112 protein-coding genes, 2 tRNA genes and 2 riboswitches (2 of these 116 only partly in view) are annotated in these 113,165 nt (G+C 58.1%); of the genes, 58 read left to right on the forward strand and 56 right to left on the reverse strand.

Annotated features, from left to right (window positions below):
* The 4 genes from QEZ52_RS18150 to QEZ52_RS18165 all read right to left on the reverse strand — a co-directional run.
* A protein-coding gene (locus QEZ52_RS18150; protein WP_406645885.1) for an aromatic amino acid transaminase crosses the window boundary here: on the reverse strand, positions 1–517 show its start. Its footprint begins 668 nt before the window's first position; 517 of the gene's 1,185 nt are visible here — the first part of the coding sequence; it begins with the start codon at positions 515–517; its stop codon lies beyond the left edge, outside the window.
* Positions 517–1,371, reverse strand: a complete 855-nt coding sequence (gene sseA / locus QEZ52_RS18155; RefSeq protein ID WP_406645886.1) for a 3-mercaptopyruvate sulfurtransferase — start codon at positions 1,369–1,371, stop codon at positions 517–519. The genes QEZ52_RS18150 and sseA overlap by 1 nt, the downstream gene beginning before the upstream one ends.
* Before the next feature lie 223 nt (positions 1,372–1,594).
* On the reverse strand, positions 1,595–2,071 hold the full coding sequence (gene smpB, locus QEZ52_RS18160) for an SsrA-binding protein (protein ID WP_406645887.1): 477 nt from the start codon (positions 2,069–2,071) through the stop codon (positions 1,595–1,597).
* A gap of 63 nt (positions 2,072–2,134) precedes the next feature.
* Positions 2,135–2,698 (reverse strand): helix-turn-helix domain-containing protein, encoded by a 564-nt coding sequence (locus QEZ52_RS18165; RefSeq protein ID WP_406645888.1) that lies wholly within the window; start codon positions 2,696–2,698, stop codon positions 2,135–2,137.
* A gap of 208 nt (positions 2,699–2,906) precedes the next feature.
* On the opposite strand from QEZ52_RS18165, the gene ilvD reads away from it, so the two are divergent.
* The gene (gene ilvD / locus QEZ52_RS18170) at positions 2,907–4,739 is read left to right on the forward strand and encodes a dihydroxy-acid dehydratase (RefSeq protein WP_406650557.1); all 1,833 of its coding nucleotides are present in this window, start codon (positions 2,907–2,909) and stop codon (positions 4,737–4,739) included.
* 104 nt (positions 4,740–4,843) lie between these two features.
* Here ilvD and QEZ52_RS18175 read toward each other — a convergent pair whose 3' ends face one another.
* Complete coding sequence (locus QEZ52_RS18175; RefSeq protein WP_406645889.1) at positions 4,844–5,662, reverse strand: sulfotransferase family protein; 819 nt, start codon at positions 5,660–5,662, stop codon at positions 4,844–4,846.
* A 147-nt stretch (positions 5,663–5,809) separates the two neighbouring features.
* Here QEZ52_RS18175 and QEZ52_RS18180 point away from each other — a divergent pair, with 147 nt between their 5' ends.
* The 4 genes from QEZ52_RS18180 to QEZ52_RS18195 all read left to right on the forward strand — a co-directional run bounded on the left by QEZ52_RS18180 (position 5,810) and on the right by QEZ52_RS18195 (position 9,305).
* Positions 5,810–7,387, forward strand: a complete 1,578-nt coding sequence (locus QEZ52_RS18180) for a DUF5928 domain-containing protein (RefSeq protein ID WP_406650559.1) — start codon at positions 5,810–5,812, stop codon at positions 7,385–7,387.
* Positions 7,388–7,560: 173 nt separating this feature from the next.
* A riboswitch (cobalamin riboswitch) is annotated at positions 7,561–7,766 on the forward strand.
* Between the two features lie 32 nt (positions 7,767–7,798).
* Positions 7,799–7,975, forward strand: coding sequence for a CbtB domain-containing protein (locus QEZ52_RS18185; protein WP_406645890.1), 177 nt, complete (start codon positions 7,799–7,801; stop codon positions 7,973–7,975).
* A 4-nt stretch (positions 7,976–7,979) separates the two neighbouring features.
* Entirely contained in the window at positions 7,980–8,681 is a 702-nt protein-coding gene (locus tag QEZ52_RS18190) for a CbtA family protein (RefSeq protein WP_406645891.1), read from the forward strand.
* Positions 8,682–8,777: 96 nt separating this feature from the next.
* The gene (locus QEZ52_RS18195; RefSeq protein ID WP_406645892.1) at positions 8,778–9,305 is read left to right on the forward strand and encodes a hypothetical protein; all 528 of its coding nucleotides are present in this window, start codon (positions 8,778–8,780) and stop codon (positions 9,303–9,305) included.
* Between the two features lie 157 nt (positions 9,306–9,462).
* Here QEZ52_RS18195 and QEZ52_RS18200 read toward each other — a convergent pair whose 3' ends face one another.
* From QEZ52_RS18200 to QEZ52_RS18245, 10 genes are all read right to left on the reverse strand, one after another.
* Positions 9,463–9,852, reverse strand: a complete 390-nt coding sequence (locus tag QEZ52_RS18200; protein WP_406645893.1) for a DUF1636 family protein — start codon at positions 9,850–9,852, stop codon at positions 9,463–9,465.
* Positions 9,825–10,469 (reverse strand): DUF1523 family protein, encoded by a 645-nt coding sequence (locus QEZ52_RS18205; RefSeq protein WP_406645894.1) that lies wholly within the window; start codon positions 10,467–10,469, stop codon positions 9,825–9,827. Before QEZ52_RS18205 ends, QEZ52_RS18200 begins: the two co-directional genes overlap by 28 nt.
* Positions 10,470–10,481: 12 nt before the next feature.
* Complete coding sequence (locus tag QEZ52_RS18210; RefSeq protein WP_406645895.1) at positions 10,482–10,751, reverse strand: hypothetical protein; 270 nt, start codon at positions 10,749–10,751, stop codon at positions 10,482–10,484.
* 1 nt (position 10,752) lies between these two features.
* Positions 10,753–12,114, reverse strand: coding sequence for a DUF6638 family protein (locus tag QEZ52_RS18215; protein ID WP_406645896.1), 1,362 nt, complete (start codon positions 12,112–12,114; stop codon positions 10,753–10,755).
* Positions 12,115–12,565: 451 nt separating this feature from the next.
* Positions 12,566–16,510 carry a beta strand repeat-containing protein gene (locus QEZ52_RS18220; RefSeq protein WP_406645897.1) on the reverse strand — a complete coding sequence of 1,315 codons (3,945 nt, stop codon included), beginning with the start codon at positions 16,508–16,510 and terminating at the stop codon, positions 12,566–12,568.
* Between the two features lie 312 nt (positions 16,511–16,822).
* Positions 16,823–17,731 (reverse strand): sulfotransferase family protein, encoded by a 909-nt coding sequence (locus QEZ52_RS18225; RefSeq protein WP_406645898.1) that lies wholly within the window; start codon positions 17,729–17,731, stop codon positions 16,823–16,825.
* Positions 17,732–18,013: 282 nt separating this feature from the next.
* Positions 18,014–19,951, reverse strand: a complete 1,938-nt coding sequence (locus tag QEZ52_RS18230; RefSeq protein ID WP_406645899.1) for an ATP-binding protein — start codon at positions 19,949–19,951, stop codon at positions 18,014–18,016.
* Between the two features lie 68 nt (positions 19,952–20,019).
* Positions 20,020–21,147, reverse strand: a complete 1,128-nt coding sequence (locus QEZ52_RS18235) for a hypothetical protein (RefSeq protein WP_406645900.1) — start codon at positions 21,145–21,147, stop codon at positions 20,020–20,022.
* On the reverse strand, positions 21,144–21,428 hold the full coding sequence (locus QEZ52_RS18240; protein ID WP_406645901.1) for a hypothetical protein: 285 nt from the start codon (positions 21,426–21,428) through the stop codon (positions 21,144–21,146). Before QEZ52_RS18240 ends, QEZ52_RS18235 begins: the two co-directional genes overlap by 4 nt.
* Before the next feature lie 2 nt (positions 21,429–21,430).
* The gene (locus QEZ52_RS18245; RefSeq protein WP_406645902.1) at positions 21,431–22,513 is read right to left on the reverse strand and encodes a hypothetical protein; all 1,083 of its coding nucleotides are present in this window, start codon (positions 22,511–22,513) and stop codon (positions 21,431–21,433) included.
* Positions 22,514–22,755: 242 nt separating this feature from the next.
* On the opposite strand from QEZ52_RS18245, the gene QEZ52_RS18250 reads away from it, so the two are divergent.
* Both QEZ52_RS18250 and QEZ52_RS18255 read left to right on the forward strand, forming a co-directional pair.
* The gene (locus QEZ52_RS18250) at positions 22,756–23,571 is read left to right on the forward strand and encodes a cyclase family protein (RefSeq protein WP_406645903.1); all 816 of its coding nucleotides are present in this window, start codon (positions 22,756–22,758) and stop codon (positions 23,569–23,571) included.
* Between the two features lie 223 nt (positions 23,572–23,794).
* A complete protein-coding gene (locus tag QEZ52_RS18255; RefSeq protein WP_406645904.1) occupies positions 23,795–24,916 on the forward strand; it encodes a serine/threonine protein kinase in 1,122 nt (373 codons plus the stop codon).
* Positions 24,917–25,051: 135 nt separating this feature from the next.
* On the opposite strand, the gene QEZ52_RS18260 is transcribed toward QEZ52_RS18255, so the two are convergent.
* The gene (locus tag QEZ52_RS18260; protein WP_406645905.1) at positions 25,052–26,296 is read right to left on the reverse strand and encodes an aminopeptidase P family protein; all 1,245 of its coding nucleotides are present in this window, start codon (positions 26,294–26,296) and stop codon (positions 25,052–25,054) included.
* A 153-nt stretch (positions 26,297–26,449) separates the two neighbouring features.
* Positions 26,450–27,241: an alpha/beta hydrolase gene (locus tag QEZ52_RS18265; RefSeq protein ID WP_406645906.1), complete on the reverse strand. Its 792-nt coding sequence runs from the start codon at positions 27,239–27,241 to the stop codon at positions 26,450–26,452.
* A 104-nt stretch (positions 27,242–27,345) separates the two neighbouring features.
* Between QEZ52_RS18265 and QEZ52_RS18270 the strand changes: the two genes are divergently transcribed.
* Positions 27,346–28,818, forward strand: coding sequence for an NAD-dependent succinate-semialdehyde dehydrogenase (locus QEZ52_RS18270; RefSeq protein ID WP_406645907.1), 1,473 nt, complete (start codon positions 27,346–27,348; stop codon positions 28,816–28,818).
* Between the two features lie 89 nt (positions 28,819–28,907).
* Here the strand turns inward: QEZ52_RS18270 and QEZ52_RS18275 are convergent, their stop codons facing one another.
* The 8 genes from QEZ52_RS18275 to QEZ52_RS18310 all read right to left on the reverse strand — a co-directional run bounded on the left by QEZ52_RS18275 (position 28,908) and on the right by QEZ52_RS18310 (position 36,279).
* Complete coding sequence (locus QEZ52_RS18275) at positions 28,908–29,312, reverse strand: globin domain-containing protein (protein ID WP_406645908.1); 405 nt, start codon at positions 29,310–29,312, stop codon at positions 28,908–28,910.
* 217 nt (positions 29,313–29,529) lie between these two features.
* The gene (locus tag QEZ52_RS18280; RefSeq protein ID WP_406650562.1) at positions 29,530–29,994 is read right to left on the reverse strand and encodes an Hsp20 family protein; all 465 of its coding nucleotides are present in this window, start codon (positions 29,992–29,994) and stop codon (positions 29,530–29,532) included.
* Between the two features lie 120 nt (positions 29,995–30,114).
* A complete protein-coding gene (locus QEZ52_RS18285) occupies positions 30,115–30,930 on the reverse strand; it encodes a trypsin-like serine peptidase (protein WP_406645909.1) in 816 nt (271 codons plus the stop codon).
* Positions 30,931–30,956: 26 nt separating this feature from the next.
* The gene (locus QEZ52_RS18290; protein WP_406645910.1) at positions 30,957–31,781 is read right to left on the reverse strand and encodes a trypsin-like serine peptidase; all 825 of its coding nucleotides are present in this window, start codon (positions 31,779–31,781) and stop codon (positions 30,957–30,959) included.
* A 178-nt stretch (positions 31,782–31,959) separates the two neighbouring features.
* Positions 31,960–33,282, reverse strand: a complete 1,323-nt coding sequence (gene glcF / locus QEZ52_RS18295; RefSeq protein WP_406645911.1) for a glycolate oxidase subunit GlcF — start codon at positions 33,280–33,282, stop codon at positions 31,960–31,962.
* A gap of 10 nt (positions 33,283–33,292) precedes the next feature.
* Positions 33,293–33,643, reverse strand: a complete 351-nt coding sequence (locus tag QEZ52_RS18300) for a hypothetical protein (RefSeq protein WP_406645912.1) — start codon at positions 33,641–33,643, stop codon at positions 33,293–33,295.
* Positions 33,644–33,649: 6 nt separating this feature from the next.
* On the reverse strand, positions 33,650–34,771 hold the full coding sequence (locus QEZ52_RS18305) for an FAD-binding protein (RefSeq protein ID WP_406645913.1): 1,122 nt from the start codon (positions 34,769–34,771) through the stop codon (positions 33,650–33,652).
* Between the two features lie 59 nt (positions 34,772–34,830).
* Positions 34,831–36,279: an FAD-linked oxidase C-terminal domain-containing protein gene (locus tag QEZ52_RS18310; protein ID WP_406645914.1), complete on the reverse strand. Its 1,449-nt coding sequence runs from the start codon at positions 36,277–36,279 to the stop codon at positions 34,831–34,833.
* 82 nt (positions 36,280–36,361) lie between these two features.
* Here QEZ52_RS18310 and QEZ52_RS18315 point away from each other — a divergent pair, with 82 nt between their 5' ends.
* Together QEZ52_RS18315 and QEZ52_RS18320 are read left to right on the forward strand one after the other, a co-directional pair.
* Positions 36,362–37,072, forward strand: coding sequence for a DUF599 domain-containing protein (locus QEZ52_RS18315; protein WP_406645915.1), 711 nt, complete (start codon positions 36,362–36,364; stop codon positions 37,070–37,072).
* Positions 37,073–37,109: 37 nt separating this feature from the next.
* Positions 37,110–37,463 carry a hypothetical protein gene (locus tag QEZ52_RS18320; RefSeq protein ID WP_406645916.1) on the forward strand — a complete coding sequence of 118 codons (354 nt, stop codon included), beginning with the start codon at positions 37,110–37,112 and terminating at the stop codon, positions 37,461–37,463.
* A 103-nt stretch (positions 37,464–37,566) separates the two neighbouring features.
* Here the strand turns inward: QEZ52_RS18320 and rlmH are convergent, their stop codons facing one another.
* The 3 genes from rlmH to QEZ52_RS18335 form a co-directional block, all read right to left on the reverse strand.
* Positions 37,567–38,037, reverse strand: a complete 471-nt coding sequence (gene rlmH, locus QEZ52_RS18325) for a 23S rRNA (pseudouridine(1915)-N(3))-methyltransferase RlmH (RefSeq protein WP_406645917.1) — start codon at positions 38,035–38,037, stop codon at positions 37,567–37,569.
* A 59-nt stretch (positions 38,038–38,096) separates the two neighbouring features.
* The gene (gene rsfS, locus QEZ52_RS18330; protein ID WP_406645918.1) at positions 38,097–38,456 is read right to left on the reverse strand and encodes an RsfS/YbeB/iojap family protein; all 360 of its coding nucleotides are present in this window, start codon (positions 38,454–38,456) and stop codon (positions 38,097–38,099) included.
* 225 nt (positions 38,457–38,681) lie between these two features.
* Positions 38,682–40,082, reverse strand: coding sequence for a mechanosensitive ion channel family protein (locus QEZ52_RS18335; protein WP_406645919.1), 1,401 nt, complete (start codon positions 40,080–40,082; stop codon positions 38,682–38,684).
* 258 nt (positions 40,083–40,340) lie between these two features.
* Between QEZ52_RS18335 and leuC the strand changes: the two genes are divergently transcribed.
* From leuC to QEZ52_RS18360, 5 genes are all read left to right on the forward strand, one after another.
* Entirely contained in the window at positions 40,341–41,747 is a 1,407-nt protein-coding gene (gene leuC, locus QEZ52_RS18340; RefSeq protein ID WP_406645920.1) for a 3-isopropylmalate dehydratase large subunit, read from the forward strand.
* A 37-nt stretch (positions 41,748–41,784) separates the two neighbouring features.
* On the forward strand, positions 41,785–42,327 hold the full coding sequence (locus QEZ52_RS18345) for an HdeD family acid-resistance protein (RefSeq protein ID WP_406645921.1): 543 nt from the start codon (positions 41,785–41,787) through the stop codon (positions 42,325–42,327).
* Between the two features lie 151 nt (positions 42,328–42,478).
* Positions 42,479–43,084, forward strand: coding sequence for a 3-isopropylmalate dehydratase small subunit (gene leuD, locus QEZ52_RS18350; protein WP_406645922.1), 606 nt, complete (start codon positions 42,479–42,481; stop codon positions 43,082–43,084).
* 324 nt (positions 43,085–43,408) lie between these two features.
* Positions 43,409–44,242 (forward strand): hypothetical protein, encoded by an 834-nt coding sequence (locus QEZ52_RS18355; RefSeq protein ID WP_406645923.1) that lies wholly within the window; start codon positions 43,409–43,411, stop codon positions 44,240–44,242.
* Positions 44,239–45,327 carry an endonuclease/exonuclease/phosphatase family protein gene (locus QEZ52_RS18360; protein WP_406645924.1) on the forward strand — a complete coding sequence of 363 codons (1,089 nt, stop codon included), beginning with the start codon at positions 44,239–44,241 and terminating at the stop codon, positions 45,325–45,327. The genes QEZ52_RS18355 and QEZ52_RS18360 overlap by 4 nt, the downstream gene beginning before the upstream one ends.
* On the opposite strand, the gene QEZ52_RS18365 is transcribed toward QEZ52_RS18360, so the two are convergent.
* Positions 45,324–46,229 (reverse strand): epimerase, encoded by a 906-nt coding sequence (locus QEZ52_RS18365; RefSeq protein WP_406645925.1) that lies wholly within the window; start codon positions 46,227–46,229, stop codon positions 45,324–45,326. The two genes, QEZ52_RS18360 and QEZ52_RS18365, sit on opposite strands and share 4 nt — an antisense overlap.
* A gap of 96 nt (positions 46,230–46,325) precedes the next feature.
* On the opposite strand from QEZ52_RS18365, the gene QEZ52_RS18370 reads away from it, so the two are divergent.
* The 9 genes from QEZ52_RS18370 to QEZ52_RS18410 all read left to right on the forward strand — a co-directional run bounded on the left by QEZ52_RS18370 (position 46,326) and on the right by QEZ52_RS18410 (position 53,537).
* On the forward strand, positions 46,326–47,231 hold the full coding sequence (locus QEZ52_RS18370) for a LysR family transcriptional regulator (RefSeq protein ID WP_406645926.1): 906 nt from the start codon (positions 46,326–46,328) through the stop codon (positions 47,229–47,231).
* A 142-nt stretch (positions 47,232–47,373) separates the two neighbouring features.
* Positions 47,374–48,477 carry a 3-isopropylmalate dehydrogenase gene (gene leuB / locus QEZ52_RS18375; RefSeq protein ID WP_406645927.1) on the forward strand — a complete coding sequence of 368 codons (1,104 nt, stop codon included), beginning with the start codon at positions 47,374–47,376 and terminating at the stop codon, positions 48,475–48,477.
* Between the two features lie 338 nt (positions 48,478–48,815).
* A tRNA-Pro gene (locus QEZ52_RS18380) sits at positions 48,816–48,892 on the forward strand.
* Positions 48,893–49,784: 892 nt separating this feature from the next.
* A complete protein-coding gene (locus QEZ52_RS18385) occupies positions 49,785–50,966 on the forward strand; it encodes a tyrosine-type recombinase/integrase (RefSeq protein WP_406645928.1) in 1,182 nt (393 codons plus the stop codon).
* The gene (locus QEZ52_RS18390) at positions 50,963–51,694 is read left to right on the forward strand and encodes a hypothetical protein (RefSeq protein ID WP_406645929.1); all 732 of its coding nucleotides are present in this window, start codon (positions 50,963–50,965) and stop codon (positions 51,692–51,694) included. The genes QEZ52_RS18385 and QEZ52_RS18390 overlap by 4 nt, the downstream gene beginning before the upstream one ends.
* A 68-nt stretch (positions 51,695–51,762) precedes the next feature.
* A complete protein-coding gene (locus QEZ52_RS18395) occupies positions 51,763–51,966 on the forward strand; it encodes a helix-turn-helix transcriptional regulator (protein WP_406645930.1) in 204 nt (67 codons plus the stop codon).
* Between the two features lie 6 nt (positions 51,967–51,972).
* Positions 51,973–52,299 (forward strand): hypothetical protein, encoded by a 327-nt coding sequence (locus QEZ52_RS18400; RefSeq protein ID WP_406645931.1) that lies wholly within the window; start codon positions 51,973–51,975, stop codon positions 52,297–52,299.
* 459 nt (positions 52,300–52,758) lie between these two features.
* Positions 52,759–53,217: a hypothetical protein gene (locus tag QEZ52_RS18405; RefSeq protein WP_406645932.1), complete on the forward strand. Its 459-nt coding sequence runs from the start codon at positions 52,759–52,761 to the stop codon at positions 53,215–53,217.
* Between the two features lie 137 nt (positions 53,218–53,354).
* A complete protein-coding gene (locus QEZ52_RS18410) occupies positions 53,355–53,537 on the forward strand; it encodes a hypothetical protein (protein ID WP_406645933.1) in 183 nt (60 codons plus the stop codon).
* A 697-nt stretch (positions 53,538–54,234) separates the two neighbouring features.
* Here QEZ52_RS18410 and QEZ52_RS18415 read toward each other — a convergent pair.
* The 6 genes from QEZ52_RS18415 to QEZ52_RS18440 all read right to left on the reverse strand — a co-directional run bounded on the left by QEZ52_RS18415 (position 54,235) and on the right by QEZ52_RS18440 (position 62,348).
* Positions 54,235–55,431, reverse strand: coding sequence for a GIY-YIG nuclease family protein (locus tag QEZ52_RS18415; RefSeq protein WP_406645934.1), 1,197 nt, complete (start codon positions 55,429–55,431; stop codon positions 54,235–54,237).
* Positions 55,424–57,472 carry a DEAD/DEAH box helicase gene (locus QEZ52_RS18420; RefSeq protein ID WP_406645935.1) on the reverse strand — a complete coding sequence of 683 codons (2,049 nt, stop codon included), beginning with the start codon at positions 57,470–57,472 and terminating at the stop codon, positions 55,424–55,426. The genes QEZ52_RS18415 and QEZ52_RS18420 overlap by 8 nt, the downstream gene beginning before the upstream one ends.
* Complete coding sequence (locus QEZ52_RS18425) at positions 57,469–58,518, reverse strand: endonuclease NucS domain-containing protein (protein WP_406645936.1); 1,050 nt, start codon at positions 58,516–58,518, stop codon at positions 57,469–57,471. The genes QEZ52_RS18420 and QEZ52_RS18425 overlap by 4 nt, the downstream gene beginning before the upstream one ends.
* Entirely contained in the window at positions 58,515–58,994 is a 480-nt protein-coding gene (locus QEZ52_RS18430; RefSeq protein WP_406645937.1) for a hypothetical protein, read from the reverse strand. The genes QEZ52_RS18425 and QEZ52_RS18430 overlap by 4 nt, the downstream gene beginning before the upstream one ends.
* The gene (locus QEZ52_RS18435; RefSeq protein ID WP_406645938.1) at positions 58,991–61,780 is read right to left on the reverse strand and encodes a class I SAM-dependent DNA methyltransferase; all 2,790 of its coding nucleotides are present in this window, start codon (positions 61,778–61,780) and stop codon (positions 58,991–58,993) included. Before QEZ52_RS18435 ends, QEZ52_RS18430 begins: the two co-directional genes overlap by 4 nt.
* 492 nt (positions 61,781–62,272) lie before the next feature.
* Positions 62,273–62,348 (reverse strand) — tRNA-Thr (locus QEZ52_RS18440).
* A 253-nt stretch (positions 62,349–62,601) separates the two neighbouring features.
* Between QEZ52_RS18440 and QEZ52_RS18445 the strand changes: the two genes are divergently transcribed.
* From QEZ52_RS18445 to modC, 4 genes are all read left to right on the forward strand, one after another.
* Positions 62,602–63,432 (forward strand): hypothetical protein, encoded by an 831-nt coding sequence (locus QEZ52_RS18445; protein ID WP_406645939.1) that lies wholly within the window; start codon positions 62,602–62,604, stop codon positions 63,430–63,432.
* A gap of 99 nt (positions 63,433–63,531) precedes the next feature.
* On the forward strand, positions 63,532–64,311 hold the full coding sequence (modA, locus tag QEZ52_RS18450) for a molybdate ABC transporter substrate-binding protein (protein WP_406645940.1): 780 nt from the start codon (positions 63,532–63,534) through the stop codon (positions 64,309–64,311).
* Positions 64,308–65,012, forward strand: a complete 705-nt coding sequence (modB, locus tag QEZ52_RS18455) for a molybdate ABC transporter permease (protein ID WP_406645941.1) — start codon at positions 64,308–64,310, stop codon at positions 65,010–65,012. Before modA ends, modB begins: the two co-directional genes overlap by 4 nt.
* Complete coding sequence (modC, locus tag QEZ52_RS18460; RefSeq protein WP_406645942.1) at positions 65,009–66,109, forward strand: molybdenum ABC transporter ATP-binding protein; 1,101 nt, start codon at positions 65,009–65,011, stop codon at positions 66,107–66,109. Before modB ends, modC begins: the two co-directional genes overlap by 4 nt.
* 50 nt (positions 66,110–66,159) lie before the next feature.
* Here modC and metZ read toward each other — a convergent pair whose 3' ends face one another.
* On the reverse strand, positions 66,160–67,350 hold the full coding sequence (gene metZ / locus QEZ52_RS18465) for an O-succinylhomoserine sulfhydrylase (RefSeq protein WP_406645943.1): 1,191 nt from the start codon (positions 67,348–67,350) through the stop codon (positions 66,160–66,162).
* Between the two features lie 60 nt (positions 67,351–67,410).
* Positions 67,411–67,489: riboswitch (SAM riboswitch) on the reverse strand.
* A 153-nt stretch (positions 67,490–67,642) separates the two neighbouring features.
* Here metZ and QEZ52_RS18470 point away from each other — a divergent pair.
* Together QEZ52_RS18470 and QEZ52_RS18475 are read left to right on the forward strand one after the other, a co-directional pair.
* A complete protein-coding gene (locus QEZ52_RS18470) occupies positions 67,643–68,578 on the forward strand; it encodes an alpha/beta hydrolase (RefSeq protein ID WP_406645944.1) in 936 nt (311 codons plus the stop codon).
* Between the two features lie 32 nt (positions 68,579–68,610).
* Positions 68,611–69,300 carry a glutathione S-transferase N-terminal domain-containing protein gene (locus tag QEZ52_RS18475; protein ID WP_406645945.1) on the forward strand — a complete coding sequence of 230 codons (690 nt, stop codon included), beginning with the start codon at positions 68,611–68,613 and terminating at the stop codon, positions 69,298–69,300.
* Between the two features lie 114 nt (positions 69,301–69,414).
* Here QEZ52_RS18475 and QEZ52_RS18480 read toward each other — a convergent pair whose 3' ends face one another.
* From QEZ52_RS18480 to QEZ52_RS18495, 4 genes are all read right to left on the reverse strand, one after another.
* On the reverse strand, positions 69,415–70,035 hold the full coding sequence (locus QEZ52_RS18480; protein ID WP_406645946.1) for an inner membrane-spanning protein YciB: 621 nt from the start codon (positions 70,033–70,035) through the stop codon (positions 69,415–69,417).
* The gene (locus tag QEZ52_RS18485) at positions 70,032–70,934 is read right to left on the reverse strand and encodes an EamA family transporter (protein WP_406645947.1); all 903 of its coding nucleotides are present in this window, start codon (positions 70,932–70,934) and stop codon (positions 70,032–70,034) included. The genes QEZ52_RS18480 and QEZ52_RS18485 overlap by 4 nt, the downstream gene beginning before the upstream one ends.
* Before the next feature lie 86 nt (positions 70,935–71,020).
* Positions 71,021–72,226, reverse strand: a complete 1,206-nt coding sequence (gene ftsY, locus QEZ52_RS18490; protein WP_406645948.1) for a signal recognition particle-docking protein FtsY — start codon at positions 72,224–72,226, stop codon at positions 71,021–71,023.
* A 60-nt stretch (positions 72,227–72,286) separates the two neighbouring features.
* The gene (locus tag QEZ52_RS18495; RefSeq protein ID WP_406645949.1) at positions 72,287–72,946 is read right to left on the reverse strand and encodes a lysoplasmalogenase; all 660 of its coding nucleotides are present in this window, start codon (positions 72,944–72,946) and stop codon (positions 72,287–72,289) included.
* A gap of 93 nt (positions 72,947–73,039) precedes the next feature.
* On the opposite strand from QEZ52_RS18495, the gene QEZ52_RS18500 reads away from it, so the two are divergent.
* Positions 73,040–74,089, forward strand: coding sequence for an alkane 1-monooxygenase (locus tag QEZ52_RS18500; protein WP_406645950.1), 1,050 nt, complete (start codon positions 73,040–73,042; stop codon positions 74,087–74,089).
* Positions 74,090–74,125: 36 nt separating this feature from the next.
* Entirely contained in the window at positions 74,126–74,527 is a 402-nt protein-coding gene (locus QEZ52_RS18505) for a hypothetical protein (RefSeq protein ID WP_406645951.1), read from the forward strand.
* A gap of 70 nt (positions 74,528–74,597) precedes the next feature.
* Here the strand turns inward: QEZ52_RS18505 and xseA are convergent, their stop codons facing one another.
* Entirely contained in the window at positions 74,598–76,187 is a 1,590-nt protein-coding gene (gene xseA / locus QEZ52_RS18510; RefSeq protein ID WP_406645952.1) for an exodeoxyribonuclease VII large subunit, read from the reverse strand.
* A gap of 98 nt (positions 76,188–76,285) precedes the next feature.
* On the opposite strand from xseA, the gene purD reads away from it, so the two are divergent.
* The 3 genes from purD (at position 76,286) to QEZ52_RS18525 (ending at position 79,196) form a co-directional block, all read left to right on the forward strand.
* Positions 76,286–77,548, forward strand: coding sequence for a phosphoribosylamine--glycine ligase (purD, locus tag QEZ52_RS18515; protein ID WP_406645953.1), 1,263 nt, complete (start codon positions 76,286–76,288; stop codon positions 77,546–77,548).
* Positions 77,549–77,889: 341 nt separating this feature from the next.
* A complete protein-coding gene (locus QEZ52_RS18520) occupies positions 77,890–78,372 on the forward strand; it encodes a GNAT family N-acetyltransferase (protein WP_406645954.1) in 483 nt (160 codons plus the stop codon).
* A 209-nt stretch (positions 78,373–78,581) separates the two neighbouring features.
* Positions 78,582–79,196: a LuxR C-terminal-related transcriptional regulator gene (locus QEZ52_RS18525; protein ID WP_406645955.1), complete on the forward strand. Its 615-nt coding sequence runs from the start codon at positions 78,582–78,584 to the stop codon at positions 79,194–79,196.
* A 125-nt stretch (positions 79,197–79,321) separates the two neighbouring features.
* Here the strand turns inward: QEZ52_RS18525 and QEZ52_RS18530 are convergent, their stop codons facing one another.
* Both QEZ52_RS18530 and QEZ52_RS18535 read right to left on the reverse strand, forming a co-directional pair.
* Positions 79,322–80,200 (reverse strand): FG-GAP repeat domain-containing protein, encoded by an 879-nt coding sequence (locus tag QEZ52_RS18530; protein WP_406645956.1) that lies wholly within the window; start codon positions 80,198–80,200, stop codon positions 79,322–79,324.
* Positions 80,200–80,523, reverse strand: a complete 324-nt coding sequence (locus QEZ52_RS18535) for a 2Fe-2S iron-sulfur cluster-binding protein (protein WP_406645958.1) — start codon at positions 80,521–80,523, stop codon at positions 80,200–80,202. The genes QEZ52_RS18530 and QEZ52_RS18535 overlap by 1 nt, the downstream gene beginning before the upstream one ends.
* A gap of 152 nt (positions 80,524–80,675) precedes the next feature.
* Here QEZ52_RS18535 and QEZ52_RS18540 point away from each other — a divergent pair, with 152 nt between their 5' ends.
* From QEZ52_RS18540 to QEZ52_RS18550, 3 genes are all read left to right on the forward strand, one after another.
* Complete coding sequence (locus tag QEZ52_RS18540) at positions 80,676–81,092, forward strand: OB-fold nucleic acid binding domain-containing protein (protein WP_406645960.1); 417 nt, start codon at positions 80,676–80,678, stop codon at positions 81,090–81,092.
* Positions 81,093–81,125: 33 nt separating this feature from the next.
* Complete coding sequence (locus tag QEZ52_RS18545) at positions 81,126–81,665, forward strand: peptidoglycan-binding protein (protein WP_406645962.1); 540 nt, start codon at positions 81,126–81,128, stop codon at positions 81,663–81,665.
* Between the two features lie 103 nt (positions 81,666–81,768).
* The gene (locus QEZ52_RS18550; RefSeq protein ID WP_406645965.1) at positions 81,769–82,437 is read left to right on the forward strand and encodes a Crp/Fnr family transcriptional regulator; all 669 of its coding nucleotides are present in this window, start codon (positions 81,769–81,771) and stop codon (positions 82,435–82,437) included.
* A gap of 295 nt (positions 82,438–82,732) precedes the next feature.
* On the opposite strand, the gene QEZ52_RS18555 is transcribed toward QEZ52_RS18550, so the two are convergent.
* The 7 genes from QEZ52_RS18555 to QEZ52_RS18585 all read right to left on the reverse strand — a co-directional run bounded on the left by QEZ52_RS18555 (position 82,733) and on the right by QEZ52_RS18585 (position 89,474).
* Positions 82,733–84,211, reverse strand: a complete 1,479-nt coding sequence (locus QEZ52_RS18555; protein ID WP_406645967.1) for a Do family serine endopeptidase — start codon at positions 84,209–84,211, stop codon at positions 82,733–82,735.
* 261 nt (positions 84,212–84,472) lie between these two features.
* A complete protein-coding gene (locus QEZ52_RS18560; RefSeq protein WP_406645969.1) occupies positions 84,473–84,679 on the reverse strand; it encodes a DUF2065 domain-containing protein in 207 nt (68 codons plus the stop codon).
* Positions 84,676–85,554 carry a protease modulator HflC gene (gene hflC / locus QEZ52_RS18565; RefSeq protein WP_406645972.1) on the reverse strand — a complete coding sequence of 293 codons (879 nt, stop codon included), beginning with the start codon at positions 85,552–85,554 and terminating at the stop codon, positions 84,676–84,678. Before hflC ends, QEZ52_RS18560 begins: the two co-directional genes overlap by 4 nt.
* Positions 85,554–86,705, reverse strand: coding sequence for an FtsH protease activity modulator HflK (gene hflK, locus QEZ52_RS18570; RefSeq protein WP_406645974.1), 1,152 nt, complete (start codon positions 86,703–86,705; stop codon positions 85,554–85,556). Before hflK ends, hflC begins: the two co-directional genes overlap by 1 nt.
* A gap of 76 nt (positions 86,706–86,781) precedes the next feature.
* Positions 86,782–88,140 carry a glutathione-disulfide reductase gene (gene gor, locus QEZ52_RS18575; protein ID WP_406645977.1) on the reverse strand — a complete coding sequence of 453 codons (1,359 nt, stop codon included), beginning with the start codon at positions 88,138–88,140 and terminating at the stop codon, positions 86,782–86,784.
* 11 nt (positions 88,141–88,151) lie between these two features.
* Positions 88,152–88,940 (reverse strand): ribose-5-phosphate isomerase A, encoded by a 789-nt coding sequence (rpiA, locus tag QEZ52_RS18580; protein WP_406645979.1) that lies wholly within the window; start codon positions 88,938–88,940, stop codon positions 88,152–88,154.
* 93 nt (positions 88,941–89,033) lie between these two features.
* Entirely contained in the window at positions 89,034–89,474 is a 441-nt protein-coding gene (locus QEZ52_RS18585; RefSeq protein ID WP_406645981.1) for a MarR family winged helix-turn-helix transcriptional regulator, read from the reverse strand.
* A gap of 73 nt (positions 89,475–89,547) precedes the next feature.
* Here QEZ52_RS18585 and QEZ52_RS18590 point away from each other — a divergent pair, with 73 nt between their 5' ends.
* The 4 genes from QEZ52_RS18590 (at position 89,548) to QEZ52_RS18605 (ending at position 93,216) form a co-directional block, all read left to right on the forward strand.
* The gene (locus tag QEZ52_RS18590; RefSeq protein ID WP_406645983.1) at positions 89,548–90,012 is read left to right on the forward strand and encodes a hypothetical protein; all 465 of its coding nucleotides are present in this window, start codon (positions 89,548–89,550) and stop codon (positions 90,010–90,012) included.
* Positions 90,013–90,096: 84 nt separating this feature from the next.
* Positions 90,097–90,798 (forward strand): glutathione S-transferase family protein, encoded by a 702-nt coding sequence (locus QEZ52_RS18595; RefSeq protein ID WP_406645986.1) that lies wholly within the window; start codon positions 90,097–90,099, stop codon positions 90,796–90,798.
* Positions 90,798–92,171, forward strand: coding sequence for an L-serine ammonia-lyase (locus tag QEZ52_RS18600; RefSeq protein WP_406645988.1), 1,374 nt, complete (start codon positions 90,798–90,800; stop codon positions 92,169–92,171). The genes QEZ52_RS18595 and QEZ52_RS18600 overlap by 1 nt, the downstream gene beginning before the upstream one ends.
* 106 nt (positions 92,172–92,277) lie before the next feature.
* Entirely contained in the window at positions 92,278–93,216 is a 939-nt protein-coding gene (locus QEZ52_RS18605; protein ID WP_406645991.1) for a DMT family transporter, read from the forward strand.
* Here the strand turns inward: QEZ52_RS18605 and QEZ52_RS18610 are convergent.
* On the reverse strand, positions 93,188–93,853 hold the full coding sequence (locus tag QEZ52_RS18610) for a thiamine diphosphokinase (protein WP_406645993.1): 666 nt from the start codon (positions 93,851–93,853) through the stop codon (positions 93,188–93,190). The two genes, QEZ52_RS18605 and QEZ52_RS18610, sit on opposite strands and share 29 nt — an antisense overlap.
* A 138-nt stretch (positions 93,854–93,991) precedes the next feature.
* On the opposite strand from QEZ52_RS18610, the gene QEZ52_RS18615 reads away from it, so the two are divergent.
* Positions 93,992–96,196 carry a chemotaxis protein CheA gene (locus tag QEZ52_RS18615; RefSeq protein ID WP_406645996.1) on the forward strand — a complete coding sequence of 735 codons (2,205 nt, stop codon included), beginning with the start codon at positions 93,992–93,994 and terminating at the stop codon, positions 96,194–96,196.
* Positions 96,197–96,346: 150 nt separating this feature from the next.
* On the opposite strand, the gene QEZ52_RS18620 is transcribed toward QEZ52_RS18615, so the two are convergent.
* Positions 96,347–96,586: a DUF2842 domain-containing protein gene (locus QEZ52_RS18620; RefSeq protein ID WP_406645998.1), complete on the reverse strand. Its 240-nt coding sequence runs from the start codon at positions 96,584–96,586 to the stop codon at positions 96,347–96,349.
* A complete protein-coding gene (locus QEZ52_RS18625) occupies positions 96,586–97,881 on the reverse strand; it encodes an adenylosuccinate synthase (RefSeq protein WP_406646000.1) in 1,296 nt (431 codons plus the stop codon). The genes QEZ52_RS18620 and QEZ52_RS18625 overlap by 1 nt, the downstream gene beginning before the upstream one ends.
* A 162-nt stretch (positions 97,882–98,043) precedes the next feature.
* Between QEZ52_RS18625 and QEZ52_RS18630 the strand changes: the two genes are divergently transcribed.
* A complete protein-coding gene (locus QEZ52_RS18630) occupies positions 98,044–98,439 on the forward strand; it encodes a DUF6524 family protein (RefSeq protein ID WP_406650564.1) in 396 nt (131 codons plus the stop codon).
* Between the two features lie 4 nt (positions 98,440–98,443).
* On the opposite strand, the gene QEZ52_RS18635 is transcribed toward QEZ52_RS18630, so the two are convergent.
* Genes QEZ52_RS18635 through nthA form a run of 3 tightly spaced genes read right to left on the reverse strand, consistent with a single transcriptional unit; the run spans position 98,444 to position 100,067 of the window.
* A complete protein-coding gene (locus QEZ52_RS18635) occupies positions 98,444–98,773 on the reverse strand; it encodes a nitrile hydratase accessory protein (RefSeq protein ID WP_406646002.1) in 330 nt (109 codons plus the stop codon).
* Complete coding sequence (gene nthB / locus QEZ52_RS18640; RefSeq protein WP_406646004.1) at positions 98,773–99,447, reverse strand: nitrile hydratase subunit beta; 675 nt, start codon at positions 99,445–99,447, stop codon at positions 98,773–98,775. Before nthB ends, QEZ52_RS18635 begins: the two co-directional genes overlap by 1 nt.
* On the reverse strand, positions 99,444–100,067 hold the full coding sequence (nthA, locus tag QEZ52_RS18645) for a nitrile hydratase subunit alpha (protein ID WP_406646007.1): 624 nt from the start codon (positions 100,065–100,067) through the stop codon (positions 99,444–99,446). The genes nthB and nthA overlap by 4 nt, the downstream gene beginning before the upstream one ends.
* A 208-nt stretch (positions 100,068–100,275) precedes the next feature.
* Between nthA and secG the strand changes: the two genes are divergently transcribed.
* The 14 genes from secG to QEZ52_RS18715 all read left to right on the forward strand — a co-directional run.
* Positions 100,276–100,644 (forward strand): preprotein translocase subunit SecG, encoded by a 369-nt coding sequence (gene secG, locus QEZ52_RS18650; RefSeq protein ID WP_406646009.1) that lies wholly within the window; start codon positions 100,276–100,278, stop codon positions 100,642–100,644.
* A gap of 188 nt (positions 100,645–100,832) precedes the next feature.
* Positions 100,833–102,476, forward strand: a complete 1,644-nt coding sequence (locus QEZ52_RS18655; RefSeq protein ID WP_406646011.1) for a CTP synthase — start codon at positions 100,833–100,835, stop codon at positions 102,474–102,476.
* 487 nt (positions 102,477–102,963) lie between these two features.
* Entirely contained in the window at positions 102,964–103,257 is a 294-nt protein-coding gene (locus QEZ52_RS18660) for a DUF1330 domain-containing protein (protein WP_406646014.1), read from the forward strand.
* A 42-nt stretch (positions 103,258–103,299) separates the two neighbouring features.
* Positions 103,300–103,755: a TerB family tellurite resistance protein gene (locus QEZ52_RS18665; protein WP_406646016.1), complete on the forward strand. Its 456-nt coding sequence runs from the start codon at positions 103,300–103,302 to the stop codon at positions 103,753–103,755.
* Positions 103,756–103,827: 72 nt separating this feature from the next.
* Positions 103,828–104,268: a TerB family tellurite resistance protein gene (locus tag QEZ52_RS18670; RefSeq protein WP_406646018.1), complete on the forward strand. Its 441-nt coding sequence runs from the start codon at positions 103,828–103,830 to the stop codon at positions 104,266–104,268.
* The gene (locus QEZ52_RS18675) at positions 104,265–105,005 is read left to right on the forward strand and encodes a phosphate/phosphite/phosphonate ABC transporter substrate-binding protein (protein ID WP_406646021.1); all 741 of its coding nucleotides are present in this window, start codon (positions 104,265–104,267) and stop codon (positions 105,003–105,005) included. Before QEZ52_RS18670 ends, QEZ52_RS18675 begins: the two co-directional genes overlap by 4 nt.
* Before the next feature lies 1 nt (position 105,006).
* Entirely contained in the window at positions 105,007–105,828 is an 822-nt protein-coding gene (locus tag QEZ52_RS18680) for an SDR family NAD(P)-dependent oxidoreductase (RefSeq protein WP_406646024.1), read from the forward strand.
* 208 nt (positions 105,829–106,036) lie between these two features.
* Complete coding sequence (locus QEZ52_RS18685; RefSeq protein WP_406646028.1) at positions 106,037–106,810, forward strand: ABC transporter ATP-binding protein; 774 nt, start codon at positions 106,037–106,039, stop codon at positions 106,808–106,810.
* Positions 106,811–106,851: 41 nt separating this feature from the next.
* Positions 106,852–107,559 carry a transporter substrate-binding domain-containing protein gene (locus QEZ52_RS18690; protein WP_406646030.1) on the forward strand — a complete coding sequence of 236 codons (708 nt, stop codon included), beginning with the start codon at positions 106,852–106,854 and terminating at the stop codon, positions 107,557–107,559.
* Between the two features lie 106 nt (positions 107,560–107,665).
* A complete protein-coding gene (locus QEZ52_RS18695) occupies positions 107,666–108,550 on the forward strand; it encodes an ABC transporter permease (protein WP_406646033.1) in 885 nt (294 codons plus the stop codon).
* Positions 108,551–108,599: 49 nt separating this feature from the next.
* The gene (locus QEZ52_RS18700) at positions 108,600–109,406 is read left to right on the forward strand and encodes an ABC transporter permease (protein ID WP_406646035.1); all 807 of its coding nucleotides are present in this window, start codon (positions 108,600–108,602) and stop codon (positions 109,404–109,406) included.
* Positions 109,407–109,495: 89 nt separating this feature from the next.
* Positions 109,496–110,503: a hypothetical protein gene (locus QEZ52_RS18705; protein ID WP_406646038.1), complete on the forward strand. Its 1,008-nt coding sequence runs from the start codon at positions 109,496–109,498 to the stop codon at positions 110,501–110,503.
* A 458-nt stretch (positions 110,504–110,961) separates the two neighbouring features.
* Positions 110,962–111,933, forward strand: coding sequence for an aKG-HExxH-type peptide beta-hydroxylase (locus tag QEZ52_RS18710; RefSeq protein ID WP_406646040.1), 972 nt, complete (start codon positions 110,962–110,964; stop codon positions 111,931–111,933).
* On the forward strand, positions 111,933–113,165 hold the 5' portion of the coding sequence (locus QEZ52_RS18715; RefSeq protein WP_406646043.1) for a class I adenylate-forming enzyme family protein. 177 nt of this gene lie beyond the right edge of the window; 1,233 of the gene's 1,410 nt are visible here — the first part of the coding sequence; its start codon is at positions 111,933–111,935; its stop codon lies beyond the right edge, outside the window. The genes QEZ52_RS18710 and QEZ52_RS18715 overlap by 1 nt, the downstream gene beginning before the upstream one ends.

Below are 113,165 nucleotides of genomic sequence, written 5' to 3' on the forward strand. Positions count from 1 at the left end.
GGATCACGTCACCCTTTTGCGCGGTCTTTAGATCTTCGATCATACCGTCAAAATTCACACCCCGGGTTTCCCGGTCGAAATACCGATACACGACTGTTTCGATGTTCAGGTAATTCAGGATCGACACATGGTTGGGCCAGGTCGGGTCGGACACGAACACGCGCGCACCGGGATTGGCCATCTTGATCAGCTCAAACGCCTGACGCACAGCACCGGTACCACCGGGCGTGGCAGCTGCGGCCACATTGCCGCGTTCGACCGCATCGCCCAGAATCAGTTTGATCATCGCATCCGAATAGGCCGGGTCACCAGCCAGCCCTACATAGGCCTTGGTCGTTTGCTCTTCCCACAGCTTGTGCTCCGCCGCCTTGATGGCGCGCATCACCGGGGTGACGCCTTCGGCATTCTTGTAGACACCGACTCCCAGGTCGATCTTGTTCTCACGCGGGTCTTCGCGGAATGCCTGCATCAGCATCAGGATCTTGTCAGCAGGCTGGGATTTGAGATTTTCGAACATCAGTTCTCTCCGGTTGCAACGGGAAGTGTCGGGAAGGCACCCCATTCGGACCAGGACCCGTCATACAACGCATGATCGGTCTTGCCGATGCGCTCCATGGCGAGGCTGAGAATGGCAGCGGTGACACCCGATCCACAGGTGGTAATCGCGGGTTTGGACAGATCCACGCCAGCGGCATCAAAGGCCGCGCGGATACCGTCAGCATCCTTCATGGTGCCATCAGCGTTCAACACGTTCTGAAACGGCACATTCCGGGAACCGGGAATATGACCGCCGCGCAGCCCTTCGCGCGGTTCAGGATCAATCCCGGCAAAACGCCCGGCCGATCGGGCATCAATGATTTCGTGATCGCCCAGCTTGGTTGCGGCCGACACCTGCGTCACGTCCCGCACCATATGGTTCTGAACCCGGACCGTCATGTGGCGGTCGCGGACGATGGGCGGCATATCCTCGGTCGGATGACCTTCGGCCTGCCACTTTGGCAACCCACCGTCCAGCACCGCGGCGTTGGTTTGCCCCATCAGGCGGAACAGCCACCACACACGCGCCGCCGAACGCACTCCAGACCCATCATAAATCACCACCTGATGGCCATCTCCGACGCCCATCGCGCGCAAACGGGACATGAATTTTTCGACCGGCGGGACCATGTGCGGCAATTCCGACCGATGATCGCTGATGTCGTCGATATCGAAAAAACGGGCACCGGGGATATGGGCCGCGTCATACTCGGCTTTGCCGTCTCGCCCCTCCTGGGGCAGATACCATGATCCATCCAGAAGCCGAAGATCCGGGTCCTTCAGGTGAGCAGCCAGCCAATCTGTGGATACCAATGTTTTCGGATCATCAAACATGCGAGCGTCCCCTTCCTATGCGCGTTCACAGGCCTACTACCGGCAGGCCAGAGTCGCAAGGGAAAGGGGCCGAAATCGGGCCAGATCGGGCTGTTCACTCCGATATGAGGATCACTTTCACCCTCGCCGCCCAGCCCCCTGGCCGCTCGTACCATATGCGGTTCGTGCCAACGCACAGCCGCCCCCAAAGAGATCGCCCAACCAACCGTCGGTCTGCCCGGCCTTAACGCGCGTCCTTGAGCAACCGCTGCTTTTGGCGTCCCCAATCCCGTTTGGCTTCGGTTTCGCGTTTGTCGTGGTTCTTCTTGCCTTTGGCGATGCCGATCTTGAGTTTCACAAACCCCTTGTGATTGAAGTACATCACCAATGGCACCAGGGTCATCCCCTTGCGCTGGGTCGCATTCCACAGATTCGATAATTCCTTGCGCGAAACCAACAGCTTACGACGACGACGTTCTTCGTGTTTGAACATCTTGGCCTGCTCGTAAGGCGCGATATAGGAATTCACCAGCCACAGCTCACCGTCTTCCACCGCAGCATAGCTTTCTGCGATGTTCGAACCGCCTTTGCGCAGGGATTTGACTTCCGACCCTTCGAGTATGATCCCACACTCGATATCGTCATCGATTGCGTAATCGTAACGTGCGCGGCGGTTCTCCGCGATGACTTTGTAATTCGGATCAGATTTCGTTTGGGCCATAGGGCGCAGATGTAAGCGCGTTATGGCCGCCTTGCAAGCCACCCGCTGGGCAATTCCCGACGCTCAGACATCGCCTGTGGGGGTCGTTTGCTGGGAATAGTGATGCATGTTCAAAAAAGCCGCCCCCGACTCGCCCGTGCGATATCCATGCGGCAGATCAGCAGCGAACCTCAGACCCTGCCCCGCCAGCAATGGCACCCATTCCCCGTTCTTCAACACATCGACCGCCCCCTGAAGCACAAACACCTCTTCTGTCACACCAGTGGCGTGGGCGTCCGACTCGTAACTCTGCCCCGGACGCAATGCCACGTGAAAGGTTTCAGCCCCCAGCTGTGGGTCAAAGGGAAAGACAATCTTGACCTCGATACTGCCCGGAAAAGTCACCGTCTGAAAGACACCTGCGCGGGATCCGTCCACCGGGGTTGCCGTGCCTATCAATGCGCTGAGCGGCAGTTGGAACCCTTTGGCGATCTTCCACAGCGTCGAAATGGTCGGGCTTGATTCGCCGCGCTCGATCTGGCCCAGCATGGCCTTGCTGACGCCGGTCTGCTCCGCCGCCTTGGACAGGCTCAGACCTGCCGCCGCGCGAACATCCCGAAGATTGAGCGTTATCTCGTCCGTTTCCATCCGTGTACCCTGCGAATTATCTTGTGCGTTATAACGCACATGATGTAGCGTGCGTTATAACGTCCGCAACCCTACCGCATGGTCAGACCGAGAGAAACCCGGATCTTGCGTTTGGACAGGACAGACCTGACAACCAGCAGAAACGGCCCTAATGTCGGCCGCAATCGACTCGACAACAGCCCGTCGCGGCCACAAGGGAACCAGCGAAATGCCAATGTACCGATCAAGAACCTCCACCCACGGCCGCAACATGGCCGGTGCGCGCGGCCTGTGGCGGGCCACCGGCATGAAGGATGACGACTTCGGCAAACCGATCATCGCCATCGTCAATTCGTTCACCCAATTCGTTCCGGGCCACGTGCACCTGAAGGATCTGGGCCAGATGGTCGCCCGCGAGGTCGAAGCCGCAGGCGGTGTCGCCAAGGAATTCAACACCATCGCCGTTGACGACGGTATTGCCATGGGCCACGACGGGATGCTCTACTCCCTGCCGTCGCGCGAAGTGATCGCGGATTCAGTCGAATACATGGTCAACGCCCATTGCGCTGACGCCATGGTCTGTATCTCGAACTGTGACAAGATCACGCCCGGAATGCTGATGGCTGCCATGCGCCTGAACATCCCGGCAATCTTTGTCTCCGGCGGCCCGATGGAAGCCGGCAAGATCGACATGGCTGATCTGGACCTGAAAAAAGTCGACCTGGTCGACGCCATGGTGGCCGCAGCCAGCGACACCTATACCGACGAACAGGTGCAACATATCGAAGAGAACGCCTGCCCGACCTGCGGGTCGTGCTCGGGCATGTTCACTGCAAACTCGATGAACTGCCTGGCCGAGGCGCTGGGTCTGGCGCTGCCCGGCAATGGCTCGACCCTGGCGACGCATTCCGATCGCAAGCATCTGTTCCTGGAAGCCGGTCGCAAGATCGTCGAGATCACCAAACGCCATTATGTGGGCGAAGAAAAAGGCCTGCTGCCGCGCGAGATCGCGACATTCGAAGCCTTTGAAAACGCCATGAGCCTGGACATCGCCATGGGCGGATCCACCAATACGGTTCTGCACCTTTTGGCCATCGCCCATGAAGGCGAAATTGATTTCACCATGACCGACATGGACCGACTGAGCCGCCAGGTCCCCTGCCTGTGCAAGGTCGCCCCCAATACCGCCAACGTCCATATGGAAGACGTGCACCGGGCGGGCGGCATCTTTTCGATCCTGGGCGAATTGTCCCGCGCTGGCCTGTTGCATGGAGATGTGCCCACGGTTCACACCAGCTCGATGGCCGAAGCGATTGCCAAATGGGACATCAAGGTCGCCAACAACCCCGAAGCCGAAAGCCTGTTCAAGGCAGCACCCGGCGGCGTGCGCACCACCCAGGCGTTCAGCCAATCCAACAGGTTCAAGGAATTGGACACCGATCGCGAAACCGGGATTATCCGAACCAAGGAACACGCGTTCAGCCAGGACGGCGGCCTCGCGGTACTGTTCGGCAATATCGCTTTGGACGGGTGCATCGTGAAAACGGCTGGCGTGGATGACAGCATTCTGAAATTTACCGGCACGGCGCATGTCTGCGAAAGTCAGGACGCCGCTGTCAGCGATATCCTCACTGGCAAGGTCAAGGAAGGCGCCGTGGTGGTCATCCGCTATGAAGGCCCCCGCGGCGGTCCCGGCATGCAGGAAATGCTGTATCCAACCAGCTACCTGAAATCCAAAGGCCTGGGCAAAGCCTGTGCCCTGTTGACCGACGGACGGTTCTCAGGTGGCACATCGGGGCTGTCGATTGGCCATGTGTCTCCCGAAGCGGCCGAAGGCGGTACAATCGGGCTCGTCGAGCAGGGCGATGTCATCGAAATCGACATTCCGAACCGGACAATTCACCTGGCCGTTGACGATGAAACGCTGGCCACCCGCCGGAGCGCACAGGACGCCAAAGGGTGGGTACCTGCCGAACCACGCAAACGCAAAGTGTCTACCGCGCTAAAGGCCTATGCCAAACTGGCCACCAGCGCCGCCAAAGGCGCTGTACGCCAAGTGTGACGCACGCACTCCGGCCCGTTTTCCAGCGGGCCGGAGCCGCCGGGCCAAAAACTTTTCGGGAAAAGTTTTGGCCAAAGTTTTAGCAAAACTTTGGCACCGCGGCATCAATCGCCGAGCTTTGCATGCACTTCGTTCAAATCGATTTCTCCTATCGGCATCTTGTTGCCAGGATTCTCGACATCATATTTGAAAAGTTCAAAGTCCCGTTTGAAGATCTCATAAACCAGATGCATTGACAGATCGTCGAAATAATCTTCGACCGGGTGCAACCGCTTGGGCCCATGCCCCTCGCTTTCGTTGAACCGCGGAATATCTCCCAGATCGACCGGATGTTGGGTTTCGATCGAATCCAGAACCTCCTGCATGCCTTCATTGAACTGTTCGGTCCAAATGATCTTGTCATAGGTTCCGCCGTTCCAGATAAAGGTCGAGACATGCCCTGACATGGCCGACCAGTGAATATCAGGCTCCATCGGCCGGCGAAACCGAATGCTGTCGCGAACAAACAACAGAAACCGGCGAAAGCTCTTGATCTGGTCGAACTCCTGCTTGCCGTCGTCGCCGCCAACCTCGATCCCGTAATCATAAATCAGCTTGGGCACCAGATTGCCACGGTACCGTTTGCCGTTGCGTTGAATGCCACAGATCTTGTCGAAAAACGAACTCAGGATCCGGGTATAGGGGTTGCGCACACAGGTGAACGCATAGGACCGGTGCCCCTGTACGTTGCGGGTGATCGGCCCCTGGCTGCCTTCCAGCGCCCATTTGTGAAGCCCGGTCTTGGCATCATGAATATCGCCATCAAAAAAGACACCATGATCCGAATAATGCAGGATTTGACCAATGGTGGAACAGGCACATTTGGGCACCACCCGATACACAACACTTTCGCTTTCGGTCATCCAGGTCCCGGGAAATCCCATATGCGTGCTCTCCTCTGATGCCCCTGCCCCATAACGTAGGGTCAATTGGGTTGCTTGTTTGTCTGACAAATTATCTTGTTTATTCAATCACTCTCAACCTTTATCAAGGTAAACAATGACAAGAAACCGGAGTGCTTCGTTTCCGAGATGGCAAAAATCGCCTATATCCTGCTTTGCCACAAGGACCCTGAGGCCATTGTGAAGCAAGCCGAACGCCTGACGGCGGCCGGTGACTACATGGCAATTCACTTCGATGCCCGTGCCAAACCCGAAGCTTACAAGCTGATCCGCGAGGCTCTGGCAGACAACCCCAATGTCACCTTTTCCCGCAAGCGGATCAAATGCGGCTGGGGGGCATGGTCCCTGGTTCAAGCGACGCTTTATGCCGTAGAGGCGGCCGTCGAGGAATTCCCCCGTGCGACCCATTTCTACATGTTGTCCGGCGATTGCATGGCAATCAAGACCGCAGAATATGCGCATCATTTTCTGGACAGCAACGATTACGACTTTATCGAGAGTTTCGATTTTTTCGAAAGCGACTGGATAAAGACCGGGATCAAGGAAGAACGGCTGACCTATCGCCATTACTTCAATGAACGCACGCACAAGAAACTGTTCTATGCCGCATTCAATCTGCAAAAACGATTGGGTGTTTCGCGCGAGATCCCGCATGATATCCAGGTGCAAATCGGATCCCAATGGTGGTGCCTGCGTCGGCGCACGGTCGAATGGATTCTCGAATTCACCCGCACCAGAAAAGACGTCATGCGTTTCTTTCGCACAACCTGGATTCCGGATGAGACGTTTTTTCAGACGCTTGTACGCCATCTGGTACCAGAAACCGAAGTCCAGGCGCGCACACTGACGTTCCTGATGTTCACCGACTATGGAATGCCGGTGAATTTCCATAATGATCACTATGACTTGCTGCTCAGCCAGGATTTCCTGTTCGCGCGCAAGATCAGCCCCGAAGCGGTCGAGCTCAAGGCCCGACTCGGGCGACTGTATGCGGCGCATGATGTCGATTTCCAGATTTCGAACGAAGGCCGCAGCCTGTATAAATTCCTGTCCGGCAAGGGGCGGATCGGACGCCGGTTTGCCATGCGGTTCTGGGAAACGGAAAGCACGCTTGGGCGTGAACGCGAACTCCTGATCGTCGTGTGCAAGAAATGGCATGTCTCCAAACGGATCCTGGAACAAATCCGTCATGTGACCAACATTCCCTGCATTGAATACCTGTTCAACGAAGAAGGCACCCCTCTCCCCGATCTTGGGGGTATCCAGTCGTCGCTGGAAAAACGGACCCGGCATCGGCGCGCCCTGATGCGCATGTTATTTGAATATTATGAAACTGATCGGTTGCTGGTCTGCATGGACCCGTCCAATCTGGACTTGCTGCACGACTTCTTTTCGGACCGCTCCGTCACCCGGATGCTGCACGTGGAATGTGAATTCACCGATGAATATCTGATCGGGCATGCGCACCGTGTGGGGTTGGCAGGCGAACGCACGCCGCAGGCCACGCTGGAACGGCTGCTTCCCACAATCCGCAATGACATCGTGCACGAGGCCGATCGCATCCGCGATGCCGGCTTTGCCCGCCATTATCGGGTTCACCAGTCCGACAGCCCGGAAGAGAATGCGGGCAAATTCCAGGACTTCCTGACCATCCCGCCCGATCAGGCCCTGCGCCTGGCCCAAACCGACCATTTGTTCGCGGATTGACCGGCGGGTTTCTTGCCCGCGGGGGCAGAATCGCCCGCCCTCGCCCGCCGCAAAACCCGCTCCACGTCGCAAAACATCCTGCGGAATTGGCTTTGCGGCACGGCCAACAACCGCTTGGTCGCTTCCCGACCCGGAGTCTTCGCAATTGGACTTTGCAAGGGACAAGAGGATACGCTAACACTGAATGATCCGGCGCCGGATTTCGGCTGCCAAAGGGAATCCGGTGTCACGGCCGCAACGCTGTCATTCCGGAGCCGCCCCCGCGACTGTAAGCGGTGAGCGCCTGTCCAATTGCCACTTGATCCTTTTGGATCGGGGAAGGCGGGCAAAGCGCCATGATCCGCGAGCCAGGAGACCTGCCGGGTAACGAACGTACAACACCGTCGGGTGCGACGGCAAGGAGAAGACAAAATGAACGCGCAAGCGACCACCGTTTCCCAGTCCCACAGCAAAGCCGGTTTTGGCATTGCTGTTTTTGCAGCTCTGATCGGTTTGGCCATCGTGTCGATCACCGGCCACGTTCAGGCGTCGACCCTGCACGATGCAGCCCATGACGTGCGTCACGCGACCGGCTTCCCCTGCCACTAAGCTGATGTTCACACGGATTTTGACCAGCGCGTTGTTCGCTGGTGCTGCAGCAGGGCTGATAACCGCCCTGCTGCAGTTGTATTTTGTACAGCCTGTTCTGCTGCATGCCGAGCTGTACGAAGGGGGGGATCTGGTTCATTTCGGGTCGTCATCAACGGTGTCGGCGCATCAGGACGTGAGCGGTTTTGAAGCCGTGCGCGACGGGTTGAGCGTGGTCTTTACCATGCTTGTCTACTCCGGCTATGCTATGGTTCTGGTGGCGCTGATGTCCCAGGCCGAAGAGCGCGGTGCCACCATCAATGGGCGCACAGGTCTGATGTGGGGTGTCGCGGGCTTTGTCGCTGTGCATTTCGCACCCGGGTTTTCGCTTGCCCCAGAAGTTCCCGGTGTTGCCGCCGCCGACGTTGGTGACCGCCAGATCTGGTGGTTCGCCACGGTGCTGACTGCGACCCTGGCCATGTGGTTGATTGCCTTTGGCAAATCCTGGACCGCCTGGGGGGCTGCTGCGATCCTGTTGCTGGCACCGCATGTGATCGGCGCACCGGAGCCTGCGGTGTTTACCGGTCCTGTCCCAACGGAAATCGGGGCCCATTTTGCCGCACGCGCCTTTGGCGTTGGCATGGTTGCCTGGGTTCTGCTCGGATGTCTGGCCGGATACTTCTGGCAACGCGAAGGCACAGGCTCGGCCAATGGTCAGGCCGCCTAAATCGCGGATTTGACCGCCGGTCCCTATCGCTCTGCGAGCGTCGCCACTCTTTGGGGGCGCTCGTCTCATTTTTTCGGACCCCAAGGACCAAATACCATGGATCGCTCCATTCCTCTCCTGCTGATCGGCCTCGTTTTTGGTGGCGGCATCGGCTTCACCATTGCCGCCGGAAATGGGATCACTTTTGACGGCCACGACCATGGCGACCCCGGCCAGCACGGCGGCTCAACAGCACAACATGCCGACGCGACCTCTGGGAACGGATCTGGGCACGGATCCGGCCACAACCACGACGAAATGGTGTCTGTCGCGGACGACGGCGCGGCACCAACGCTGACGCTCGCCGTGCACAAGGATCCTGCCGCTGGCTGGAATCTCAACATCCAGACAGAAAATTTCCGCTTTGCACCTGAAAACGCCTCGACCGCACATGTAGAGGGCGAAGGGCATGCCCACGTTTACATAAATGGCGTCAAACTGGGCCGCTATTACGCAGATTGGCTGCATCTGTCTGCCCTGCCCAAAGGCCAGGTCGAGGTCAAAGTGACCCTGAACAGCAATGATCACAAGATGCTTGCCGTGGGTGCCACACCTTTGAGCCAGACGCTGACAATCGAGAACTGATCACTCCGCAACGTTGCCGCCCCGTGCTGCCGTCTGTCGCGCGCGATCAGGCACCGCCTGGGCCGGTTTACCGGGTCAGGCGGTGCCTGGCCCAACGGGTCCTGGCGCATCTCTGATGCGTCTGGACCGGGCGGGAGCCCCCCGGGGCTGCCCAGTCTCAGCACAGGGCCGCGATCCGCCCCTTCAGGCAAAAGCGCAACCGACCACAAGGGCGCGCATCCTCAATCCACCCCTGGGGGGCGTCCAGATAGACCCCGACCGTTTCCAGAATATCCGACCGATCCGTCTCGGGCTGAACACCTGCAAAGAAATAGGTGGCCCGCCCTGCCCCCTGCAACGCCATCGTGGTCGGGTTGGCACATCCATTCAGACACGCCTGATCGCACAGCTGAACCTGTCCCGGCCAACGCAGGTCCAGCGCCGCCTGCAACCCGTCGCGAAACGACCGGTCCGCTGCCGACTTGCAGGTCGTGCACAGCACCAGTTGCACCTGAGTTCGGATCTCTGTCATCGGGTCGCTTACTTCGACTTCCAGCTGTCCAGCCACCGACGGATCCGGCCCCGGCGTTCCGAAATCGCATCCCCCGCCGCATAAAGACTGTCTTCGACATCCTCGATCATCGGATCAATACGGGCCTGCCGGAACCGGCGCCACCGCACCCAGATCGCCCAGACAATGCCAGCGAGAATCGTCAGAAAGACGATATTGAACCAGTTGACCGGGCTGTGATCGGGCCCCGCCACAGGTTTGATCGAAATCGCATTCGGAAAGATCGACAGGAATTCATTGCGCCAGCCATAATGCATGACCGACACCCACTCGGGATCCGATTTGGTCGAAATCCGGTCATTCGCTTCGGTATACAGGTTGGCGGTGTCGAACTTGAAATAGAACGGCCAGCCCCACCCGGTATCTTCGTTGCGATAGACAATTGCCCGGTTGCTGGGCCTCACCGCCTGAATGAATTGAACGTCGCGGCTGATCAGGTTCACCGACTGATCATCCGGAACCGCCCAAAACATCCGGGTCCAGTCGTTCAGCTCCTGTCGTTCTTCATAGGTATTGACGATCCGCACCGTGTCATGACTGGGCAGCGCATAATGCAGGACTGACCCGACGGTGCCCCAGAAAAGCAGAATGATCGCCCATTTGATATAGACCATGGTTTGAGGTCCTCACATAAAATTCCGAATATAGATCAAGGCCACGATACCCGCCCACGGCACGATATAGACCCCGAGAATAAGCTTGCGGCGAAACGAGGCATCATAGCGTTTCAACCCGCGTTCAACAAAGATATCCTTGTCGCCCTTCATGGCGTCCTTCTTGTCCCAATGCGCCTCAAGCTTGCCTTTGCGCACCGACCGGGAATAGAGCGACAACCCGATATAGGCAATCGTCTGAATGAACAGCAGGACAACAAGCAGGCGAAACAGCGCAAACATCTCAACGTCTCCTTACAGCACCCCAGGGACCGACGCGGTCGATCAGGTCATCGCGACGTCCCGGCTTTGGGGGCGGCTCCGGGGTGCGGCCGCTCATGTCGGGTTCATGTCCAAACAGTGCCGCGCGCGCGCCCGCCTTGTCCACCGCATATTCCGAGGCCAGAAACTCTGCAACATAGGCTTTCTTGGGCTCGGGCCAGGTGCTGTAGGATTCGTAGAACAGGGGTTTGTGGCAAATGAACAATTGGCGGATGTCCAACGGACATAGCTCTGCCAAAAGCATATTGACCAGATCCCGATCCGGCGTGTCCGCAGCGCGCAACGTATAAAAATACCCGGGGTGATCCGAACTGACCCGCGGCCACCCGCCGCCGGTTTCCGCCCAACGGACCATGGCAGCCAACAGATCGTATTCGACCGGCAATTCTCCAACATGCGCCCGCGCCAGCCGCCGCAAATCCGATCGCGACCGCCCGGTCAGATTCAGGCCCTTGCGGCTCAACGTATCCGCGACAATGAAATCCATCTTTTGGCGCAGGATCGCCGCACCATCCACACCGCGCGCCTTGACCACCGGTTCGGCCAACCCATTATAGTCCAGAAATTTGGCAATCCGGTTTCGGTCGCTCATGTCAAAGACGTATTTGATCGGCAGCTCCTCTGTCGGCCGTGGCCCGCTGGTGATCATCGCGGGGTGGTCCACCCCTTGAAACAGATAGATCCCGCCGAAATGCGCCGTCCAGAAATTGCGCTGCTCGAATGTTTCATGCTTCAGGTGCACAGGGTTGCGGGACACATCACCGGTCTGCTTGGCCGTTTCAATCATTTCGGCGATCAATACATCGTCAAACCAGCCATCCTCTTCGGTCTTGAACCGTTCGACCAGCCCGGCAAGGTGATCGGCCTGGGCAATGGTTCCCCTGGTCGTGTCGGCCTCGACCCGGATCTGACGGATGTCGAACAGGCGCGCAGGTGTCTCAACGCTGAACACCGAATTGACCAGTTCGCCCGCCACGGCATCTGTGGCGGTCAGGGCAAACAGCTGTGCCAGATTGCGCGCGATGAACTGCTGCAGGATATCCCGGCTGGTCGAAAATTTCGCGTCCAGCAGCGGCGCATTCTTCTGTTCGGGTGTGAGCAGAATGAACTGCCGATTGACCCCATTGGGATTGAGATACAGCGGATCGCCCAGCTCCTGCGCGATCTCGGGCGAAAACCCGGAGATGTCGACGTGAAAATCGCCAAGCCCGGTTTGCTTGCCGGACAAATGCTCCAGTGCCCGATTGTAACGGTCGATCAGGGCAGGGCTTGAGACATGGATCAGGTTACCAAACATCAACCCGGTCTGGATGAGACGTTTCACTTTGCTTTCCCTTCAGAAATGTCCCGGCGTAAAATGGCCCTACGCCTGTTCTCCAATTCAACCAGCCCCTGAAAAGGGACCGCTGCGGCACCCAATCTACCACCAGCCCAGTCTAAACGAACCACAGACCCAAATGATACATCACAGTCTGGCGCTCAATCCCAATTTTGCACCACGCAAACCTTCTCAGAACGCGGCAACGCGGGTTGGACGTTCGGGGCAACATCTCTGTCCGGTCGCCGCATCTGACGTTTCATGTTCCTGAAATAAATGAATTCAAAGAGTGGATTACAAGGCAACGCATCTTTTCGCCGCACGCTTTGCCCTATGGCTTGGTACTGCGGTTCCTCCTTTGCGCGCCGTATTGAGACAAGACAGCCCACCCAGGGACGCGCAGTAGGTGGCGGTGGTGGGGTGGTTTACAGCGGGCCAAGTGTGACAGGTTACATCCTCAGATCAACAGATCGAATGTGTCCGTTCCGATCTGGATGTTGATCGCGCTCTGACCGCCGCCATCGACCAGCGCCCAGATGATCTGTTCGGTGGGTTTGTAGATCACGAACGCCTCTTGCACCGTGTCATCGCCTGACCGTTCGCCCGCGTCATTGGCGGTATGGGCCAGGTTGACCTGGAAGTCGCCCGCCGTGGCGGGGACACCGCCCCAAAACAGCACGTCGCCTTCGGTGGACAGGTAATCCTGCAGCCAGTCCGATCCGTGGCCCTCGACACCGGCATGGAAGAACTTGTCCGCGCCAGAGCCGCCATTGATCCGGTCGCTGCCAAAGCCGCCGTTGACAAAATCATTGCCCGCGCCGCCAAACACCAGATCGGAAAACGCCGAGCCGGTGATCACGTCATCGCCGTCCTGGCCCTGCAGGTCATCAACACCCGCGCCACCGGCGATGGTATCGTTGCCCTCCTGACCAAACACCTGGTCGTTGCCCGCGCCCGCGTCCACGCTGTCATCGCCCGCTCCGGCAAAGACCACATCGCGCAGGTCAGCATCCGTGGCCCCGCCCTGAATGGTGTCATTGCCTTCGCCACCGTTCAGCGTATCGGCGCCATCACCCCCGTTGATGATGTCATTGCCGGCATTCCCGACCAGACGGTCGTTGTCGCCCAGACCGGTGATCGTGTCGTTGCCTTCGGCCCCGATCAGAACATCGCGCCCCGGTGTCCCCGTCAGGTTCAACGCGCCTGGCGTGATCGGACCTGTGGCAGCGCTGGTGACGCTTTCATCCGTTCCAAAGGTGTCCGTATAGGTGAACACAACCGAAATCTGGCGGCCCACATCGTCGGATGTCAGGGTGTAGGTTTCATTGGTGGCACCCGCAATCGGGGTGCCATCCCGCAGCCATTGTCCGGCTTCGGTCGATTCGTTGATCCCGTCGGCATCCGCAACCCCCGACGTATCCGCAGTGAGCGTATCGCCGCTTTTGGTGCCGCCCGAAATCGTCACGGCCCCGGTTGGCAGATCGTTGACATTGGCAACCGCAACCGTCGCCGCGCTGGTCACGGTTTCAGCCGTGCCCGCATTGTCGGTATAGCCAAAGCGGTACGACATCTGCGCCCCCACATCAGCCTGCGTCAGCGCATAGGTCGTCGCCGTCGCACCAGCCACCGCGACACCATCGCGCAACCACTGACCCGACAGGGTCGCCGCATTGATCCCATCCGCATCGCTCACACCAGAAGGATCCGCCGTCAACGTCCCCCCCTGCTCGGCCGTGCCGCTGATCACAACCGCTCCAACCGGCGCATCATTCACATCCGCAACAGCCGACGTCGGCGCGCTGGTCACGGTTTCATGGGCACCAAGGCTGTCCGTGAAGGTATAGACCACGGACAGGCGTGAACCGACGTCCTCCTGGGTCAGGACATGGCTGGATCCGGTGCTGCCGTCGATATCGACACCGTCGCGTTGCCATTGGAACCCTTCGGTGCCCGCCACGATCCCATCCGCATCGCGGACCGATGAAATGTCGGCCACCAGGGTCCGCCCCTGCACCGGGGGCAGACCGTCAATGACAACCCCACCTTCCGGCGCAGCGGACACCGCCTGCAGCTCATAGGCTCCCAGGTCGACGATACCGCCATTGTCCACATCGGGTAAATTGATGGCGCGCGGCGCGCCGGTGGCGTCGGTCTCCACGCCTTCGAATTGCCTGCCCAAATCCAGCGCCGGATTGGTGACACTGGGGTTCAACGCGACCGTCTGAACCGGCCCGCCATTGTCGGCCAGGACACCACCGCCGTCGGGTCCCACGGCAGCAAACACCTGTTGTGCGTCCCCACCCACCAGGTTCTGGCCCTCCTGCGTGATGTCACCGGCAATTTCCGCGTCCGTGCCCGCAGAATTCCCCAGAACCAGAGACAACGTCAGAGTGGACGTCTTTGACGGCAGATTATAAATCCCGCCGCCGCTCTGCGTTGCCGAATTTCCGGTCACGGTGCTGTTTTGAAGCGTCAGGCTTCCCCGATTGTGAATTCCGCCACCATCGCCATCGGCAGCATTATCCGCAACCGTGGTATTCATGAGAAACAAACGCCCCAGATTATAGGCACCGCCGCCGCCCAAACCACCTTTGACGTTGGAGGACACGGTGCTGTCGGTCAGATAGACATAGGCGCTGCGATCGGTAAAAACACCGCCATTCTGGTTGCCTGACAACGTGCTGCCATCAAAGTACACCCTGGCGACTTGTCCGGCAAAAACACCGCTGCCACCATTGGACAGGCTTGAGACATTGGTCAATTGAACCGTTGCTCTTGTCGGGTAATACCCGGATCCAAAGTTCCCGTGGACGCTCAGCCCGTTGCCCTCGTTGTTTCTGCTGACAACATCGTTCACATGCAGATCGGTCGCCCCTCCATAGCCAAAGGAACTGAACACGGACAAACCCGCCCCGCCATTGTCGAACATCTCGCTGTTGCTGACGGTTGCCGTGTCGCAGTTGTACAGGCGCAAACCAGAATTGTCATTCCCGTACAGGGTCAGGTTTGAAAGGCTCAGGGTTTCAACACTGTTGAAAACCAGACCGTTTCCCGCACCGGTCACATTGATCGCGCTGACCGACACGACGTCGCCGCTGCTTTCAAGCGCCGTATAACCGCCATTGCCGTCCAACGTCAGATCGGCCGTGCCATCCCCGTCAAAATCCCCGCTAAGCGTGATGCTGGACGACGACACCAAAGGCGTGCCATCCAAAACAATTGTCGTGTCATTTTCAAACGCTTCGCCGACCCCGGAGGCAAAAGAAATTACGCTGTGATCCGGGTCAAGATCAGCAAAGGCAAGCGCCTCTCGCAACGACGTCTGATTGTCAAAGGGGTCGACCACATCCAACGCGGTCGTAACCGTCAGGCTGCCCGGTTCGACAGGCGGAAAATCACCCTGTGCCTCGACAGCACCTGAATCGGCAACCCCACCGTTATCCACCCCAAAATAATCAATGACGCGCGGTGCACCCGTCGCGTCCAGGTCCAAACCCGTGATCGCGTCGCCAACATCTATGGCGGGATTGTCCGCCGTCTCCTTCAGAGCGACGGTCTGAACCGGCCCGCCATTATCGGCAAGCGCCCCGCCACCATTGGCGTCCAGAGACTGAAACACGTCCGATACGACACCCGAAACAATGGTACCATCCCGGATTGCAAAGGCATCGCCATATGACTCGCTGCCAGTTGCCGCTGAATTTCCCAGAATGATGGTATTCGTCGCATCCGCACGACCCGAAACATAGGTCCCACCCGTATACAGGCCACCGCCAAAACCGGTTGCCGTGTTCCCGGTAATCGTTGTGTGGAACATCGACACAACGTCGGAATTGTAAATCCCGCCACCATCGCGCGCCGCATTGCCCTGTATCGTGGTATTGGTCAGGCTCAGCGTGCCGCTGTTGGAAATGCCGCCGCCCCCAAGGTCGGCCGTATTGCCCGAAACCGTGCTCGACTCGAGCGTCAAGTTGCCCGAATTTCGAATCCCGCCGCCCGCAGTGACCGCAGTACTGTCGCGAACCGTGCTGTCCCTCAGGATCACGGTGGCGTCTTCGGAAATGGCAATGCCACCACCGGAGTCTGCATGCCCCCCAGCGACGGTCATTTCCGTCAACGTGACCGCGCCGCTGACGATATTCAAAACCCGGTCAGAGCCGCTGCCCTGCAAGGTGATATCGGCACCGGGAACGTCATTGAGTCCACCGTCCAGCGTCACATCCTGGGCAATGTCCAATTGCCCCAGAGACAACGTGATGGTTTCGCCGGCCAACAGCGCATCAAATTCGATCAGATCCGCCCCCGATGACGTTTCCGCCTGCTGCACGGCCTCGCGCAGCGACGTCACCCCGTCTGTCGCGTCGATCGTATCCAGATGTGTTGTAACAACGAAAGAAGCCATTTGGTCTCCGATTTTTACGGGTCAAAACGAATTGCAAAAAATATTGGACGCGCGTTAATTCCGCTGTGCACCCCGCCGCAATTGAAAGCGCCGCATTCAATTCTGTCAACCAGCCGCGCATGTCCGGCCATTTATTTTACAAACTATTTATGTAGGCAGTCTCACCGACCCGATTCAATCAGAAATATATCACTGTATCGGCAAATATAACAGCCTGCCCAGTGTCGCACTTCACCGTGATTTTCCCGCTGATATTGGCCGTTTAATCCCTTTGACGCCAGCCGCCTCCCGGCGCGGCCCCATCCAAAATCTCTATGGATCAATGACGCCCGGACGGTCAGGAAAGACAGCAGTCCCAGCTTTCCGCCGTGTGTCCGCGGATGGCTCCCGGTTTTCGGGCGGATTCGAAACAATTCGAAACGCGCTGGATTTCTGCAAATCCTGCCAAAACGCCTGTTGCGAATATCGTTCGAATAAATCCGGGGGCAGGATGGTTTCGCGCGGGCGGGGTTTCACCTCAGGGTGGACACGATGCAGCCCGTCCAGACCCAGGGTCTGGTCAAAGGTCGGAGCATCAAAGTCTATGGCCTTGAAATCATGTTCAAACGGGTCTTCACCCAGAAATTCATAAATCAACTGAAAGACTTGGGCCGGTTGATGCACAAGCAGGTCGTATTCAACGATAACCAAACGATCCGCAAATTCGGAATAACACGCCTCTCTCAGGGCGTGCCACGGATAACCAACCAGACTGTTGGCCTGTGCCAGCGCGGCAGTCCGCGTATAAACGGTCGATCGCTCCCCCTCTGTCTGAAAAAGACGCGTGTGTTCAAATGCATTCTGGCGGAACTGCCGTTCCATCGAATCCATGATCCACGCCACATCCCGGACCAGACACACAACTTTTGCATTGGGAAAAACCTGCAACAGCGCGGGGAGCTTTGCGGTCCATGCCCGGTTGGTATCAAAAATCACCTCTTCTGTCTGCTCGGCATAATAGCTGTCGAACAGCCCGCGCAGCAATCTGGCCCGCTGGGCCTGGGTCACCATGGTGCTCAGCTCGGTTCCCGCCGAAACCTGCGCAATCATGCCGTCGAACAGGCTGGCAATCGGGCTTGTCATTCCGGCATGAAACCGTGGGTTCTGGCGCAAAGTCGCAGCGGCCAATGTGGACCCCGAACGTGGCAATCCAGAAATAAAGTGAAACTGTCTATTGTCCATTTTTCTTCTCATTTCAACGGTGCCAAATTCAGATGTCACCGAAACCGAATTGGACCTGACCAATTGTCTGTTCATCGGTTCAACTCATTCTAAAAATTGTACATCGGACCGGATACAGTCGCAATTTCTTAGATCAAAAAGACCGGCGCATCCAAATTCGGCAATTGCCACGCGGCCCTATCCGTTTTGTTGACCCCGGCAGGTTTTATTCCTCCCCTTTGTTGCACCGCCTTTATGCAACGGCCCTGGCGCGCACGGGCCCGAAACAACAGCGGCAGCAGCTCAGGAGGTGCTCCCCAAATAGCGCCGCTTGGCCTCTGCCTGACGGCCAAAATCCCGCACCATCGACTCGATCGCAACCTCGTCTGATTTATCGGCATAACGGAATTCGCTATCGGCATAGCGATTGATTTCCTGGATCACCATTTCGACAGTGATCGGAACCCGAAGCTCCGAAATCATGGCCATTTTGGTGTCATAGTCGCGGAACAGAAACAGTTCTGGGTTTTCCATCCACGCGTCCGGCAGCTCGAAATCCATCGCCCGGACCTTGACCGCATCGGTGATATTCTTGATCGCACGACCGGTAAATCGGTCGTCGGCATCCTGAATGGCCTTGAGATAGGTTCCCAGCTTGGCAATCGTATCCAGGTCACCGATCTGATCATGGACCCTGTCAAAGACCGCCATCAGCCCGGCCTCCTGCGGTCTGGAATGGGCGGCAAAGCTGCGGGCGACGGCCTTTTTGATTTCCTGCGCGGCATAGGCATCGTGTTCGCCCAGCGGGATGTCGTGGTTGCGGCCCATCAACAGGTTGAGGATGTCGATGTAATCCTCGCGCGTTTGCGGCCCATCAACCAGAAACCGTGCCCCGGCGCGCTGACGCAGGGCATCATCGACGTTTTCAGGATAATTCGAAAACATTCCGAACGTGCAATTGCCCCGCACTACGGTATTGGCCCCGGCAAAGCTCTCCATCAGAACGGCGGTGATTTCCAGTTGCCCGGCCGATGACTGACGATCACCGCGTTTGCCGGCCAATTGGTCGATATCGTCGATGGTGCCGAACCCGATCGCTGCGGGGTCAAGGATCGTGTTGATGAACGCCTTGGCGTTCTGGCCGGATTTCCCCTGATAACTGTCGATGTTTTCGGTGCTCAGGTTCTGATAGCGGAACGGATAGCCCGCGACCTTGCAATACTCATTGATCAGCCCGGCCATCATCTGGATCAAGGTGGTCTTGCCCGTCCCCGGTTTGCCATCGCCCATAAAGGTGAAAATGAAGCCGCCCAGTTCGGCAAACGGGTTCATTCGACGGTCGAAATCATAGGCCATCAACATCTTGGCCAAACGCATGGCCTGATATTTGGCGATATGGTTGCCCACCACCTCGTGCGGTTTTTTGAACGTCATGGTCAACGTGGTGGATTTGGCTTTGGTTGCCGGTTCGAACCCGCGAAGGGTCAGATCATCCGCCTCGATCCGCCAGGCCGCCCCGGTAAACGGGACAAGACGCGGGGCGGTCTGTGCCCTCAGCGCGGCCTTTTCCATCACCTGTTCGCCATAGGCGGCCACGGTGGCGGCCATCTGGGCATCGTCCTGCGCATAAAGCGCCAGCTTCTGGTCAACCTCCCACAGCGCCCCATGCAACGCGAGCTGGGCGTTATCCGTCAGAAACTCTTCGGCTTCCCCGGTTTCGACCTGCGTTTCTCCCAGATGCGGGGCCAGCAAAAACGCCACCGCATTGGCCCAGACATGGGCCACAACCAGCGCCTCGGCGCTGAGAAGATCACCGAACTCCGACTTGCGGTCCGCGGCCAGGGCACCGGACAAATTGGCCCGTTTCAGATCGCCCAGCCCAGAGGCATCGCAAAACTGTTCCCCCATCGCCAGAGCAATCGCCAACGCCCGGCGCAGGCTGTGCATGACCGTGGCCTGAAGCGGCGAGGTCAAGGGATCACCACCGTCCGCGGCCTCGATCCGCTCGATCAGATGGACCCCTTCGGGTCGGGCGGTCGACCGGGTGACCAGACCCGGTGTCGTGGATCGAAACCGGCGCCGGGGGGCAATGCCGGAACTGCGTTGCTCGGCCTTGGCGGGCGTGCGCGCTTTGGCGATGCGCGGCGTGTGATCAAAGCCATCCAACAGGGCGGCGGCGGCATCGTAATGCGCGCGAATGTCGTCTTCGCGCAATTCCATCTGATCGGATGTCAGGCTCATGAGGTAACGCCCCTCCTCTTCATCTCGCTCAAAAAACTCCCGCCGGAGGCTTGGTCCGGCAGGACCAATCAATATCGCAACACCTGGCCTGCTGCGCTCACCACGTATTTGCGCACATCGGCAAAGCCCGGCGGGTTCAGGTCCACCAGCACCTGAAACGGGCGTTGCGGCACAATGATTGACCGCTGTGTGCGGGTCGCCCCGGTGTCCGCACCGCGACCGCCAAACGGGTCCAACGCAAACACTTCGCGTTCCACGGTCGAAAACCACCCGGCGCGCTCTTCGTTCACCCGTTCGCTTTCCAGCTCTTCCAATGTCCACGCCAGGGCCCAATCCTGCCCCTCCGGGGCCTGCGCCTGTGCCAGAACCTGCCGCAGGGGTCCGCTTTGTTCGGTATAGGCCGAACTGTACATCGGCCCCACATGCAACCGGCGCAGCCGTTTGGGGTGCAGATCATCAAAATCGCCATCAAACCCCTTGGCAATCGTCACCAGCTTCAGCGCTCCCAGGGATTGCGCCATCAGATGCGCCTGGACTTCGGGCCAGCGGCGTTGATCTTTCGGCAGCGCCACCTTGCCGGAATCTTCCAGCTCCATCATGTAAATGACCGGCAGGTTGATCTGGCTGTCATAGACCGCCCAATGCAACAGGAACCGCCGCCTGTCCCCATCATTGCCCAACCATTCACAAACCGGATCATTGCGGGACCAGAACAGATCCGCCCTGAGCAGCTCCTGATAATAGAGCCGCTGCGACAGCGCGAATTGCAGCTTGGTCGGCAGCTCCCGGTCCGAAATGATGGTGCGCGCCATCTGGTCCTTCAGATCGCTTTCCGACGGCATGTTCTCCAGATGCCGGGCCGCCTGTTGGGCATCATTGGCCATCGTCATCAGCTCTGTCACCACAGGAAAACCGCTGTCGCGTTTGTCCATCGCCAGCGACCCAAAAAACCGTCCCGTTTCGCGCCCCACCAGCAGGTATTTCATGCTGAGCGCCCGAAAGGTATAAGTCAGCGATGTCAGATACCCGGTCAGAACTTTGACATCCGACTTGCTCAGCGCACCATCGGCCTGCATATACCCCGCCACCCGCGCCAGATGGCTCGTAATCGCCCCGAACTTGCGAAAATACCGGCGCGAGGCAAAGGTATCGGTCAACCCGGCATGGTCCACAGACGTATGCGTGCGGTCTGTCATTGGGCGCGCTGGCAATAAGCCACGTCGATCTTGTCCTGATAGCGTTTGACCTCAAAGCACCTGAAATAGCTTCCCGCCATCTGCCCCTCCACGACACGCCAATGCGTCATGATCACTTCGCCGCGCTCGGTCTGGCCGATCGAAGATCCGACAAGATCCGCGCCAGCAACAGCGAGCTTGGCCGAAGACATGCCTTCGACCGTATTCCAGGATTGTTCAGCCATGCCCTGCCCAGCGCCCAGCGCTACGGCTGCGCTGAAAACCGTCAACAAACCGCGCATGTTCACCCCCCATACAGGTTCTTGTCGTGTTTCTCGACAATCTGCGAAAACCGGCGGGCGAACCGTTCGTCGGCCTTGGCTTTTTTCTCCAACACGTCGCGCGCGAACACCATATGGTCCTCATGCGCCTCCAGCATGTCGGCCATCTTCTGGTTGGTCGCGGTGCCGATGGCGGCCATGGCGGTTTGCGCCTCCTTGTCGGTCTGCACGCCGATTTCGTTGATGCGATGCGCAATGTCCTGCTGCTGTGCGGTTTTCAGCGATTTGGTCAGCGCGTCATACAGCACCACCCGCTGGGCCGTGTCGGTCTGCAGCTTGTTGATCAGCACCAACTGGGTCGCCGCCTGATTTTGCAGCGAATCCACCCAGGTCTTGCCCTTTTCGATATACCGTTCCAGCGTCTGGGATTTGGCCAATTTGACCTGCTCGTCCTGGACCAGGGTGTTGTATTGGGTATTCAACGCCGCCAATTCAGTTTCCAGCTTGGTCCGGCTGGCCGCGTCCTGTTCCACGGAAATCTTGTTTTCCAGCTCAATGATTTTTGGGTCCATACCCAGAATGTCCGCCCGCACCTTTTCCAGCTCCGAAACGGTGACTTCGCGGTCATCCAACGTTGAACTCAGGTTGGTCTGCACCTTTTCCCGCTGCTCTTCGAGCACCGACAGCTGCCCTTGCAACAGCTGCACGATGACGTCGGACTTGGCGATCAGGTCCTGCAATTTGTCGTCGATATTCGCAGTGCGCATCCGCTCTTGGCGCAGCGAATCCGATTTGCCCTTGCTAAAGATGCCGACAAAGCTCTCCCACCCGGTTTTCGACCGCATTTCGTCGAAATCCTTGGAAAAGGCGCTGGTCACATCGTCCAGCCCCATGATCAGCTCCGCAATATTGGCGTTCATGACTTCGGTATGGGCGTGTACGTCTTCCAGCGTGGCATTTTCGATGTCGATACTGGCGTCTTCCCCCGCTTCGATCTTGGCGCGGGCGCTTTCGATCCGGCTGGTCAGACCTTCGATCTGCGCCTGTGATTCCCGCACCTTGCGCTGACTCTCTGCAATCATTGCCTCGAACTGGGCCCCGGCCATCAATCCCTCCTGTTACTGCGTGTGCCGCACTCTATGAGATAGGAAATGTTTATCCCTTTTACATCCCTCAGGCGGCTGAAATCTCGAAAACAAACTCGCAGATACTGTGGCAAACACAGATGAGAAAAGAAAGGGGAATGCGCGTGCGCCTCTGTCATGGCCCGGTCGCGCCCGTCTCACCCAAATTGCTTTTCTGTGTTAAGGTGTCCCTAGAAGTCATTTTAACAGGAGCTTGAAATTCAATGTGCGACATCTGTGTCATGAATGCTGTAAAAGACCGAATGATAACCCGCCGGACCTTGTTCACAGGTGCGGCCATGGCCGGTGTGGCCGCGACATTGGGCACCGCCCAGACCTCCCCGGCGCTCGCCATGGGCCATGGCAGCGCCCAGGATATGACCCATACGCTCAGCGCTGATTTTCCAACCTATTTCGGAACGCCCGGCATGTCGTCCGATCAGCCGTTCAATTTCAAGGAGCACGGCTTCAACGTGTTCAATCTTCAGATCAATGAACACACCGGCACCCACATTGATGCACCGCTGCATTTTTCCGCCGACGGGGCATCGGTCGATGAAATCCCGGTCAGCCAGCTGCTCGCACCGCTGTGTGTCATCGACATCGCAGCCAAAGCCGCCGAAAACCCAGATGCTCAGGTCACGCCCGACGACATCAAATCCTGGATCAGCACCCATGGCGACATTCCCGCCAATGCCTGCGTTGCCATGCATTCGGGGTGGGGCAGCAAAACCGGCACCGACGCGTTCCGGGGGTTTGACGGGCAGGCCATGCATTTCCCGGGTTTTCACGTCGAAGCCGCCCAGATGCTGATGGATGAAACCGGCGCGACCTCGATGGCGGTGGATAGCCTGTCGTTGGATCACGGTCCCTCTGCCGATTTTGCGGTGCATTATGCCTGGTTGCCCTCTGGCCGGTTCGGCATCGAAAACCTGGCCAATCTGGACAAGGTCCCGGCAAGCGGCGCGACCCTCGTCATCGGCGCACCAAAACACAAAGGCGGCTCAGGCGGACCAGCCCGCATTCTGGCCCTGGTCTGACCCGCCAACACCGCGCACATGCGGCACTCGAATGCGGCACGCTCAGGCCGCGGAATCGTCTTCCCCGTGCGCGGTGACGGTGCTATATCCTGTGCGGGCTCACAGGCGATGGCGTCGCCAAAGAGCACGACTCTTGCCCGCCCCCACGCTCCTGTACGCCGGGACTTTCAATCGGGAGATTGAGGGCCCCGCCTTTCGTCTCCCCCAATACAGGAGGCGCTCCATGGCCTGGTCGCCGGACAAAACCGAAGTCAAAAGCTGGAATGAATGGGACACGCTGCGCCACGTGATTGTGGGCCGCGCCGATGATTGCCACATCCCGCCCGAAGAACCCGCACTGGACGCCAAAGTCCCCGAAGACAGCGACATGCGCGGTCAATGGGGCCGCCGCCCGCAGGAAACCATCGATCGGGCCAACGAATTGCTGGACAATTTCGCCGATCAGCTGCGCAAGCGCGACATCAAGGTCGACCGCCCGGTCTCCATTGACCATGCCCAGCCCGTGACCACCCCCGACTTTCACACCGACAGCCAATTCGGCTGTATGCCGCCGCGCGACGTGTTGCTGACCGTGGGCCGCGAAATGCTGGAAGCAACGATGTCCTATCGGTGCCGGTGGTTCGAATACCTGAACTATCGTCCCCTGCTGAAACAATATTGGGAGGAAGACCCCCGGTTCCGCCACGAGGCCGCGCCAAAACCGCGCCTGACGGATGCGGATTACCACCCCGATTATCTGAGCGAAAAAATCGGTGACGCCAAGCGCCTGGAATGGGCCGCCGAAAAATTCTTTGTCACCACCGAAGAAGAACCCCTGTTCGACGCCGCCGACGTGCTGCGGTTCGGCAAGGACCTGGTGGTGCAGCACGGCTTTACCACCAACCTCAAAGGGATCGAATGGCTGCGCCGTCACTTCCCCGACCACCGTGTGCACACGGTGAACTTCCCCGGTGACCCCTACCCGATCCACATCGACGCGACATTCACGCCGCTGCGCCCCGGTCTGATCGTCAACAACCCCCAGCGTCGCCTGCCCGAAGACCAGCGCGAGATGTTCAACAAGAACGGCTGGGACATCGTCGACGCCGCCCAGCCCGCCCACAACACGCCACCGCCGCTGTGCTATTCGTCAACCTGGCTGTCGATGAACGTGTTGGTGCTGGATCCCAAAACCGTCTGTGTCGAAAAATCCGAAGTCTATCAGGCCGAACAGATGGACAAACTGGGCATGGAGGTCGTCGAGGTCGAGCTGCGTGACGCCTATGCGTTTGGCGGTGGTCTGCACTGCTGCACCGCGGATGTCTATCGCGACGGCGACTGCGAAGATTACTTCCCGAACCAGTAACGGCCCGGGTCAAAGACTGGAAAAGCCGCATCCCTGGATGCGGCTTTTTTTGTGCGCAACACCAACAACATGCGCACCCAAGAAAATTAAAATTTTCTTGGCCAAGGGTTTTACTTAAAACCCTTGGTCCTGTGGTCAGCCGACCACGTTGAACTCCGGGCCGTAGGGGTATTTGGTGATGTTTTCGTTGCCGTCTTCGGTGATCACCAGGATATCGTGTTCCCGATAGCCGCCCGCGCCCGGTTTGCCATCTGCGATGGTCAGCATCGGCTCCATCGAAATCACCATGCCCGGCTCCAGAACCGTGTCGATGTCCTCGCGCAGTTCCAAACCGGCTTCGCGCCCGTAATAGTGCGACAGCACACCGAACGAATGACCATAGCCGAATGTGCGATACTGCAACATGTCGCGCTCGGCAAAGAAGTCGTTGATCTTATGGGTGATCTCTGCGCAGGACGCCCCAGGCTTCAGCAGCGACATGCCGTATTCATGGGCCCCGACATTGGCCTCCCAATAGCGCAGCGACTCCGCATCCACCTCTTTGACGAACATCGTGCGTTCCAGCGCGGTGTAATAGCCGGAAATCATCGGGAACGTGTTCAGCGACAGGATGTCACCGCGTTCCAGAACCCGACCTGTGACCGGGTTATGCGCCCCATCGGTGTTCAGACCCGACTGGAACCAGACCCAGCTGTCGCGGTATTCCGCATCCGGGAAACGCCGGGCAATCTCCAGCTCCATCGCGTCGCGCCCCGCCATGGCGACGTCGATCTCGCGCACGCCTTCCTTGACCGCATCACGGATCGCAAACCCGCCGACATCGGCCACCGCAGCCCCCGCCCGGATCATGTCGATCTCGGCTGCGGATTTATGCATCCGTTGCACCATGGTCGGCGCATACAGATCGACGGTGTTTGACGGGTTCAGGAACGCATCCAGCTTGGCCTTTTGCATCAGGCTCAGATGGTCGCTTTCATAGCCGATCACCCGGCCCGAACCGGCCACGCTTTCGATCGCACGCCAATAGTTGTCGCGCTGCCAATCTGTATAGGTGATGTTGTCGCCATAACAGCGGCGCCACGGCTGGCCCGCATCAATCCCGGCCGAAATGGTGACACAGGCCGTGTCCGTCACGACCAGCGCATAGGGACGGCCAAAGGCACAATAGGTAAAGCCCGAATAATACGAGATATTGTGCATCGACGAAAAGACCGCAGCATCGACACCCTGGTCGATCATGATCTTGCGCAGACCCGCAACGCGGGCGCCATATTCGTCTTGGGAAAACTGCAAAGGAGCCTTTTCACCGTTGTGAAAACGGTAAAAATCCGGGCGCGCAGCCGCAGCATTGAGATCTTGGTAGCGAGGAATAGCAGTCATTAGTGACCCTCCTTCGAAAAAAGAAAGGTCCCGGCGTTCAGGACTGTTTGAATATGGGCCGTAACAGGGCGACGCCATCGCCCGGGCCTGCCCGGAACATCGGTCGAAACGCGCGTTCGGGCAAGCTTTTTTTGCGCGGGTCTATCCCGGATTTCAGATTTCGCCCAAAAGCGTCCGCACAATGTCGCTTTCAGCATCTGCCAAAGGGTCGATCACATCGAAATGGTGCTTTCCCTGGGCCACCACATGCCCCACCCCCCAGGATTCGGCCAACCAACGCGCCTGATCCAGAAACGCCGGGCGTTCGTCACCGCCGACCCAAACCACCACGCGGGCGCCGTGCCGGTCGGTCATTTCCACCGGGCTTTCGGCCTGGGCCGCGGCCGCGTCCATCAGGAATTTCTCGTTCATACCTGTCTGGATCAATGGGCGCAGATCGGACAGGGGTGAAATCGGCATGTCCATCTGGATCCGCTGACCCACCTCTGCGTCCAAGATGGATGGATCCAGCATACGCGCCACCAGATGCCCCCCGGCGGAATGACCGGCCAGAATAATCGGGCCATCAACCTCCTGGGCAATCCTGCGCACGGCTTGGGCAATCTGCCGGGTGATTTCACCGATCCGAACGTCCGGGCACAAATCATAGGACGGCATCGCCACCGCCCAGCCATGCGCCAGCATCCCGGCGGCCAGATGCGACCACGACGATTTGTCGAACGCCATCCAATAGCCACCGTGCACAAAGATGAAAACGCCCTTTGGCGGGCCTTCGGGCAGGAACAGGTCAAACCGATGCCGCTCCCCTGCACCATACGGAATATCCAGTCTGGCACGCGCACCCAACTGGTCGCGAAACGCTGCTGCCTCGGCTGCCCAGCGCGGCGGATAACTGGCCGCTTCGGGGATATAGGCTCCATTGGCATAGGCATCGCTCAGGTCCATGCGAATCTCCTTAACACGTTAAATTATTCTGGACTCATAGGTCGTACTGGACAACACTAACGCCAAATGCTTTGCATTCGCGAGACCAATTCCGGGAGGACCCCATGCTTGACGCAACAACCGATCTGAAATCGCTTTTGAAAGACCCCAGCCTGCTGGAAACGCGCGCCTATATCGGCGGCCAGTTCGTTGACGGTCAGGGCACATTTGACGTGACCAACCCGGCCCGTGGCGACGTGATTGCCCAGGTTGCCGATGTGTCGCGCGCCCAGGTGGCCGGAGCCATTGCCCAGGCAGACGCCGCCCAAAAGGAATGGGCGAAATGGACCGGAAAAGAGCGCGCCAACGTAATGCGCAAATGGTTCGACCTGATGATGGAAAACCAGGACGACCTGGGCATTATCCTGACCGCCGAAATGGGCAAACCTCTGGCCGAGGCCAAGGGTGAGATCGGCTATGGGGCCTCCTTCATCGAATTCTTTGGCGAAGAAGCCAAACGGATCTATGGCGAAACCATTCCAGGCCACCAGCGCGACAAACGCATCACCGTGCTGAAACAGCCCATCGGTGTGGCGGCATCCATCACCCCCTGGAATTTCCCCAATGCCATGATCACGCGCAAGGCAGGTCCGGCGCTGGCCGCGGGCTGTGCCTTTGTTGCGCGCCCCGCTGCGGAAACCCCGCTGTCGGCCATCGTTCTGGCGGTTCTGGCGGATCGCGCCGGCATTCCCGCCGGCGTGTTCAATGTGGTGCCTTCGTCGCGGGCCAGCGACATTGGTCAGGAATTCTGTGAAAACGACGCGGTGCGCAAGCTGACCTTTACCGGCTCGACCGAAGTGGGCCGCATCCTGATGCGCCAGGCCGCCGACACCGTGATGAAATGTTCGATGGAGCTGGGCGGCAACGCGCCATTCATCGTATTTGACGACGCCGATCTGGACGCCGCCGTCGAAGGCGCCATCCTGTGCAAATTCCGCAACAACGGTCAGACCTGTGTCTGTGCCAACCGGATCTACGTCCAGGCCGGTGTCTATGATGCCTTTGCCGAAAAACTGCGGGCCGCAGTCGAGAAGATGAATGTGGGCGACGGCCTGAACGACGGCATCCATTTTGGACCATTGATCAACGCGGAAGCGGTGGAAAAAGTGCAGGAGCACATCGCCGACGCCACGGCCAAGGGCGGCAACGTCATCCTGGGCGGCACCCCGTCCGAACTGGGCGGCACCTTCTTTCAGCCGACCATCATCACCGGCGCGACCCAGGACATGGCATTTGCCACGGACGAAACCTTTGGCCCATTGGCACCGCTGTTCAAATTCGAGAACGAAGACGAAGTCATTGCCATGGCCAATGACACGATCTTTGGCCTGGCGTCCTATTTCTATGCCAAGGACCTGAGCCGCGTGTACAAGGTGGCCGAAGCGCTGGAATATGGGATCGTGGGGGTGAATACCGGCATCATCTCGACCGAAGTCGCCCCGTTCGGCGGTGTCAAACAATCCGGCTTGGGCCGCGAAGGCAGCCATCACGGCATCGAAGACTACCTGGAAATGAAATACATCTGCATGGCGGTCTAAATCCCGGACCTTTGGCCCGACCCCACCCATCGGGGTCGGGCCAGACCCTCAGGGCCAGGCAGACATCATGCCTGCCTGCCCGATCTGCATCAGGCCCCTGGACCTGCCATTTGTGATGTCAATGTATCTATGGCCTGCGTCCAGGCGGCTTCTTCCTCGCGCGTCAAATCATCCCCCAACGTGTCTCGCAACGCCGCAATCAACGCGTTGGCGGCCGCATGATATTGCGCGGGTGCCACGCCAAAACGGGCATGGCTCACGGCCAGCCGGTCGCCCAGATCAGCAAAACTTTTCTGGTCGGACATGCTGCGAACCGTCGACGTCAGCATTGTCGTGAACATTTCTTTTTGATGAAAAAAATCCTTTTGAAACAACCCCCGTGCCTCGGGTACGACCTGAAACAGATGATGATAAAACCGGTCAGCCAATTCGGCCTTGCGCGCAAACGCCTTTGAAAAACTGTTTTGGACCAGTTGGATACTGGGGACATCCATTGCGATAAACCTCGTAAAATGCGCAGGTTATTCACTGCGTCATGGACCACCTGTATCGCAAATCCACCTTACCATTCATTTAACTTCGCCCCGGATGGCGCGACATTCAAACCCGCGCGCGCAACAAAAAACCCCGCAGGCGACAACCGGCTGCGGGGGGACGTTTGATCGTCATGTCGGATGGTGCGCCCATCCGACATGGGCAGGGGCAAACCTGTCAGTTCACCGCCTTGGCATCAACGACATCTGATGTTTCCTTGGCCGATGAAATCGCGATCCGGCGCGGCTTCAATGCTTCGGGCACTTCGCGCTGCAGGTCGATGTGCAACATGCCGTTTTCATGGCTGGCACCGGTGACACGCACATGATCGGCCAACGTAAACCGGCGCTCAAAGGCGCGGGTCGCAATCCCGCGGTGCAAATAGCTTCGGTCGGTGTCTTCATCGGATTTGCGCGCGGCGACGACCAGGGCGTTTTCCTTGACCTCGACCGACAGATCCTCTTCGCCAAACCCGGCGACCGCAATCGAAATCCGATAGGCATCAGCGGCGGTTTTTTCAATATTATAAGGGGGATAGCTGGGCTGTCGTGTATCCGCGCTCAGCGTTCGATCCATCAGGTCAGCGATCTGGTCAAAGCCAATAGATGCCCGGTGCAACGGGGCAAAATCAAAACTACGCATCATGTTCATCCTCATTCAGAGCGATTAAGTGCTGCCCTCCGCAACGGACGGGCAAGTCTGGATCCGAACCCCTGTCACAGGCGATCCGGTATCCTTCAGATAATCAGCAACAGCCCGGTTTCAAGAACCGTCCGCACGAATGAATTTGGCACCGGTCGAATTGCGCCCTGACCCAACCCCCAGACGTTTGACACGGCGGTCGGGCACGGCGGCCGGTGCCCGCCTCAGCATGGACTTGAGCTCGGCAACACGGGCCGGGAGCGCCATGCCCAGCGCAACTTTTTTGCCCTCGACCTGCGCCATTCCGGAAATGACGGACAAAATGCGCCCACGCCCCCCGACACGCGCAAACACAGGTGCCCCGGACGAGCCATAGGTCACGTCACAGTCAAACATCATCAGCTCATCGCGGGCGGCCAGGATCTGGCACTGTCGCTGGCGCGACAACGCCTCTGCGCGCCCCATGCCATAAGAGGTCACGCTGACCGCAGCCCCCTGTGTTGCTCCATCGTGCAGAATGAACGGGTCGGCCTGGGCGCTGGTGATCGGGCGCGCCAGCCGGATCAGCGCCACGTCATGACGGACATTTGCCCATGTCATCGGGGCACCCGGCGCAAATCCACTGTGGGCGGCAATCTGCAGGGCCTGGCGGTCCGCTATGGATTGGCCCTCGCGCAAACCGGCGCGAAAGGTGACCTGATCGGCCTCCAACAGCCTGTTGGTCTGTTTGCTGTACACACAATGGGCCGCCGTCAGCACCAGCTCGGGAGCGATCAAGGTCGCCGTGCAAAACCCCTTGCCCGCCAGATCCAACCGCCCGACGGCCTCCCAGCCCAACAGATCGTCCCGATCAGACAGACGACGCAGACCCGTCGTGTCTGCTGCCACAAGGGGCGCAACAAGAACCAACACCAGAACCGCAGCCAGACGTTTCATGGCCGGACCTGTCATGGCTGGACCTGTCATGGCTGGGTTGGCCGGATGAATTTTGCGCTTGTGTTGTTGCGCAGATGACCCACCACAACATTCCCGGCTCCCGGTGGGACCTTGGCCTGACCAAAGGCCCCTTTGGACAGCAATTCGGCCTGCAGCAGCGTCAGCGCCTCTTCCAGAGCCGACCCCAAAGCCACACGTTGCCCCTGAATTTCCGCCTTGGCCGACACGACCGAGACAATCCGGGCGGTGCCGTCATCAAACGAAAAAATCGGGGCCCCGGATGAGCCGAAATCCACATCACAGGACATCACCAATACGCCTTCCTGGCGGGCCATGACCCCACAGACTTCCTGCAAAGACGGCGCTTCGGAGCGGTCCTGAGCATAAGACACCACACCGACCTGATCCCCCCGGCTGGGCCGACCGGCGGTGGTAAAGGGCTGAATGGTGGTATTGCGGATCGGATGTTGCAACTGCAACAGAGCCACATCATTGCGGACCCTTTCGGACGAAACTTCGCCGTCATAGATGTAATCCGGGTGGGCAACGGCACGGCGCACGCCTCGATAGGCCGACGCCCGCCCATTGCGCCATCCGGCGAGAAATTCCATGTCCGCGGGTTTGATCCTGCGTTTGCTGGTCCGGTCATACAGGCAATGCGCCGCAGTCAGCACCAGATCCGGCGCGATCAATGCCCCGGTGCAAAACCCGGTTCCATTCACATCCAAGCGCCCGACGGCCTCCCACTGGCGCCCCGCATCGGTGGTGTCCATGCGTTGCAACCGCGTGTCCTGAGCCTGCGCGGCCAGCGGCAGCAAAGAGACCAAAATGTTCAATATCCAGCGCCGCACCGGGTTCTCCTGTTCAACCTTTTAAATTTTCTAGGAAGCCGATGGGGCGAAATTGCGGCAAACTGCGGGTATTGCGGTGCCCGACACGGTGGGCTCCCGCCCGGTGACCCTGCCCTGCCGGGCAGATCACCCGTTGGGCGTGGCATCGCCTGCGGCAATGCGGGCGGTCTGGGTCCGGTCAGCGCAAGACTGGAATCGCGGTTTCCTGTTGGCGCACCGGATCAAGAGCACCCGGGCGCGGTCCCCCCGTCGCCCAATCCAGCAATTCAACGGTATGGACGACGGGATGCGCCGTACCAGACCCGATCTGCATCATGCACCCAATGTTTCCGGCCGCGATCACATCGGGCTGTTTCGCCTCCAAAGCCGTGATCTTGCGCGCCTTGAGCTGCCCCGAAATGTCCGGCTGCATCAAATTATAGGTCCCGGCAGATCCACAGCACAGATGCGCGTCCGCCGGTTCGACAACCCTGAACCCGACCCGCTTCAACAGGGTCTTGGGGTGCGATTTGACCTGTTGGCCGTGTTGCAGGGAACAGGCGGCGTGATAGGCGACGGTCATCTCCTTTTGCGCCCCTTCGGGCAGGTCCAACGTCATCAGAACTTCGCTGACATCCATGGCCAGCTTGGACACCTGCTCCGCGTCAGCGGCCAGCGGATCATTGCGGAACATGTGCCCGTAGTCCTTGATCGTGGTGCCACACCCGGAAGTATTGATGACGATGGCATCCAACCCCTGCCCCTGGATCTCGCGCATCCAGGCGCGAATATTGCGCGCCGCGGCGGCGTGGCTGTCGTCCACGCGTCCCATGTGGTGGGTCAGCGCCCCACAGCACCCGGCCCCATCGGCCACCACGACTTCGCACCCCAACCGGGTCAACAGCCGGATCGTGGCATCGTTGATATCGGTATTCAGCGCCTTTTGCGCACACCCGGTCATCAGAGCCACCCGCATCCGCCGGGGCGCGTCGGGGGCAAAGCTCTGGGGATCGTCATTGCGGCTGACCGGCGGGATCTGGCGCGGCGCCATATCCAACATCGCCCGCACCCGCGCATCGGGCACCCAGGCCCGGAACGGCCGGGCCAGCTTGGCCCCCAGCAGCGCCAGCCGGAACCGCCGCGGATAGGGCAGAACCTGCGACAGGACCCACCGCAGGGCCCGGTCCGTCAACGGACGTTTGTAATGCTGTTCCACATAGGCCCGCGCATGATCAATCAGATGCATGTAATGCACGCCCGACGGACAGGTGGTCATGCAGGCCAGGCAACTCAGGCACCGGTCTATGTGTTTGACCGTCTTTTCATCCGGTACCCGGTTGTTCTCCAGCATATCCTTGATCAGGTAGATCCGCCCACGCGGGCTGTCCAATTCGTCGCCCAGCACCTGATACGTCGGGCAGGTCGCCGTACAGAACCCGCAATGCACACAAGAGCGCAGAATGTCGTTGGCTCTTTGTGTGCCCGGGTCCGTCAATTGTTCGGGGGTGAAATGTGTCTGCATGACCTGTGCCTTACCCGACCAACAAAAGAAAAAACGCCGCAGCCCCGATCAGGCCCGCGACAAAAACCAGCCCGCGCACCACCCAAGGGCGGTCATCCAGACGCCATTTCCGGTGGATCAGCATGTAACCGCCCGCAAACAACAATCCCGACGCCAGGGAATAGAACCCGATGGCCCGGAATCCGCTGGCCATACCGTTGCCCGCGGCATCAGACCCGGTGATCGCCGGCAACGACTCGTGCAGCGCAACAACCCCAAACGCGGCCAGCACCGCCCCAACCCCCAGACCTCTGGACTTTGGGAAAAACGCCATGACGACGAACACAACCGGCCCCGGAAGGAAAAACAACAAAAGATCCATATCGCGCTATCCCATCACCCCTGGATTCAAAATTCCCCGCGGGTCAAACCGCTTCCGCAAATCCCCGGCAAGCTTTGACAATACCGGGGGCTGGGGATGGAACCGCCCAAATTTCAACAGATCATCTTGTGGAGCCCGGATCAGGGTCACATGCCCGTCCACCCCCGCCAACTGCGACCGCAGATCAACGCCCGGCGGCGCCAATGTCCAGATCAGCCCGCCCCCCCAGTCGATCACATGTTCATAGTCCGAACAGGCGGTGACCCGTGTCATATCCGTGGGTTTGACCGACGTTTTCCACACCGACCCGGCCCGCCCGTGAAAGGGGGCGACATCGCGAACCGCCCGCCACAGCCGGTCAGTGTCCGGCCCGCCCATCAGCAGATCATCGGGCTTCTGGTCCGCGAACAACTGGCACAACTCCTGCATCCGATATTCGACTGACGCCTCGAACCCTTCGACCCGGATCAACGTGCGCGCGGGGCTCTCGCCCTGCTGCGGCAGCCGCGCCGCGCCGGTCACGTCAAACGGCGATTTCAGGGCTGCACAGAACACCCGCAGCGACTCCTGAAAATCCAACCCGGACCAGACCAATGTGCCGCTGCATTGCGCGCGCGGCAAAACCTTCAGCGACACTTCGCTGAGAACTCCCAACGTGCCATGCGCTCCGGCCATCAGTTTGACCAGATCATATCCGGTCACATTCTTCATCACCCGGCCGCCGTTCTTGACCACCTGCCCGGCCCCATCGACAAAGCGCACCCCCAACAGATGATCCCGGGCCGCGCCCGACTGGACCCGCCGTGGCCCGGATATATTGGCGGCAAAAACACCGCCGATCGTGGGCTCTCCCGTCGTTCCCATCAGGCCCCGATGATCCATCGGCTCGAACGCCAGCCTCTGGTTTTCACCGGCCAGCAGGGTCTCGATCTCGGCCACAGGCGTCCCGGCCCGCGCCACCAACGTCAATGCGCCGGGTTCATACAGCGCGACCCCGCGCAACCCTGACACAGACAGAAGATCACCGGATACAGACAGGCCCCGCGTTCCTCCCCCCTGAATACACAGCGGCCCGCGCGCCGCGGCCACCCTTTCGGCCAGCTCGGCCTCACTCTCGGGTCTGCTCATTTCATCTCGCTCCAAAACTCCGGGGGAGTCGCCAAAGGCGACGGGGGCAGCGCCCCCTCTTATTCTGCGGCAACCGGCACGTCGCGCCGGTTTTTGGTCACGGACAGGGGAAACACCTTGGCCGGGTTCAGCAACCATTTGGGATCAAACACGTCCTTCACCATCAGCTGCGCCTCCAGATCCACCGGATCATATTGGTGCAGCATCAGATCGCGTTTCTCAACACCGACCCCATGTTCCCCCGTCAAACACCCCCCGGCTTCGACGCACAGCTTCAGGATCTCGGCCCCAAAGGCCTCGCAGGTTTCCAGATCGCCGGGTTTATTGGCATCAAACAGGATCAGCGGATGCATATTGCCGTCCCCTGCGTGGAACACATTGGCCACATCCAGACCAAAGTCGCGGGACATCTCGCCGATCCGACGCAGTACATAGGGCAAGGAGGACACCGGGATGGTGCCGTCCAGACACATATAATCGTTGATCTGCCCCATGGCCCCAAAGGCGGATTTCCGGCCCAGCCAGATCCGTCCGGCTTCCTCTGCATCGCGGGCTTCGCGCAGCGCGACCGGATTGTGACGCCGGGCAATCTCGGTGATCTGCTGCAACTGCCATTCGATTTCCCCGGGGCTGCCCTCGACCTCGACAATCAACAGCGCCTCGCAATCGGGATAGCCGGCCTTGGCAAAGGCTTCGCAGGCACGAATGCACGGCCGATCCATGAATTCGATCGCCACCGGCAGGATCCCGGATTTGATGATATCGGACACACAGGCCCCGGCGACCTCGTTGCTGTCGAACCCCATCAGCACCGGACGTGCGCCTTCGGGTTTGCGCAGGATCCGCAGGGTGGCTTCGGTCACGACGCCCAACTGCCCTTCGCTGCCGCAGATCACCCCCAACAGATCCAGACCACCTGCGTCCAGATGCGCGCCACCGATATCGACTATGGTGCCATCCATCATCACCATGGTCACCCCCAACAGGTTGTTCGTGGTCACGCCGTATTTCAGACAATGGGCCCCGCCGGAATTCATTGCGATATTGCCCGCGATGGCACAGGCGAGCTGCGAAGACGGGTCCGGCGCGTAGAAAAACGCCTCCTCTTCCACCGCCCCCGAGACGCTCAGATTGGTGCGCCCCGACTGCACCCGGATGATCCGGTTGTCGTAATCCGTCTCCAACACCTGGTTCATCCGCGCCACGCCCAGGATCACGCTGTCCGCCGTGGGCAATGCCCCCCCGGCCAGCGACGTGCCCGATCCGCGCGGCACAACCGGCACGCCTTCGTCTTGGCAGATCCGCAATACGTCCGAGACCTGCTGTGTCGTTGACGGCAGCACCGCCAGCAAAGGCGGACAGCGATAGGCGGTCAGCGCGTCACATTCATAGGCGCGGGTTTCGATCTCATCGGTGATGATCGCATCATCTGACAGAACACGGGCCAATCGCGCGACCAAAGCGGGCTTGCGCGCCAGAATGGCGGGGTTGGGGGTGGGCATGTCCATCAGCGATCTCCAAATTTGGTAAAATCATATTACCAATTCATCCCATCTGGCAAGTTCTTTTCCAAGCCGCTAAGCTCCCCCCATGATTTGGATCGACCGCCTGAACAGCTTCTCGCCCTATGACTATGGTGCCCTGTCGCTCCTGGTGGTTGGCTGGTTCTGGATCGGGTGGCGCATCGAACATCCCCCGGCCCACAAACCCTCTGTTTCGTTGATCATGGCCGAATTCCGCCACGACTGGATGAAGCAGATGGTCACACGCCAGCCGCGCATGTTCGATGCCCAGCTGATCGGCAGCTTTCGCCAGGGAACGACCTTTCTGGCCTCTGCCGTCATGATCGCCATCGGCGGCGGACTGGCGCTGATCGGCAATCTTGAACCTCTGGAATCGGTCGCCAGCGATCTGACGCTCGAACATGTCCCGACGTTTGTCTGGGAAATCAAGATTCTGGTGGTGCTTCTGTTCCTGTCCAATGCCTTTCTCAAATATCTGTGGGCGCATCGCCTGTTCGGCTACAGTTCGGTGATGATGGCGGCGGTGCCGAATGAACCGGAGGAACCGCTCACCTATCCGCGCGCCGATCAGGCCGCCGACCTGTGCAACACGGCATCGCGCAGCTTTACCCGCGGGATGCGGGCCACCTATTTTGCGCTGGCGGCTGTCGCCTGGCTTGCTGGGGCTGTGCCCTTGATCATCGCCACTCTGCTCACGATTGCCATGCTGTACCGACGCGAATTTGCGTCCCAATCCCGCACCACATTGCTCAAGGTGCCACCCGACACGGCATCGTGATTCCCCGACCGATCCAAATCGCATTAGGATCCCGGCCATGAGATATGCCCCGTTCCTGATCTGCCTCGCAGCAGCATCCCCCGCCCTTGCCGATTCGCCTGTGATCGAACGTGTGACCGCCACACAGACCGGCTCGGACTGGCAATTTGATGTCACCCTCAGCCACCCCGATACAGGGTGGGATCACTATGCCGACGGATGGCGGGTGCTGGACATGCAGGGCACAGAGCTGGGTCTTCGGGTGCTGGCCCATCCGCATGAACACGAACAGCCCTTTACCCGATCCCTGTCCGGGGTTCGGATCCCCAATGGCACCAGCCAGGTCCAGATCCAGGCCCGGTGCATCGTCGATGGCTGGGGGGCCCAGACGGTGACGGTCACACTGCCCTGAGACCGGTTTCCCGGCCTGTGGGTTCCAACCCGTGGCTGTGGTTTGTGATCCGTGGTCTTTTTGGTGATCCGTGACCCTGATCCGCGGCCGTGGCCGTGGTCCGTCAGGCCCTGTGATAGGGGCTCCCGGCCAGAATGGTCGCCGCGCGATAGATTTGTTCCGACAGCATCACCCGCACCAACATGTGCGGCCAGACCATCTTGCCAAAGGATATGGACGCGTCCGCCTGGGCCCGCAGCGACGGGTCAATCCCGTCCGCGCCGCCAATGATCAACGCCAGATCCTGACGCCCACTGTCGCGCCAGCCCCCCAGCTTGTTGGCAAATTCCGGCGATGTCAGCACCTTGCCCCGCTCGTCCAGCGTGCAAATGACCGCCCCCTTGGGCAGCGCCTTGCGCAGCAAATCAGCTTCGGCACCCTGACCGGCGTTTTTCTTGTCCTCGACTTCGACCACCCGCGCAGGCCCCAACCCCAACGCGCGGCCCGTCCGGTCAAACCGGGTCAGGTAATCGTCAATCAGGGATTTTTCCGGGCCGGCCCGCAGGCGGCCAACGGCACAAATGTGCACACGCATCGTGGCCTCGGTCGCTGGACCGCGCCCCGCGCGGTCCGATTGGCATCAGACGTGGTTGCTCAGCTGGTTTCGGACCCGTCTGTCGGCAACCACATTTTTTCCAGCTGGTAAAACTCACGCACTTCGGGACGAAAGATGTGAACGATCACGTCGCCGGTATCGATCAACACCCAATCACCGGTGTTCTTGCCTTCGATCTTGGCGGTGAAACCGAACTCACGCTTGAGCCGATCAACCAGCTTTTCGGACATGGCCGACACCTGACGGGTCGACCGACCTGACGCAATCACCATATGATCGCCAATAGCTGTCTTGCCGCGCAGATCGATCTGCACGACATCTTCGGCCTTGTCGTCGTCAAGCGAGGAAAGAACACGCGCCAGCAACGCGTCGCTGGTGGGCAGAGAGTCGGCCGTCATCACGACCGTCTGTGTCTCGGCAGAGGCAGATGCCTCAGGATGGGATGACAGGACAAAGTCCTCCTTCTAGCGCGCCGTCCGCCCCCGGCGCCTGGGGTAATTCAAAGGTAACAACCCCTGATCCTATTTTCAACGTATGCGGCAGGACCCAGGGTCGAATCGACGTGACTATGTGCCTGATCTGCACAGTCTGTAAAAGCGAAAAATGACGTCTCGCCAGGAAAGTCACATCTCCGGGTCGCCTGCCTGCAAAACCGCCGGGGACGCCGCGCCCGACCCCAGAACACGCACTTCGCGCTGTGGGAAGGGGATCGAGATTCCGTTTTCCTTGAACGCATCCCACAGCGCCAGATACACCGCGCCCCGAATATTGGTCAGCCCCCCGGTCGGATCCTCGATCCAGAACCGCAGGATATAATCCACCGAACTGTCGCCGAAACCGACAATGTGACACACGGGTGCCTTGGGTTTGCCCAACACCCTGCCAATGCGCGACGTCGCTTCGACCGCAATACGGCGCACCACATGCGGGTCATCGCAATAGGCCGTGCCAAAGTAGATATCCAGACGCACGAAATCGTCGGAATGGGACCAGTTCACCACCTGCCCGGTGATCAGATCCTCGTTCGGGATCAGATATTCCCGCCCGTCCCGCGTCACCACGCTGACATATCGGGCTCCCAGCGAATTGATCCAACCAAAGGTTTCGCCCAGCGAAATCACATCCCCCGGTTTGATCGACTTGTCCAACAGGATGATGACGCCGGACACCAGATTGGACACCACTTTGGCCAATCCGAACCCCAGACCGACACCGATGGCCCCCGACAACACGGCCAGCCCGGTCAGATCAAATCCGACAATCCGCAGCCCGATGACCAACGCAACCCCATACAGGATGACCTGCAACACCTTGATCGCCAGTTCCTGCATCGAGGGGCTGATTTCGGGATTGCGCCGGATGCCGGCCGACATTGTCCGGGTCACGAACCGGGCCAACGCCAGGGTCACCCCCAACATCGCCACAGCCTGCAACACCATCCACATCGAAATCCGGGTCTCCCCCAGCTCCAACGCCAGCGAATGCAGCAACTGCTGGGTTTCTTCGGTCAGGTTCAACAGCGTCAGCGTGATCCAGATCCAGCCACAATACCGCAATATGGCCCGCAAGGCGCCATTGCGGACCAGGCGCGTTATCAGCGCAATTATCAACCAGGCAGCGGCCAGCTGCGCAGCGATCCCCAGGAAATACGACCGGCTGGGCCAGGTCACTTCGCGCATGACCCACACCGTGGTCCAGATCAGAATCACAAAGAACACCAGCGCCATGCGCCTCTGCACCAACAGAAGATAGCGATAACGCCACTTGGGCCACCCTTCGCGCGTGCGCATCCACTCGCGAAACCGCGGACCAAAATACCGCGACAGCGCAAAGGACAGCACCACCAGCCCCAACAGGATCAGCGCCTGATAGGCCGTCCAGGGGCGCGCCACGCCGGTGATGAAATTCAGCCCCTGATCCCACAGGCTTAGCGCAATGTCCTGCGTGTCCTGTTCGACGATCTGCACAGCCGCTTCACCAGGGTCGCTGGTTTGTTCCAATGTCGTTGTTTCGGTCTCTGCCATCTGTGCCTTGCCTCATTGTTGCCAGCGTGGCACGGCCCGATCCGACAAAACAAGCCATTTCCCTTGCGAGACTCAGTCTGACCCGCTATCTGAACGCACATGAAACGCATTTTTGACATCGATGACCGCGCCTTTCTGCCCTGGCGCTTTTTTGGTCAGTCGAAATCCGTCAACGCCGCACTATAAGTGCGCCGCGCGCGATTCCGTGCGCCCGTTTTGCAGCTACACCGCCAATTCAAATCAGAACGGAGAGGACCCATGTCCCCCAAAACGCTCTATGACAAGATCTGGGATGCGCATGTCGCGCACGAAGCCGAAGACGGCACCTGCCTGCTGTATATCGACCGCCACCTGGTCCACGAAGTGACCAGCCCACAGGCGTTCGAAGGTCTGCGCATGGCCGGTCGCAAGGTGCGCGCGCCAGAGAAAACCATCGCCGTGCCGGATCACAACGTGCCCACCACCGCCGGGCGCGATGACCCCGCACAGATGACCGAAGAAAGCCGCATTCAGGTTCAGGCGCTGGACACCAACGCCAAGGAATTTGGCGTGCATTATTATCCCGTCTCTGACGTCCGTCAGGGCATCGTGCACATTGTTGGCCCCGAACAGGGCTGGACCCTGCCCGGCATGACCGTGGTCTGCGGCGACAGCCACACCGCCACCCATGGCGCCTTCGGCTCGCTCGCTCATGGCATCGGCACCTCCGAAGTGGAGCATGTTCTGGCCACCCAGACGCTGATCCAGAAGAAATCCAAAAACATGAAGGTCGAGATCACCGGCAAACTGATGCCGGGTGTGACCGCCAAGGACATCACCCTGGCCGTGATCGGTGAAACCGGCACCGCGGGCGGCACCGGCTATGTCATCGAATATTGTGGCCAGGCAATCCGTGACCTGTCCATGGAAGGCCGCATGACCGTCTGCAACATGGCCATCGAAGGTGGTGCCCGCGCGGGTCTGATCGCGCCGGACGAAACGACATTCGACTACGTCAAAGGCCGCCCCCACGCCCCCAAGGCAGGCGCATGGGAACAGGCGCTGGAGTATTGGAAGACGCTCTACACCGACGACGGGGCCGCGTTCGACAAGATCGTCACCCTGAAAGGCGAAGACATCCAGCCAGTCGTCACCTGGGGCACCTCGCCCGAAGACGTCCTGCCGATCACTGGCGTTGTCCCCCACCCCGAAGACTTTGAAGGTGGCAAGATCGACGCGGCCCGCCGGTCCATCGAATACATGGGCCTGACACCGGGTCAGAAACTGACCGACATCGAAATCGACACCGTATTCATTGGGTCCTGCACCAACGGGCGCATCGAAGATTTCCGCGCCGTGGCCGAAGTGGTCAAAGGCAAAAAGATCAAGGACGGCATGCGCGCCATGATCGTTCCCGGATCGGGTCTTGTCCGGGCCCAGGCCGAAGAAGAAGGTCTGGCCGACATCTTCCGCGAGGCTGGTTTTGAATGGCGTCTGGCCGGGTGTTCCATGTGTCTGGCGATGAACCCGGATCAGCTGTCCGAAGGCGAACGTTGCGCGGCCACCTCGAACCGGAACTTCGAAGGGCGTCAGGGCTACAAGGGTCGCACCCATCTGGTCAGCCCCGCGATGGCTGCCGCAGCGGCACTTACCGGAAAGCTAACGGACATCCGCGAACTGTTGTAAGCTCCGCTCAGAGTTGAATTTTGAGAGGAATTGAGAAATGAGTGACTGGCTTAAACTGCTTTTGTTGGGACTTGTGTCCATCGTCTTTGGTGTGTTCATTCTGGGTGCACCGGTTGTGGCCTCGGTCGCCGTCACGGCGATCACCGGGTTTTTGCTGCTGATCAGCGGCGGCCTTCAGGTTGCAGGTGGCTTCACGGTCGACGGCACGGCGAACAAATTTCTCTCCATCCTGATGGGGGCAATCCTGTTGTTCCTGGGGTGGTCGTTCCTCTCAAACCCGCTTCAGGGCACCATCTCTTTGGCCACGTTGATTCTGATCCTGTTCATGGCAGGCGGGATCGCGCGCCTGATCTTGTCGTTTCAGATGCGTGGAACACGCTTTTTCTGGCCGACGCTGATCTCTGGCGTTTTGTCCATCATCCTGGCCGGGATCATCTGGTCCAATTCAGCAGCAGACCCCACGTGGTTGCTCAGCTTGATTGGGATCCTTTTGGGCATCGAGATGCTGTTCAACGGCTTTGGGCTGACGTTTGCAGCGCTGTTCATGCGCAGCGCCGAAAAAGGAAACAGGGCGGCCTGATCCCGGGCCGGACCTCTGGTCCGACCCATGGGGCCGCTGAAATCGTCATCAGGGGGTGCACGGGTGGTGCACGTCCGGTGCACGGATATCACCCCCCGCCCTGTTGCGGGGTACCCCCCACATCTAGTGGGTCGAAATTAGGAGTCTGGTAATGGACAAATTTGAAAAACTGAACGGCATCGCGGCCCCCATGCCGCTGGTCAACATCGACACCGACATGATCATCCCCAAAGTGTTCCTGAAATCCATTCAGCGCACCGGCTTTGGCGTGAACCTGTTCGACGAGATGCGGTATAACCGTGACGGTTCGGAAATCGCTGATTTCGTGCTGAACAAACCCCAGTACCGCAAGGCCGAAATCCTGGTGGCCGGTGACAATTTTGGCTGTGGCTCGTCGCGCGAACATGCGCCCTGGGCGATTGCCGATTTTGGCATCAAATGCGTGATTTCCACTTCCTTTGCCGACATCTTCTTCAACAACTGCTTCAAGAACGGCATTCTGCCCATCGTTCTGCCCCAGGAGCAGGTCGATCTGCTGATGAAAGACGCGGAAAAGGGCGAAAACGCCCGCATGACCGTGGATCTCGAAACTCAGGAGATCACCACGTCGGATGGCGACGTCATTGCCTTTGACGTGGATGCATTCAAAAAGCATTGCTTGCTGGAAGGGCTGGATGACATCGGTCTGACCATGGAAAAAGCCGACGCCATCGACACATTCGAAGCCAAAGCCGCCGCCGCCCGCCCCTGGGCCTGACAGGCGTCCCAGTTGAAAAACGGCACCACAGCCGCGCCTTCGGGTGCGGCTGTTTCGTATTGGGCCTCCGCGGCGACGCACCACAATATCTTGTGGTACGCTGCGCAAATCGTTGAATTTCCTACACTCATTGATGCAAAGCAGCACCAGTTATCCGCCCGCGAACCACAAAATTTACCACTTTACGACGCACCCTCTTGAGCGGTTTTCCCAAACGATGCACAAATAAGGCCAAAATGAGGCACCGGCCCAAAGACGGGTTGGATCAAGTTGGAACAAAGGCGCGGCAACGTATCGGCCTGTCCAGTTTGAAGGGAATGAGCAGTGGTTGCACGCATCTTAGGAGCCGTGTTGCGGGGCGTATTGGTGGCTTTGCTGATTGCAATGCCTTCGATATTTTTGCCCAGCCATACGATGCGATCCGGTGAGATCGTCGTTCTGTTGTCCTTGTTGGCAGCCGTGTTGACCATGGCCGAATACAGTTCGAATTATCCCAGCTTTGTCGAGTTCCGCGATGCGCCACCTCTCAACCGGCTGCGCTTTGTCTGCCTGGCATTGATCCTGTTGTGCCTGAGCATGATCACCAAACATTTGTTCGAACCGACCAATGGAACCGCGCTGTTTGCCGGGTTGGGTCAACTGGCCGGGAGCATACTGGATTTCCCGTACTCACCTGTGCGTCTCGTCCTGTTGGTCCTGCCCCCCGAAGTACCCGTGCATATGCTCAACGCCGCTCGGGCCGCAGCGGCTGTGGCCTATTTGATCGCATTGGGCACTGTGCTGGCCTTTGTCGTCACCATCAGAATCCTGAATTGGCCAGTGGCGAACGGGGCCTTTAACGTTTGGACCAATTTGCCACTGTTTGACCCCACAACAGGTGGTGATGTTGTCTATCGCCTGCACCGCGACGGGCGGATCAATGTCATGCTGGGTTTCTTGCTGCCCTTTGCCATTCCTGCCTTTGTCAAACTGGCCGCCGACATTGTTGATCCCAACCTGTTGATGCGCCCACACACCCTGATATGGACTCTCAGCGCCTGGGCTTTTCTACCAGCGTCCATGTTGATGCGTGGTATGGCAATGTTGCGCATTGCTGATCTGATCGAAGAGAAGCGCCGTCGTGCCTATGCCAATTCCGAGACGATGCGCACCGCATGAGGCGGTTGCTGGCAGGCGCGGCACTGTTGTTGCTGGGCAGCCTGGCCTGTTCCGCCGACCCCTTGCGCCTTGCCACATTCAACACCGAATTATCCCGCAAGGGGCCGGGCCTTTTGCTCCGTGCGATCCAGCGTGGCGACGACCCTGCAGTCCGGGCTGTCATCCAGGTCATCGCGCGAAACAATCCTGACATCTTGGTCCTGCAAGGCGTGGATTGGGACCATGAAAACCGCGCCGTCCGGGCGCTGGTCAAGCAATTGGCCAAAATCGGCGTCGATTATCCGCACATGTTTTCAGCTCAGCCCAATGCAGGGCTGGCGACAAACCTGGACCTGAACGGTGATGGCCGGCTGGGGGGCCCCGAAGATGCTCAGGGCTTTGGTGCTTTTACCGGACAAAGTGGCATGGCGATTTTGTCGCGCCACCCCATCAAGACCGCCCAGATCGTGGATTACAGCGCGACCCTGTGGCTGGATCTGCCTGGTGCCATCCCGCCGACCCATCCAGATGGCAACCCTTTTCCGTCGGCCGAGGCGATGGAACGCCAGCGCTTGCCCAGTGTCGCCATCTGGGCGGTGCCCGTGACGCGCGCTGACGGATCGGATTTGACCGTCCTGGCCTTTCAGGCAGGGCCTCCGGTTTTTGACGGCCCCGAAGACCGCAACGGGCGGCGCAACCATGATGAGCTCCAATTGCTGCGCCAAATCGTGCGTCGGGAATTTGGGCCCGCCCTGACGGGAGATATCGTGCTTGCAGGGGGGGCGAATCTGGATCCATGCGACAGCGATGGCAGAACTCAGGCAATCGTGGATCTGTTGGCTGAAACACGGTTGCAGGACCCTGCCCCCCGCAGTTCGGGTGCAGCTGCTGCGACGGCAGCACCCAGCGCCTGTTCCGATCCGGCTCTGGATACCGTGGATTGGCCGGGAATTGGGAAATTTCGCGTGGATTATATCCTGCCATCTGTCGGGATGAGAGTCGTGAACACAGGTGTTTTCTGGCCAACACCGGATCAGGCGGATGGCCAACTGGCACAACAGGCCAGCCGTCACCGGCTGGTCTGGGTGGACTTGGCAGCGGATTAGGCGACCGCCGTTTTCGCAAGAGGATGCGACGGTGGTGCCACCAATCCCGGCGGGATCGCCTGGGCCAGTGCCGTTTCGAATGGCGTCACGGCGAACCCCGGTAAATACTGTTCCAGCAGCGTTCCATCCAGAGTATGCCCGACCTGCCATAGATATCGCATTTCCAACAGACAGCGCGCCATTGGCCACACTGGCTTCAACAGACGAAGCGGAATCCACGACATCTGTGTCATCCTGACGGGCCGGGTGACAATTCGGTCCAGAGCAGTCGCCATTTCGGCCCCTGTTACTGTGTACCCGGGGAAAGAGATATCGCTGAACACAGGCAATTCCTCTCGTCTTTCTGCCAATTGCACCGCAGCGCGCGCCAAGTCAGGCAGGAATGCCCACGCATGAGGAACATCAAGTGGTCCGGGGTATGAAAACCGCCCCGATGCGAGCCGCTTGGTCAAAACCGCGTCAAACCAGTTCCCTGACGCAACAGTGTCGATAAAATCCCCTGCCCTCAGCACAATGGTCCGAACGCCGGACTGGCGATAGGCCTGTTCCATGGCAATGCGGATCTGACCCAATGGGTTGCGTGCCTCTTGCGGGGTTTCCTGCCCCCATGGGGGCGTTGCCTGTGGCCCATAGACATACACATTCCCCGGCACAATAACGGTAGCTCCCGCCGCTTTTGCCGCCGCGATCACCTGATCATGCAGCCGAGGCACCTGATCCGCCCAATCAGGGTATTGTGGGTTCCAGGCATTGACGATCACATCCACGGCCCGGGCGGCCTGAACCAGATCATCAGTTCCCCGATCGAACCGCACCGTCGCCCACCCCGCAGTACAGAATGCGTGCTCAGCTGCGCGGCCGAAACGACCGGTCGGCCCCAGGATCAATACAGTAGGTTTCATGCTCCATGTCCTCGTCAATGGATGATGAAACGACTATACCCATGCAAATATCAGCATAATATTGCAAATTTTTGCAGATATCCTATTCATTATTGAATGGATAAGATTTCCTCCCTCACCGATTGGACATTGATCCAAAGCTTTCTCGCTGTTGCTGAAACCGGCTCCTTGTCCGGTGCCGCCCGCCAGTTGAACCGCAGTCAGCCTACGCTTGGGCGTCACATCAAGACGCTGGAGCGGGAACTGGGGGCCGCTTTGTTCAACCGGCATCCCCGTGGGCTTTCGCTCAGTCCGACGGGCGTGCAAGTGTTCCCAATGGCACGCCAGGTGCAGGATCAGATGTATGCGATTTCGCTGACAGCCGCCGGTCAATCGCAGGACTTGCAAGGCACCGTGCGGATCACCGCCAGCATTTTTGCGTCGCATCACGTCCTGCCCCCAATCCTTGCTGAAATCCGGCACCTGGAACCTGCGATCGAACTGGAGCTGGTTCCAAATGACAGTAGCGAAAATCTGTTGTTTCGTGCCGCAGATATCGCGGTGCGGATGTACCGCCCGACCCAGTTGGATATCGTCGCCCGCCACGTCACTGACCTGCAACTTGGGATCTTTGCAGCGCACAGCTATCTTGACCGTGCCGGACACCCCCAGACAGCCGAGGATCTTTGGCAGCATGATCTGGTCGGATACGACCAAAACGACCTGATTGTTCGCACCATACGCGATCTGGGCTGGGAGGTCAGCCACGCCAGCTTTGCCACCCGCTGTGATCATCAAAGCACCTATTGGGAGCTGGTTCGGGCCGGATGTGGGATCGGCTTTTCTCAAACATTGGTCGGGCGTGCTGACCCATTGGTGCAGGAATTGGACCTGGGCATTGGCATCCCGCCGTTGCCGGTTTGGCTGGCCGCCCACGGAACCCTGCGCCAGACCCCCCGCGTTTCGCGTGTCTGGGATCACCTGGCGCATAGGTTGCAGGCCTATGGTGGTGCCCAAACTTGAACAGCCTGGGCACCTGTTCAACGATACGGCCTGGATGCGTCGGTATGTTTCGCTGTTTTTCCCTTGTTTTCATGGACGCATCATTGACCCCTCCGTCTCCTCAAGGTACCCCACCTCAAAGCTGTTTCAAGGAGAGCCCCGCATGTCGAATCCATCCCTTCTGATCCTGCCCGGTGACGGTATCGGCCCCGAAGTCATGGCCCAGGTCCGCCGCATCATCACCTGGTATGGTGACAAGCGTGGTCTGGCATTCGATGTGAGCGAAGATCTGGTCGGCGGTGCCGCCTATGACAAGCACGGTGTCCCGCTGGCCGACGAAACCATGGCCAAGGCACAAGAAGCCGACGCGGTTCTGTTGGGCGCTGTTGGCGGCCCGGCTTATGACGATCTGGATTTCAGCGTCAAACCCGAACGCGGCCTGTTGCGTCTGCGCAAAGAAATGGATTTGTTCTCGAACCTGCGCCCGGCCCAGTGCTTTGACGCTTTGGCTGACTTCTCGTCGCTGAAAAAGGACATCGTGGCCGGTCTGGACATCATGATCGTGCGCGAATTGACGTCGGGCGTGTATTTTGGCGAACCCCGGGGCATCTTTGAGGAAGGCAACGAACGCGTTGGCATCAACACTCAGCGCTATACGGAATCCGAAATCGAGCGCGCCGCACGGTCGGCGTTCGAGCTGGCCATGCGTCGCGGCAAAAAAGTCTGCTCGATGGAGAAGGCCAACGTGATGGAATCGGGCATTCTGTGGCGCGAAGTGGCCACCCGTGTGGGCAAGGAATACCCCGAAGTCGAACTGTCGCACATGTATGCCGACAACGGTGCCATGCAGCTGGTACGTGCACCCAAACAGTTTGACGTCATCCTGACCGACAACCTGTTCGGCGACATCCTGTCCGATTGCGCAGCCATGTTGACCGGAAGCCTTGGCATGCTTCCTTCGGCCTCCCTGGGCGCGCCCATGGCCAATGGTCGGCCCAAGGCGCTGTACGAACCCGTTCACGGCTCGGCCCCCGATATCACAGGCCAAGGCAAAGCCAACCCGATCGCCTGCATCCTGAGCTTTGCCATGGCGCTTCGCTACAGCTTTGATCAGGGCAGCGAAGCCGACCGCCTGGAAACCGCTGTTGAACAGGTGCTGGCAGATGGTGTGCGCACTGCAGATCTTTTGGGCGAAGAAGGGGTCACCCCTGTTTCGACATCGGAAATGGGTGATGCGATTCTCGCGGCGTTGGACGCCAGCCTCTAATCCTACGATCCAACGACGACAAAACGCCCGCTGTATTTGGCGGGCGTTTTTTGTTGTCCGCCGCCTGGGGCGGCTCCTTCAGGGTCGCGTGTGTTGCGCATTTTACCCCTGGCCAACATCATATTCCGCTCCTGCCCGCCAAGATCCTGCAGTCAGGCAACGGGGCGACACCGCGCGTTTCCCAGCAGATGCGACCAGCACAGATCCCGGTCTCCGGTGCTCCCCCTTTTCTCAACGGAAACACGCAAGTAGCCAAATAAATCCTCAGGCGTTTCTTTTTGCGGCGAAGAATTGGCCTTGCAAACACCCCGACACGGATATAAATCACGCGCCACGGTCGGAGTGTAGCTCAGCCTGGTAGAGCACTGTCTTCGGGAGGCAGGGGTCGGAGGTTCGAATCCTCTCACTCCGACCAATAAAATCAAGAACATACGCAAAACTGAAACCTGCAATTTATGCAACCTTGCGTGAGTTGCGCAGTATCGCGAGGATGTTCTTATGAGGAGCACTGCACCCTATCTCCGCCAGCGGTCTGACGACTACTGGGAAATCGTGTTTAGAAACCCTCAAACCGGGAAAAATCGGCGTAGGACCGCGAAAACCAAAAACAAGGAGAAGGCGCAGAAAAAGCTGGATGAATTCCAGCCCGATGCGGCACCCGCCGACCCCAACGCCCCCTATAACCGCACAAGAACGGACGGATACTGGGAGACAGTCTACAAGGACGGTAGCGGTAAGACCCGACGGCATTCTCACGGTACGAAGGATGAAAAGGCTGCGTCTGCAGCACATGACAACTTCGTTAAGGAACTGGTTAGACCCTAAATTCCAGCTCGCCCTACAGTGGCTTGGATCATGGACAAGTATTACGAATACATCTGTCGAGAGAAGGCAGAGTCCACTTCTGGCCCCATGGCAGCGAACGTGGAGCCGCTGAAAGAGCATCTGGGGCATATGTTCTGGGATGAAGTCGTTCAAGATACCGTGGACGAATACACAGAATGGCGGATGAGGGATTCGAACCGTCGGAACGAAGATCACCGATTATGAACTTGCCTGCTATTGCTGCTCCGATTTCGGACACCATCCGGACATGCAGAAGATCTCGCAGAAAGAAAAAACTCTAAGTCATTGATTTAATGGTGCCCCCACACCGCATTGAAGTCTTGAACCATGGAGTTTCATGTTGCCTCAGAAAACCATGAAACTTGAGGAATTACTGTTGATTTTCTGCAAATCAGAGTTCCATATAGCTCCAGGTTGGTTCATAGTAGCTCAATTCAAAAGGTGGACACTAAGGTGGATGAATGCCAACACTCAATAAGCTGTCTGCGCTTCAGGTGAAAAGCGCCTCTCCGGGCAAGTACAACGATGGTGGCGGGCTTTGGCTGCATCGTCGGCAAGATGGTGGCGGACAGTGGTTTCTTCGGGTTCAAATCCACGGCAGGCGGCGTGAAATGGGTCTAGGCTCTTTGTCGGAAGTGAGCCTCAAGGAAGCTCGCCAATTGGCCGGACGTTGGAGGGCCGTCGCTCGCGAGGGGAAAGACCCAATCAAAGAACGCCAAAGGCTTCTTCGCGAAGCTGCCAAAGCCGACCATGTTCTCGCTACAATCGCCCACGAAGCCTACGAAGCTAGAAAAGCCGAATTGAAAAACGACGGCAAAGCAGGTCGTTGGTTCTCTCCGCTGGAACTTCACGTTCTTCCCAAGCTGGGCCGAATTCCTATCGAAGAGGTCGACCAGCAAGACATCAAGAATGCACTCTCGCCGATATGGCACTCGAAAGGCGAAACCGCTCGAAAAGCCCTCAATCGACTTGGCATCGTCATGCGCCATGGTGCGGCGATGGGCTTGGACGTTGATATGCAGGCGACGGACAAAGCCAAAGCTCTTCTAGGTAAGTCTCGACAAAAACGAAAGCACATACCCTCCATGCCATGGCAGGAAGTCCCCGCCTTTTATGCCAGTTTGGATGAAGGATCGATTACACACCTTGCATTGAAACTTTTGATACTGACTGCAGTTCGTTCCCACCCGCTCCGGTTCTGCCAACTTGATGAGACCGACGGTGATACATGGATCATCCCGGCAGAAAGGATGAAAACGGGCAAAGAGTTTCGCGTGCCACTTTCAATTGAAGCTCGAAACATCATCGAGCAAGCCAAACCGTTTGCACGGGAGGGCTTCATTTTCCCAAGTGTACGAAAAGGCGTCATTTCCGATGCGACTATGTCCCGGCTAATGGAACGCCGGGAACTGGAAGCCCGCCCACATGGGTTCCGTTCCAGTTTCAGAACATGGTGTGCTGAAGCAACCGACACTCCTCGTGAAATTGCAGAAATGGCCTTGGCACACGAAGTTGGTGGCAAAGTTGAGCTTTCCTACCGCCGGACCGACTACCTTGAGAAACGGCGCGTACTTATGGAAAGCTGGGCACAGCACGTGCAGGGCCAATCCTCCAATGTTATTCAATTGGCGGAGGGGCAATGAAATTTGATCAAGAGGAAGCTAAGGCCGAGGCGAAGCGCATTCTTCTCTCGTATGGCTTCTGGGAGAAACATAAGATTGAATGGTTTGGCGCAACCAGCGCGTTCCTCGTATACGACCTGTCAATTTCCGTAGGTCCCTTTCAATTCGAGCACAGCAACTGTGAAGTTGCTGCGGGAACGAACCTTGCTATGCCGGTTGATGAGGCGGGCAAACTCATGTCTGCAGCGTCCTTACATCAAGAAGGGTACGAGCTTGCAAAGTATGTCTCAGCTAAGCTTTTGGCTGAGAATCAGCGACTTCCGGAGACATTGTCTTACTTCGCCAGCTTGGAAATTGAAGGGAACTGGCCTCACCCAAAAAAACACTCCCAAACAGCCATTCCTTCGACAAAAAACTTTCTCAGGGATTTTTGCATCGTTCAAATGCTTCGGCATTTTAGAACGCGGTTTGACATTCCACCAACTCAAAACATCGCCACTGGCGACAAAGGTACGAGGGGAACATTTGGCGCTTCAATCGTCCAAGATGCTTTTCAAGAATTGAATAACACCTACCCAGATACAAGGCCCTCATTTCCTCTGACAGCCGTTTCGGCCCAGCGAATTTGGAATGACCGCAGTAAAGTCGAGAACGCAATAGCCGTGGCTGGCAGGCAGTTAGCGCTACTACCGTCATCACTAGGAAATGTTCAGAACCCTTTTGCACAAGATGCGAAAAACTGCCCCTAATCTTTTCGTACGCCTTATGCTCCGAAGTGAAGCAAAAAGCACCTCAGTGAACCAACTGGGGTGCCACCATGAACAACACAATTTCAGCTACACCGCTGCCGATCTATCAAACGATTAAAGACCTCGAAGGATTTCTTGGGCTTAGTCGGTCTACTATTCGCCGCCGTGTCGCAGACGGAACCTTGCCTACACCCTTTAAGATTGGCCACAGGACTTTCTGGGATCGCAACGAAGTGTTGGCTGCTTTGGCTGACGTCAAAGCGGCGAGGTAGGATGCAATGGCTCGGATTGCCTCCCATATTGATTCTGATGACACGGATAAGCCAGATTGCCGCGAATGCTCAGATTTTCATAACAAAATTTTGTTGGCGCTGGGCGATTACCGCGTGATTGCCTGCAAGGACAACATCCAATGGATTTTGCAGCAACGACGACGCGGAAATCCACGCGCTGGGCGGGCTTGGCGGGCCATTGGGTACTGCATGCAACGCTCTAGCCTTGCACGCCTGTGGCCCGAAAAAAATGGTGCCCCTCACTCGGCATTTGCAGCTTTACCTGAACGTTTTCCCGCTGCTCGTAAACCCCGAAATCGAGCCGAAAAATGACCCTACTTCCCGAACCACAACCACTTTATTGCAACCCGTTGCAACGCCCAGCGCAATCACAGTGAAAGGGTAAAAGAAGTTCAAAATCAGTGACCCCGCGCACATTAACGCGGGGCCTATCCAGCGGTCGGTAAAAAGTCTCTTTGGCGGAGGTTTGACGGTGGCGCTGGACAGGGAACGCCTACCATGGGGCGGGGTCAAAGGCAAAGCGCAGTCCGAAAGAGAGAAGCGCGACCCTCGGCACAGTGGCAAACGTGTCGCAAGTAGCTCTCAACGATTTGGGACAGGTCACAGTCACCAGATCGGCCTAACGCGACGGCCCGGCTCCGGCCAGCAAGATCGTGGGAGGCATAGGGACTAACTCCGGCATCTGCTGGGGCTAGTCTTCCTATGCCTTCTGCTCAATCCCTCACCATCCAGCAAAGACGAAACACACGCAAAGTACTAAAAGGAAGAGCAATGTCTGAATTTAATGAAACCACCGAAAAATGGATGAACGATTTTGCCGATCCTCCCAAGGCTTCGGCAATCTGTGGAGAACTTTCCAACATACCGCCGATTTCGATCCGAACTCCGGAGGAAGAGGCCGAATTTGGGTGGTCTTTGGTCCAAGACACAGAATTCGAGTATTCGCTCGAAGGTAAGAAAATCCTTCAGGAACGATACGATTTGGACTGGGAACGGGACGAACGCAGCAACAAGCGCTTTGGCAAACAAATATGCCTCGAAGACACGTCTCTCTCACCCGAACAAGTAAACGCCGCAAAGGAACAACTTCGCCTCGAAGCCGAAGGCGACCGCCGCTATTTTGCACCGCTCTATAAGCTTCTGAACGAACGTGAAAAAATCATCTACGCCGAGCTTAAGGTGCAGTTTCTGGAGCGGATAGCGAAACCGAAAGAGCGAGAAAGTGAATGAGTTGGTCTTTGCAGTTGCCTATCGGCACCATCTTCTGGCGTGTCATGGTGTTACTGCACGGACAACTCAATCGGATGAGCTGGCCAACTTATCAGACGCCCAGCGCGTGCGGGATGAGTGGCGACGGGGCGCGTTGATTGAAGAAAGCGACGGACATCTCGCGCTGGGGTATTGCTCTGGTCGGTGTCGACATCGTCGCCACAGGTGGCGTTACCAGTGGCCTTGCTCGCGGGGTGAAAGGTGCATTGGCAGACGGAGGTTTGGCAAGCACCACTGCCCAATTGGTCATCGGCATGGCACTGTCCGGCATGGTTCAATGATGGAGAAGCTGCCGAAGATGTTTTTTAATAACACCCCGAAGACAACCAACAGTCCTACGTGATGAACGGGGCCGTCATCACCGTGAATGCGGGCGGGGCAATCGCTCTGAATTATGGAACGCCGATTGTCAGTTCCACCGTCATATCTGGTGGTATCGACATCAAACAAATTGCTGTGGAAGAATGATCTGCGCGGTTCATTTGCAACGCGTCGCAGAATTTCTCATTCGGACTGTGTCTACAGGGGGAGGGATAATCGTTGAAATTCCCCTCTTTTTAGCTTTCCTAGAATGCGGCGGGTAAACTTCGGTTAACACCAACTGTCTAACTCTTCCCCAGAGAAACGCACCCTGTCACCAAATGAACCATTCCGTGTATTCTATCAGACTGAATTCACTTTGAGTTGAGGGGAGGATGGACGCGTTCAATTCAAGTGAAGAGCTCTGAAGGGGGCGACCAGTCGGCTGGTCGCCAGGCATTTGAAGGCGCGCGTCGGGCGATTATTAGATTTGGTGCCAATGGGTTAGAGTTGCCGCAAGACAAGTACGCACATTGGAAATCTATGCAAGCAACATTCGACCTCACCAATCTGCGCTGTGATTGAACCAAGAAACTGGAGTTGCAACGCGTTGCAATGATGGAAGTCAAACTTGTTCGTTTATGCACCCACCTTGCATCCAGTAATCAGCTAGAAAAACTAGGGCTTCCCTTTTGTTTTTAGTAAAGCACTCTTTGGATCGTAGTAGTGATTGAAAATCGAACCATCCCTGATCTTCTCAACCGCATCTTTGACCGCTGCCAACGGCACTAAAAACCACTCACGAGGAACAACAGGTCGCCCAAAGCGATCCATAACTTCTATGTCCAGCCGTGCTGGTTCAAAAATGCGGTGGATCAGGTTTTCCAGTTTGGTTCGGTTTATGTTGTAGAGCTCATAGGTCGCAACAATTTCGACGTTGGCCATCAAAAATGTCGGTTGCAGTTGCGCGCCAGCAATACGTTTTTCCACACTCATGCTAGTCACACCAATCTTATGCACCAGCATTCGGTTTTCCGCGACTAATGGATGATCGGCCTTGCTCCGCAGTACATATATCGTGCCGCTTGCTTCATCCCCGTCGATTGCCTGATCAGAAAACAAAGGTCCGGCAGTCGGCTCCGTAATCCGTCGCCCCGCCTCGTCCTTGTTCAGAGACCGCTGAAGCGATCGCATGAGCATGCTGCTCTCAGTGCCGTTGTCGAAAATTACGCGCAAGCGGGCGTCCGTGCGCCCCTGGTCGGTAATGGTCGTCTCACCCTTCTCAGCAACATAGGCTTTTTGTCCGCTGACGATGAAGAAGCGCCCCTTCTCGATCTCAGCCTTCATCTCGAAAGGCCGCGTTTCGCGCAGACCGCTATCCAGCTCCTTCTGCACCTGCTCAAAGAACGGCTTAAAGGTCTCAAAGTCCAGGCATTTGTCGCGGTGCGCTATTTCTTCAGCGGCCTTCTTCTCCGCCGTCGATCGAACGTGTTTCAGTTCCGTGATCGGGGGGACTTCAACCTCGATCCCCAGCTCAGCCAGAAGTGCATCATCATCCAGTTCCTCGGCATCGGCCACTGGTGCATTGGCCGTGCCGGTCAAAAGCCCCTGATCATCCAAGGGTTCAACAAGGTCTCGGCATTCTTGAAGCTCACTAATACGGTCTAGCCGTACCGCGTAAAGGCGTTCGAAAATGTCACGCTCTTCACCATGGCTCGGCACGACCCTGTGTTCCTCGGCAAAGCGCTGTATTTCTTCAAAACCCGCAATGATGCGTTCTTCGCGCGGTGTGCGCGTTACGGCTTTCTTAGTCTCAACCTCGACGCCAAGCTCGGCCAGTAGAGCATCATCTTCCTGGGTAAACTCTCTAGCCATTGGCTGCCTCCTGCTTCATCCGTACAAGATACGCCACTCCCTCAGCCATCTTCTTTTCCCAAGCATCAGAGGACGTAATATCTGGCAGACGTCCGCGCTCCTGCTTGAATTTTGCGGCACGTCGCGCCAGGTCACGCGCCTCTTCAGGCGAAAGCTGAACCTTCTTCGCCGAAATCACAGCCGCAACCTGTTTAAGGCTTTCTTCGCTCATGGTCTTAGCCAGGATAGCGTAAGCCTCGCCAAACGGATTAATCCGGTCGATCAGGTCGATATCGAGCTCGCGCACGTCCATCGCAAATTTCCGCACGCCGTCGATCAGTGCGGTATTGCCAGAAGTCACTTCGTCACTGTCATGCGCGAGCGCAACCTCTTTGGCCTTCTGGGTCAAGTTCAGAGCGGCAACCGCATGCTGACGCACGGCTTCCTGATCCTCTGCATCAAGCTCGGGAAACTTTGCCCCGACAATCTTGCCCATGCGCACCTGTGTCAGCTCTTCGGGCACCAGCTCTTCATCAAACAACCCGCGCTCGATCGTCGTCTTGTCTTGAACAAAGGCGGTGATCACTTCGTTCAAATCCTCTTGGCAAATGCGCTCGGCTTCTTTGCTCTTCGGCTCTGCCAGCCCCTTGATCTCGATCTGAAACTGCCCGCTTGCCTCATTGAACCCGACATTCTCTTTCGCAGGGTCGTAGCCGCCTTCGCCATAGTCAAAGCCTTCGACCGGTCCGCTCTTTGGGCTTTTGGGCGTAAAGTTAAAACGCGGCGCAAGCACCTGCTCCATGAGCAAGCTGGCGGCGATCGCCTTCAGCGTATCGTTCACCGCCTCCGTGACGGCTGCTTCGGCTGCATCGGGCTCGGCGATTAGGTTGGTGAAACGGGCCCGTGATTTGCCTTCGGCATCACGGGTCGCGCGACCAATGATCTGCACGATCTCCGTCAGGCTCGCGCGATAGCCAACTGTCAGCGCATGCTCACACCAAATCCAGTCAAAGCCCTCCTTGGCCATCCCCAGGGCGATGATGATGTCCACATGATCGCGGTTGTTCTTCTGGGTGGAGTCTTTCAGCGCCGCCGAAACCTTATCGCGCTTCACTGCTTCATCATCTACCAGATCAGCGATCTTCAAAACCCGCCCTTCAGGCGTCTTCACGAGCTGAAAGCCCGTCGCATCATCTGTTCCCTGCCAATCGCCCAGGGCGTCAATGATGTGCTCGACCTCCTGATGCTTGTCCTTCGTGCTTTCGCGCGAATTCACATTCGGGATGTGCAGGATCGTCTTCTCGTTCGCATCAAGCACCTTCAGGATGTCATCAGCATAAGAGCCCGAATAGAAGAAATAGCCGATATCAAGCGTTTTCAGGTATTTGTAGCCGTTCAACTGCTCGTAGTAGGTGTAGGTGATGGTGTCGAATTTGGCTTCGTTCTCGGGCACCAAGATCGGCACGGCATCCCCGCGAAAATAGCTGCCGGTCATGGCCACGACATGCACGCGGTCACGGACGATGAATTCATTAAGCTGCGAGCCAAGGATGCTGTCTTCGCTTGCTGAGACATGGTGAAACTCGTCCACGGCAATCAGCCGATCGTCAAACGCCTCGATCCCGAGTTTTTCCACGGCAAAGCGGAACGTGGCGTGTGTGCAGACAAGAATTTGATCGTCGCTCTCAAGGAATGCCCCAACTGATTTGACCTTGCCGCCGTCTGTCCCTGGCGAATTGCACAGGTTCCATTTCGGCGCGACTTGCCAATCTGCCCAGAAGCCAAACTTGGTCAGCGGCTCATCGTTGAAGCTCGCCCCGATCGACTTTTCCGGCACCACCACGATCGCTTGCTTGATCCCTTGGTTCGCCAGCTTGTCGAGCGCGATGAACATCAGCGCACGGCTCTTGCCCGAGGCAGGTGGCGACTTGATCAGAAGATACTGCTCGCCCCGTTTCTCGTATGCACGTTCCTGCATCGCTCGCATGCCAAGCTCATTGGATTTGGTCGAACCGCCATTCTGGGCGTAGGTCACGGAAACCGAAGGAACTGATTTGGTCATTCGTCATCCTCTTGAATATCAAATTGCTCTTTTAGAAAATCTACCGTTTCCTGGTGCCGGATTTTACAGACGACGTTTTGGTTCGAGAAAATGCCACTGAACGTATGCGCATTGCTAACTGGCACAGTTTTTTGCCAATCAACTCCGACGACATATGCACAATTATCAGGGTCGCCGGCATTCTCCGTCAGATAATGCCTGGGTAAAACCTCTATTAATTCCCGCCCATCTGTTAGTATGAACTCCGTTGCCGCCGCCTTTTCGGAGGTGATCAAACCATAACCGAGATAGCCGTTTTTCTTCTGATAGTAAAAAACCTTGTCGCCGACAGACAGTTGGTCGAGGCGCTTTGTAAAGAACTGCTTCCCACTGGCGGTGAAGAACCCGTGATCACGTAAGTCAGCCCATGGGCGATCTTCCTCCGCCCCACCAGTCACATAATAGTAACCTGACCAAGGGGCTTGCGCCTTCTTGACAGCACGATCCTTAACCTCCTCTTGATCTAACAGAGCATCGGTCGTCAGCCATTCCTGGCCTCCACCTTCAAACACATTAAAGAATGCTGCGTTGATGCCAACGTCGTGCTCTTCTGACAAGTATTCAATGATCCGCTTCGTGCCCTCATCCACCTCACTGGCAACAACAACCATCTGATGGGACGCATTGAGAGTTTGCGGAAGGCTTGTGCCGAACTTGTCTCGGTAGGCTTTGGTCAGCGGAAGATCGAGTGCCAACGCCAAAGCGTGTACATCGCCGGTGCTAAGACGCCGTACCCAAGAGGCATAGTCCAGCACCTGCGCCACGATGTCCCTCGGGCTTCGATCGCGCTTGAGTTCAATAATGACAAGGTTGCCGTCCTCATCCATCGCAAGGATGTCGATGAACTTGCCATGATCCGTCGCTATCTGGCGACCAATCACAAAGCCATCGACACCGATAAGTGTTAAGTCATCCGCGACCCATGCCTCGATCTTGGTCTCGAAGTCTAAGGGTTTGCGTTTTGCTGGGGTAAGCTTGGTCCCGCTGATCTGAAATAGGCGTGTCATTTTTTCTTCTTTTTGCTCAATTTCTTTGACTTCTTTGCGCCGAGTGCCGCCTTACGTAGATCACGGGTATATTGATGCACTGCGGTGTTGAGTCCGTCGATGTCCACGAACATTTCCCCCTTATCACCCGCTCCACTTGGCGACTTGGAGTAATTCGATTTCGTAACCGGCTCAGCATCGGTGACCGACATGGATTTCATTTTTTTCACCCCATGCATGCATGCATGTTTCGGCCAGGGCTTACCTAGAGCATCAAAGAAAACACGACTGCCGTGCTCGTTGCGATAGAAATAAACTGTCGTTTTGCACTGAGGGCAGATCGTTTGATATGTTACTGCGCCATTTACGTATGCCTGATCACGCTTCCACCTAAGGTCAAATATTCGGCTTGATGTGGCAGAATTGAGCGCATGCTCACGCACTTGAAATGTTGTACCGTGTTGGTTCGTCCGAATATGACCACGACGCCTCGTCATTGCTTGGCCATCTGCGTCGTCATCTTGGTGTAGAGCTCAAACAGCTTTTCCAGCCGCTCGGTGTCGTTGCGAAAGCGGCGACCGATGTAGATGCGTTCAAGCACCTCGTCGTTACGGTCATGGGCGGCGCGCAGGTCAGCGGGCATCTTTTCGGGATCGTAAAGGTCGGCGATGGTCGCTGGGAAATGCGCCTCGCGCGCCAGAAGGATGCCTTCAGCGCAGCGGGTCAGGTCGGCTTTATTTTTCTCGGTTAACTTCGGAAGCGGCAAGGTATTCCAACCAAGGGTATTTGAGAACCGATAGTCCGTCTTGATCTTCCCACAAACTGCGGCAATCCAAGATAATGCCAACCGTGAGATCAGTATGGAAATGTTCCATAAGGGTGGATCAAAAAAAGAAAAACCACCGTCACCTACGATCGAGCCGCGTGGCAGGTTAACGATTGGAAAAAAATCCCTTTCCTCAGAAGAGTGTCGAGGGATTTGAAAAACGATCTCGTCACCTCTTTGCCTTACCTGTTGAAATGCAAAAGGTTGATGTGCACCCGCTTTTGTCAGCTCTTTTGTGCTTTTTTCCCTCATCGCAGAAACGATCTCAAACCGCTCCTGAAAGCTTGGCAGTTGCTTTAAACATTCGTATTGCTGACGTGACGCCCAAATGCAGTAGCGTCCCACACCATGTGTCGCATCGTGAGCGCCAAAGAACGGTCTTACTACATCATCATACCCCTTGGCTTCTTGCCGGAGGGTATGAGCAACATCTGCATCAAATATGAGTCCGCCACCATCAGCCGGTTTGCTACCATTCACAACAGGCTGCAAACCTTGCATAGGTTTTGTCTGGTTCTCAACATAGACATTATCGTAAGGCACAAGATAGGCGTTGATATTTTCAACTTCGCGAACGGTGCCTTCTTTACCGTCAAATAATTTTGCCGTTCCAGGTTGCGTTGAAAGACCAACGATGCAAACCGTAACTCCAGCATTGCGCGCGGCGAGGTTCTTCCAACTAAATGACGTGACCGCGAAGTTAATCCTCACCCCTTCTTTGATGGTACTCGGCCAGAACCGAAAAACCTGCTCTCCTTGGCAAACGGAATTGGTAGACACAAACGCAGCGGCCGCTTTTTCAATCTTCCCGTAGTCAGCGGCTTTCATGAACCAACCACAAACGTAGTCCAAAGATTTCCAGGTCTTGATCCGGCCTCTAAAAACAGATTCGAGGTCAGCTTTCCGCCGCTCCGCTTCTTTTTTGAGCCTTTCTACTGTCTCCTTACTCGCTCCTTTCGGTGCCTTTGTAGTGGCACCAACGTATGGGGGATTTCCACAGATGTAGGTCTCCCCACCCTCATTCTCGAAGTCAATCTGCGCCTGGTCGAGCGGCGACATGAACAGGTCTTCGGCACGGTGCTTTACACCGGTCCCCGTAGGTGGGCAGATACTAAGCCAGTCGAGCCGCAGGGCGTTGCCGCAAGTGATCCAGTTTTTGGCATCAAGTGGCAGAAACTCTGCCAAGGCTTCCTTCTGACCGCGATAGGTCACATCGCACTGATACTCGGCGATGATCAGCGCCAGACGCGCGATCTCGGCGGGGAAGTCCCGCAGCTCAATCCCTCGGAAGTTGGTGATCGGAATTTCCGTGCGCCGGTCGGTCTCCCCGCGCAGTTCATTGATCTCGGCCTCGATCGATCGCATTTCCTTGTAGGCAATCACAAGGAAGTTGCCCGATCCGCAGGCCGGGTCAAACACCCTGATCTTGGCCATGCGGCTGCGCAGGTTCAAAAGCTTGCGCGGGTTGTCTCCTGCCTCTTCCAGCTTCTCGCGCAGATCATCGAGGAAGAGCGGATTAAGCACCTTCAGGATGTTAGGCACGGATGTGTAGTGCATGCCAAGCGCGCCGCGCTCTTCATCATCGGCGACGGCCTGGATCATCGATCCGAAAATGTCGGGATTGATCTTCGTCCAGTCAAGGCTGCCGATATGGATCAGGTAGGACCGCGCGATCTTGCTGAAGCTGGGAACGTCGGTGGAGCCTGAAAACAACCCGCCGTTCACGTAAGGAAAGACATTCGCCCAACGGGCAATCCCTGCCGCCGTGCGATTGTCGGCCTTGGTGTTCATGGCGCGGAAAAGCTCGCTGATCACCTCATGGGTGTTTGAGCTGTCCTTCTCGCTCATCCGCTCGATCGTGCCGGTGAACTGATCGGGGGTGGTGAAGATGTCAGTGTCTTCGGCAAAGAAGCAGAAAATCAGCCGCGCCATGAAATGGTTCATGTCGTGACGGCGCGCAGCCGTGCCCCATTCGGGGTTGTCCTTCAACAGCTCGACATAGAGCCGGTTGAGACGGCCAGTCGCTTTGATGTCAAAGGTGCTTTCGCGGATTTGCTTGACGGTACTGATCCCTGCCAGGGGCAGGAGGAAACCAAAGTGATCAGGAAAGTCGGTGTAGGTGCAAGCGATCGTCTCGCCCGTGGTCAGGTCTTCGGCCTCAAGATCGCGGCCATCGGTTGCCAGGACAAATTTCGCCTTGGCCTTGGTCGTGGCGGGGCTCGCTTTCAGCTCGGCAAGGGAATTCGTGACTTCCCCTTCAGCGCAAACCTTCAAGTGGATCTTATTGGTCTGAAGCACGCCGCCCAGGTCAGACTTGTTTCGTGCGCCCTTGCGCAACATTTTGATAGTCGTGGCTTTATTGCCGAATGCGAGCAAGAACGCGAATGGGAATTCCATTGCGTCAAACCGTTGTTGTGACAAAGCCGAAATGGCTTCTTCTATTTCAACAGCATTCATTGGGAGCCCTAGCGGATTCTACTATAGGTAAAACAATAGCAAAGAGTTAGAGATCGTAAATCGGAAACCATCGGACTAGCGTTTAAGCGGTCATCCCACTCCGAAGCGATTGAGTTGGAAGCGGCTAAACCTTCATAGCAGGCCAAGGGAAAGCTCCCATCAAATGACAAATGCTTGCCCACTTAAGGTGCATGTATTCGACGTTGGATAGCATGACCCGAACGCGCTCGGCACGGGATGGATCGCCGATAGCTGGCGGAGGATGACCGCAAGCCATTGCAACACGTTGCAACAAACAGCACAACAGTCACACCAATTGTGCTGACCACGCAACGAATTGCGAGTTGCAACTGTGGAAACCGCTGTAGTTTGAAATTGGCCCAGCAACACCCCGACTGGCGTTTAAGCAGGACCAAAAAGGTGGTTTTGAGGGTGGCTTCAAATTACATAAAACCAGTAAGATGCTGCTTTTTAAGTATTTTTTTGTAATTATGGTGCCCCCACACGGACTCGAACCGCGGACCTACTGATTACAAATCAGTTGCTCTACCAGCTGAGCTATAGGGGCACCTGATCCTACCGATCATTGACCGGCTTGACGGATGCCGACCGATTACCGGGAATATTGCTTTGCTGCAAGATGGAATTTCACCCTGAAACCGGATTTTTCTGTCCAGCACCTTACCGCAACGCAAAGCTGTTTGACCCGGCCCCCTTATCGCGTTACCCAAATGAGGTAACGTTCATCAGGAATTGCCCGTAACCTCACAATGCAAGTCATTTTTCACAGCGGCGCCCATTCGACCAGCGAAGATCGCCTAATGAAATGCTTGTTGGTGAACCAGGACGCCTTTGGACAAACTGGAACCGTTGTACCTGGACCGGGTCGGTATCGGGACCTGATCAAATCCAGCTGCAAGGCTTTGGAAGCCGAGGATGCGGTTCCCTCGGAAGATGCGCGTGACATTCTGCTGGATGCCATTCTGGACGAAGAAGACGCGGATCGGGTCATCCTGTCTGTTCCCAATTTCTTCAGCAGCAAGAATTACTTATTGAACGAAGGTGCCCTCTACCCCCAGGCGGCAAAACGCATGGCACAGCTCAAACAGTTGTTCAGTTATGATCAGGTCGAACTGTTCATGGCAATTCGCAACCCTGCCACATTGCTTCCCAGCGTTTTACGCAAGGCACCCCCGCAGCGGATCCAACAGGCGTTGGAAGAGACTGATCTGCTGTCGCTGCGATGGTCTGACACCATTTCGGACATTCGCGCCCTGTCCGCAGATTTGCCCATCACAGTCTGGTGTTATGAGGATTCCCCCCTGATCTGGGCACAGATCATCCGCGATATGGGTGGTCTGGAACATGGGCAAAAGATCAACGGTGGCTTTGACCTGCTATCAACCATCATGTCCAAAGAGGGGATGAAACGGTTCCGGGGGTATCTGCATCAGAATCCGACCCTGACTGAAATGCAAAAACGCCGGGTCATTGCCGCTTTTCTGGACAAATTCGCGCTGGACGACGCGCTGGAAGAAGAGTTGGATCTGCCAGGGTGGACTGTCGAACTGGTCAGCGCCATGACAGACGCCTATGACGAAGATATATACACAATCCAAAGAATTCCGGGCGTCACCGTGATTGCCCCCTAGACAACAGATGGCGGGGCCGACTTGCAGAGGGTATCGACATCACAGGATCATCGGCACAGGGGGGGCGTTGGCATCCTTTTGAAGGGCACTTGTGCAAGGATGGCGGGCCGCGTCAGATCCTGGCTTGGGGCTGTTATGGGGCTGTGTCTGATCTGTGCCACCCCCTCGTACGCAAGTGCTGAACCCGTCACGATTTTTGCTGCGGCCAGCCTGAAACCGGCCTTGGATCAGATCGCCGCGCGGGCTGCGGAAAACCCTGATGGCGTGCAACTGCGGCTGTCTTATGCAGGCAGCTCGGCTCTGGCCCGTCAGATCCAATATGGCGCACCTGCTCAGCTGTTCATCTCGGCCAATTCGGACTGGATGGATGTGTTGGACCAACAGGGGCTTCTGAACCCGGGCAGCCGCGTAGATCTGCTTGGCAATCGTCTGGTCCTGATCGCTGCCCCCGGAATTTCCGGTGACAAACCTTTGGCAGCGACCCTGAGAGAGCTGCCAGACAACGCCCATCTGGCCATGGGTTTGATCCGTGCAGTTCCAGCCGGGATTTATGGGCGCGAGGCATTGGAAACCCTGGACGTCTGGACCGACGTCCAAACCCGCGTCGTACAAGGGGACAACGTACGGACTGCATTGCGATTGGTGGCATCGGGCGAAGCCGAATACGGCATCGTCTATGCCACAGACCCCGGTCCTGACGCCAAGGTCCAAGTGGTCGACGTTTTCCCAGACAACAGCCACACCCCGATCCGCTATCCGTTGGCCATGATTGGCGCCCCTACTCCGCTGACACAGCAGGTCTATGACTTCCTGCGCTCGGACAGTGCCCGTGATGTGTTTCAGGCCCATGGATTTATCCCGTTGGAACCAGAGCAATGACCGGCTGGCTCGGCCCCGAAGAATGGCAGGCCGTGGCTCTGTCGCTAAAGGTGGCAACCTGGTCCACCCTGCTCAGCCTGCCGTTTGGAACGTTGATTGCCTATGTGCTGGCACGACATCAGTTCCCCGGCAAACAGCTGCTCAATGGCCTGGTGCATTTGCCGCTGATCCTGCCCCCTGTCGTGACCGGTTACCTGCTGCTATTGGGTTTCGGGCGCACCGGACCAATTGGCAGCTGGCTTGAGCAGACATTCGGACTGATCCTTGCCTTTCGCTGGACCGGAGCGGTTCTGGCAGCGGCAATCATGGGATTTCCGCTGATGGTGCGGGCCATCCGGTTGGGGTTTGAATCCGTGGATCCCAAGCTCGAACAGGCCGCTGCCACATTAGGTGCCTCGCGTCTTTGGATCTTTGCAACCGTGACTCTGCCGTTGATCCTGCCCGCATTGATCGCGGGCGCTGTGTTGGGCTTTGCCAAGGCAATGGGGGAATTCGGCGCGACAATCACCTTTGTCTCCAATATTCCCGGTCAAACCCAAACCCTGCCGTCGGCAATCTATACCTTTCTTCAGATACCCGGCGGTGAAAACTCGGCACTGCGGTTGGTTCTGATTTCTGTAGCAGTCGCGATGGGCGCGCTGGTAGCCTCCGAAGTATTCTCGCGTCGAGCATCCCGGCGGACCAGAGGCACCCCAACATGAGCCTGTCTGTCGACATCACACACCCACTGGGAGATCTGACGCTGAAGACGGCGTTCACGGCACCTTCTGGGATCACCACATTGTTCGGGCATTCGGGCAGTGGCAAGTCGACTGTGATCAATGCGGTTGCGGGGTTGCTCCGCCCCCGTCAGGGAACCATTGCCTGGAGTGGCGAGACCCTGCTGGACACGGCAAAGCGCGTGAATTGCCCTGTTCACAAACGCCGGTTCGGGTTGGTGTTTCAGGACGCGCGGCTTTTCCCACATCTGAACGTGCAGCGAAATTTGCTGTATGGCCAGCGGTTTGCCCGCCCTGACGGGCCTGCTGCAGGTTGGGCACCGACCCTGGATGAGGTTGCCAATCTGCTGGGAATTTCGGACCTTTTGAACCGTCACACAACCACCCTGTCCGGGGGCGAAAAACAACGGGTTGCGATTGGGCGGGCGCTGTTGTCACGGCCACGCATGTTATTGATGGATGAACCGCTGGCCGCGCTGGACAATGCCCGCAAAGAAGAAATCCTACCCTATCTGGAACGGCTACGCGACCACACGGGACTGCCGATCCTTTATGTGTCCCATTCGGTCGCCGAAGTGGCGCGGCTGGCGACTTCTGTTGTGGTGCTCGAAAACGGGCAGGTCGCCCGCGCGGGTCCAGCCGAAGAGGTCCTGTCGGACCCCCAGATGGTTCATCAATTCGGCCTGCGCGAGGCGGGCGCGGTGCTGCCCGCAACCATCGCGGCGCATCACGATGACGGTTTGACGGAGCTGACGGTTTCGGGCGGGCAACTGTTCCTGCCTCGCATGCAGGCTGATGTGCACAGCCGAACCCGCGTGCGCATTCTGGCCCAGGACATCCTGTTGTCCACTGAACGCCCGACCGGGACCTCTGCATTGAACATTCTGCCGGCAACCGTGGTCGCCCTGCGGTCAGGCCAGGGGCCCGGTACCATCGTTCAACTGTATTGCGGCCAGGACAGGCTGTTGGCGCGCATCACCCGCCGGTCAGCCGAAGCCATGGCGTTGAAGCCGGGGTGTGCGATTTTTGCGGTCATCAAATCCGTGTCGATCGCCCGCACCGATGTCGGGGCAGGTTGACGGGATCGGCGCAGCGAACAGGCTGTCCCGCCGCTGCACCGGTTTTCTGACTAGATTTGTGAGACCACCAGGGCCTGTTCCAGATCCGCAATCAGATCTGTTGCGTCTTCGAGTCCAACCGAGAATCGAACCAGACCCGGGGTGATCCCCAGTTCATCCTTCTGTTCGTCGCTCAGACGCTGGTGCGTGGTGGTCGCCGGGTGGGTTGCGATGGATTTCGCATCCCCCAGATTGTTCGAGATCACTGCCACATTCATCGCATTGAGGAACCGAAAGGCGGCGTCTTTGCCGCCCTTGATATCCAGCGACAGAACGGTGCCACCTTTGCCGCCCAACTGGGTCTGCACCAACGCATTCTGCGCGTGGGATTTCAGCCCCGGATACATCAACCGCTCCAACGCCGGGTTGCCTTCCAGTGCCTCGGCGATCTGCTGCGTCGCGGCGGCCTGGGCATTGACCCGCAGGGCGATGGTTTCCAGCCCCTTGAGCATAATCCAGGCGTTGAACGGGCTTAACGCGCCGCCAGTGTGTTTCAGATAGGGTTCGACAGTGCCGCGGATGAATTCCTTGGTGCCCAGAATCACCCCGCCCAATGCGCGTCCCTGCCCATCGATGTGTTTGGTTGCCGAATAGATCACCACATCGGCACCTTGTTCTATGGCGCGCGAAAACACAGGCGTCGAAAACACATTGTCCACAACCACACAGGCACCAACCGCATGGGCGATTTCGGCCACTCCGGCGATGTCGATCACTTCCAACGTGGGATTGGACATGGATTCAAAAAACACCGCTTTGGTGTCAGTGCGCACGGCCGCCCGCCACTGCTCCAGATCGGTGCCATCGACAAATGTGACCTCGACGCCGAAATTGGCCAGAATGTTTTCCAGGATGTACAGGCAGGATCCGAACAGGGCCTTGGCCGATACCACATGATCACCAGCTTTGAGCAAAGAGGTCAGTGCACCGTTGACTGCCGCCATTCCCGACGCGGTGGCAAAGGCATCTTCGGCCCCTTCGAGCATCGCAATGCGATCTTCGAACATGGCCACGGTCGGATTGCCATACCGGGCATAGATGAATTCATCCGGCCCCGATTTCAGAAACCGCGCTTCGGCCTGTTCAGCATTCTCATAAACAAAGCCCTGGGTGAGAAAAATCGCCTCGCTCACCTCGTTATACTGGCTGCGACGGGTGCCGCCATGGACCATCTGGGTCCGCTTGTTCCAGGTCTCGCTCATCTCTTCGTCCTCCATGCGCGCGTGGCGCAACAAAAAACCCCCAATCGGCCAAGCGAAAGGGGGTCCCTCATCCTGACCTCTTTAGCGGGATTGTTTTACGTGGCCCGCAATCCGGTAACAAATCGCCACGATTCAGTGGGGTCGATTTACGCCGGTTGCGCCGTTGCGTCAAGTCGCCAGAGGTATTCAAAACGTTAAACACCCGTCACGGAGCCGTCACCCGACCTTCATCTCCACTTCATAGCGTCAAGCCAAAAGGAGATCACAGATTGCCGACAGGAACGGGGTCACCATGCCATTGATCCGCATCAATGCCCGCCGGGACATTCCATACCTTCATCAATCCAGCCAATCACTTTGGCCTCTGTTGCACCAGGCCAGCGCCACCCCTGGGCCCGTGATCGTCATGATACACGGGTTTCAGTATCAACCGGATCACCCCCGAAACTGCCCGCACAGGCATATCTTGTCCTTTGAGCCTCTGGCCGTGTCCAGATCGCCGGTGAGTTGGCCTGCGCACCTGGGCTTTGGGCAGGGCGCATCTGACGAAGGGCTGGGCGTTGCATTCGGCTGGGACGCCTCCGGGGTGCTGTGGCAGGCCCAGCGCCGCGCCCGCCAGGCGGGACGTGCGTTGGCGCAGGTGCTGGCTTACCTGCATCGCTGTTGCCCGACCAAACCGATCCATATTGTTGCCCATTCGATGGGTGTTGAACCGGCCTGCGCGGCCTTGCAACATCTGCCTGCGGGATCGGTCTGTCGAATTCTGTCGCTGACCGGAGCCTGTTATCGGTCGGTTGCACAGTCGGCCTTGGCAACCCCTGCCGGGCAAACCGCAGAATTCATCAATGTCACATCCCGCGAAAACGATCTGTTCGATTTTCTGTATGAACGTTTGATCACCCCGCCGCTGCGCGGGGATCGGGCGCTGGGGTCCGGGATCGATGCCTGCAATGCTGTTACTTTGCAGCTGGATTGTGCGGATACATTGGCCCATCTCGCCCGGATCGGTGCATCAATTGCACCGCCCACCCGCAGGATCTGTCATTGGTCGACCTATATGCGCCCCGGCGCGTTGACGTTCTATGGCGATCTGTTGCGCCATGCGCACCGCCTGCCTCTGGACCTGCTACACCGTGCGCCGCCACAGCATGATGTCACCCGCCGGTCACGCCATGTTGCACGTCCATCTCGGGTTGCCCCCTTGCCGTTCTCCCAGAAAACCGGATGATTGCCCCAAACAACATGGGGGACCGACACAGCATGCCCGAGCCAATCCAGCTCTACTATTGGCCAACGCCGAATGGATGGAAGGTTTCCATTGCGCTTCACGAAATGGGTCTGCCCCATGAGACAACCCTCATCAATATCGGCAAAGGCGATCAATTCGCGCCCGATTTCCTGACCATTTCACCCAACAACCGGATGCCTGCCATTGTTGATCCAGAGGGGCCAGACGGCGCGCCGGTCTCGCTGTTCGAAAGCGGTGCCATCCTACAGTATCTGGCGCGCAAGACTGGTCGGTTCTATGGCGAAACCGAACGCGCCCGACTACGGACTGATCAATGGTTGATGTGGCAGATGGGGGGAGTCGGACCGATGGCTGGCCAATGCCATCACTTTTTGAAGTATGCGCCCGATCCCCTGCCCTACGCCCAGACCCGCTATCGTGACGAAGTTGCGCGGCTCTACGGCGTGCTGGACAGGCAGCTGGATGGAAACGAGTTTGTAACCGGTCCCGAATACACCATAGCCGATATGGCGATCTGGCCCTGGGCCTCGCTGTGGGAAGGGCAACAGCAAACGCTGGACGACAAACCGAACCTGGCCCGCTGGCTGCGCACAGTCTGGGATCGCCCCGCCACCCGCGCGGGCCGTGCCCTGCACGCTGATCTGCGCGGTGACCGATCCGATACATGGGTCCAGGCTGATCTCTTTGGCTCCACGGCTTGAAACTGGCACTGACCGCAGTGCGCCGCAGGCGCGCTGCCACGCCCAACGCTTTGTGGGCACGCAGTGCCCGTCAAAGGGGCGGGAGCACCCCGTTGCCCTTTGACGGAAGCATGCTCAGCCTTCTTCTTCGTCCAACCCGTAGGTCTGAAAGATGCTGCCTTGTGTCATAAAGAACAGGAACACCGCCGCCGACAGCCCAAAGGTCTTGAAATACACCCAGATTTCCGTGGTCTGCGTGCGCCAGATCGCTTCGTTCAAGACCGCCAACGCCAGAAAAAACCCGCACAGACGTCGGGTCAGGATCATCCAGCCTTCCTGCTCCAGCGGCAGCATCTCTTCCATTGCGAACTTCAAATAGCTCTGTCCACGCAACAACCCGATACCCAGAACCCCGCCGAACAGCAGGTAAATCAATGTCGGCTTCATCTTGAAAAACCGGTCGTCATTGAACCAGACCGACAACCCGCCAAACACCACCACCAGCACCAGTGTCACAATCTGCATCTTGGACAGTTTGCCGGTCAGCTTCCACAATGCCAGCGTTGACAAAATCATCAGCGGCACAAATCCGGCCGTGGCCAGAATGAATCCGTCATAGTCTGCACCACCAATGGTGAACACCTGATCCTTCAGCTTTACATAGGCTGCAAAGAACAGAACCACCGGGCCCAATTCCAGCGCCATCTTCAGTTTGCCGTTGATCTTCTTGTCACTCACATCGGTACCTTTCGTCATCCGCCCACCTCCACTATCACGGCCCCCGCAGCGATCAAAGCCATCAGCGCAATTCGGCGCGGCCCCACGGTCTCCTTGAGCACCAGCCAGCCGATCAAAGCCGCAAACACGGTCGAGGTTTCGCGCAGCACAGCCGCCTCCCCGACCTTGTCCAGCCGCGTGGCCAGCATGATCGCGCCAAAGGAACAGAACGCAATCAGCCCGCCAAAGAACCCTTTGACCATCAACGGCCCAGGTGCCGGACGATCCGGCATCCCACGCCACCGCAGCAGCGACACGATCGGAAAGGTGCAGCCATCAATCATGAAAAACCAGGCAAGAAAGGTGAACGGATCTGCCGTCGCCCGGATGCCATAGGCGTCATATGTCGTGTACATGGCCACCAGGATGCCGGTCATCCCCGCCAACACCAACGCCACGCCCAACGTATCCCGCTCCGTTTCAAGGAACCGGTAATTGTAATAGGCCAATCCAAAAATTCCGCTTAGCAGCGTGGCCACGCCCAGCCATTGAACCAGGTTAAAGGCTTCGCCAAACAACAGATATGCCCCGATCACCGTGAACAGCGGCCCGCTGCCCCGCACTACCGGATAGACCACCGTGTAGGACCCTTTGGTATAGGCCCAGGCCTGCAAGGTCTTGTAAACGATGTGAATGGCCCAGGCGGCCGCAAAGATGCCCCACATATGTGGTTCCGGCCAGGGGACGACAAACAGGGCAAAGGGTGCTGCCATGATGCAATAGGAAAAATCAATTGCTCCGCGTGACAACCAGGGATCGTGGCGCCCCTTTTGCAGGGCCCCAAACACCGCATGCAGAAACGCGGCCATAATCGCCAGGCCCAGCGCCACCTGATGACCGGCCTCGGTGCCTTCAAGAGAGATCAGCCAGTCGCTCAAAGTGTGGGCTTTCAATTGGGTGGAGAGCACCAAAGGCAACCTGCCCCCAGCGCTCGGTGGTGTTTAGACCCGCCAGAGGGCTTCTCTTACGTGTCGAGCCCAGTCAGCGCGGCGGCGAATTCTTCGGGGTCAAACGGGGCCAGATCGTCGATTTGTTCTCCCACACCAATGGCGTGAATCGGCAGCCCGAACTTGTCCGCCAGCGCCACCAGAACGCCGCCTTTGGCTGTCCCGTCGAGCTTTGTCATCACCAAACCCGAAACATCGGAGATCTTGCGAAAGACATCGACCTGGTTCAACGCGTTCTGACCAGTCGTGGCATCCAACACCAACAGGGTGTTATGTGGCGCGGTTTCGTCCTTCTTGCGGATCACCCGGACGATCTTGGCCAGTTCTTCCATCAGGTCTGACCGGTTTTGCAAACGGCCGGCGGTATCAATCATCAACAGATCCGCCCCCTCTTCCTGCGCGCGGGTCATGGCGTCAAAGGCCAACGAGGCCGGATCAGACCCTTCTGGCGCGGTCAGCACCGGCACACCGGCACGCTCGCCCCATACCTGCAACTGCTCGACCGCAGCGGCGCGAAAGGTATCCCCGGCAGCGATGACCACCTTTTTTCCCGCACCTTTGAACTGGCTGGCCAGCTTGCCAATGGTTGTTGTCTTGCCTGACCCATTGACCCCCACCACAAGCACCACCTGCGGGCGTTTTGAATAAATCGGCATCGGTTTGGCCACCGGCTCCATCACCCGTGCGATTTCCTGAGCCATCAGTTCCTTGATTTCGGTTGCCGACAGACGTTTTCCGACGCGACCTTCGGCCATATTGGACGTAATACGCAGCGCGGTATCCACGCCCATGTCCGACGCGATCAGCAGCTCTTCGAGCTGCTCGAGCATGTCATCATCCAACACCCGACGCGGCTCATCCGTGGTGCCACGTCCCAACAGGCGCCCCAGAAAACCAGGCTTGGCCTCAGCTGGTGGTGGTGATGTGGGAGCAGGAGATGCAGGTGTCACAGGTCCGGGCGTCGGTGCCGGGGTGGCAACGGGAAGCGGGTCAGGCTGTAACTGTGCCGCGCCGGGCGCGGGACGCTCTTCCGGAACAGGGGCAGCATCCCTGACGTCCCGGGTGGGCTCGGGCACGGTCGGCGCGGATGCAGGTGCCGGATCTGCCAGGTCGCTGGCAGGGGCGGCGGTTTCGCCTCCCTCTTCCACAATTGCGTCCAGACCCTGTTCCAGTTTCGACGAGGATTTGAACAGCCGGTCCTTGAGCTTTGAGAAAAACGCCATTTCCATCTCCGCAGCGGTTTCATTCCACCTAATGCGGATTGGCACCAGTTGCAAAGTACCTCAGGCAAATGCGGCGAAAAATCCGACCTGTGCACCCCAATATAGCGGCCAGACCACATAAGGCGTCCACCGTCGCATCCTGTGGCCGTCATTCAGCACAAAGGTTTCCACCGCCAGCACCAGGTCGGACACCATAAAACTGACTGCCGCAGGGAATGCCCAGATCAAACTTCCCTGCCCCGGCAGCGTAAGCGCCGACACGGCCATGGCCAGAATGATCGGAATATAGGCCAAAACCGCAGGCGCGATCGGCCCCGCCCTTGGAGCCAGCACTTTGGCCATCCCACCCCCGACAAGGGCCAACATCACGACAACCGCCCCACCGGCCAACGTCATGATGCGTGTCGGGTCAGACAGCGGATGCGTCAAAAACAACACCACATAGACCAGATGACCCAAGGCAAAAGCCCCAACCCCCGCCATAAAAGCACGTTCGCCATCACGCGACAGGCAATAGTCGCCCACTGCACAAAGTCCCAAGGCCGCCACCAACTCCCCCGACGCGCCCGCGGTCCATGCCGCCAGGGCCAACGCCGCGACGCAGAGCGTTTTGATCGTGCTGCGCAGGACACTGGGCGGGCGGGCTGTCAGAAACAGATATCCCACCCCCGCAGCGGCAGAGATGACGAACATCAGGCTCTGATCCATGGTCTGAAACATAAAGGCCCCGTTGCATTGAGATGCAAAGGCATTGCCTGTTAACCGGCCTTGGGTCAAATATGACCCTGCGCAAAGGCCTGTGAAAGGATCTTAATGTTCTGGTTTTCCCTTGCCTCACTGTCTCCGTTGGCGCTGTTGATCTGTGCCTGCCTATGGGCAGGGATCTGGCCGGGAGTGGCCCTGGCCTACATGACCCTCTGTGTCTATGCGCTGGACCGGTTGGGACGCAGGAAGTTGCCGGTACAGCAGGATGCGCAGACAATGCACCGGGCGGATCTGCTGTCGGTGACATTGGCGCTTGGGCATCTAGGGCTGCTGCCTGCCCTGATGATTGCGATCCCACAGATGCCAATGTTGCAGGCGGTCCTGACCGGGGCCGCGGCGGGCCTGTTCATGGGGCAGGTTTCGCACCCCAACGCGCACGAACTGATACACCGCCCCGCGCGTGGGTTGAGACGGTTGGGAGCGATTGTCTATACCTCGATGTTGATCGGGCACCATGTGTCGGCGCATATGCTGGTGCATCACGTGCACGTTGGCACGGAACGAGATCCCAATTCCGCCGATCTTGGTCTGGGGTTCTACCGCTTCTGGCCCCGGGCCTGGCTCGGGTCCTTCCGGGCCGGGTGGCAGGCTGAAACGTCGCGGCGGCTGAAGCGGACCGATTCAGGCGGAATGCACCCATATTTCGGATATCTCGCCGGTGCAGGCGCGCTGATCCTTTTGGCCACAGCGCTGGCCGGGTTGGACGGGGTTCTGGTTCTGCTGGCCATCTGCACCTATGCCCAGGCCCAGATCTTTCTGGCCGACTATGTCCAGCACTATGGGTTGAGACGTCAGACATACGATCAGAGACTGGAGCCGACCGGGCCACAGCATTCCTGGAATGCGCCTCATTGGTATTCCTCGGCGCTGATGCTGAATGCACCGCGGCATTCAGATCATCATATGCACCCCGGACGCCCCTATCCGGCATTGGAACTCACCAAGGACATGCCGACACTGCCCCGCCCGGTGCCGCTGATGGCCGTTATCGCGCTGTTCCCACCATTGTGGCGGCGAATCATGGACCCGCGTGTTGCACTGCTGCGCCAGCGCGCTGCGCCTGACAGCTCAAACCCAACGCTGCACACGCGACAGTGACTGTGCAACCGCCGCCTGATCTGGCACAGTCGGCCCATGCGTATGTCACCGCTTTTGTTCACTCTGTTTGGGCTGCTGCCCGCAAGCCTCCTGGCCGACTCCCCGATCGGAGCCGAGGAGTTTGACAAATACACACGCGGCAAGACCCTTTTCTACGGTTTTGACGGTGAACCCTATGGAGTCGAACGCTATCTTCCCGGTCGTCGGGTGATCTGGTCATTTCTGGACGGCGATTGCCTGGAGGGGAGCTGGTATCAGGACTCTGACCAGATCTGCTTCCTCTACGAAGATCGGTCAGATCCGCAATGCTGGCACTTTGAGCTGGGCGATCAGGGCCTGACCGCCCGACTGCAAGGCGACGCGACCTCAACCGATCTGTATGAAGGCAATGAAATCAACGCCGAAATGATCTGCCATGGGCCCGAGGTCGGCGTCTGATCCCGGAATGGCGACAAACCCCGACACAGATAAGGCGCATTCACTGATACCCGGACCTGCCAGTCGCCGCCTAGAACAGAGAGCCCTGATCGTCTGGGGGTGATTGGGATTTTGTCCGAGAGGCCGACCGGGGCGCGGGTGCAGGGTCTGCCGAGGCGCTTCCCACTTCTGCCCCGCCCACATCCAGACGCCCATCTGCGAATTCGATTTCAAATTCTGTCGAACCGGCGGCCTGAGCCCGCGTGGTCACAACTGCCCCTTCTGCCCGGACCACCGCATATCCCCGCGCCAACGTGGCCTTGTAGCTCAGGATTTCGCGTTGGCGGTCGACGGCAATCAGACGGTCCTGCCAACGGGTCAGTTGATTGTGTCCAACCAGGGCCAGCCTTTGGGTCAGCCGGGTCAGCCGATCCCCTTGGCGATCCAAATCCTGCCTCAAACGTTGTGGTTGCAGACGGGCACCCCAGGCGGTCACCCGATCATGGCGCTGTGTCATTGCGCGCTCCAGGGCAGGTACCAACCGGTTGACGCGATCTTCCAAGCGTTCGTGATCACGCCGCAGCCGGCTCCGCAAGACCTCGCTGCGCAATGGTGCGGCCGCTTCGCTGAGACGCAATTCCCGATTCTGCACGCCCCGGATCAGCGCATTCGGCAGACGTTCTTCGGCCTGATCCAACCTCTGGCGCGGCGAGTCCAACAGGCTGTCGGCTCGCGGCATGGCGCGACTGAGATCGGCCAGCCGCTGGCTGCGCTGGCTGATCGCCTGCGTCGCCGCGCGGGTCAGGCGTGCGCCCATGTCATCACTCCAGGCCAATAGGTCCATCCGCACCGGCACCGCCAGTTCGGCAGCCGCCGTGGGTGTCGGTGCCCGTTGATCCGAAACAAAGTCGATCAGTGTGGTGTCGGTTTCATGTCCCACCGCCGAGATGAGCGGAATTTGGGAGGCTGCTGCTGCCCGGGCGACGGTCTCTTCGTTGAACCCCCATAGATCCTCGATTGAACCACCACCGCGCGCGACGATAATCAGATCAGGCCGGGGCAGCGCCCCACCCGGTGTCAGCTGGTTGAACCCATTGATGGCACGGGCCACTTCGGGCGCGCAATTGGCCCCCTGCACGGCCACAGGCCAAATCAGAACTTTGCGAGGGAACCGATCGCGCAGCCGGTGCAGAATGTCCCGGATCACAGCCCCCGATGGCGAGGTCACCACACCGATGATATCCGGCAGGAAGGGCAACGCTTGCTTGCGTTCGGCGGCAAACAACCCCTCGGTCTCAAGCTGCTTCTTGCGCTTTTCCAAAAGCGCCATCAACGCGCCCTGACCGGCAACAGCGACTTCATCCACATTCAGATTGTATTTTGATTGCGCCCCAAAGGCGGTGAGTCGCCCGGTCACGACGACTTCAAGGCCCTCTTCGGGAACGACCGACAGATTCGCCACTTGCCCTTTCCATGTGGTGCAGGCCAGAACGCTACGATCGTCCTTGATGTCGTAATAGAGATGTCCCGAGCGCGCCTTGAACACGCGACCGACCTCGCCACGCACCCGAACCCGGCCAAATGTACCTTCCAGCGTGCGTTTCACCTCGCCCGAGATCTCCGAAACGGTGAATTCAGGCATGTTCTGGCCCGGCACGGGCTCGTCAAACAGGTCGGACAATTGGGCGCTCCCTCGAAATGGCGCGGGTTCTTGTTCTATGCGTCGCATCAGCATAGAACGCGCGTCAAGCAAGGCCAAGCAGATCGGAGTATGCGCGAATGAATATCCTTATCCTCGGAAGCGGTGGACGTGAACATGCTCTGGCTTGGGCCGTCATGCAGAACCCCAAATGTGACAAACTGATCGTATGCCCCGGAAATGCCGGGATCGAACAGATCGCGGAATGTGCATCGTTTGACATCATGGATGGCGGTGCAGTTGCCAGCTTTGCCGAAGAGAATGCCATTGATTTTGTCATCATTGGCCCAGAGGCACCTTTGGCCGTCGGTGTCGCGGATCGCCTGCGCGAAGCCGGTGTGCTGGTCTTTGGCCCGTCCGAGGCCGCCGCGCGCCTGGAAGCGTCCAAGAGCTTTACCAAGGAAATCTGTGACGTCTCGAACGCGCCAACCGCTGGCTACGGCCATTTTTCCGATGCCGAGGCCGCTAAGGCCCATATCCGCGCCAACGGTGCCCCAATCGTGGTCAAGGCCGACGGCCTCGCAGCCGGTAAGGGCGTGATCGTTGCCATGGATGAAGCAACCGCGCTGGACGCCATCGACGACATGTTCGGTGGCAGCTTTGGCGGGGCCGGCGCCGAAGTGGTGATCGAGGAATTCATGGAGGGCGAAGAGGCATCGCTCTTTGTTCTGGTAGACGGTGAAGACGTTCTGCCGATTGGCTCGGCCCAGGACCACAAACGCGTCGGTGAAGGCGACACCGGTCTGAACACTGGCGGGATGGGGGCCTACTCACCCGCCCCGGTTCTGTCGGCTGAGATCGAAGCCAAGGCGATGGACGAAATCGTCAAACCAACGATGAAGGCGATGGCAGAGCGCGGCATGCCCTATCAGGGGGTGCTGTATGCCGGCCTGATGATCAAGGACGGCCAGCCGCGTCTGGTGGAATACAATGTGCGTTTTGGCGATCCGGAATGTCAGGTGCTGATGATGCGTCTCGGAGCACAGGCACTGGACCTGATGCATGCGGCAGCCGAAGGCCGGCTGGCAGAGGCGCAGGTGAATTGGGGCGACGATCACGCGATCACCATCGTGATGGCGGCGAATGGCTATCCCGGGTCCTACGAAAAAGGCACCGAGATCAAAGCACTGGAGACCCAGCCTGAGGATAGCCACAATATGGTGTTTCATGCCGGAACCAAGGCACAGGACGGCAAGATTGTCGCCACGGGTGGCCGGGTTCTGAACGTCACAGCCAGAGGTGAGTCATTGCAGGAGGCCCGCGACCGCGCCTATGCGATGGTCGAGTCCATCGACTGGCCCGGCGGGTTCTTCCGTCGCGATATCGGCTGGCGCGCACTCTGAAACCCTGCCTAGGGTCCAGACCAAAGACCAAAGGGCTCCCGCGCCCTGGCCCTGCATCACAGATGCAGGGTCATAGGCCTCGGGCCTGGCAGCGCGCCGCAGGCCCGCTGCCGTCACAGTTCACGCGGCCGAAAACGTCACCGTCAAGCGGCCTAGCACCGCGCGCTGGCGCGCGGTGCTAGGCCCAACGCTTTGTCCGGTCTTTCGCCAGAAAGACAGGGCAAAGGGACGGGAGCACATCGAGTGCCCGGTGTCGGAGCGGATCAACACCCGGACATCACCAAGCTGGAAGGCCTTTTCTTTTTGCCGTGAACGGGTAACATCGGGCTGTCGAGTTCCCTATGATGTCACGCCCAAACACTATCAGTACAACCGATCATCGGCTTGGCGAGGTGCTACAGCTGATTCAAACCAGCTTTGCTTATATGGATGGCAGGATCGACCCGCCCTCTTCCATGCATCACCTGTCCGAAGGTGCCCTGCTCCAGCAATGCCAGATGGGTGAAATCTGGGTCATCGGGGACCCTGTCGCCGCCTGCGTCTTTCTCACTCCGAAATCCGATCACCTGTATCTTGGCAAGCTCGCTGTCGCCAAAGAGTCCCGCGGGTTGGGTTTGGCGAGGGTCATGGTGGACCTCGCCTGTGACCGTGCCAGAGCGCTTGGTTTCAATTGGGTCGAGCTGCAATCCCGGATCGAATTGGTTGAAAACCATGCCGCCTTTGCCCGCATGGGGTTCATTCAGACCGGTGTCACCTCTCATCCCGGGTACGACAGGCCAACATCCCTGACCATGCGCCACATGGTTTCGTGCGAAACGACCTGATCGTCCGACCAAGGAAACATCCTCCCAAAAAGCGCTCCCGCCCGGCCTTGACGCCTGCGGCGTCGCGCCCCGTTGGGCCTGGCACCGCGCCCGCGCGGCGCGGTGCGGTTGCAGCCCGTCAGTTAGCGCTTTACATCAAGGAGCAGGGTGCAAAACTATGCGTGTCGCGGGACGACCTCCGTTCCCGCCACCATCATACGGAGATCGCAATGACCCGCTCACCAGAGCCAAGCGAACTTGACCGGGCTTATGGATCCGGAGATCTGCAGGAGCTGGCCTTTGACTATGCGCCCATTGGGCTGGTGGTGACCGAAAACCGGGTGATCCGTGAAACCAATCTACGATTTCGTGAGATGTTCCAGTATTCACAGGACGAGCTACTGAACCAGTTGTTTGTCTTTCTGTACCCCAGCGAGGCCGAATTTCTGAATGTGCGCCATCGCGGAGACGACACATTGGGACGCGGCAACCTGTATTGGGACGAACGGGTCATGCGACGCAAGGACGGCGACCTGTTCTGGGTTCGGGTGCGCGGTCACAGCTTTACCCCCGATGATCCACTGGCCCGTGCCGTCTGGAGTTTTGCCGATCTCTCTGCTCTACGCCCGTATCAGCCATTGACCCGGCGCGAGCGGGAAGTGTTCTCTCTCCTTTCCGAAGGTAAGACCTCCAAGGAAATTGCCCGCGACCTGGAGCTCAGCTATCGCACTGTCGAGGTCTATCGCGCCAAGCTGCTCAAGAAATTCAGCGCCAGCAACACGGCGGCCCTGTTTTCGTCGCTCGGTCAGATCGAAGGAGAGCACGTGGTGCGCGTTGCCGGCTGAGCCGCCGGTAACAGACGTTAAAAACCGGAGTGAGCGAATTTGAGCAGGTCATAGAACGTTGATGGCTGCAAAGGCAAACGAACGGTAACCCTGCTGCTTGGCAAAATTGGGCCGGCACACAACGCTCAGGAACAGGTCAATGCCTGATCGACGCTTGCGCGCCCCTCAAATGGCCCCAGCGCTGTGGTCCGGATCTGACCGCCCTGCAACCGGGACACCATGACCCTGTCCCAACCGGCATCAACGGTGATCATCTCGGGCCCCTGCCCACAGTCACGAATGCCCGACGTTATGAAATCCTGCCCGATCCTGTGGTTGGTCAGACCCGGCTGGTCGGCCACCGGCTCCAGCTTTCCATCCCGGAACCGCCAGACCCTCAGGGTCTTGGCCAGGTGCGGACGATCAACATAGGCAATTTCGACGTATCCGTCTCTGTCGAGATCAGCAGCGCCAACAGGAGCAAGCCAGCGGTTTCTGCGGCCGATATAAGGCGTGGCTGCGATGAGCTTCAGCTGGGCATCATCGCCGCCACCGCCGTAAATGGCGATCTGCGCCCCTTTGTCCACATGACTGCGAATTGTGATTATTTCGGCCGTGCCGTCACCATCCAAATCGACCAACCGCGGTGCCAAATCTTCGAAAACATGCTGCTTGCCCAACCGGACGCTTTTGGTCCCGCATGCGGTGGCATGTTCTGCGCTGGTATAAACCTCCAGCCGGGAATATTCGATGGCATCCCCTAGAACGCCATGCGGGTACAGCGTGGTTTCCTCGCCATACCAGGCCGCAGAAATCTGTTGCCCCGGGCAGGTTTCGAACTGGCGGCCCGAACACGCTGGTAAGCGCACAAACGATCCGTCGCCGGCCAGATCAGAAGGTGGTTTCTGACAGGCCGCGACGACAACGACCCCGGCCAACCACAGTGCCGCCGCCAACCACGCGCGGCGGGTGAATCGAGACCAGTGGCGCGACAGAAAACGCCGCGCTTTGGTCCCTGATCGCATCAGATCTGTTTTTCCGGCATATGCACGACCAGACCGTCCAGCCCATCAGTCACCTTGACCTGACAGGTCAGGCGCGACCGTGCGGCGTCTGGTTCATAGGCAAAGTCCAGCATGTCTTCTTCCATGTCGTCCTTGGCCGGCAGTTTTTCCACCCAGGCAGGGTCCACATAGACGTGGCATGTCGAACAGGCACAGGCACCCCCGCAATCGGCTTCAATGCCCGGAATATTGTTGTCGCGTGCGCCTTCCATCACGGTCAGCCCATTGGCCACGTCAACAACATGCTCGGTGCCGTTGTGTTCGATATAGGTAATCTTTGCCATCGTCGGTATTCTCCCCTCTCGGTACTCGCGCAACTGTCTAGCCAAGCCCCCGCAGTGATGCCAGCCCCATTTGCGACTGATTGATGCCGCAGCTGGACTTTCTGCTCCTTTGTTCTATATTTGTTCTAACGCCTCCAGTCCCCAGAACCCAAATGTCCCATCCCCTGTTTCTAACGCCCGTTCCAAATGGGCCGGACTGGCCCCGCCCTCCGGCCTGCCTTCCGGCCGAACACTTGTGCCGCCCCCCCGACGGAACCCGGTTGACCGTGGCCGGGTTGGTCATTTTACGGCAGCGTCCCGGCACCGCCAAAGGGGTGATTTTCCTGACGCTCGAGGATGAAACCGGCATCGTCAATGTGATCGTCTGGCGCAAGATGTACGAACGCTTCCGGCGAGCGGTGATAGCAGGGCGATTGCTCAGGATCACGGGGCGACTGCAGCGCGCACATTCGGTCTCCCATCTGATCGCCGAAGAGATCGAAGACATCTCTCCCATGCTGGACCTGCTCTTGCAGGAACAGGGCCACGACACCGACGCGGCCTTTGCGCCGACATCCGATTTAGGTTAGGATCGTGGCAAAACGCCTGTCCGAGGCCCGAGCATGTCGACCAAGTTTCCCTTTCGCCACGTTGCGACGTTGGCCTGCCTATGTGCCATGCTAGCAGGCTGTGAACAGGGCTTGCCCGACTTGAATGGACCGACTGGCTCTCAGGTCACGCGCCTGCAGCAGGAAGCCCCCCCCGGCGCTACTCCGGGAACCTGCTGGGGCAAACAGGTTACCCCCGCCGTCATTGAAACGGTCACCCATCAGATCATGATACAACCGGCGCAAATACTGGTCGATGGAACCGTCACCAGCCCGGCGATCTTCAAGACGGAGACCATTCAGCAGATCGTTCGCGAACGCACGGAAGAGTGGTTTGAAACCCCCTGTGACGACGTCATGACCCCTCAATTCATCGCTTCGCTTCAACGCGCGCTCAAGGTGCGCAGCCTGTATCGTGGTCAGATCACGGCAGAGATGGATACACACACCCAAACAGCGATCCGAAAATATCAGAAGCCACACGGGTTGGACACCGGCATTCTCTCTCTGGCGACCGCCCGCAAGCTGGGTCTGGTCGAGGTGCAGATCGAATAAACCTCTGACTGAATGGAGACAAAAGCGGTAATCCTCCCCTTGCTCCTCTGCCTGTGGTCCTGTTGACTGGTTGGGGACCGGAACTGAAACAAAGGAAACCTTGATGGAGCCACATGACCTGCCCGACACCGGTTTCCTATCTTGCGCCTCGGATCGGCTAAAGCGGCTTCTGGCAAGCCAGGCCACCGAAGTTCCCTTGGACCAGGGTCAGGTATTGTTCGAGCAGGGAGACGTCGGGGACGCGCTGTTTGTGATTGTTACCGGCGCGGTCGAAGTGTCGATCCTGTCCGCGACCGGGCGCAAGTTATCCCTGGACATCATGCGTCCCGGATCAATCTTTGGCGAAATCGCATTGTTCGACCCCGGTCCCCGCACTGCAACCGTCATGGCAAGCGAACCGACCCGGGTCCTGCGTGTGCGCAATCCCGATGTTCTGGAGCAACTGGCCCAGCATCCTGAATTGGCGGCCGACATGATCCGCCTGGCTGGTCAGCGCATGCGCTGGATGAGCAGCCAGTTGAACGAGCAGGTCTTCCTGCCGATCTCCTCCCGCCTGGCACGCAAGCTGCTCCACCTGACGGAAGAAACACAAAGCTGCACATTGGGGCTGTCCCAAAGCGAACTGGCCGAATTTGTCGGTGCCACCCGCGAGGCCGTATCGAAAACGATTTCGGTCTGGAAGCGCTCAGGTGTTATTGGTGCCACCCGAGGCGGATTGGAGATACTGGACCGAACTGCATTGCACCGACTTGCCGAACCAGATCTGATCTGACCCCAAAGCAAGCTACCAACCAAAAACTTCAATAATCTTACCGGCTTGTGAAACATATCACAGACGCGCGTGCCGCTGCCGGTCAGTCTGGGTGTAAGGGTCGGCAAGCATGTCCTGTGCCTGTCCCAAGCCGATCTTATTCCCAAGAGAGAGCCATGTGTCCCCAACACATGGCTCTCTCCATTTTTGACCCGAGACGAACCACAGCGCGCTCCCAAGGGCGCTCGACCGGCCCTGCACGTAAAATGCAAACGGCCGGGCAAAGCCCGGCCGTTCCAAGATCTGAAATTGCCGGTCAGTTCTCCAGGCTCAATGCCACGAAACGCGGCTCACCTGCGCGACGCACCAGCAGCAGCAGGGATTTGCGCCCGGCCTCTTTTGCCTCTGCAATGCGCTCTTCGAACCCGTCCATCGAAACGATCTTCTGCTGGCCTGCTTCGGTGATCACATCCCCTGCACGCAGGCCTTTCTCCCATGCCTGCGAGGCTTCGTCGACCGACATCACAACTAACCCATTCTGATCGGCCGGGACACTCAGCTCCTTGCGCAACTCATCTGTCAGAAGTCCCAGTGTCAGGCCCAGGATATCCTTTTCGCTCACATCCGGAGCCGCCGGCTGTGTCGACGTTTCCCCACGTTCGGCGTCTTCACGACGTCCTAGCGTTACCAGAACTGTCTGTGTTCCCCCATCACGATAGACAACCACACGCACAGCCTTGCCGACTTCGGCATTTCCGACCTGTTTGACCAGCCCCCGGGTGTCTTTTACGTCGACACCGTCAAAGCTCATGATGACATCACCAGCCAGCAGGCCTGCCTCCTTGGACGGACCATCGGGCACATCGGTGATCAGCGCCCCGCTGGCCTTTTCCAGACCGATCGCTTCGGCGACATCCGGGCTCACGTCTTGAATACGCACACCCAGCCACCCACGACGGGTTTCCCCAAACTCTTTGAGCTGATCAACCACCCGGCGGACCACATTCGAAGCCATTGAAAATCCGATGCCGATCGACCCGCCGTTGGGCGACAGAATCGCCGTATTCACACCAACGACCTCGCCCTCCATGTTGAACAAAGGTCCACCGGAGTTGCCGCGGTTGATGGCAGCGTCAGTTTGGATGTAGTCATCATATGTCCCGCTCAGCGCGCGGTTTCTGGCCGATACAATCCCAGCCGAGACCGAAAATCCCTGTCCCAGGGGGTTCCCCATCGCAACGACCCAATCGCCAACGCGGGCGGTATCGCTGTCACCAAAACGGACAAACCGCAGTGGCATGTCGGCTTCGACCTTGAGCAGAGCGATGTCAGTCTTGGGATCGGTTCCGATCACCTTGGCCGGCAAGGTTTCCGCCGGCTGGCCTTCGCCTGGAAAGAATTCGATCTGAATTTCATCCGCGCCGTCGATCACGTGGTTGTTGGTAACGATAAAACCATCCTCGGAGATCACGAAACCCGATCCCAACGCCGAAGACCGGCGCGGGCGGTTTTCGTCGCCATTTCCGGGGCGGTCCCGGAAAAACTCCTCAAACGGAGAGCCTTCGGGCACGATACCCTGCGGGCCAGTCCGGCCTTCGACGACGGTTGTCGTCGTAATGTTGACCACCGATGGGCTGATCTGCTCTGCCAACGGGGCCAGGCTCTCTGGCCGTGCCTGGGCAGTCAGGGTCTGCGTCAATACCATCAGCATTGTGACAGCACCCAGCCAGAACAGCCGCAACCTGGCGGCAAAAATGTTCGGTCCGGAAATGGAATAGGTTGCCTGTGGCTGCACGCGTAACACTCCTTATCAAAGCTTGTATGAGACACCCCGCCATCGGCGGGTTGGGTCGCAATTCAAGACGCCCCAAAATTTTCATGGGCTCAATGTAGTAACTTTACCTCATCTCGCAACGGATGTTGCAAGGTTTCAAAAGCAAGTGAACCGGAAGTGAATGGACCGTACGTCACCCAATACCCCGTATTTTAAACGATCCGTCCTGCAATCTGCATATTTCAGAGGATATGATCCCCGAAACTCCAACATTCCCAAAAATTATGAGAGGAGGCGATGCGCCGCCCAGAGCAGAACCAGCCCTGCAACAACAGCCAGACCACCAACCTGTCTTCGGGCCTCGTCGGGCAAAGCCCGCAGTATTTCCAACATCCGTTCAACAAGCGAAGGGGCCAGTACATAGACCAGCCCCTCCACAATCAACACCAGCCCGAAGGCCAGAAATATGTTGCCAAGTGTTTCACTCACTCCTGAACGCGACCTTCAGATGACTTCAGGTAGTTGAAAAACTCGGAGTCGGGCGACATCACCATAGAAGAGTTACCTTCCTGCAAGGCCCGCCCATAAGCGGTCAGGCTCCGGTAGAACTCAAAGAATTCGGTGTCCCGACCATAGGCTTCTGCAAAGATGGCGTTTCGTTGCGCATCCGCTTCACCCCGAACGATCTCGGCTTCTTTCTGGGCCTGGGACACGATTTCAACCTGCGTCCGGTCTGCCTGGGCGCGCACCCTCTGGGCAGCTTCTTCACCCCGAGCGATTTCGTCGGCAGCTTCACGTTCACGCTCGGCACGCATCCGCGCAAAGGTTGCCTGAAGGTTTGCCTGCGGCAGGTCGGTGCGCTTCAGCCGCACATCGACGATTTCCAACCCCAGAGATCGAGTCCGTGAAATCGCACCATTGCGGATCCGCAGCATCAACGTCGCGCGGTCCGAACTGAGGATATCATCGGAACTGACCGACCCCAGGATTTCGCGGGTCTGGGCACGCAGGATCGAATCCAGGCGCGATTCAGCTGTTGCAATCCCACCGGCACCAACCGCCTGTCTGAACTGGCGCACATCCAGGATACGATAGCGCGCAAAGGCATCGACAACCAAACGGCGATCATCCAGCGGAGTAATTTCCAGCGGGCCGACTTCGCGGCTGAGGATCCGGTCGTCATAACGAACGACTTCCTGAATCAAAGGAATCTTGAACGCCAGGCCCGGCTCTTCTTTGACCGAAACAACACGCCCAAACTGAAGCACCAGCGCCCGTTCACGTTCGTCCACGATAAAGACGGAACTGAGCGCAACAACCAGAGCTACAACGACAACGGGGAGGAGAAACGTAGATTTACGCATCAGTTGGAACCTCCCTTGCGCAGTTCATTCAGCGGCAGGTAGGGGACGATCCCCTGCCCTTCACCAGACTGGTCGTCCATAATGATCTTGTCCACGCGGCCCAGGACCTCTTCCATGGTTTCCAGATACAGACGCTTGCGGGTCACATCCGGGGCCTTCGAGTACTCTTCCAGAACCGCTATGAAACGGCTGGCTTCACCCTCGGCTTCATTCACGACACTGGCTCGATAGCCTTCGGCTTCTTCCAGCAGCTGAGCGGATTCACCGCGCGCGCCCGCAAGGACCCGGTTGGCATAAGCGTCAGCCTGTTTTTCCAGACGGTCACGTTCCTGACCAGCAGATTGCACTTCGCGGAAGGCATCTTTGACCGGCTCTGGCGGATCGGCACCGTCAAAGTTGACCCTGACGATGTTCACGCCCGAATCGTAACTATCGAGCGTCGACTGGATGAGTTCCTTGAGACGTTCAGCGATGATCCCCCGGTCCCTGTTCAGGATCGGAGCCAGTTCGGATTGGGCGATAATTTCCCGCATCGCCGATTCAGACACCGCCTGAATGGTCTGACGCGGATCGCGCAGGTTGAACAGATATTGTGCCGGATCGTTGATGTTCCAGACCACCTGGAAATCCACATCGATGATGTTTTCATCCCCGGTCAGCATCAGCCCAGCGTCGCCACCACGCGATCCCGCCCCGATCAGTTCGGTCTGTTCGACCTTGACCGGGATGACTTCCTTGGTCACCACAGGCCAAGGCGCAAAGTTCAGGCCCGGACCGCCGGTGGCCGAATATTCGCCCAGGAACAATTCCACCGACTGTTCTTCGGGTTTGACCGTGTAAAAGCTGGCCATGCCCCACAGGACCGCTGCCGCAACCGCGCCCAATGCCAGGGTACCACCGGTCAGGGCCGGACCACCGCCACCTCGCCGGTTTCCACCGCCGGAATTTCCGCCGTTGCCGCCACGCCCGCCCATGAGCACGCGCAGTTGTTCCTGACCCTTTTTCATCAGGTCATCAATTTCGGGAATCTGCGGGCCTTCATCGTCGGGGCGTCGTCCCCCTCCGTTGTTGCCGCCATTGTTGCCCCGGTTGTCTCCGCCGCCCGAAGAGCCGCCTCCGCCCCCCCAGGGGCCACCGCTGTTGCCCGCCATGTCGCTCCTTCAACTTTCCTTTTTGTGCCGCAGTACTCGCGGCCATATCACATAACTGTGCAGGACCGCCCGAAAATCAAGCGGTCCGCGTCGGTGATTTCATTGTCACCAGCTCTTCGGACATGGTCGGATGCACCGCCACGGTCCGATCGAAATCCTCTTTTGTTGCGCCCATCTTGACCGCGATGCCCGCCAATTGGATCATTTCACCGGCACCCGGAGCGACGATATGACAACCCAAGACTTTGCGGGTTTCCTGACTGACGATCAGCTTCATCAGCACCCGTGCCGCACGTCCTGCAAAGGACTGCTGCATCGGTTTGAACGACGCCGAATAAACCTCGATCGGTTCACGCTCGCGGGCTTCTTCCTCGCTCAGACCCACGGTTCCCATTTCCGGCTGGGTAAAGATCGCCGTCGGGATCAGGTCATGATCGACCGGGGTCGGATTGCCCTTGAACACGGTTTCGACAAAGGCCATGCCTTCGCGGATCGCCACCGGGGTCAGATTGACCCGGTCGGTCACATCCCCGATCGCATAAACTGACGGCACGCCGGTCTGGCTGTACGCATCCACGACAATTTCACCCTTGCGACCGCGTTCAATGCCGATCTCTTCGAGCCCCATGTCATCCGCATTGGGGGCACGGCCGGTGGCATACATCACCTGATCAAAAAGACGTTCTTCGCCATTGGTGGCCTTGACCCAGATCTGCGCGCCCTCTTTGCGCATCTCCAGAACATTGGTGCCCAGATGCACGTCGATGCCGTTCTGGCACATCTCTTCGCAAACCAACCCGCGAGCCTCGTCATCGAACCCGCGCAGGATCTGCGCGCCGCGGTAGAATTGGGTGGTCTTCACCCCCAACCCGTTCATGATGCCTGCAAATTCCGAGGCGATATAGCCGCCCCCGACGATCAGGATGCTGTCCGGCAGCTTGTCGAGGTGAAAGATCTCATTCGAGGTGATCGCCAGTTCGGACCCCGGAAACTCTGGCACCACGGGGCGCCCTCCGGTGGCGATCAGAATATGTTTGGCAGTCTTGCGGGTGCCGTCTGACAGCTCGACCGTGTGGGCGTCGACCAGTTTGGCACGCTGGTCAAAGCTCTCGACACCGGAATTCTTGAGCAGGCTGCGATAGATCCCTTCGAGCCGGTCCAATTCGGCGTTCAGCTTGCCCCGGAACGCATCCCAGTTGAAGGCACCCGGCTGAATGTCCCAACCATAGGCCTGCGCGTCTTCGACCATGCCGGAATACTCGCTGGCAAATACCATCAGCTTTTTGGGCACACAGCCCCGGATCACACAGGTGCCGCCATAGCGGTCTTCTTCGGCCAATGCGACCTTGGCACCGGTGTCGCCCGCAGCAACCCGCGCCGCACGCACCCCACCGGACCCACCACCGATGACAAACAGATCGTAATCAAAGCTCATGCTATCTACCTTTAGTCGGCAAGATCGGTGAACAGGTTGTCGCTTTCGACAAAATCCAGCCGGTCATGCTCTACAGTGCCTTCATTGATATCGCGGATTTCGACCTTACCGTCGCCAAAGCCGATCACCACGGTGTCACAGATATCAATGAACAGACCGTTTTCAACCACACCCGGCATCTGGTTCATTACCATGGCCAATTGGCGCGGGTTGCCAATGCGTTTCAGATGCAGGTCCAGAATATGGTTCCCCTCATCCGTGACAAAAGGTGCGTCTCCATTCATCCGCAGCGTCGCCTGACGCCCCAGAACGTCCATGGAAATAAGGGTTTCCTCGATCAGCGCCTGTGTCGTTTGCCAGCCGAATGGAATCACTTCGACCGGCAAAGGAAACGCCCCAAGGTTTTCGACCTCTTTGCCGATGTCCGCGATCACCACCATTTGATCTGATGCGGTGGCCACGATCTTTTCCTGCAACAATGCGCCGCCGCCGCCCTTGATCAGGTTCAGATCACCGTCGAATTCATCCGCGCCGTCGATGGTCAGGTCCAGCCACTTGGCTTCATCCAGGCTGATCACTTCGATACCAACGTCGCGTGCCAGTTCAGCGGTGCGGGTCGATGTGGGAACACCGCGGATCTTTAGCCCCTCATCCCGAACCATCTCACCCAGACACCGCACCAGCCAGGCCGCGGTCGATCCGGTCCCCAGCCCCACGCGCATTCCGTCTTCGACCATGTCGGCCGCCCGTTTGGCAGCGACAAATTTAGCCTTGTCGATGGGCGACAATTCTCCGGTCATGGCAGCATCCCCTCGTTGCGTTGCCGGTCTTATACGGAATGCACCGCGCAACTGCGAGGCACAAAACGCATCACTTTGTTGCGGCTGCCGGCATCAGGGCGCCTCCGGACGCTGCATATTCGCGATGACCTTGCGCATCAGCGAAAGAAACAGCCCCCGTTCCTCTGGGTCCAAACCTCGCAACGCGACCTCGTTCTGGTGCCATGCCGCGGCCTTTGCCGCCTGCTCCAGGGCGCGGGCCTTGTCGCTGAGAAATACGATCCGCGACCGCCCGTCCGTCTCGGAAGGGCGCCTTACGATCAACCCATCGCGATCCATTCGCGACAACGTATTGGCCATCGTCGCCTGTTCAACGTCCAGCGCGCCCATCAGGTCAGCCTGAGTACGGCCATCAGCCTGCCACAGCTCGAGCAGCACCATGAATTGGGCCGGAGCCAGCCCAGTCGCCTGCAATCGTTTATTCAGTCCAACTGCAAACAGTCGGGCCATGTGGTTGGCCAGATACCCAGCCGACATTTGTTGAAAATCGCTCATGTGAAAGAAAGATACTTGAATAGCGTGCTATGCAACAATATTTACATAGCACGCTATTTAAATGGAGCTCATCATGTCCCCAAAGATCCACGCCACAGCCGGTGGCATCGCGCTTGCCACGATTTCGACCTTCTGGGTTTCAACAGCCGTCAGCGAAATTTTTGCCAACGCGGAAACTGTCGCAGCTGTGAAACAGGCGATTCTGTACGGAATGCTGGTGTTGATCCCGGCCATGATGACCACCGGAGCAACAGGGGCCAAATTGGGCAAAGGCTGGAAACTGCCCCAGGTGACCCAAAAGTCCAAACGCATGAAGATCATCGCAGCAAACGGTGTTCTGATCTTGCTCCCCAGCGCGGTGTTCCTGGCCAACAGAGCATCCGAGGGTCAGTTCGATACCGGGTTCTATTTGATCCAAACCCTCGAGCTGATCGCAGGTGCGACCAACATCTTCCTTTTGACCCTGAACATGCGGGACGGTCTGGCGTTGGCGCGTCGCCGTGCCTCAAAAGGTGCCAAGTCAGGCCAGGCACGCTAAACATGTCGCAAAAATGCGCGTTTCCGATAGGAAACGTCGGAAACGAAGCTTTGGGAATCACCATCCCGGTCTAGATCAGGATCCATGACACCGACGTATCGCCTTCATTATGCTCCTGACAACGCCTCGCTGGTGATCCGGCTGGCGTTGTTGGAGCTGGGCCAGCCCTTTGACACCCTTCTGATCGACCGTCGTCAGCGTCAACAAGACAGCAAAGGGTATCGCCAGCTAAATCCCAATGGATTGATCCCGGTTCTAGAAACACCTGACGGACCCATTTTTGAAACCGCAGCGATCCTGTTGTGGCTGGCCGACCGACATGGCGCGCTGGCCCCGGCTCCAAACAGCACCGGGCGCGCGCCCTTCCTGAAATGGCTGTTCTTTGCTTCTAACACCCTGCATGCGGATCTGCGCCAATTGTTCTATGCCGAAAAATACATTGGACCGGACGCAGACCTGCAACAGTCATTGCGCACCGGGATGACCCGGCGGCTTGATACCCACCTGCGGAATCTGGACTACGCTGCGGGGACTGATTGGTTGGGCGGCGATAGCCCGTCCGTTCTGGATTTATATCTGGCCTGCCAGATGCGCTGGATGGCGCTCTATCCGGCACAGCATGACCGCAGCTGGTTCAATCTGGACCAATACCCTGCCCTGCAAGCCATTCTGGTGCGTCTGGAAACCCGCCCCAGCGTACACCATGCCCAAGAAGCCGAAGGCCTGGGCCCGACCCCATTCACGCACCCCATACACCCAACACCGCCAGAAGGATCAGCCACCTGATGTTCCTCTCCGTCTTCGATATGTTCAAAGTGGGCATTGGCCCGTCCTCGTCACACACAATGGGCCCGATGGTGGCCGCCGCGCGGTTCCTGGATCTGATGCGGGCCTCGCCGTTTGAATTCCACGGACTGCGCGCATCCCTGCATGGGTCGCTGGCCTTTACCGGTGTGGGTCATGCCACTGACCGCGCCACCATTCTGGGGCTCGCAGGATTCCTGCCTGATACCTATGACGACGCCAAAGCCGAAGCCGCGCTGGCCGATCTGAATGCCACCCACCTGTTGCACCCCCAAGGATTGGGCGCGTTGAAATTCGATCCCAAGGCGGACATGATCTTTGACTATGATCACAATCTACCTGGTCATGCCAATGGCATGATCCTGATGGCTACAGACGCCCAGGGCGACGTGATCCTGCGCCAGGTGTATTATTCGGTCGGCGGCGGGTTTGTCCTGACCGAAGAGGAGCTGGCAGACGGCAAAGACACCGATGACGGCGCACCGGTCCCGTTTCCATTCCATTCAGCTGCCGAAATGCTGGAGATGGCCCAGGCCAGTGGCAAGTCCATCGCAGACATGAAACGCGCCAATGAAATCGCGCGTGGGTGCGCCGACAGCTTTGCCAAGGGCACCGCCCGTCTGTGGCAGGTGATGAACGACTGTATTGAACGCGGGCTGAACCGGGACGGCATTCTGCCCGGCGGCCTGAATGTACGTCGCCGCGCCAAAGGGATCCACGACGCGCTGGTGGCCGAACGCGGCATGAACCTGAACGCACCACACACCATCAATGACTGGATGAGCGTGTATGCGATGGCCGTGAACGAAGAGAATGCCGCCGGTGGACAGGTTGTCACCGCACCGACCAACGGTGCGGCTGGTGTATTGCCTGCGGTCCTGCGCTATTATCTGGACCACGTGCCCGGCGCCTCTGAAAGCCATATCGAAGACTTTTTGCTGACAGCGGCCGCGATCGGCGGGTTGGTGAAATACAACGCCTCGATCTCTGGTGCAGAAGCGGGCTGCCAGGCCGAAGTTGGCAGCGCTGCAGCCATGGCCGCAGCCGGTCTGTGTGCCGTTATGGGGGGCTCACCCGAGCAAGTGGAAAACGCCGCCGAAATTGCATTGGAACACCATCTGGGCATGACCTGTGATCCGGTCAAAGGTCTGGTTCAGGTGCCCTGCATCGAACGCAACGGCCTGGGCGCGATCAAAGCCGTCTCTGCCGCAAGCCTGGCGCTGCGTGGAGATGGACAGCATTTCGTGCCGCTGGATGCAGTCATCGAAACCATGCGTCAGACCGGGCATGACATGCACGAAAAATACAAGGAAACCTCGTTGGGGGGATTGGCGGTCAATGTTCCAAATTGCTGATTGTGACGCCGCGTCACAACTCTAGAGAGATCGTTTAAGGCAAGAAATCCCAAAACGCACGCAACCTTGACTTGCGCAAAGGTTAACGCCCGCCTAGCGTGAACCCATGTTTATTGATCGCCCCATTCTTGGTATCTCTCTGATGCTTGGCTTTTGTGTCGTCGCCCCTATGGGCGACGCGGTGGCCAAGCTGCTTGGAGAATCTGTCCCCCTTGGACAGTTGTTGTTTGTTCGTTTCGCCATCCAGGCGGCCGTTTTGATTCCCATTGTCGCGATGACCGGCCGTCTGTGGCGAATGAACCGCAGGGTGTTGACCCTGACGGTTTTGCGTACCGCGCTCCATATCGCCGGCATTGGTGCGATGTTCACCGCGTTGCAATATCTGCCCCTTGCAGATGCCGTTGCCATCGCCTTTGTCATGCCCTTCATCATGATGCTGTTGGGCAAATATGTCTTGAACGAGGAAGTCGGCCTGCGCCGGCTTCTGGCCTGTGTCGTCGGGTTCATCGGAACCTTGCTGGTTATTCAGCCCAGCTTTGCCGCGGTCGGCTGGCCCGCGTTGTGGCCTCTGGCCGTCGCTGTGATATTCTCCTTGTTCATGTTGGTCACTCGCCAGATTGCCAAGGAAACCGATCCGATCGGCCTGCAGGCTGTCAGTGGCGTGATGGCGACGGTTGTGCTGTTGCCCGTTTTGCTTGTCGGTCAGCATATGGATATTGCCCCGTTGACGATGAAAACTCCGTCTTCGTATGAGGTTTCATTGCTATTGGGCATTGGTCTGCTGGGAACAATTGCGCATCTGTTGATGACCTGGTCTCTGCGCTATGCGCCCGCAACCACATTGGCACCGATGCAATATCTTGAGATTCCGGTTGCCACATTCATTGGCTGGGCGATCTTTGGCGATCTACCCAACATGTTGGCCAGCTTTGGTATTGCGATCATCATGGGGGCTGGGTTGTATATTGTCGCCCGCGAACGCGTCGTCGCCAAACAGCAAACGCCCCGACCCAAAGTCAGCTCTCGGGCACAATCGCCCGCATAACCGCATCAAGCGCGCTTCGGGGCACGATCACCAACAGCCCCGGCCCATCTACCGACAGGCGCACAGGCCCCAAGGCCCTGTTCGATGTCCCGATGCGCCCATCCGGTGCCAGCTGAAGCCCGTCGATTGGCCATTCCAGCCCTTCGGAGCGCCCTGTTACCCGTGCCATGGGATACAGTGACACGATCGACCCCGGCTCCAATTCCATTGTGAAATCCGCAGGCGCGTGGAAAATCACCTCCAGTTCGCCAATCAGAATACAAGGTATGTTGGACCGTCGGATCAATGTACTGAAGGCTGCCAACTGGTGGTCCAGCCGCCGCCCCAGAAACCCGATCGCCAAAACCAGCGGTGCCGAAATGCTGCGTAGGGCTTTGTCAAAATCAGTGCTGTCCTGTTCCGTGATCGGAAATACCGTTTCCGGTAGCAAAAGAGACCGGGCAGCCGCCGGCAGGGAATCCAGATCCCCGATCACGGCCAGCGGAGTATATCCCCGGTCCAACGCTGCCAGCGCACCGCCATCGGCCGCCACCAGGTCGGGTGCCCGCGCCAAGGCATAGGCAAAATCTTCGGAATAGACCGCTCCTCCACCAATCAGGGTGACGGGATTCGGGGACTGAACAACAGGTTTTTTCATGCCCGCTTTAATGCCCACTTTTGACAGCCGCCACAATCTAGCCACAAAATGATACGTTCATTTACACAGATTCGGACCGAAATTGTCTCTCTGTTCCTATTAGATCAGTGGCAATAAATGGTAAGAGGCGAGCAACCGATGGTACAGAACAACAAGGTACTGACAGTATCCTACGGCACGTTTTCGTGTACGCTTGAGGGATTCGACGACTCCTTTGACACGATGAAGGCGATTGCCGAGTACTTCCGCGATTTGGCGTCGGATGATCGTTACTTCGGTGCCGAACCCCCTCAACCGGATGCTGACATGTTGGCCCGGATTGCCCAGCGCGAGATTTCACGCCAAGTCGAAGCCCGTCAGGGTGACAGTGGTATTGTCCTGCGGGCTTCGGAGCCGACTTCCCCTGCTTTGGCTGTATCGCAACCTGCTGTACAATCCCCTCCTGTTTCGGAAGCGGCAACACCCCCGGCTGCCCCGGCTCCGGCTGCGCAACCGCCTGCGGAACAGCCCCCCGTAGCCACGACACCCGAATCCGATTTGCCAGAGTCCATTGAGCCCGCCATGGCCGAAAGTGCCGAACAGGCGGAACAGGCTGAGGCAACAGAGGCTGATCAGAACGACAGCATCGCCGAGGCGGCGCAGGCCGTAGATCTGGCCGAACAACCAGATTCTGACGACCAGATGGACGCGGTGGTGGAACAGACCACGCAAGACCCAGCCGACGACGCACCCGAAATTGAAGACGAAACGGTCCTGGTTGCGGTTGATACACCGGTCGACACACCAATCGAATTCGAAGCACTGGATGTTTCGGAACGCGATGTGGATCCCGTCATACAGAAAAATACGCAAGACACGGTTCCCGCCGCAGACAGCATTGCTGCAAAATTGCAACGCATTCGGGACGTTGTTTCGCGAAAGTCTGCGCCCGTGGACGACGCAGAATATTCGGAAGACGAACATGCCGATTCGTTTGTCGCAACCGCCGCTCAGGATATTGCCCAGGCGCTGGACGAAGAGATTGAGTCCCCAGATCAGGACATGATTGCCGCCCAGGACGCGCCGACCGTTCAGGCTGATCCTGCAGAAACACAAGATCATAGTGACACTTTGGCAGATGATGCCGACATTTCCGCATTCCTGGATCAACTGGACAAAGAGACTGATCTGGATATCGACGTAGATACCAACCTGGAACAGTCCGACCCGCAGGATGGTGAGGATGAGAGCCTGTTCGACGATCTGGGAGACGACGCAGAAGCCGCCCTGGATGAAGACCTGACCAACATTATGGAAGCCTCGGATGCCGAACCTGCCCCTAAAACGGCTCTCCCGCGCATTCACAAGATCAAACGCAGAGATATCGAGGCCGCAATGGCCTCGGGTACGCTCGAACAGGTAGACGACCCCGAGGACGACGGCGTTGCCGAACAACAGGCCGCAATGACCGAGACATCGCTGTCGGAGGAAGAAGAAGCTGATCTGCTGCGTGAACTGGCTGCTGTTGAGGCCGAATTGACGGTTGAAAACGATGAAGCTGAAGAGCCCGATCCTGCAGAACATGCTGAATCAGACCTGTTGATTCTGGGTGAGGATGCAGCGTTTGACCATGCCACCCAAGACACCCCGGAGGAACCACGCACGTCAGCGGCCACAGATACCCCGGAAACAGACGTCTCGCGGTTGATGGAGGCGGCAGACCAAAAGCTGGAAGATCCTGAAGCCTCGACCAACCGTGACACGTTCAACCAACTGCGCGCAGCTGTTGCCGCCGCCGAGGCAGAACGCGCTGCCGGTGGTACTGTCGGATCGCACACAGACGATGAACCGTACCGTGCCGACCTGGCAAATGTGGTGCGCCCCCGTCGTCCCGTATCACCTGCAAACCGCAAGGAGCGTGCCGAACGCCCCAGCACGCAAGAACGCGCCGCGCCGCTCAAGCTGGTCGCCGAGCAACGGATCGACACCCCAGCCGAAGCACGCGGCCCAATCCGCCCCCGTCGCATTCGTGGTTCTCATCTGGAACAGGTTAACGCTGCTTCCGGCTCGAACGGCAGCAGTTTCACCGCCTATGCCGCCGAAAGAGGGGCCGTCGAACTGCCCGAACTTCTGGAAGCTGCGGCCGCCTATCTCAGCTTTGTGGAAGGGCTTGAGCAGTTTTCGCGCCCCCAGCTGATGAACAAGGTGCGTCAAATGGAGGCCACCACCGAATTCAATCGCGAAGACGGTCTGCGTTCGTTCGGCCAATTGCTGCGCGACGGCAAGATCGAAAAAGCCGGAAGCGGGCGCTTCACGGCGTCCGGTGATATTGGCTATCGGCCCGACAGCCGCGCGGCTGGCTAAGCGCCCTCACCCATTGGATTGTTCCAACGGCCCCACTTTGGGGCCGTTTTTAATTCTCTTCGAAACAACCGCAAACCGATGCCGCACGACAAAAAAGGGAGCCGTCAAAAAACCGCTCCCTTTCCATGTCATGCTGCAACAGCGATTTGTCTATTCCGCGTCGGCACCTGGATTTTCTTTGCCGACGCCACGAAAAACAAATTTGAACGGCAGAGCCCACAGCAGGCCCAGGACCACATAAACCACCAATTCGACCAGAATCGGGGGACGGTCCAACCACCCCACCACGCTGATGGCCAACACGATATAGATCGGCAAACCAACCAGCAGGATCACCAATGACCAACGCCGCCGGGCTTTGTAGCTCAGGCCTTTTTCATCCTGCGCCATCAGTCGGCAAACGGGTCAGTCACCAGAATGGTGTCTTCCCGCTCCGGGCTGGTGGAAACCATTGCGACAGGGCAATCAATCAACTCTTCGACGCGGCGAACGTATTTGATCGCATTGGCGGGCAGATCCGCCCAGCTGCGCGCGCCCTCGGTCGATTCGCTCCACCCCGGCAGTTCTTCGTAGATCGGAGTACAGCGAGCCTGCTGATCCGCAGCGGTCGGCAGATAGTCCAGACGCTCTCCGTCCAGATCATATCCAACACAGACTTTCAGGGTTTCAAACCCGTCCAGAACGTCCAGCTTGGTCAGGGCAATGCCGCTTACGCCCGACGTTGCACAGGTCTGGCGCAACAACGCCGCATCGAACCAGCCGCAACGGCGCTTGCGTCCGGTGGTGGTGCCGAATTCATGCCCACGTTCACCCAGACGCTGACCATCTGCGTCTTCCAGCTCGGTCGGAAACGGGCCTTCGCCGACGCGGGTGGTATATGCCTTGACGATGCCCAGCACAAAGTCGATCGAATTCGGACCGATGCCGACACCAGTGGCGGCCTGCCCGGCGATCACGTTGGACGACGTCACAAACGGATAGGTCCCAAAATCGATATCCAGCAACGCGCCCTGGGCACCCTCGAACAGGATCCGCTTGCCGGATTTGCGTTTCTCGTTCAGAACCTTCCAGACCGGAGCACAGAACGGTAGAATTTGTGATGCAATTTCTTTGAGTTGCGCGATCAATGCGTCCCGGTCAACCGGATCAAACCCCAACCCTTTGCGCAGCGGATCGTGGTGCTGCAGCGCACGATCAACGCGGGCAATCAGGGTGCTTTCGTCAGCCAGGTCCATAACGCGGATTGCGCGGCGGCCAACTTTGTCCTCATAACAAGGACCAATGCCACGACCGGTGGTACCGATTTTGGTACCAGCACTTGCAGCCTCTTCGCGGGCGCGATCCAGCTCACCATGGATTGGCAAAATAAGCGGCGTGTTTTCGGCAATCATCAGCGTTTCGGGGCTGATCTCGACACCTTGGGCACGCACGGTTTCAATCTCTTTCATCAGATGCCAGGGGTCCAGCACCACACCGTTGCCGATCACCGACAACTTGCCGCCCCGCACCACACCCGAGGGCAGCGCGTGCAGCTTGTAGACGTTGCCGTCGATCACCAGCGTATGACCGGCATTATGCCCGCCCTGGAATCGGGCGATGACGTCAGCGCGTTCGCTGAGCCAATCCACGATTTTGCCTTTACCTTCGTCACCCCATTGGGCGCCGACCACGACGACATTGGCCATATCCGGTCCTTTGATGCTGGTTCAAACCGGCCTCCGTATAACGACGCCACACCCGCGAGGGAACCGTAATTTCGACGCACACCCCGATCTGGACACCCAAGGACTGGACACAGGCCCGTGAATGCGCGATTCTGAGCAAAAAAACGATGGGTTATTGGAATGATCGGGCTGTTTTTCAGGTGGATGTTCGCGTTTGCGCTGTTGGCGCTGACCTATAACCCGACCCAATGGAACTATGTCCGTTGGTCGATGGACAATTACGAATCCCGTCTGTCTATCGCAGTTCTGACCGGTTTGCTTCTGACCATCGGTTATATCATCTACCTGCGCGCCACGATCCGGTCGATTGGGGGATTCGGCATGTTTCTGGTCCTGTCTGTCGTCGCCGCCCTGTTATGGGTGCTGTATGACTTGGGGCTTTTGCAGCTGGACAATCCGACAATGAATGTCTGGCTGGGTATTCTGGCGATGTCAGTCGTGCTGGGCATTGGCCTCAGCTGGAGTCACGTCCGTCGTGCGCTGTCCGGGCAGGCCGATATGGACGACGTGGACGAATAGGACGTCACTCGGCCAGCCGCACCGGATCACCATGAGGGGTCTGCAAATAGGCCTGCTCCCAATTCCCCCGCACCTGCGACACTTCACTTGGCGTCGCATCGCCCCGTTCGCTCAGATAGCCCTCCAGCGTCTCCAGCCAGGCGTTGAAATAATCCTCTCCCCCATCCAGTTCGCGCGACAGGCCGTGTCGCTTCAGCGTTGCTGAAAACCGCTCCACCCATTCGCGCCACTCAAAACATCCGGATTCGTTCAGATGGACGGTCAGCGCAAACACCTGTGCATGCCAAGGTTCGGCAAAGACGGGTTCGGGGGCCGAGATGTCAGGACAGGCCATTACGCGGGCTCCAGATAAGATTGCCACAGGTCCAACACGACTTCATCGCCCGGGTGTTCGGGATTAACCCACAGCTCGGATGCGGCAAAAGCCACGGCATAAATCGGCTCAGGCGATTCGCCCAATCCATGGGCATTGCTGTCAGGCAAAACATGGGTGCCATGCAACTGAACAATCTGCCCGCGGGCCCCGATCGCGTAGGCAGGCAAACGGGTGTGCCCGCCCGAGACCATTGCATTCCCACCGGGATGGCGGGTCTTGACCACATCACCCGGCGCAAATTGCACCAGTACATCGCAGGGCCGGTCCGCAGGGCCACCTTTTGCCAAAACACCGGAGACGGCTTCAGGCTTCAACACTTTATAGGCCAATGGATGCGGTGCATCACCGTCCCGGCCTTGCAAATCCTCGAGTGTCAGAACCCCAGTTTGTACCAGCAGATCCGCCAACCCAGCGATCCATTTCTCGAAATAGGAAAACCGCGCGTAATCCTTGGGCGACAGGCATTCCCGCGCGTGGCGCGACACATCAATGTTCCATTTGCCCAACGATCCGCTGGCCAATGTCAGCGCAAGAGCCCGCGCCTGCCAATCACCCAACTGTGGGATACCCTGTGGTTCCGGCTGGATCGCTCCGTCGCCGAACCGACCTCCCATATCATGCACACGGCTCATGGTGTTTCCCCTGGTGTCAGGGCCAAGCCGGTGCCGATCATCGAATCGCGGGTCACCAGCTGAGCCAGTTCCGCCTCATCCATCCCGTCTGTTCCTACGGGGCGCATCGGAATCACCAAGTAACGGACCTCGGCCGTGGAATCCCAAACTCGAACGGCTGTTTCCTTGGGTAAGGTCACGCCGAATTCGGCCAGAACCTTGCGCGGCTCGCGCACAACACGGGCACGGTAAGCGTCGGACTTGTACCACCCTGGCGGAATGCCCAGCAATGGCCATGGATAGCAGCTGCACAAGGTACACACGACCATATTGTGGCGCGCGTGTGTATTCTGCACCGCCACCATATGTTCGCCTTGCCGCCCAAAGTATCCCAGCTCGGCCACAACAGCGGTCGCATCCTGCATCAAGGTGGCATGAAATCCCGGATCACTCCACGCCTTGGCCACCACCCGGGCCCCATTCTGGGGACCAATACGATTCTGATATGTGTCGATGATTTCATCCAACGCCGCCGGATCGATCAGCTTTTTACGGGTTAGAATCGTTTCCAGCGCCTTGACCCGCAAAGCAGGGTCAGGCGGCAACAGGGCGTGCGGGTGGTCATGGTGATCATGTGGCATGGCGGGATGCTGCCCCCTGTCCGGGGCCTTGTCCAGCCTCAATGACCCAGCCCTCCGTCACGTCCTCGCGAAGAAAGTCGCAAAAAGCACCACGCCCTCGCCGATACGGTTTCCAACCAAGTTAGCGCATCCGCCAAAGTCATCCCTTGCCCCGGCGGACAAACTTGCCTACATACCGCGCGTCAGACAGCTTAAAGCCGCAGGTCCCATGGAAAACGTCGTTCTCATCATCCACCTTCTCTTGGCCCTTGGCCTGATCGCCGTCGTTCTGATGCAGCGGTCCGAAGGCGGAGGCCTGGGTATGGGCGGCGGCGGCGGTGGCGCCATGACCGGTCGCGCCGCAGCGACAGCATTGGGCAAGATCACTTGGGTCCTGGCAGCTGCCTTCATCGTGACGTCAATCACCTTGACCATCATCGCGGCGCAGAAATCGGCGGGATCCTCGGTCATCGACAGACTTGGCGTTCCGGCCCCGGTCGAAAGCACAGATACCGGTACACCTGCGGTTCCGTCCGGCGACAGCCTGTTGCCACCCGCCGAAGGTGACAACGCGCCATTGGTGCCAAAAGCCGACTAAAGTTACACAACAGTTTGAGTATTGGTAAGGAACCGCAACAGCATCTTGCGGTTCCCTTGCGCTGATTGCGCATTTCCTATAAGAGTGAAGTCCCGTGATGCTGCGGTTTTTTGGGTGATTCCCAAACCGTTTGGGCAGACGCAAAACGTACACAATAACCGAACGTTCACGGGGGCAGCCGAACAACCATGGCGCGTTTCATATTTATTACTGGTGGTGTGGTCTCATCCTTGGGCAAAGGATTGGCTTCTGCCGCACTTGGCGCGCTGTTGCAGGCGCGTGGCTTTTCCGTCCGCCTGCGCAAGCTGGATCCGTATTTGAACGTTGATCCCGGCACCATGTCGCCTTTTGAACATGGCGAAGTTTTTGTCACCGATGACGGTGCCGAAACCGACCTGGATCTGGGCCACTATGAACGGTTCACTGGTGTCGCCGCCCGCAAGACCGACTCGGTCAGTTCGGGACGGATCTATTCGAACGTTCTGGAAAAGGAACGCCGCGGCGATTACCTGGGAAAAACCATCCAGGTCATTCCGCATGTGACAAACGAGATCAAGGATTTCATCTCGATCGGCGAAGATGAAGTTGATTTCATGCTGTGCGAAATCGGCGGCACCGTCGGCGATATCGAAGGTCTGCCCTTCTTTGAGGCGATCCGCCAATTCAGCCAGGACAAACCGCGCGGCCAGTGTATTTTCATGCACCTGACCCTGCTGCCCTGGATCAAGGCATCGGGTGAGCTGAAAACCAAACCAACCCAGCATTCGGTCAAGGAACTGCGGTCCATCGGCCTGGCACCTGATATTCTGGTCTGCCGCTCGGAAGGGCCAATTCCGCAGAAAGAGCGTGAAAAGCTGGCACTGTTCTGCAATGTACGCGCCGAAAGCGTGATTGCCGCGCAGGATCTGAAGTCGATCTACGAAGCCCCGCTGGCCTATCACCGCGAAGGCATGGATCAGGCGGTTCTGGATGCCTTTGGCATCACCCCTGCCCCGAAACCGAATCTGGCCCGCTGGGAAGATGTCGCCGACCGGATCTATAACCCCGAAGGCGAAGTCAAAGTCGCCATCGTCGGTAAATATACCCAGTTGGAGGACGCGTATAAGTCGATTGCCGAGGCCCTGACCCACGGCGGCATGGCCAACCGGGTCAAGGTCAAGATCGAGTGGGTTGATGCCGAGCTGTTCGACAGCGAAGACGCCACCCCATATCTGCAGGGCTTTCACGCCATTCTGGTCCCCGGCGGCTTTGGCGAACGCGGCACCGAAGGCAAGATCAAGGCCGCGCAATATGCTCGAGAACACAAAGTCCCCTATCTGGGCATCTGTCTGGGCATGCAAATGGCAGTCATCGAAGCGGCGCGCAATGTGGCAGGCATGAAGACCGCCGGCTCTGAAGAATTCGACCACGAGGCAGGCAAGAAGCGCTTTGAACCCGTTGTCTACCATCTCAAGGAATGGGTGCAGGGAAATCACAGGGTCGAGCGCAAGGTCGGCGATGACAAGGGCGGCACTATGCGTTTGGGTGCCTACGATGCGACGCTTCAGGAGGGCTCCAATGTGGCGCGGGTCTATGGCGGCACGCAGATCGAAGAACGCCATCGCCACCGCTATGAGGTCGACATCAAATACCGTGAACAGCTGGAAGAACACGGGCTGAAATTCTCGGGCATGTCCCCAGACGGGCGGCTGCCCGAAATCGTGGAATGGGCCGATCATCCGTGGTTCATTGGCGTTCAGTTTCACCCAGAGCTGAAGTCCAAACCGTTTGAACCCCATCCGCTGTTTGCCGATTTCGTGCGCGCGGCCAAGGATACTTCGCGGCTGGTCTGAGACCAGATCGGGCCAATACAGATCAAATCAAAGCGTCTGGGTCGATACCTTTCGACACCAGACGCAACGCGTTCTGCCCAGCCATGGCTTTACTCAGCAGAGCTCAAACATCTGCAAGCCAGGAACTGCACCGGCCACTTCGACATCCCAAAAACCGACGTCGAAAGCGGTTTCACCGTCGGGCTTTGGCCTGCCTGTGATCACGGGCGATTTGCTTGCACAGCCCAGGTTACTCTCGATGACTCCGATCATTTGGAACAACTGCTGTCGCTCAATCTGGTAATTTCGGTGCCATTGTCCGGCACATTGGAAAATTCGATCGGCTGGGTTGCCCACGACACCTGGGCGACAACGCAATGCGCAGCTCTGGAATGTCGCTCTCTCCATTAGAAACCGCATCCTGAAAACAGCAGAATTCTTTGATGATTTTGCACTGGAAAGTTCGCTGGAACCACGGCACGATACACAAAATCGAGGAGCGTTGAGCATGGCAAAAGGGTATTGGGTCGCACATGTGGATGTGGATGATATGGAGCGCTACAGGGCCTATATCGCGGCCAATGCAGCGCCTTTTGCCGAATACGGCGCCCGGTTCCTGGTCCGTGGTGGAGCCAAGGAAATCCGGGAAGGGCAGATGCGCAGCAGAACCGTTGTCATCGAATTTGCTGATTTCCCGACGGCCAAAGCCTGCTATGACAGCGTCTCTTACCAAGATGCAAAGGCATTGCGTGACCCGGTGTCGACAGGGGATATGGAAATCATTGAAGGCTATGACGGGTAGTTCACACTTGGACAACCGCAAAATATGGGGTAGAATTGCCGTATGCTGAAAAAGTTCTTTCAGGCCTTCCGGCCCGACAAACCCGCTTTCCTACCCGACCCGGACGCTGAATTGGCACTGGGTGCATTGCTGGTGCGGGTTGCCCAGTCAGATCGCGAATACCAGGTCGAAGAAATCAGCCTGATCGACCGGATTCTGGCGCGACTGTACCAGCACAACGCGATCGAAGCCGCCAAAGTCCGCGCGACGTGCGAAAAGCTGCACGCCGCCGCGCCAGAAACCGATACATTCGGCAAGTTGATCCGCGAAACCACCGATTTGGAAGAGCGGCTGGCCGCGCTGGATGCCCTGTGGGAAGTTGTGCTGGCCGATGATCAAGAACGCCAAGGCGAACTGCGCATAGTCGAAGACGCGCGCAAGGCCATGGGGCTGAGTTATGCCGACAGCCAAGCAGCACGCGCGCGCGCCCTGAACAAAGATCAAAACACCGACGGTTAACGACCAGAAACGGGAAAAAGAAAAAGAAATTTCACCCTTGGCGGGCGCAAAGAAGGCGTTAGTATTCGCGCCATGATAGCTGATTTTCTGTCCCGACTGCTGCAACCGAATCCGGCGCCAATGGCGGATTCAGATGCCCGTCTTGCTCTCTCTGCATTGCTGGTGCGGATTGCGCGTTCCGATCACAATTATGCCGCAGTCGAACAGGACCGGATCGACCGGATTCTGATCGCGCGCTTTGAGCTCGATATTGGCGGTGCTGCATTGCTGCGCGAAGAGGCCGAGGCATTGGAAGCCGAAGCCCCTGACACGGTGCGTTTTACGCGCGCAATCAAGGAAGCCGTGCCCTATGAGGACCGCACCGGTGTGGTCGAAGCCATGTGGCAGGTCGCACTGGCCGACGGTGAAAGGGACGCCGCCGAGGACGCTTTGCTGCGTCTTGCAACCAATCTGCTGGGAATCAGCGATGTCGACAGCGCCCGCGCGCGCAAACGCATAGAGACACAACAATGATCGCACACCTTGGGATGTATGACCGCCCGGAAACCGCTGCTGCAAACGACCGGTTCTGGTCCGCCATTCAGGCCCATCTGGGCGCTGGTCCAGCAGCATTGACTAGGGATGTGGATTTCTGGGAGGTCTGGCACTCTCCGGATCTGTTGTTGTCCCAGACCTGCGGCATGCCCTATCGCACCCGTCTGCATGGGCAGGTGCAACTGGTCGGCACACCTGACTACGGGCTGCCTGGTTGCCCCCCGGGGCATTACTGCAGCGTTTTTGTCGCGCATAAGTCGGATCTTGGCAAAACTCTGTCCGATTTTGACGGCTCTCGGTTCGCCTATAACGAAGCAGTGTCACAATCGGGGTGGGCCGCCCCCAAGACCCACATGATGGATCTGGGTATTGCACCCGGCAGCCTTGTCGTCACAGGCGGACACCGCAATTCGGCGCAGGCGGTTTTTGAACGACGCGCCGATTTTGCTGCGCTGGACGGGCTGACCTGGGAACTGTTGCGTAAATATGATGATTTCGCCGCTGACCTGATCGAATTGGAACGGACGACACCAACACCAACCTTGCCTTTCATCACGGCTTTGGGGCGCGAAACTCCAAAAGTTTTCGACGCGATCAAAGGAGCCATTGCCGATCTGAGCCCCGAAGACCGCGACACGCTGCACCTGCGCGGTATCGTGTCAATTCCGGCAGAAACGTATCTGGCTGTGCCAACCCCACCAGCACCAGAACAATAATATGACACCCGCATCTGCACCGCAGCGATTTTTCAACAGAACAGTTGTTGTGACCGGCGGAAATGGCGGGATCGGATTGGGGATTGCCAAACGCTTTGCCAGCGAAGGTGCCCAGCTTGCGCTGATTGGTCGTGATCCGGACAAAGGTCGCATAGCGGTGCAGGAGATCGCGGACCTGGGTGCAATGGCCCGATTTTATCAGGTTGATCTGCGTATCGAAGCAGAAATTACGGCCGCAATTTCCCGAATTCAGGACGATTTCGGATCCCTGGATGTTCTGGTCAACAATGCAGGCTGCGGGTTGCTACGCAGCCCGGTCACGCCCGAAACACCCCCGGCTGAACGCTGGGAATTTTACCGTGGTGCCAACCTGGACAGCACCTATCTGATGACTGCACATGCCTTGCCCTATCTGGCAAAATCGTCCGGTGCTTCGGTGATCAACATCTCTTCGACTGGGACACATCACGGAAACTGGGGCCTGTATGGCGCAGTCAAGGCCGGGGTCGAAGGGCTGACCCGTTCATTCGCCGCCGAAGCCGCCCCTAAGGGAGTGCGCGTCAATGCCATTAGTCCGGGATGGATCGCCACTTCGCCTGAAATGGCCCGCGAGACCACCGGCGGCGACAGCCAGCCGCCTTCGTTGCTAAACCGCATGGGAAGCCCCGCCGAAATCGCGGGGGTTGCCGCGTTTTTGGCCAGCACTGATGCCAGCTTTGTCACCGGGCAGGTGCTGACGGTGGACGGGGGCATGATGACCATTGATTACCCATCACACGACATGCTTTCGCGCCATGGTGCCAAGGGGCAATCCAGCGCGTAACCATCATGTCGCGCCGGCTGTCTGGAGACGCCCAAGTCGCTGATCCAGCCACAGCGCCCCTGCTCAATGTTCGATAAACTTCCGTTTTGTCGGTTTGACCTGCCAATCTGGCGAAATTCACCTAGGGTCAACCGTATTGCACATTGCATTGATCCGAAAATTGGGTCCAATAGGTGCGCAAAATCAAAACAAACAAGTGAAACTGCCCTTGTCTGATACAACACCTGTTCTGGAAATTCGCGGCCTGCACAAGGCCTATGGCGACCTCGAGGTCATCAAGGGTGTAGATATCACCGCACATAGGGGCGATGTCGTGTCGCTGATCGGATCCTCAGGGTCTGGGAAATCCACCCTGCTGCGCTGCTGCAACCTGTTGGAAGACAGTCAACAAGGGGATATTCTGTTCAAAGGCGAACCGATCACCTGGAAAGGCACGGCATTGAACAGGCGTCCGGCGGATCCCAAACAGGTCCTGCGCATTCGCACCAATTTGTCGATGGTCTTTCAGCAGTTCAACCTGTGGGCTCATATGACCATCCTGCAAAATGTGATGGAGGCTCCGGTGACCGTGCTGGGCCGCGACAAGGCCGAGGCGGAGAAATCCGCGCGTGCCTATCTGGAACAGGTCGGCATCGGCGACAAATGCGATGTCTACCCCGCCCAACTTTCAGGCGGCCAACAACAGCGGGCCGCCATTGCCCGTGCTCTGTGCATGGAGCCCGAAGCATTGCTGTTCGACGAACCGACGTCAGCGCTGGACCCGGAATTGGAACAGGAAGTGGTCAAAGTGATCAAAGATCTGGCTGCTGAGGGCCGGACCATGTTGATCGTTACCCATGACATGAAGCTGGCTGCAGATGTGTCTGACCATGTCGTGTTCCTGCATCAGGGCCTGATCGAAGAAGAAGGCACACCCACCGAGGTCTTTGACAACACCACGTCCGAACGGCTGCAGGGTTTCCTGTCGGCCACCCGGCACTGACTTCACACAATCAACCAAACCAAAAAAATGGGAGTATAAACATGAAAAAACTGATCCTGGGCACCGCAGCCTTGGCGCTGAGCGCGGGGATGGCCATGGCCGACACCGTGCGCATGGGGACCGAAGGTGCCTATGCCCCTTGGAACTTTGTCAATGACGCCGGCGAAATTGACGGCTTCGAGCGTGAACTGGGCGACGAGCTGTGCAAACGCGCCGGCCTGACCTGTGAATGGGTCAAAAACGACTGGGATTCGATCATTCCGAATCTGGTGTCGGGCAACTACGACACGATCATCGCTGGCATGTCGATCACCGACGAACGTGACGAAGTCATCGACTTTACTCAGCCTTACACCCCGCCGGACCCATCCGCCTATGTGGCCCTGTCTGCTGATGTGGACCTGGCAGGTGGCGTTGTGACCGCTCAGGCCAACACCATCCAGGCTGCCTTTGTTGCTGAACAGGGCTGGACGCTGGTGGAATTCGCCACCCCCGAAGAAACTGTGGCGGCCGTGCGCAACGGCGAAGCCGATGCGGTTCTGGCTGACCAAAGCTTTCTCGACACGGTTGTTGGCGACGGTCTGGTGATGCTGGAACGCAAGGAACAGATCGGCGGCGGCGTTGGCATGGGCCTGCGTGAATCCGACGGCGAACTGCGTGGCAAATTCGATACTGCCATCCAGTCGATGAAAGACGACGGCACTCTGAACACCATGATCGCCAAATGGGAAGTCTCCTCCCAGTGGTAATCTGACCCCTGACGGGATCATTCGGGTCCGCAGCCTGGCTGCGGGCCCATCCACATTCTCTACCTGCCCCGCCCCATGGAGCAGCCAGACGAGGACAGGCCCGGCCATGTTTTCCTATTGTACAGATCCTTCGACGCTAGAAGGCCTAAGCTGGCTCAGCTGTTATCTGACCACTGGTAAACACGCGGGCCTCTATATCTCGGTCTTTACGGTTTTGGGATTGCTGGCGGTGACTGCTCCGACGGCATTGATGTTCGGTTTTGCAGGTGCCAGCGCCGCCCGGTCCCGCATTGCCCCGCTGCGCTGGCTCGGCAAGAGTTATACCGCCATTGTGCGCGGTGTACCTGACATTGCCTTTTTCCTGTTCTTCGTGATTGCGCTGGACCAGGGGTTCGAATGGATTCGACATAAAATCAAATGCCCCGATTGGGATCAACCAATCCGCCAGGGCAGCGATTTTGTCGTTTGTGACATTGCCAAAATGCCCCTGTCGACCTCGCCACAATGGATACACGAATCCTATGCTTTTGTGCTGGCGGTTCTGACTTTTGCCATCGTGTTTGGTGCCTTTGCCGCCAATGTGCTGTACGGTGCCATGCGGGCGGTCCCACGGGCGCAGCTGGAAACAGCCGAAGCTTATGGCATGTCCCCACGCCAGACGTTCTGGCGGGTATTGGTGCCACAGATGTGGGTCTTTGCCCTGCCTGGCCTGTCAAACCTGTGGATGGTGCTGATCAAGGCGACACCGCTGTTATTCCTGCTGGGCATCGAAGACATCGTCTATTGGGCCCGCGAATTGGGCGGCACAAAGAACGCCAAATTCACCGACTATCCACATGGCGATTGGCGGATCTGGTATTTCCTGTTCCTGCTGGTGTTTTACCTGGCCTTTACCCGGATCTCGGAAATCGTTCTGGAACGGGTGATGGTCAAGCTGACCCATGGGCAGGCCACAACCGGTGGCGAAGCCCAGAGAAAGGCGGCCGTGTGATGAACATCCTGCCCCGCATGCCCTGCCCAGCCGTTCAAAGAGGCCGACCATGAGCTGTATTCAAACCATTCAGGATTATGGCCTGCGCGCGATCGGCATCGGCGAACGGTTGCTGCCAAAGGGTGACTATACTCTGTGCGAACATTTCACCCTGATCGGGTCGGGGATGATCTGGAACATCTATTTTGGTGTGATGGCGCTATGTACCGGGTTCTTTCTGGCAGTCGCCGTTGCGGTGGCCAAAGGGTCACCCAACCCGTGGCTGCGCAAACCGGCGGAATGGTTCATCTTCATCTTCCGTGGCTCGCCGCTGTTCATCCAGTTCTTCTTTGCCTATTTTTTCTTCCTGTCGTTGAAGCAATCCTACCCGTTTCTGGATGCGTTCACTTCGGCCTGGCTGGGGGCGTTAATCGTTCTGTTCCTGAACACGGCCGCCTATTCGGGAGAGATCTTTTACGGCGCGTTGCGCTCTATCCCCAAGGGCGACGTCGAAGCCGCAGATGCTTATGGGCTGAGCGGCTGGACCCGGTTCCGACGCGTCGTGTTCCCAACCATGATGCGGCTGGCATGGCCCGCCTATACGAACGAGGCGATTTTTCTGTTTCATGCCACGACGCTGGTGTTCTTTTCGGCCTTTCCCAGCTGGCGGCAAAAGGGCGATGCACTGTATTACGCCAGCTATTTTGCGGACAAGACGTTCAACCCGTTTGTTCCCTACCCGATCCTGGCGTTCTATTTCATTCTGCTAACGCTGATCGTGGTCGGTGTGTTTGGTCTGGTTAATCAGCGCCTGAACCGGCATCTGCCCCAGGAACGCAAGGCCAAGCTGCGTATTCGGCCGAATGTGATCCGGTAATCCAGCCATCGCGTTTACCGTTCGCGGCTGGCTGCGGGCTGTCTCACTTGGAGTGTGATCCGCACCATGGATTACTGACAAAGGCCGAAATGACGAATACACCAAAACAGAAAGACGGATTGGACGCAGTTTTGCGGCGCAACCGGGTTCTGACCAGAAGCTGGTCGCAAACCTCTCTGGATGACGCAGGTTGTGTGCATCTGGCCAATGAATCAGGCACTGCTGTGCCCATATTCTGGTGCTTCAACACCGAACGCGAATTTCCAAAACTCGCAGCTGCGCTAGGTCCAGATCAGCCGCTTGCCGGAATGAGATCCCTGAACGGTGTCATTGACCCGTCCAATGCAAACTCTTCAGTCGCCCACGATCTGGCAGAACATTTCGCAATACACTTGTTTCGACATTTTGGCACATCTCCCTGCGTTGTCGGTGGAAATTGCCAATCGGCCATCCTGGCCTATCGAACGGCGCTGTGTCTGCAGGCCTTGGGGGGGCAGGTGTTGCGGTTGGTAACTCTGGATGCAGAGGTGCGATATCCCTATCCCGGTCATGTGCACCTGTTGTTCGGACGCAATAGCACCAAAATAAATCCGTTCTATTCGACGCAGCCGGACCGCACCCAAGGACCATTGAGAAATTGGTCCATTGCGTATGGATCCTGTGAATGGAGTCCGATTGACGGGCAGCACGCCCAGTATTTCCAGCCCGGAAACATCGTGTCCCTGGCCCAGGCCATTGTCGATCCTGGACCTGTGGTGCCCTCGGACATCGCCCGGCAACTCAATTCGGCACCACAGCCTCCGGAAACCTGGCACGTTCTCAGCGATACCCCCGAAAATGTCACGCTGCGGGCACCCCGGTTGCATTCAAACGGGTCACTGGCCCTGGTTCCTGTGTGGGGCAAACGGGATGGATCCCTGTTCCGGATCAGTGATTCCGACTGGGTATTGGACCCGATCAATGCGCCGGATCTCCATTTCTGCATCCCCCGCCCCTCCGAACCCGGTCCGTGGCTTTTGTGGCCAGTGTTGTGCCAACACGGGTACGGACCGATTGATTGGCCATTTTCCCAATTTCAACCTTTGGAATTTGATTGACCTGAACCGCCTCTGCGTATTTGCTGAGGCAGGTTCAATGCAAAAGGAGAACCCCATGAAAATCGACCCAGCGAAACTGCTGTCGCTCAAAGTTCCCTCAGCCGGAAGTGCCAAAGTAGGGTTTGAAACTGCGCCTGCAGCTCCTGCAAAGATGGCGTCTGCCAAATAAGTCTGGGGGTTGCCCTGGCATCCCCTGCCATCTGCTTTGTGTCGGCGCGGTGTCTACTGTGTTGCTTTCTGGCAAATTCCAAACTCTGAAACTCAATAGACCCAGGTGCGGTGTTTGAATTCTGCAATACTGATCACACCCGTTGACCGGAGAAGCTCATGAAAATCGACCTGAAAAAACTCCTTTCGCTTAAAGTTCCTTCGGCTGGTGCCGCCAAGGTGGGCGGCGTTGAACCCGACGCTCCCAGCTCTGCAACACGGTCGCGTTGACCCAATCGGTCGGGTAAACAATGCTGAAACCTGACCCTGGGTACACGGCGGCCATGGCCTCTGATGTCGACATGCGTCTGAAACAGGCGTTTACACATCTGGTTGTCGAAGTTTTGGATCTGCCACAACCAAATGGCGGATTTTCCGGGGCCCCGGCGGCACACGCTCTGCAAAATCTGATGCGCGAGGCAGCGCAGCGCGGAGATCTCGGTGAAATCCGTCGTCTTGTGGACCAGCACGGGGCCGTCCTGTCCCCCAACGCCGCGGCAGACATGGTGCGGGTCTGCCCATGGCAGGTCCCTGATTTGTCTGAATCCGAAAAAAACCTGCTGCAATCGGCCTATTGCGACGATATCGGTCTGACCACACAATTAATGGCACCGGATCGCGCGAATCTTGCGCGGTTCCATACCAGCTTTGACCAGGTCCGCACCCTGATTGGCCAACATCTTCCGCTTTGGTGGCGGGAATTCGACACCCTGGTTTCAACAATCCTTGTCGCACAGCCCCAGAGCAACGCAGGCAGGTTTGGCGGGGCTTCGGCCTTTGCGGCCTGGGGTAGTATTCTGGTCAATCCGATTGGCAGAGCCGACCCGCTCCCCCTGATGCTGACTCTGATACACGAAAGCTCCCACCTGAAACTGTTTTACGCTTATCTGGACGATGAAATCACCCTCAACGACCCTGACGAACGCTATGGCAGCCCCTTGCGACAAGAAGGCCGCCCCATGAACGGTGTCTATCACGCAGCCTTTGTTCTGGCGCGGATGGTGGCCTTTCTGCAGGATCTCATCAGGTCTGATGCGCCATTGGACGGATTGGGGCCGGATGCCCGCGTCGCCCTGCAAACGGAAGCAACGCAGGCCATCACCGGATTTCAAACGGCCCACGCCGTGATCGAACAACATGCGGTTCTGACACAGCGCGGCAAGGAGATCATGGCAGAGGCTACGGCCATGGTGGGCGGGTACGAAAACGTGGATCCTGTCTAATGACCACGGCCGCCGACATGATCCTGGCAACCCTAGCGGACCGCCCCAATGCCGCTTTGATCGAACATCGCAACACATGGTATTCCCGGGGTGAATTTCTGGCGCGGGCCCATGCACGCGCGGCCATGCTGCATGGTGCAGGGGTCAAACCTGGTGACACCATCATGATCATCGCCAGCGATACGCTATCAGCGCTGGATACTTTGATCGGGTGCTGGATCGTCGGGGCTGCCGGTTGTCTTGTAGACTTTCGCACGCCGCCTGACCGATTGACTGAATGGCAGAATCGTTTGACCCCCAAGGTTATCGTCAGCACCCGCCCGGTTAGGGGATTTAAGACGCTGGTTCAGGACATGCACCCATCCCCCATGCAGGCACCCCGACACATCCATGAGACGGCTGACGATGCAACCGCGATCTGGTTTTCCAGTTCAGGCACGACCGGAGCGCCCAAGCTGCACCCGAGGTCAGGCATAAATCTGGGCGCAACAATCGACTATTACAAAACGCGTTTGCCAACACCCGAGCAGGGTGCGTCGCTCTGCGCCACATCAGTGGCCTATTCCGCCAGTTGCTTTCGGTGCCTCCGCAACTTGGCCAGCGGTAAACCCATCGTCGCCTTGGACCCTGTGCACCGGCTGGATGAGCTGGACGCCGCGCTGACGCGAGAAGATGTGTCGGACTGCAGCTTGCCACCGTCCACCCTGCGTCGTCTGACGGCCCTGTCTGGCTCCATTCCCCGGTACCCGCAACTTGCGCTTCTGGTCGCAGTCGGCGGCCCTGCGTCCCCCGATGACAAGGTCGCAACCGTGACGCGCCTGAGCCCCAATTTTCGCATGACCTATAGCGCCGTTGGTTTTGGCGCGATCTGCGTCATTCAAGGGCGTGAAATTCTGGAACGCCCAACCTCCTGTGGGAAACCGTTCGACGGGGTGCACGTCAGCATCAGATCAGGAGATCGGGTATGTACACGCAATGAAATCGGCCGCGTTCATGTCTCGTCCGACCAAGTTGAGGATGCCTGCCCCGGCGACATGGGATGGCTCGACGACGATGGGTACCTGCATATCACGGGGCGAGAGGAAGGTTTGCTGAGCCGCAAAGGCGTCAATTTTCCCGCCGAGCGCATCACCATGGCCGCACTGCGTTTGGCAGGTATCGAAGAGGCCGCGGTTCTGACCCAGCCTGACGCAGACGGCGGAGATGAAATTCATCTGATTGTTCAAAGCAAG

The sequence above is a fragment of the Aliisedimentitalea scapharcae genome, from assembly GCF_045277565.1.
GTDB classification, from domain to species: Bacteria; Pseudomonadota; Alphaproteobacteria; order Rhodobacterales; family Rhodobacteraceae; genus Aliisedimentitalea; species Aliisedimentitalea scapharcae.

Coding starts and splice junctions, on each gene's coding strand:
- QEZ52_RS18165 (WP_406645888.1), bottom strand. CDS start 2,698: ATGGAAACGGACGAGATAACGCTCAATCTTCGGGATGTTCGCGCGGCG.
- rlmH (WP_406645917.1), bottom strand. CDS start 38,037: ATGCGTGTGCACATTTGTGCCGTTGGCCGCCTGCGGGCCGGCCCGGAA.
- QEZ52_RS18530 (WP_406645956.1), bottom strand. CDS start 80,200: ATGCGATCAGGGACCAAAGCGCGGCGTTTTCTGTCGCGCCACTGGTCT.
- QEZ52_RS18210 (WP_406645895.1), bottom strand. CDS start 10,751: ATGTTTGCGCTGTTTCGCCTGCTTGTTGTCCTGCTGTTCATTCAGACG.
- QEZ52_RS18180 (WP_406650559.1), top strand. CDS start 5,810: ATGGCAAAAATCGCCTATATCCTGCTTTGCCACAAGGACCCTGAGGCC.
- QEZ52_RS18520 (WP_406645954.1), top strand. CDS start 77,890: ATGATGTCACGCCCAAACACTATCAGTACAACCGATCATCGGCTTGGC.
- QEZ52_RS18430 (WP_406645937.1), bottom strand. CDS start 58,994: ATGACGAGGCGTCGTGGTCATATTCGGACGAACCAACACGGTACAACA.
- QEZ52_RS18310 (WP_406645914.1), bottom strand. CDS start 36,279: ATGGACATGCCCACCCCCAACCCCGCCATTCTGGCGCGCAAGCCCGCT.
- QEZ52_RS18320 (WP_406645916.1), top strand. CDS start 37,110: ATGAGATATGCCCCGTTCCTGATCTGCCTCGCAGCAGCATCCCCCGCC.
- QEZ52_RS18400 (WP_406645931.1), top strand. CDS start 51,973: ATGGCTCGGATTGCCTCCCATATTGATTCTGATGACACGGATAAGCCA.
- QEZ52_RS18420 (WP_406645935.1), bottom strand. CDS start 57,472: ATGACCAAATCAGTTCCTTCGGTTTCCGTGACCTACGCCCAGAATGGC.
- QEZ52_RS18655 (WP_406646011.1), top strand. CDS start 100,833: ATGGCGCGTTTCATATTTATTACTGGTGGTGTGGTCTCATCCTTGGGC.
- QEZ52_RS18680 (WP_406646024.1), top strand. CDS start 105,007: ATGACACCCGCATCTGCACCGCAGCGATTTTTCAACAGAACAGTTGTT.
- smpB (WP_406645887.1), bottom strand. CDS start 2,071: ATGGCCCAAACGAAATCTGATCCGAATTACAAAGTCATCGCGGAGAAC.
- gor (WP_406645977.1), bottom strand. CDS start 88,140: ATGAGCTTTGATTACGATCTGTTTGTCATCGGTGGTGGGTCCGGTGGG.
- QEZ52_RS18610 (WP_406645993.1), bottom strand. CDS start 93,853: ATGAAAAAACCTGTTGTTCAGTCCCCGAATCCCGTCACCCTGATTGGT.
- modA (WP_406645940.1), top strand. CDS start 63,532: ATGGCGGGCCGCGTCAGATCCTGGCTTGGGGCTGTTATGGGGCTGTGT.
- QEZ52_RS18540 (WP_406645960.1), top strand. CDS start 80,676: ATGTCCCATCCCCTGTTTCTAACGCCCGTTCCAAATGGGCCGGACTGG.
- QEZ52_RS18660 (WP_406646014.1), top strand. CDS start 102,964: ATGGCAAAAGGGTATTGGGTCGCACATGTGGATGTGGATGATATGGAG.
- QEZ52_RS18235 (WP_406645900.1), bottom strand. CDS start 21,147: ATGACAGACCGCACGCATACGTCTGTGGACCATGCCGGGTTGACCGAT.
- QEZ52_RS18535 (WP_406645958.1), bottom strand. CDS start 80,523: ATGGCAAAGATTACCTATATCGAACACAACGGCACCGAGCATGTTGTT.
- QEZ52_RS18435 (WP_406645938.1), bottom strand. CDS start 61,780: ATGAATGCTGTTGAAATAGAAGAAGCCATTTCGGCTTTGTCACAACAA.
- QEZ52_RS18370 (WP_406645926.1), top strand. CDS start 46,326: ATGGATAAGATTTCCTCCCTCACCGATTGGACATTGATCCAAAGCTTT.
- QEZ52_RS18670 (WP_406646018.1), top strand. CDS start 103,828: ATGATAGCTGATTTTCTGTCCCGACTGCTGCAACCGAATCCGGCGCCA.
- purD (WP_406645953.1), top strand. CDS start 76,286: ATGAATATCCTTATCCTCGGAAGCGGTGGACGTGAACATGCTCTGGCT.
- QEZ52_RS18205 (WP_406645894.1), bottom strand. CDS start 10,469: ATGGTCTATATCAAATGGGCGATCATTCTGCTTTTCTGGGGCACCGTC.
- nthB (WP_406646004.1), bottom strand. CDS start 99,447: ATGAGCCGTGTGCATGATATGGGAGGTCGGTTCGGCGACGGAGCGATC.
- QEZ52_RS18635 (WP_406646002.1), bottom strand. CDS start 98,773: ATGGCCTGTCCTGACATCTCGGCCCCCGAACCCGTCTTTGCCGAACCT.
- rsfS (WP_406645918.1), bottom strand. CDS start 38,456: ATGACGGCCGACTCTCTGCCCACCAGCGACGCGTTGCTGGCGCGTGTT.
- QEZ52_RS18620 (WP_406645998.1), bottom strand. CDS start 96,586: ATGGCGCAGGATGAAAAAGGCCTGAGCTACAAAGCCCGGCGGCGTTGG.
- QEZ52_RS18695 (WP_406646033.1), top strand. CDS start 107,666: ATGTTTTCCTATTGTACAGATCCTTCGACGCTAGAAGGCCTAAGCTGG.
- QEZ52_RS18700 (WP_406646035.1), top strand. CDS start 108,600: ATGAGCTGTATTCAAACCATTCAGGATTATGGCCTGCGCGCGATCGGC.
- QEZ52_RS18525 (WP_406645955.1), top strand. CDS start 78,582: ATGACCCGCTCACCAGAGCCAAGCGAACTTGACCGGGCTTATGGATCC.
- QEZ52_RS18315 (WP_406645915.1), top strand. CDS start 36,362: ATGATTTGGATCGACCGCCTGAACAGCTTCTCGCCCTATGACTATGGT.
- QEZ52_RS18345 (WP_406645921.1), top strand. CDS start 41,785: ATGAGTGACTGGCTTAAACTGCTTTTGTTGGGACTTGTGTCCATCGTC.
- QEZ52_RS18240 (WP_406645901.1), bottom strand. CDS start 21,428: ATGCGCGGTTTGTTGACGGTTTTCAGCGCAGCCGTAGCGCTGGGCGCT.
- QEZ52_RS18175 (WP_406645889.1), bottom strand. CDS start 5,662: ATGGGATTTCCCGGGACCTGGATGACCGAAAGCGAAAGTGTTGTGTAT.
- glcF (WP_406645911.1), bottom strand. CDS start 33,282: ATGCAGACACATTTCACCCCCGAACAATTGACGGACCCGGGCACACAA.
- QEZ52_RS18225 (WP_406645898.1), bottom strand. CDS start 17,731: ATGGACAATAGACAGTTTCACTTTATTTCTGGATTGCCACGTTCGGGG.
- QEZ52_RS18385 (WP_406645928.1), top strand. CDS start 49,785: ATGCCAACACTCAATAAGCTGTCTGCGCTTCAGGTGAAAAGCGCCTCT.
- QEZ52_RS18220 (WP_406645897.1), bottom strand. CDS start 16,510: ATGGCTTCTTTCGTTGTTACAACACATCTGGATACGATCGACGCGACA.
- QEZ52_RS18265 (WP_406645906.1), bottom strand. CDS start 27,241: ATGGACCTGAGCGATGCCTATGCCAATGGAGCCTATATCCCCGAAGCG.
- QEZ52_RS18600 (WP_406645988.1), top strand. CDS start 90,798: ATGTTCCTCTCCGTCTTCGATATGTTCAAAGTGGGCATTGGCCCGTCC.
- modC (WP_406645942.1), top strand. CDS start 65,009: ATGAGCCTGTCTGTCGACATCACACACCCACTGGGAGATCTGACGCTG.
- leuC (WP_406645920.1), top strand. CDS start 40,341: ATGTCCCCCAAAACGCTCTATGACAAGATCTGGGATGCGCATGTCGCG.
- hflC (WP_406645972.1), bottom strand. CDS start 85,554: ATGCGTAAATCTACGTTTCTCCTCCCCGTTGTCGTTGTAGCTCTGGTT.
- secG (WP_406646009.1), top strand. CDS start 100,276: ATGGAAAACGTCGTTCTCATCATCCACCTTCTCTTGGCCCTTGGCCTG.
- QEZ52_RS18445 (WP_406645939.1), top strand. CDS start 62,602: ATGAAATGCTTGTTGGTGAACCAGGACGCCTTTGGACAAACTGGAACC.
- QEZ52_RS18280 (WP_406650562.1), bottom strand. CDS start 29,994: ATGCGTAGTTTTGATTTTGCCCCGTTGCACCGGGCATCTATTGGCTTT.
- QEZ52_RS18585 (WP_406645981.1), bottom strand. CDS start 89,474: ATGAGCGATTTTCAACAAATGTCGGCTGGGTATCTGGCCAACCACATG.
- QEZ52_RS18590 (WP_406645983.1), top strand. CDS start 89,548: ATGTCCCCAAAGATCCACGCCACAGCCGGTGGCATCGCGCTTGCCACG.
- QEZ52_RS18550 (WP_406645965.1), top strand. CDS start 81,769: ATGGAGCCACATGACCTGCCCGACACCGGTTTCCTATCTTGCGCCTCG.
- QEZ52_RS18505 (WP_406645951.1), top strand. CDS start 74,126: ATGCGTATGTCACCGCTTTTGTTCACTCTGTTTGGGCTGCTGCCCGCA.
- leuD (WP_406645922.1), top strand. CDS start 42,479: ATGGACAAATTTGAAAAACTGAACGGCATCGCGGCCCCCATGCCGCTG.
- QEZ52_RS18545 (WP_406645962.1), top strand. CDS start 81,126: ATGTCGACCAAGTTTCCCTTTCGCCACGTTGCGACGTTGGCCTGCCTA.
- metZ (WP_406645943.1), bottom strand. CDS start 67,350: ATGAGCGAGACCTGGAACAAGCGGACCCAGATGGTCCATGGCGGCACC.
- QEZ52_RS18390 (WP_406645929.1), top strand. CDS start 50,963: ATGAAATTTGATCAAGAGGAAGCTAAGGCCGAGGCGAAGCGCATTCTT.
- modB (WP_406645941.1), top strand. CDS start 64,308: ATGACCGGCTGGCTCGGCCCCGAAGAATGGCAGGCCGTGGCTCTGTCG.
- QEZ52_RS18250 (WP_406645903.1), top strand. CDS start 22,756: ATGTGCGACATCTGTGTCATGAATGCTGTAAAAGACCGAATGATAACC.
- QEZ52_RS18270 (WP_406645907.1), top strand. CDS start 27,346: ATGCTTGACGCAACAACCGATCTGAAATCGCTTTTGAAAGACCCCAGC.
- QEZ52_RS18500 (WP_406645950.1), top strand. CDS start 73,040: ATGTTCTGGTTTTCCCTTGCCTCACTGTCTCCGTTGGCGCTGTTGATC.
- leuB (WP_406645927.1), top strand. CDS start 47,374: ATGTCGAATCCATCCCTTCTGATCCTGCCCGGTGACGGTATCGGCCCC.
- QEZ52_RS18275 (WP_406645908.1), bottom strand. CDS start 29,312: ATGGATGTCCCCAGTATCCAACTGGTCCAAAACAGTTTTTCAAAGGCG.
- QEZ52_RS18605 (WP_406645991.1), top strand. CDS start 92,278: ATGTTTATTGATCGCCCCATTCTTGGTATCTCTCTGATGCTTGGCTTT.
- QEZ52_RS18335 (WP_406645919.1), bottom strand. CDS start 40,082: ATGGCAGAGACCGAAACAACGACATTGGAACAAACCAGCGACCCTGGT.
- QEZ52_RS18260 (WP_406645905.1), bottom strand. CDS start 26,296: ATGACTGCTATTCCTCGCTACCAAGATCTCAATGCTGCGGCTGCGCGC.
- QEZ52_RS18690 (WP_406646030.1), top strand. CDS start 106,852: ATGAAAAAACTGATCCTGGGCACCGCAGCCTTGGCGCTGAGCGCGGGG.
- QEZ52_RS18625 (WP_406646000.1), bottom strand. CDS start 97,881: ATGGCCAATGTCGTCGTGGTCGGCGCCCAATGGGGTGACGAAGGTAAA.
- sseA (WP_406645886.1), bottom strand. CDS start 1,371: ATGTTTGATGATCCGAAAACATTGGTATCCACAGATTGGCTGGCTGCT.
- rpiA (WP_406645979.1), bottom strand. CDS start 88,940: ATGACCGGAGAATTGTCGCCCATCGACAAGGCTAAATTTGTCGCTGCC.
- QEZ52_RS18710 (WP_406646040.1), top strand. CDS start 110,962: ATGCTGAAACCTGACCCTGGGTACACGGCGGCCATGGCCTCTGATGTC.
- QEZ52_RS18245 (WP_406645902.1), bottom strand. CDS start 22,513: ATGGCCGGGGCCCAGTTCGAGGCAATGATTGCAGAGAGTCAGCGCAAG.
- QEZ52_RS18480 (WP_406645946.1), bottom strand. CDS start 70,035: ATGACGAAAGGTACCGATGTGAGTGACAAGAAGATCAACGGCAAACTG.
- QEZ52_RS18300 (WP_406645912.1), bottom strand. CDS start 33,643: ATGGATCTTTTGTTGTTTTTCCTTCCGGGGCCGGTTGTGTTCGTCGTC.
- QEZ52_RS18365 (WP_406645925.1), bottom strand. CDS start 46,229: ATGAAACCTACTGTATTGATCCTGGGGCCGACCGGTCGTTTCGGCCGC.
- QEZ52_RS18360 (WP_406645924.1), top strand. CDS start 44,239: ATGAGGCGGTTGCTGGCAGGCGCGGCACTGTTGTTGCTGGGCAGCCTG.
- QEZ52_RS18705 (WP_406646038.1), top strand. CDS start 109,496: ATGACGAATACACCAAAACAGAAAGACGGATTGGACGCAGTTTTGCGG.
- QEZ52_RS18675 (WP_406646021.1), top strand. CDS start 104,265: ATGATCGCACACCTTGGGATGTATGACCGCCCGGAAACCGCTGCTGCA.
- QEZ52_RS18185 (WP_406645890.1), top strand. CDS start 7,799: ATGAACGCGCAAGCGACCACCGTTTCCCAGTCCCACAGCAAAGCCGGT.
- QEZ52_RS18195 (WP_406645892.1), top strand. CDS start 8,778: ATGGATCGCTCCATTCCTCTCCTGCTGATCGGCCTCGTTTTTGGTGGC.
- QEZ52_RS18495 (WP_406645949.1), bottom strand. CDS start 72,946: ATGTTTCAGACCATGGATCAGAGCCTGATGTTCGTCATCTCTGCCGCT.
- ftsY (WP_406645948.1), bottom strand. CDS start 72,226: ATGGCGTTTTTCTCAAAGCTCAAGGACCGGCTGTTCAAATCCTCGTCG.
- QEZ52_RS18285 (WP_406645909.1), bottom strand. CDS start 30,930: ATGAAACGTCTGGCTGCGGTTCTGGTGTTGGTTCTTGTTGCGCCCCTT.
- QEZ52_RS18475 (WP_406645945.1), top strand. CDS start 68,611: ATGCCCGAGCCAATCCAGCTCTACTATTGGCCAACGCCGAATGGATGG.
- QEZ52_RS18395 (WP_406645930.1), top strand. CDS start 51,763: ATGAACAACACAATTTCAGCTACACCGCTGCCGATCTATCAAACGATT.
- hflK (WP_406645974.1), bottom strand. CDS start 86,705: ATGGCGGGCAACAGCGGTGGCCCCTGGGGGGGCGGAGGCGGCTCTTCG.
- ilvD (WP_406650557.1), top strand. CDS start 2,907: ATGCCAATGTACCGATCAAGAACCTCCACCCACGGCCGCAACATGGCC.
- QEZ52_RS18425 (WP_406645936.1), bottom strand. CDS start 58,518: ATGACACGCCTATTTCAGATCAGCGGGACCAAGCTTACCCCAGCAAAA.
- QEZ52_RS18405 (WP_406645932.1), top strand. CDS start 52,759: ATGTCTGAATTTAATGAAACCACCGAAAAATGGATGAACGATTTTGCC.
- QEZ52_RS18305 (WP_406645913.1), bottom strand. CDS start 34,771: ATGAGCAGACCCGAGAGTGAGGCCGAGCTGGCCGAAAGGGTGGCCGCG.
- QEZ52_RS18255 (WP_406645904.1), top strand. CDS start 23,795: ATGGCCTGGTCGCCGGACAAAACCGAAGTCAAAAGCTGGAATGAATGG.
- QEZ52_RS18190 (WP_406645891.1), top strand. CDS start 7,980: ATGTTCACACGGATTTTGACCAGCGCGTTGTTCGCTGGTGCTGCAGCA.
- QEZ52_RS18595 (WP_406645986.1), top strand. CDS start 90,097: ATGACACCGACGTATCGCCTTCATTATGCTCCTGACAACGCCTCGCTG.
- QEZ52_RS18415 (WP_406645934.1), bottom strand. CDS start 55,431: ATGGCTAGAGAGTTTACCCAGGAAGATGATGCTCTACTGGCCGAGCTT.
- QEZ52_RS18470 (WP_406645944.1), top strand. CDS start 67,643: ATGCCATTGATCCGCATCAATGCCCGCCGGGACATTCCATACCTTCAT.
- QEZ52_RS18230 (WP_406645899.1), bottom strand. CDS start 19,951: ATGAGCCTGACATCCGATCAGATGGAATTGCGCGAAGACGACATTCGC.
- QEZ52_RS18615 (WP_406645996.1), top strand. CDS start 93,992: ATGGTACAGAACAACAAGGTACTGACAGTATCCTACGGCACGTTTTCG.
- QEZ52_RS18665 (WP_406646016.1), top strand. CDS start 103,300: ATGCTGAAAAAGTTCTTTCAGGCCTTCCGGCCCGACAAACCCGCTTTC.
- nthA (WP_406646007.1), bottom strand. CDS start 100,067: ATGCCACATGATCACCATGACCACCCGCACGCCCTGTTGCCGCCTGAC.